97 protein-coding genes and 2 pseudogenes (2 of these 99 only partly in view) are annotated in these 115,343 nt (G+C 71.5%); 59 read left to right on the top strand and 40 right to left on the bottom strand.

Annotated features, from left to right (window positions below; all coding sequences use genetic code 11):
* From AB0I81_RS24420 to AB0I81_RS24400, 5 genes are all read left to right on the top strand, one after another.
* Positions 1–831 carry the 3' portion of a sugar ABC transporter permease gene (locus tag AB0I81_RS24420; protein ID WP_360660351.1) on the top strand. The gene continues 48 nt to the left of window position 1, outside the view, so 831 of the gene's 879 nt are visible here — the last part of the coding sequence; the start codon falls outside the window, past its left edge; its stop codon occupies positions 829–831.
* Positions 818–1,642 carry a carbohydrate ABC transporter permease gene (locus AB0I81_RS24415; protein ID WP_360660348.1) on the top strand — a complete coding sequence of 275 codons (825 nt, stop codon included), beginning with the start codon at positions 818–820 and terminating at the stop codon, positions 1,640–1,642. The genes AB0I81_RS24420 and AB0I81_RS24415 overlap by 14 nt, the downstream gene beginning before the upstream one ends.
* Positions 1,643–1,728: 86 nt before the next feature.
* Positions 1,729–2,973, top strand: coding sequence for an ROK family protein (locus AB0I81_RS24410; protein WP_360660345.1), 1,245 nt, complete (start codon positions 1,729–1,731; stop codon positions 2,971–2,973).
* Positions 2,970–5,882, top strand: a complete 2,913-nt coding sequence (locus AB0I81_RS24405; RefSeq protein WP_360660342.1) for an AAA family ATPase — start codon at positions 2,970–2,972, stop codon at positions 5,880–5,882. Before AB0I81_RS24410 ends, AB0I81_RS24405 begins: the two co-directional genes overlap by 4 nt.
* Before the next feature lie 75 nt (positions 5,883–5,957).
* Positions 5,958–6,701, top strand: a complete 744-nt coding sequence (locus AB0I81_RS24400) for a class I SAM-dependent methyltransferase (RefSeq protein ID WP_360660340.1) — start codon at positions 5,958–5,960, stop codon at positions 6,699–6,701.
* 50 nt (positions 6,702–6,751) lie between these two features.
* Here the strand turns inward: AB0I81_RS24400 and AB0I81_RS24395 are convergent, their stop codons facing one another.
* Both AB0I81_RS24395 and AB0I81_RS24390 read right to left on the bottom strand, forming a co-directional pair.
* Positions 6,752–7,792 (bottom strand): LacI family DNA-binding transcriptional regulator, encoded by a 1,041-nt coding sequence (locus tag AB0I81_RS24395; RefSeq protein ID WP_360660337.1) that lies wholly within the window; start codon positions 7,790–7,792, stop codon positions 6,752–6,754.
* Positions 7,793–7,828: 36 nt separating this feature from the next.
* Positions 7,829–9,190, bottom strand: coding sequence for a DUF1996 domain-containing protein (locus AB0I81_RS24390; protein WP_360660334.1), 1,362 nt, complete (start codon positions 9,188–9,190; stop codon positions 7,829–7,831).
* Between the two features lie 216 nt (positions 9,191–9,406).
* Between AB0I81_RS24390 and AB0I81_RS24385 the strand changes: the two genes are divergently transcribed.
* Together AB0I81_RS24385 and AB0I81_RS24380 are read left to right on the top strand one after the other, a co-directional pair.
* On the top strand, positions 9,407–12,436 hold the full coding sequence (locus tag AB0I81_RS24385; protein WP_360660331.1) for a discoidin domain-containing protein: 3,030 nt from the start codon (positions 9,407–9,409) through the stop codon (positions 12,434–12,436).
* 41 nt (positions 12,437–12,477) lie between these two features.
* Positions 12,478–13,203 (top strand): nucleotidyltransferase domain-containing protein, encoded by a 726-nt coding sequence (locus AB0I81_RS24380; protein ID WP_360660328.1) that lies wholly within the window; start codon positions 12,478–12,480, stop codon positions 13,201–13,203.
* Here the strand turns inward: AB0I81_RS24380 and AB0I81_RS24375 are convergent.
* The gene (locus tag AB0I81_RS24375) at positions 13,200–13,757 is read right to left on the bottom strand and encodes a GNAT family N-acetyltransferase (protein WP_360660325.1); all 558 of its coding nucleotides are present in this window, start codon (positions 13,755–13,757) and stop codon (positions 13,200–13,202) included. The genes AB0I81_RS24380 and AB0I81_RS24375 overlap by 4 nt on opposite strands.
* 15 nt (positions 13,758–13,772) lie before the next feature.
* Positions 13,773–14,603, bottom strand: coding sequence for a maleylpyruvate isomerase family mycothiol-dependent enzyme (locus AB0I81_RS24370; protein ID WP_360660322.1), 831 nt, complete (start codon positions 14,601–14,603; stop codon positions 13,773–13,775).
* A 95-nt stretch (positions 14,604–14,698) separates the two neighbouring features.
* On the opposite strand from AB0I81_RS24370, the gene AB0I81_RS24365 reads away from it, so the two are divergent.
* Positions 14,699–15,538 carry an alpha/beta hydrolase gene (locus AB0I81_RS24365; protein WP_360660319.1) on the top strand — a complete coding sequence of 280 codons (840 nt, stop codon included), beginning with the start codon at positions 14,699–14,701 and terminating at the stop codon, positions 15,536–15,538.
* A 243-nt stretch (positions 15,539–15,781) separates the two neighbouring features.
* On the opposite strand, the gene AB0I81_RS24360 is transcribed toward AB0I81_RS24365, so the two are convergent.
* Complete coding sequence (locus AB0I81_RS24360; RefSeq protein ID WP_360660316.1) at positions 15,782–17,278, bottom strand: alpha/beta fold hydrolase; 1,497 nt, start codon at positions 17,276–17,278, stop codon at positions 15,782–15,784.
* 186 nt (positions 17,279–17,464) lie between these two features.
* Between AB0I81_RS24360 and AB0I81_RS24355 the strand changes: the two genes are divergently transcribed.
* Positions 17,465–17,974, top strand: coding sequence for a hemerythrin domain-containing protein (locus AB0I81_RS24355; protein WP_360660314.1), 510 nt, complete (start codon positions 17,465–17,467; stop codon positions 17,972–17,974).
* Positions 17,975–17,981: 7 nt separating this feature from the next.
* Here the strand turns inward: AB0I81_RS24355 and AB0I81_RS24350 are convergent, their stop codons facing one another.
* Positions 17,982–18,875, bottom strand: a complete 894-nt coding sequence (locus AB0I81_RS24350; RefSeq protein WP_360660311.1) for a LysR family transcriptional regulator — start codon at positions 18,873–18,875, stop codon at positions 17,982–17,984.
* Between the two features lie 97 nt (positions 18,876–18,972).
* Between AB0I81_RS24350 and AB0I81_RS24345 the strand changes: the two genes are divergently transcribed.
* Positions 18,973–20,403, top strand: coding sequence for a GNAT family N-acetyltransferase (locus tag AB0I81_RS24345; protein ID WP_360660308.1), 1,431 nt, complete (start codon positions 18,973–18,975; stop codon positions 20,401–20,403).
* A gap of 326 nt (positions 20,404–20,729) precedes the next feature.
* On the top strand, positions 20,730–21,647 hold the full coding sequence (locus AB0I81_RS24340; RefSeq protein ID WP_360660305.1) for a hypothetical protein: 918 nt from the start codon (positions 20,730–20,732) through the stop codon (positions 21,645–21,647).
* Positions 21,648–21,689: 42 nt separating this feature from the next.
* On the opposite strand, the gene AB0I81_RS24335 is transcribed toward AB0I81_RS24340, so the two are convergent.
* The 5 genes from AB0I81_RS24335 to AB0I81_RS24315 form a co-directional block, all read right to left on the bottom strand.
* The gene (locus AB0I81_RS24335) at positions 21,690–22,034 is read right to left on the bottom strand and encodes an STAS domain-containing protein (RefSeq protein ID WP_360660302.1); all 345 of its coding nucleotides are present in this window, start codon (positions 22,032–22,034) and stop codon (positions 21,690–21,692) included.
* Positions 22,035–22,073: 39 nt separating this feature from the next.
* Entirely contained in the window at positions 22,074–22,619 is a 546-nt protein-coding gene (locus tag AB0I81_RS24330; protein ID WP_360660299.1) for a prolyl oligopeptidase family serine peptidase, read from the bottom strand.
* Positions 22,571–24,160, bottom strand: coding sequence for a S9 family peptidase (locus AB0I81_RS24325; protein ID WP_360660296.1), 1,590 nt, complete (start codon positions 24,158–24,160; stop codon positions 22,571–22,573). Before AB0I81_RS24325 ends, AB0I81_RS24330 begins: the two co-directional genes overlap by 49 nt.
* 174 nt (positions 24,161–24,334) lie before the next feature.
* Entirely contained in the window at positions 24,335–25,102 is a 768-nt protein-coding gene (locus AB0I81_RS24320) for an SGNH/GDSL hydrolase family protein (protein ID WP_360660293.1), read from the bottom strand.
* A 328-nt stretch (positions 25,103–25,430) separates the two neighbouring features.
* Positions 25,431–26,231: a helix-turn-helix transcriptional regulator gene (locus AB0I81_RS24315; RefSeq protein WP_360660290.1), complete on the bottom strand. Its 801-nt coding sequence runs from the start codon at positions 26,229–26,231 to the stop codon at positions 25,431–25,433.
* Positions 26,232–26,408: 177 nt separating this feature from the next.
* Here AB0I81_RS24315 and AB0I81_RS24310 point away from each other — a divergent pair, with 177 nt between their 5' ends.
* From AB0I81_RS24310 to AB0I81_RS24290, 5 genes are all read left to right on the top strand, one after another.
* Positions 26,409–26,747, top strand: coding sequence for a hypothetical protein (locus AB0I81_RS24310; protein ID WP_360660287.1), 339 nt, complete (start codon positions 26,409–26,411; stop codon positions 26,745–26,747).
* A 96-nt stretch (positions 26,748–26,843) separates the two neighbouring features.
* A complete protein-coding gene (locus AB0I81_RS24305; RefSeq protein ID WP_360660284.1) occupies positions 26,844–27,734 on the top strand; it encodes an SDR family NAD(P)-dependent oxidoreductase in 891 nt (296 codons plus the stop codon).
* 382 nt (positions 27,735–28,116) lie between these two features.
* Positions 28,117–28,596 (top strand): YcxB family protein, encoded by a 480-nt coding sequence (locus AB0I81_RS24300; RefSeq protein ID WP_360660281.1) that lies wholly within the window; start codon positions 28,117–28,119, stop codon positions 28,594–28,596.
* A 377-nt stretch (positions 28,597–28,973) separates the two neighbouring features.
* Positions 28,974–29,366 (top strand): hypothetical protein, encoded by a 393-nt coding sequence (locus AB0I81_RS24295; RefSeq protein ID WP_360660278.1) that lies wholly within the window; start codon positions 28,974–28,976, stop codon positions 29,364–29,366.
* A gap of 172 nt (positions 29,367–29,538) precedes the next feature.
* A complete protein-coding gene (locus AB0I81_RS24290; RefSeq protein ID WP_360660275.1) occupies positions 29,539–29,970 on the top strand; it encodes a hypothetical protein in 432 nt (143 codons plus the stop codon).
* 179 nt (positions 29,971–30,149) lie between these two features.
* Here AB0I81_RS24290 and AB0I81_RS24285 read toward each other — a convergent pair whose 3' ends face one another.
* Both AB0I81_RS24285 and AB0I81_RS24280 read right to left on the bottom strand, forming a co-directional pair.
* The gene (locus AB0I81_RS24285; RefSeq protein ID WP_360660272.1) at positions 30,150–31,352 is read right to left on the bottom strand and encodes a cytochrome P450; all 1,203 of its coding nucleotides are present in this window, start codon (positions 31,350–31,352) and stop codon (positions 30,150–30,152) included.
* Positions 31,353–31,407: 55 nt separating this feature from the next.
* Complete coding sequence (locus tag AB0I81_RS24280) at positions 31,408–32,205, bottom strand: TetR/AcrR family transcriptional regulator (RefSeq protein WP_360660269.1); 798 nt, start codon at positions 32,203–32,205, stop codon at positions 31,408–31,410.
* Positions 32,206–32,313: 108 nt separating this feature from the next.
* On the opposite strand from AB0I81_RS24280, the pseudogene AB0I81_RS24275 reads away from it, so the two are divergent.
* The 4 genes and pseudogenes from AB0I81_RS24275 to AB0I81_RS24260 form a co-directional block, all read left to right on the top strand.
* Positions 32,314–32,424, top strand: a pseudogene (locus tag AB0I81_RS24275) (2Fe-2S iron-sulfur cluster-binding protein); the annotation flags it as partial.
* Positions 32,421–33,404 carry a xanthine dehydrogenase family protein subunit M gene (locus AB0I81_RS24270; RefSeq protein ID WP_360660266.1) on the top strand — a complete coding sequence of 328 codons (984 nt, stop codon included), beginning with the start codon at positions 32,421–32,423 and terminating at the stop codon, positions 33,402–33,404. The pseudogene AB0I81_RS24275 and the gene AB0I81_RS24270, both read left to right, overlap by 4 nt.
* Entirely contained in the window at positions 33,401–35,668 is a 2,268-nt protein-coding gene (locus AB0I81_RS24265) for a xanthine dehydrogenase family protein molybdopterin-binding subunit (protein WP_360660263.1), read from the top strand. The genes AB0I81_RS24270 and AB0I81_RS24265 overlap by 4 nt, the downstream gene beginning before the upstream one ends.
* Positions 35,669–35,816: 148 nt before the next feature.
* Positions 35,817–36,851 carry an AI-2E family transporter gene (locus AB0I81_RS24260; protein ID WP_360660260.1) on the top strand — a complete coding sequence of 345 codons (1,035 nt, stop codon included), beginning with the start codon at positions 35,817–35,819 and terminating at the stop codon, positions 36,849–36,851.
* Between the two features lie 65 nt (positions 36,852–36,916).
* Here the strand turns inward: AB0I81_RS24260 and AB0I81_RS24255 are convergent, their stop codons facing one another.
* From AB0I81_RS24255 to AB0I81_RS24245, 3 genes are all read right to left on the bottom strand, one after another.
* Positions 36,917–38,662: a SulP family inorganic anion transporter gene (locus AB0I81_RS24255; RefSeq protein WP_360660257.1), complete on the bottom strand. Its 1,746-nt coding sequence runs from the start codon at positions 38,660–38,662 to the stop codon at positions 36,917–36,919.
* Positions 38,663–38,722: 60 nt separating this feature from the next.
* Entirely contained in the window at positions 38,723–40,519 is a 1,797-nt protein-coding gene (locus AB0I81_RS24250) for an alkyl sulfatase dimerization domain-containing protein (RefSeq protein ID WP_360660254.1), read from the bottom strand.
* 398 nt (positions 40,520–40,917) lie between these two features.
* Complete coding sequence (locus tag AB0I81_RS24245) at positions 40,918–41,739, bottom strand: oxidoreductase (RefSeq protein WP_360660251.1); 822 nt, start codon at positions 41,737–41,739, stop codon at positions 40,918–40,920.
* A gap of 134 nt (positions 41,740–41,873) precedes the next feature.
* Here AB0I81_RS24245 and AB0I81_RS24240 point away from each other — a divergent pair.
* The 7 genes and pseudogenes from AB0I81_RS24240 to AB0I81_RS24210 form a co-directional block, all read left to right on the top strand.
* A pseudogene (locus AB0I81_RS24240) lies at positions 41,874–42,029 on the top strand (helix-turn-helix domain-containing protein); the annotation flags it as partial.
* Positions 42,030–42,146: 117 nt separating this feature from the next.
* Positions 42,147–42,566 (top strand): helix-turn-helix domain-containing protein, encoded by a 420-nt coding sequence (locus AB0I81_RS24235; protein ID WP_360660717.1) that lies wholly within the window; start codon positions 42,147–42,149, stop codon positions 42,564–42,566.
* Entirely contained in the window at positions 42,563–42,724 is a 162-nt protein-coding gene (locus tag AB0I81_RS24230) for a hypothetical protein (RefSeq protein WP_360660248.1), read from the top strand. The genes AB0I81_RS24235 and AB0I81_RS24230 overlap by 4 nt, the downstream gene beginning before the upstream one ends.
* Positions 42,708–43,772: a LacI family DNA-binding transcriptional regulator gene (locus AB0I81_RS24225; RefSeq protein ID WP_360660245.1), complete on the top strand. Its 1,065-nt coding sequence runs from the start codon at positions 42,708–42,710 to the stop codon at positions 43,770–43,772. The genes AB0I81_RS24230 and AB0I81_RS24225 overlap by 17 nt, the downstream gene beginning before the upstream one ends.
* Before the next feature lie 112 nt (positions 43,773–43,884).
* Positions 43,885–45,066 carry an enolase C-terminal domain-like protein gene (locus AB0I81_RS24220; RefSeq protein ID WP_360660242.1) on the top strand — a complete coding sequence of 394 codons (1,182 nt, stop codon included), beginning with the start codon at positions 43,885–43,887 and terminating at the stop codon, positions 45,064–45,066.
* Between the two features lie 75 nt (positions 45,067–45,141).
* A complete protein-coding gene (locus AB0I81_RS24215; protein WP_360660239.1) occupies positions 45,142–46,047 on the top strand; it encodes a dihydrodipicolinate synthase family protein in 906 nt (301 codons plus the stop codon).
* A gap of 140 nt (positions 46,048–46,187) precedes the next feature.
* Positions 46,188–47,504 (top strand): MFS transporter, encoded by a 1,317-nt coding sequence (locus tag AB0I81_RS24210; RefSeq protein ID WP_360660236.1) that lies wholly within the window; start codon positions 46,188–46,190, stop codon positions 47,502–47,504.
* An 18-nt stretch (positions 47,505–47,522) separates the two neighbouring features.
* On the opposite strand, the gene AB0I81_RS24205 is transcribed toward AB0I81_RS24210, so the two are convergent.
* Positions 47,523–47,990 (bottom strand): MarR family transcriptional regulator, encoded by a 468-nt coding sequence (locus AB0I81_RS24205; protein WP_360660233.1) that lies wholly within the window; start codon positions 47,988–47,990, stop codon positions 47,523–47,525.
* A gap of 169 nt (positions 47,991–48,159) precedes the next feature.
* Here AB0I81_RS24205 and AB0I81_RS24200 point away from each other — a divergent pair, with 169 nt between their 5' ends.
* Together AB0I81_RS24200 and AB0I81_RS24195 are read left to right on the top strand one after the other, a co-directional pair.
* Complete coding sequence (locus AB0I81_RS24200) at positions 48,160–49,368, top strand: MFS transporter (protein ID WP_360660230.1); 1,209 nt, start codon at positions 48,160–48,162, stop codon at positions 49,366–49,368.
* 76 nt (positions 49,369–49,444) lie between these two features.
* Positions 49,445–54,586, top strand: coding sequence for a DUF4132 domain-containing protein (locus AB0I81_RS24195; RefSeq protein WP_360660227.1), 5,142 nt, complete (start codon positions 49,445–49,447; stop codon positions 54,584–54,586).
* Between the two features lie 13 nt (positions 54,587–54,599).
* On the opposite strand, the gene AB0I81_RS24190 is transcribed toward AB0I81_RS24195, so the two are convergent.
* Positions 54,600–55,505 (bottom strand): SDR family oxidoreductase, encoded by a 906-nt coding sequence (locus AB0I81_RS24190; protein WP_360660224.1) that lies wholly within the window; start codon positions 55,503–55,505, stop codon positions 54,600–54,602.
* Between the two features lie 120 nt (positions 55,506–55,625).
* On the opposite strand from AB0I81_RS24190, the gene AB0I81_RS24185 reads away from it, so the two are divergent.
* On the top strand, positions 55,626–56,201 hold the full coding sequence (locus AB0I81_RS24185; protein WP_360660219.1) for a helix-turn-helix domain-containing protein: 576 nt from the start codon (positions 55,626–55,628) through the stop codon (positions 56,199–56,201).
* Between the two features lie 198 nt (positions 56,202–56,399).
* Here the strand turns inward: AB0I81_RS24185 and AB0I81_RS24180 are convergent, their stop codons facing one another.
* Positions 56,400–56,957, bottom strand: a complete 558-nt coding sequence (locus tag AB0I81_RS24180) for a hypothetical protein (protein WP_360660217.1) — start codon at positions 56,955–56,957, stop codon at positions 56,400–56,402.
* Positions 56,958–57,563: 606 nt separating this feature from the next.
* Between AB0I81_RS24180 and AB0I81_RS24175 the strand changes: the two genes are divergently transcribed.
* The 7 genes from AB0I81_RS24175 (at position 57,564) to AB0I81_RS24145 (ending at position 64,129) form a co-directional block, all read left to right on the top strand.
* Complete coding sequence (locus tag AB0I81_RS24175) at positions 57,564–58,133, top strand: hypothetical protein (protein ID WP_360660214.1); 570 nt, start codon at positions 57,564–57,566, stop codon at positions 58,131–58,133.
* Positions 58,134–58,314: 181 nt separating this feature from the next.
* Positions 58,315–59,715 carry a histidine kinase gene (locus AB0I81_RS24170; RefSeq protein WP_360660211.1) on the top strand — a complete coding sequence of 467 codons (1,401 nt, stop codon included), beginning with the start codon at positions 58,315–58,317 and terminating at the stop codon, positions 59,713–59,715.
* Positions 59,712–60,314 (top strand): response regulator transcription factor, encoded by a 603-nt coding sequence (locus tag AB0I81_RS24165; protein ID WP_360660209.1) that lies wholly within the window; start codon positions 59,712–59,714, stop codon positions 60,312–60,314. Before AB0I81_RS24170 ends, AB0I81_RS24165 begins: the two co-directional genes overlap by 4 nt.
* Before the next feature lie 207 nt (positions 60,315–60,521).
* A complete protein-coding gene (locus AB0I81_RS24160; RefSeq protein ID WP_360660206.1) occupies positions 60,522–61,331 on the top strand; it encodes a HEAT repeat domain-containing protein in 810 nt (269 codons plus the stop codon).
* A gap of 120 nt (positions 61,332–61,451) precedes the next feature.
* Positions 61,452–62,183, top strand: a complete 732-nt coding sequence (locus tag AB0I81_RS24155; RefSeq protein ID WP_360660203.1) for a class I SAM-dependent methyltransferase — start codon at positions 61,452–61,454, stop codon at positions 62,181–62,183.
* 219 nt (positions 62,184–62,402) lie between these two features.
* A complete protein-coding gene (locus AB0I81_RS24150) occupies positions 62,403–63,224 on the top strand; it encodes an MOSC N-terminal beta barrel domain-containing protein (RefSeq protein ID WP_360660200.1) in 822 nt (273 codons plus the stop codon).
* Positions 63,225–63,844: 620 nt separating this feature from the next.
* Complete coding sequence (locus AB0I81_RS24145; protein WP_360660197.1) at positions 63,845–64,129, top strand: hypothetical protein; 285 nt, start codon at positions 63,845–63,847, stop codon at positions 64,127–64,129.
* A gap of 179 nt (positions 64,130–64,308) precedes the next feature.
* Here the strand turns inward: AB0I81_RS24145 and AB0I81_RS24140 are convergent, their stop codons facing one another.
* Positions 64,309–65,349, bottom strand: a complete 1,041-nt coding sequence (locus tag AB0I81_RS24140) for a LacI family DNA-binding transcriptional regulator (protein ID WP_360660194.1) — start codon at positions 65,347–65,349, stop codon at positions 64,309–64,311.
* 171 nt (positions 65,350–65,520) lie between these two features.
* Here AB0I81_RS24140 and AB0I81_RS24135 point away from each other — a divergent pair, with 171 nt between their 5' ends.
* From AB0I81_RS24135 to AB0I81_RS24125, 3 genes are all read left to right on the top strand, one after another.
* Positions 65,521–67,098, top strand: a complete 1,578-nt coding sequence (locus tag AB0I81_RS24135; RefSeq protein WP_360660191.1) for a glycoside hydrolase family 31 protein — start codon at positions 65,521–65,523, stop codon at positions 67,096–67,098.
* Between the two features lie 124 nt (positions 67,099–67,222).
* A complete protein-coding gene (locus AB0I81_RS24130; protein WP_360660188.1) occupies positions 67,223–71,632 on the top strand; it encodes an AAA family ATPase in 4,410 nt (1,469 codons plus the stop codon).
* Positions 71,633–71,711: 79 nt separating this feature from the next.
* Complete coding sequence (locus tag AB0I81_RS24125) at positions 71,712–72,362, top strand: hypothetical protein (RefSeq protein WP_360660186.1); 651 nt, start codon at positions 71,712–71,714, stop codon at positions 72,360–72,362.
* Here the strand turns inward: AB0I81_RS24125 and AB0I81_RS24120 are convergent.
* Positions 72,353–72,952: an ABATE domain-containing protein gene (locus tag AB0I81_RS24120; protein WP_360660183.1), complete on the bottom strand. Its 600-nt coding sequence runs from the start codon at positions 72,950–72,952 to the stop codon at positions 72,353–72,355. The two genes, AB0I81_RS24125 and AB0I81_RS24120, sit on opposite strands and share 10 nt — an antisense overlap.
* Before the next feature lie 86 nt (positions 72,953–73,038).
* Here AB0I81_RS24120 and AB0I81_RS24115 point away from each other — a divergent pair, with 86 nt between their 5' ends.
* The 6 genes from AB0I81_RS24115 to AB0I81_RS24090 all read left to right on the top strand — a co-directional run bounded on the left by AB0I81_RS24115 (position 73,039) and on the right by AB0I81_RS24090 (position 76,944).
* Complete coding sequence (locus AB0I81_RS24115; RefSeq protein ID WP_360660180.1) at positions 73,039–73,845, top strand: MBL fold metallo-hydrolase; 807 nt, start codon at positions 73,039–73,041, stop codon at positions 73,843–73,845.
* Positions 73,846–73,908: 63 nt separating this feature from the next.
* Positions 73,909–74,640 (top strand): DUF3592 domain-containing protein, encoded by a 732-nt coding sequence (locus AB0I81_RS24110; RefSeq protein ID WP_360660177.1) that lies wholly within the window; start codon positions 73,909–73,911, stop codon positions 74,638–74,640.
* 97 nt (positions 74,641–74,737) lie between these two features.
* Entirely contained in the window at positions 74,738–74,932 is a 195-nt protein-coding gene (locus tag AB0I81_RS24105) for a hypothetical protein (RefSeq protein WP_360660176.1), read from the top strand.
* Between the two features lie 137 nt (positions 74,933–75,069).
* The gene (locus AB0I81_RS24100) at positions 75,070–75,606 is read left to right on the top strand and encodes a hypothetical protein (protein WP_360660173.1); all 537 of its coding nucleotides are present in this window, start codon (positions 75,070–75,072) and stop codon (positions 75,604–75,606) included.
* Between the two features lie 443 nt (positions 75,607–76,049).
* Entirely contained in the window at positions 76,050–76,712 is a 663-nt protein-coding gene (locus tag AB0I81_RS24095; protein WP_360660170.1) for an aminoglycoside phosphotransferase family protein, read from the top strand.
* Positions 76,713–76,764: 52 nt separating this feature from the next.
* Positions 76,765–76,944, top strand: a complete 180-nt coding sequence (locus AB0I81_RS24090; RefSeq protein ID WP_360660168.1) for a hypothetical protein — start codon at positions 76,765–76,767, stop codon at positions 76,942–76,944.
* A gap of 15 nt (positions 76,945–76,959) precedes the next feature.
* Here AB0I81_RS24090 and AB0I81_RS24085 read toward each other — a convergent pair whose 3' ends face one another.
* Positions 76,960–77,751 (bottom strand): class I SAM-dependent methyltransferase, encoded by a 792-nt coding sequence (locus tag AB0I81_RS24085; RefSeq protein WP_360660166.1) that lies wholly within the window; start codon positions 77,749–77,751, stop codon positions 76,960–76,962.
* Positions 77,752–77,982: 231 nt separating this feature from the next.
* Here AB0I81_RS24085 and AB0I81_RS24080 point away from each other — a divergent pair, with 231 nt between their 5' ends.
* Together AB0I81_RS24080 and AB0I81_RS24075 are read left to right on the top strand one after the other, a co-directional pair.
* Positions 77,983–78,390, top strand: coding sequence for a hypothetical protein (locus tag AB0I81_RS24080; RefSeq protein ID WP_360660164.1), 408 nt, complete (start codon positions 77,983–77,985; stop codon positions 78,388–78,390).
* A 96-nt stretch (positions 78,391–78,486) separates the two neighbouring features.
* Entirely contained in the window at positions 78,487–79,005 is a 519-nt protein-coding gene (locus AB0I81_RS24075; RefSeq protein WP_360660161.1) for a hypothetical protein, read from the top strand.
* 192 nt (positions 79,006–79,197) lie between these two features.
* Here the strand turns inward: AB0I81_RS24075 and dnaE are convergent, their stop codons facing one another.
* Entirely contained in the window at positions 79,198–82,740 is a 3,543-nt protein-coding gene (gene dnaE, locus AB0I81_RS24070; RefSeq protein ID WP_360660158.1) for a DNA polymerase III subunit alpha, read from the bottom strand.
* 69 nt (positions 82,741–82,809) lie between these two features.
* Here dnaE and AB0I81_RS24065 point away from each other — a divergent pair, with 69 nt between their 5' ends.
* Positions 82,810–83,793, top strand: a complete 984-nt coding sequence (locus tag AB0I81_RS24065; protein ID WP_360660155.1) for a LysR family transcriptional regulator — start codon at positions 82,810–82,812, stop codon at positions 83,791–83,793.
* Here the strand turns inward: AB0I81_RS24065 and AB0I81_RS24060 are convergent.
* Positions 83,786–85,189 (bottom strand): serine hydrolase domain-containing protein, encoded by a 1,404-nt coding sequence (locus AB0I81_RS24060; protein WP_360660152.1) that lies wholly within the window; start codon positions 85,187–85,189, stop codon positions 83,786–83,788. The two genes, AB0I81_RS24065 and AB0I81_RS24060, sit on opposite strands and share 8 nt — an antisense overlap.
* 130 nt (positions 85,190–85,319) lie before the next feature.
* Between AB0I81_RS24060 and AB0I81_RS24055 the strand changes: the two genes are divergently transcribed.
* Positions 85,320–86,138, top strand: coding sequence for an SAM-dependent methyltransferase (locus tag AB0I81_RS24055; protein WP_360660149.1), 819 nt, complete (start codon positions 85,320–85,322; stop codon positions 86,136–86,138).
* 9 nt (positions 86,139–86,147) lie between these two features.
* On the opposite strand, the gene AB0I81_RS24050 is transcribed toward AB0I81_RS24055, so the two are convergent.
* The 4 genes from AB0I81_RS24050 to AB0I81_RS24035 all read right to left on the bottom strand — a co-directional run bounded on the left by AB0I81_RS24050 (position 86,148) and on the right by AB0I81_RS24035 (position 91,442).
* Positions 86,148–86,936: a hypothetical protein gene (locus AB0I81_RS24050; protein WP_360660146.1), complete on the bottom strand. Its 789-nt coding sequence runs from the start codon at positions 86,934–86,936 to the stop codon at positions 86,148–86,150.
* A gap of 317 nt (positions 86,937–87,253) precedes the next feature.
* The gene (locus AB0I81_RS24045) at positions 87,254–88,342 is read right to left on the bottom strand and encodes a hypothetical protein (RefSeq protein WP_360660143.1); all 1,089 of its coding nucleotides are present in this window, start codon (positions 88,340–88,342) and stop codon (positions 87,254–87,256) included.
* A gap of 329 nt (positions 88,343–88,671) precedes the next feature.
* Positions 88,672–89,874 (bottom strand): amidohydrolase family protein, encoded by a 1,203-nt coding sequence (locus AB0I81_RS24040; protein WP_360660140.1) that lies wholly within the window; start codon positions 89,872–89,874, stop codon positions 88,672–88,674.
* A gap of 32 nt (positions 89,875–89,906) precedes the next feature.
* Complete coding sequence (locus AB0I81_RS24035) at positions 89,907–91,442, bottom strand: AbgT family transporter (protein WP_360660137.1); 1,536 nt, start codon at positions 91,440–91,442, stop codon at positions 89,907–89,909.
* 138 nt (positions 91,443–91,580) lie between these two features.
* On the opposite strand from AB0I81_RS24035, the gene AB0I81_RS24030 reads away from it, so the two are divergent.
* From AB0I81_RS24030 to cydC, 8 genes are all read left to right on the top strand, one after another.
* Positions 91,581–92,588, top strand: a complete 1,008-nt coding sequence (locus AB0I81_RS24030) for an Lrp/AsnC family transcriptional regulator (RefSeq protein ID WP_360660134.1) — start codon at positions 91,581–91,583, stop codon at positions 92,586–92,588.
* Positions 92,589–92,893: 305 nt separating this feature from the next.
* Positions 92,894–94,894 (top strand): YcaO-like family protein, encoded by a 2,001-nt coding sequence (locus AB0I81_RS24025; RefSeq protein ID WP_360660131.1) that lies wholly within the window; start codon positions 92,894–92,896, stop codon positions 94,892–94,894.
* A 13-nt stretch (positions 94,895–94,907) separates the two neighbouring features.
* Positions 94,908–95,915 carry an LLM class F420-dependent oxidoreductase gene (locus AB0I81_RS24020; RefSeq protein WP_360660129.1) on the top strand — a complete coding sequence of 336 codons (1,008 nt, stop codon included), beginning with the start codon at positions 94,908–94,910 and terminating at the stop codon, positions 95,913–95,915.
* 141 nt (positions 95,916–96,056) lie between these two features.
* On the top strand, positions 96,057–97,064 hold the full coding sequence (locus AB0I81_RS24015) for an ABC transporter substrate-binding protein (protein ID WP_360660126.1): 1,008 nt from the start codon (positions 96,057–96,059) through the stop codon (positions 97,062–97,064).
* The gene (locus tag AB0I81_RS24010; RefSeq protein ID WP_360660124.1) at positions 97,061–98,158 is read left to right on the top strand and encodes an iron ABC transporter permease; all 1,098 of its coding nucleotides are present in this window, start codon (positions 97,061–97,063) and stop codon (positions 98,156–98,158) included. Before AB0I81_RS24015 ends, AB0I81_RS24010 begins: the two co-directional genes overlap by 4 nt.
* Positions 98,155–98,898, top strand: coding sequence for an ABC transporter ATP-binding protein (locus AB0I81_RS24005; protein ID WP_360660122.1), 744 nt, complete (start codon positions 98,155–98,157; stop codon positions 98,896–98,898). Before AB0I81_RS24010 ends, AB0I81_RS24005 begins: the two co-directional genes overlap by 4 nt.
* On the top strand, positions 98,895–100,613 hold the full coding sequence (locus AB0I81_RS24000; protein ID WP_360660120.1) for an ABC transporter ATP-binding protein: 1,719 nt from the start codon (positions 98,895–98,897) through the stop codon (positions 100,611–100,613). Before AB0I81_RS24005 ends, AB0I81_RS24000 begins: the two co-directional genes overlap by 4 nt.
* Before the next feature lie 49 nt (positions 100,614–100,662).
* Positions 100,663–102,444: a thiol reductant ABC exporter subunit CydC gene (cydC, locus tag AB0I81_RS23995; protein ID WP_360660118.1), complete on the top strand. Its 1,782-nt coding sequence runs from the start codon at positions 100,663–100,665 to the stop codon at positions 102,442–102,444.
* Here cydC and AB0I81_RS23990 read toward each other — a convergent pair.
* The 5 genes from AB0I81_RS23990 to AB0I81_RS23970 all read right to left on the bottom strand — a co-directional run bounded on the left by AB0I81_RS23990 (position 102,422) and on the right by AB0I81_RS23970 (position 106,554).
* Entirely contained in the window at positions 102,422–102,898 is a 477-nt protein-coding gene (locus tag AB0I81_RS23990; RefSeq protein WP_360660116.1) for a hypothetical protein, read from the bottom strand. The two genes, cydC and AB0I81_RS23990, sit on opposite strands and share 23 nt — an antisense overlap.
* Before the next feature lie 101 nt (positions 102,899–102,999).
* On the bottom strand, positions 103,000–104,247 hold the full coding sequence (locus tag AB0I81_RS23985; protein ID WP_360660114.1) for an MFS transporter: 1,248 nt from the start codon (positions 104,245–104,247) through the stop codon (positions 103,000–103,002).
* Positions 104,244–104,873: a helix-turn-helix domain-containing protein gene (locus tag AB0I81_RS23980; RefSeq protein ID WP_360660111.1), complete on the bottom strand. Its 630-nt coding sequence runs from the start codon at positions 104,871–104,873 to the stop codon at positions 104,244–104,246. The genes AB0I81_RS23985 and AB0I81_RS23980 overlap by 4 nt, the downstream gene beginning before the upstream one ends.
* Before the next feature lie 71 nt (positions 104,874–104,944).
* Positions 104,945–105,820, bottom strand: a complete 876-nt coding sequence (locus tag AB0I81_RS23975; RefSeq protein WP_360660109.1) for a hypothetical protein — start codon at positions 105,818–105,820, stop codon at positions 104,945–104,947.
* Positions 105,821–105,855: 35 nt separating this feature from the next.
* The gene (locus AB0I81_RS23970) at positions 105,856–106,554 is read right to left on the bottom strand and encodes a hypothetical protein (RefSeq protein ID WP_360660107.1); all 699 of its coding nucleotides are present in this window, start codon (positions 106,552–106,554) and stop codon (positions 105,856–105,858) included.
* A gap of 288 nt (positions 106,555–106,842) precedes the next feature.
* Between AB0I81_RS23970 and AB0I81_RS23965 the strand changes: the two genes are divergently transcribed.
* On the top strand, positions 106,843–107,280 hold the full coding sequence (locus AB0I81_RS23965; RefSeq protein WP_360660105.1) for a hypothetical protein: 438 nt from the start codon (positions 106,843–106,845) through the stop codon (positions 107,278–107,280).
* A gap of 204 nt (positions 107,281–107,484) precedes the next feature.
* Here AB0I81_RS23965 and AB0I81_RS23960 read toward each other — a convergent pair whose 3' ends face one another.
* The 7 genes from AB0I81_RS23960 to AB0I81_RS23930 all read right to left on the bottom strand — a co-directional run.
* Positions 107,485–108,549, bottom strand: a complete 1,065-nt coding sequence (locus AB0I81_RS23960) for an Ldh family oxidoreductase (RefSeq protein WP_360660103.1) — start codon at positions 108,547–108,549, stop codon at positions 107,485–107,487.
* Between the two features lie 58 nt (positions 108,550–108,607).
* A complete protein-coding gene (locus AB0I81_RS23955; RefSeq protein ID WP_360660101.1) occupies positions 108,608–110,356 on the bottom strand; it encodes a thiamine pyrophosphate-dependent enzyme in 1,749 nt (582 codons plus the stop codon).
* Between the two features lie 14 nt (positions 110,357–110,370).
* Complete coding sequence (locus AB0I81_RS23950; protein ID WP_360660099.1) at positions 110,371–111,231, bottom strand: amidohydrolase family protein; 861 nt, start codon at positions 111,229–111,231, stop codon at positions 110,371–110,373.
* A gap of 40 nt (positions 111,232–111,271) precedes the next feature.
* Entirely contained in the window at positions 111,272–112,477 is a 1,206-nt protein-coding gene (gene lhgO, locus AB0I81_RS23945) for an L-2-hydroxyglutarate oxidase (protein ID WP_360660097.1), read from the bottom strand.
* Complete coding sequence (locus AB0I81_RS23940) at positions 112,470–113,915, bottom strand: aldehyde dehydrogenase family protein (protein ID WP_360660095.1); 1,446 nt, start codon at positions 113,913–113,915, stop codon at positions 112,470–112,472. The genes lhgO and AB0I81_RS23940 overlap by 8 nt, the downstream gene beginning before the upstream one ends.
* A 201-nt stretch (positions 113,916–114,116) precedes the next feature.
* Positions 114,117–115,133: a hypothetical protein gene (locus AB0I81_RS23935; protein ID WP_360660093.1), complete on the bottom strand. Its 1,017-nt coding sequence runs from the start codon at positions 115,131–115,133 to the stop codon at positions 114,117–114,119.
* 29 nt (positions 115,134–115,162) lie between these two features.
* Positions 115,163–115,343 carry the end of a heme-binding protein gene (locus AB0I81_RS23930; protein ID WP_360660091.1) on the bottom strand. It continues 269 nt past the right edge of the window, so 181 of the gene's 450 nt are visible here — the last part of the coding sequence; its start codon lies off the right edge, out of view; the stop codon is at positions 115,163–115,165.

Genomic DNA, 115,343 nt, shown 5'->3' with positions numbered 1-115,343 from the left:
CTGCTGCTCGCCTTCGGCGTCCTGCCGATCCTGCTCGCGCTGCCGGTCAGCCTCACCGACCTCGACCTCGCGGGCCTGGCCGACTACTCCAGGATCGAGTTCGTCGGCCTCGACAACTACCGCGACCTGTTCGCCGACCACGGCTTCTGGCAGGCCCTGGCCAACACCGGCCTGTTCGCGCTGCTCGGCGTCCCCGCCGTGATCGTCGTGTCGTTCCTGGCGGCGCTGCTGCTGCACCGCAGCGAGAACCGCTTCTTCCGCGCGCTGCGCGCATTTTACTTCGCCCCCGCCATCACCGCGATCGTCGCGGTCTCGCTCGTGTGGGGCTACCTGTACAACACGCAGTTCGGCCTGCTCAACCATCTGCTGTCGCTCGCGGGACTGCCGAGGGCGCAGTGGCTCAGCGACCCCGTGCTGGTGAAGATCTCCGTCGCGTTCGTGGCCGTCTGGCGCGGCACGGGCCTGAACATCATCATCTTCCTCGCCGCGCTGAAGTCCATCCCCAGGGAGTACCTGGAGGCCGCGGAGCTCGACGGCGCCTCGGGGGTGCGCAAGGTCGTCTCGATCGTCATCCCGCTGCTGCGCTTCGCGTTCTTCTTCGTCGCCGTCACCACGGTCATCTCCTGGCTGCAGCTGTTCGACGAGCCGTTCGTGCTCACCAAGGGCGGGCCGCTCGGCGAGTCGACCAGCATGTCCCTGTTCCTGTACCAGGAGGGCTTCACCGCCGGCCGGTTCGGCTACGCCGGAGCCGGCACCCTGGTGCTCTTCCTGATCATCGCCGGGATCACGCTCCTTCAGGTACGCGCGCGGAGGTCCGATGCGGATCGCTGACGCCCGGAAGCCGACCGTGGCCATCGGCGCCGTCCTCGGCGCGGGGGCGCTGCTGACGGCGTTCCCGTTCCTCTGGATGGTGTTCGCCTCGGTGAAGCCGCGCTCGGAGTCGGTAGCCCACCCGCCGCGACTGCTGCCGCAGAACCCCACGTTCGAGAGCTACGCGCGGCTGTTCGCGGAGCTGGACTTCGGCCGCTACCTGCTCAACACGGCGGGCGTCGTGCTGATCGGCATGGCGGGGGTGCCGCTCATGGCAATGGCCGGGTACGGCTTCGCCAAGTTCCGCTTCCGTGGCCGCGGCCCGCTGTTCTTCCTGGTGCTCGCGACGATGATGGTCCCGGTGCAGGTGACGATGGTCCCGGTCTATCTCTTGCTCAACGGCCTCAACCTGACCGGCACCCTGATCGGGATCGCGCTGCCGGGTCTGGTCTCGGGGTTCGGGGTCTTCCTGTTCCGGCAGTTCATGTCCACCGTCCCGGCCGAGATGATCGAGGCCGCCCGCATCGACGGGGCGGGCGAGGCGCGGATCTTCTGGCGGATCGTCCTGCCGCTGTCCAGGCCGGTCATGGCCGTGCAGATCGTGCTGGCCTTCATCGGCTCCTGGAACAGCTTCCTGTGGCCGCTGATCATCGCCGACGACGAGCGGCTCTACACCCTGTCGGTCGGGCTGTCGCTGCTCAACCGGCAGATCGCCACCAACCCCTCGCTCCAGATGGCCGGCTCGACGCTCATGGTCGTGCCCATCCTGATCGTCTTCATCGTCTTCCAGCGGCACATCGTACGGGGATTCACCCTGTCCGGCCTCAAGTGATCAAGCAAGAAAGCAAGGATGTCCATGACAGATCTCATCCACGAACACAACCAGCTGCGGGCCCTGGATGTGACGAGGTGGGACTCATGAGCCCCGAACTCGGATCCGGCCGGCCCCTGCTCTCGCTGCCCGAGGTGTCCACGGTCACCACGCTGCGCCAGCGCAACCGGGCGCTGGTGCTCAAGCAGGTGATCCTCGCCCAGGAGACCACGCGGGCCACCATCGCCCAGGACAGCGGCCTGTCCACCGCCTCGGCCGGCAACCTCGTCGCCGAACTGATCTCCGCGGGCCTGGTCGAGGAGCGCGGCTCGGTCTCCTCGCGCGGCGGCCGGCCCATCACACTGATCGGTCCCCGCGCCGAGAGCGCGATCACCATCGGGGCCGACGTCGGCGAGCGCGGGGTCGCGCTGGAGATGTTCGACCTGTCGATGAACCGCATCGACCGCGAGTTCCGCGGCGGCGCGGAGGAGGAGGACCCCGAGCGCATCGGCGCCGACATCCACGAGGCGCTGGTGGCACTGCGCGACCGCAACGCCGACCGGTGGCCGACCCTGCTCGGCATCGGCCTCGGGCTGCCGGGCGTGGTCGAGACGGCCGCCGACGGATCCCAGATGTTGTACGCCCAGAGCCTCGGCTGGCCGCCCGTGCCCGTCCGGGATCTGTGCGACGTGGGCCGCGTACCCGTCCTGGCGGAGAACGGCGCGAAGATGCAGGCCAGGGCCGAGCTGTGGTTCGGCAACGCGCGCGGCGCCGACCACGTGCTGGTCCCCCTGCTCGGCCGCGGCGTCGGTCTCGGCATCGTCACCGCCGGCCAGGTGACCTTCGGCTCACGCTCCAGCGCCGGCGAGTGGGGCCACATGGTGATCGAACGCGGCGGGCGCGTGTGCCGGTGCGGCAACCGGGGGTGCGTGGAGGCATACCTGGGCTCCGACGCGATGCTCTCGGCGTGGCAGGAGAGCGGCGGCGTCTTCGAGGGCACCGGCTGGCGGGCCATCGGCGCGCTCATCGCCGCGTCGCACGCGGGCGACCCCGCCGCGAGCGCGATCGTGGACGACGTCATCGACTGCCTGGGGGCCGCGCTGGGCGGCATGGTCAACCTGACCGGCCCCGAACGGATCGTCATCGGCGGCTGGGTCGGCCTGCGGCTCATGGAGTCGCTGGGCGACCGCATCACCGCCGCCATCAAGAAGCACAGCCTGTCCAGATCGGGCGACCAGTTCCAGCTCCTGGTCGCCAAGTTCGGGGGCGACGCCGTGGCCACCGGCTCGGCGCTGCTGCCCCTCGAAGCGCTCATCGCCGCCGATCCCATGTCTGAAAGGGGAGCACGATGACCGGCTTACTCGAGGCGAACCACAACCATGGGAGACGGTTTCGCGACCTGCGTCCCGTCCATCACCGCTTACTCAAGCCGCGACGCGCCGAGTGCGACCGGCTCGACCGGCTGGTCGCGGCGCTGCGTGCCGGTCAGAGCCAGCCGCTGGTCCTGCGCGGGGAGCCGGGGGTGGGCAAGTCGGTCCTGCTGGAATACCTCATCGCGCAGTCGTCGGGCTGCCGGGTGGCGCGGGCGGTGGGCGTGCGGGGCGAGATGGAGTTGCCGTACGCGGCGGTGCACCAGCTCTGCGCCCCGCTGCTGGAACGGCTCGACCGGCTGCCCGAGCCGCAGCGTGACGCGCTGGGCACCGCGTTCGGGCTGCGCGCCGGGCCGCCGCCCGACCGGTTCCTGGTGGGCCTGGCCGTGCTGACCCTGCTCGCGGGGGTGGCCGAGGAGCGGCCGCTGGTGTGCGTGATCGAGGACGCCCAGTGGCTGGACGGCGCCTCCGCCCAGGTGCTCGCGTTCGTCGCGCGCCGGCTGAGCGCCAACCCGGTGGCGTGCGTGTTCGCGGCCCGCAGCGGCGACGCCCAGCACCTGTCCGGCCTGCCCGAGCTGGCGATCGGCGGGTTGCGGGACGAGGACGCGCAGGCGCTGCTGCGCTCGGTGCTGCCCGTCCCGCTGGACCGCCCGGTACGCGACAGGATCGTCGCCGAGGCGCACGGCAACCCGCTGGCGCTGCTGGAACTGCTGGACCGGATGACGCCTGCCGCGCTGGCGGGCGGTTTCGGCCTGCCGGACCTCCAGGCGCCGCCCGGCCTGAGCGAGGACGCTCTCCGCCCGCGCCTGGAGCCGCTGCCGCCACAGACGCGGCGGCTGCTGCTGATCGCCGCCGCCGACCCGCTCGGGGATCCGGTCCTGGTCTGGCGGGCGGCGGAGCGGGTCGGGATCGGCACGGCCGCGGCGGCTCCGGCGGTGGAGGCCGACCTGTGCGAGTTCGGCGCCCGCGTACGGTTCAGTCATCCGCTCGTGCGTACGGCGGTGTACCGGGCCGCGGGCGCCGGCGAGCGCAGGCGGGCTCATCACGCGCTGGCCGAGGCGACCGACGCGGAGGCCGACCCGGACCGCCGGGCCTGGCATCGGGCGCACGCCGTGGCCGGGGCCGATGAGCAGGTCGCGGCCGACCTGGTCCGCTCGGCCGGGCGCGCGCAGGTTCGTGGTGGCCTGGCGGCGGCGGCCGCGTTCCTGCAGCGGGCCGCCGAGCTGACCCCCGATCCCGGCCGCCGTGCCGAACGCGCGCTGGCGGCGGCCCGCGCCAAGCAGGAGGCCGGCGCGCCGGACGCCACGTCCGGGTTGCTCGGGATGGCGCTGGCGGGGCCGCTGGACGAGCGGCAGCGTGCCGGGGCGGCGCTGGTGCGGGCGGAGATCGCGTTCACCGCGAGCCGGGGGAACGCCGCTTCCGTGGCGCTGCTCGACGCCGCACGGCAACTCCAGCCGCTGGATCCGGCCCTCGCCCGGGACACCTATTTGAACGCGCTGTCCGCGGCCATGTTCGCCGGCCGCCTGGCGCTCGGCGGCGGTGACCCGCGCACCATCGCGGCGGCCATCCTGGCGGCCCCGGCAACGCCAAAAGGCAACCGCCCGCCTTCAGGGGCACGGGAGAATAGCCAGCCGCATTTCGCGGCACGGGAAGACAGCCACCCGCACCCATCGGCACGGGAGGACGGCGGGCCGCATTCGGTGGAGTCGGAGGGCTGCGGTTCGGTGGATCAGCTGCTCGGAGGGCTGGCACTGCACTTCGTCGCCGATCCGGGTGTGGCGGCGCCGCGGCTGCGGCGTGCGATCGACGGGCTTGTCCGCCACGACGATCCGCGCTACCTCTGGCCGGCCTTCACCGCGGCCGTCGCGCTGTGGGACGGCGACGCCTGCCGCGCGCTGGCGGACCGCCACGTCGCCCTGGCCAGGGACGCCGGCGCGCTGGCGGAGCTGTCGCTGGCCCTCGGCTCGCGGATCACCGTGCACCTCTTCGAGGGTGAGCTGGCCGAGGCGGCGGCGCTCAGCGCGGAGGTGCAGGCGATCGTCGCCTCGACCGGGTTGCGCGTCACCGACCACGGCGGCCTCGCGCTGGCCGCGTGGCGCGGTCGCGAGGCCGAGGCGGAGGAGTTGCTGCGGGTGGGTTCGGGCGAGGCCGCCTCGCGCGGCGAGGGAGCCGGGCTGACCGTCGCCGACTGGGCCGCGGCCGTGCTCTACAACGGCCTGGGCCGGTACGACCTGGCGTGCGCGGCGGCCGAGCGGGCCTGCGCGGACCCGCCCACGCCGGGCGCGGCGCAGTGGGCCGCCCCCGAACTGGTGGAGGCCGCCGCCCGTACCGGCGACCTCGAACTGGCCGGCCGGGCACTCGAACAACTCGCGCACAACGTCCAGGCCGGCCCGGCCGACTGGGCGCTCGGGGCCGAATCGCGGGCGCGGGCGCTGGTCAGCGAGCCGGAGAAGGCCGAGGGTCTCTACCGGGAGGCGATCGAGCGGTTCGGCCGCACCCGGTTGCGGCCCGACCTGGCCCGTGCCCACCTGCTCTACGGTGAATGGCTGCGCAGGGAACGGCGGCGGATCGAGGCACGCCAGGAACTGCGTACCGCCTATCGGCTGTTCGCGACGATGGGGATGACGGCGTTCGCCGAGCGGGCGGCGCGGGAGTTGCGGGCCACCGGCGAGACCGCGCAGCGCGGCGTGCCGGCCGCCGGTGACCTGACGCCCCGTGAGGGACAGATCGCCCGGCTCGCCACCAAGGGGCTGACCAATTCGGAGATCGGCAGCCAGCTGTTCGTGAGCCCGCGCACCGTCGAGTACCACCTGCGCAAGGTCTTCGCCAAGCTGGACATCACCTCGCGCAGCCAGCTCGGTCATGTCCTCACCGGCGGCCGCACGAATTGACCGCCGTCGGGCCCGAATCGGTGAACCGGCTTAATCGGTGGACAAAGCGGACGTTCCGCGGCCATCGTTGGCGCCATGCTTCAGGAAGAGATCTGGAACGCCGATGTCGCCGCGGGTTACGACACGCCGGGCACCGGCATGTTCGCGTCCGAGGTCCTGGATCCGACGGTGGATCGGCTCGCCGAGCTGGCGGGCGGCGGGGCGGCGCTGGAATTCGCCGTCGGGACCGGGCGGGTGGCGGTGCCGCTGGCCGCGCGGGGGGTGCCCGTCACCGGCATCGAGTTGTCCCCGCCGATGATCGACCGGCTCCGTGAGAAGGCGGACGAGGCCACGATCCCCGTGATCACCGGGGACATGACGACCGCCGTCGCCCCGGGCCGGTACACGCTGGTCTACCTCGTCTACAACACGATCTCGAACGTGCTCACCCAGGCCGGGCAGGTGGCCTGCTTCCGCAACGCCGCCCGTCACCTGGCGCCCGGCGGGCGGTTCGTGATCGAGCTCTGGGTGCCGGAGCTGCGCAAGCTTCCGCCGGGCCAGCAGGCCACGGTCTGGCACAACGAGCCCGGCTACATCGGCCTGGACACCTACGACGTGCTGCGCCAGCAGGTGGTCTCGCACCATTTCAGGTTCGACGAGGGCGTGCGGGCCGAGTTGTTCCGCAGCCCGCACCGCTACATCTGGCCGGCCGAGCTGGACCTCATGGCGCAACTGGCCGGGTTCGAGCTGGAGAGCCGGCACGCGGACTGGTCCGGGGCGGAGTTCACCGCGGAGTCGCGCTCGCACGTGAGCGTCTACCGCCTCCCGCCGGAGGACTGACCCGGCACGGCCCTTGGGCGCAGGGGTGGCTGCACCCAACAAGGAGGCGTTCAGGCGGAGTCCCGCAACACCAGCGAGGGCTCGAAGATCAGCGAGGTGGGCGGGCGGCCCGGCTGTTCGATGTGGGCCAGCAGCAGGCGGCCCATCTCGGCGGCCATGTCCTCGACCGGGTGGCGCACGGTGGTCAGCAGCGGGCGGCAGGCGGTGGCGGCGCTGCTGTCGTCGAAGCCGACCACGGCGACGTCGCCGGGCACCGAGCGGCCGTGGTGGCGCAGCGCGTGCAGGGCGCCCTGGGCCATCAGGTCGTTGGCGACGAACACGCCGTCGAGCGCGGGCTCCTGGGCGAGCAGCCGTTCCATGGCCCGTTCGCCGCTGTCGTAGGTGAAGCCGCCCTCCTCGTGGCGGACGAAGGCGTGGCCGTGCCGGGCCATCTCGTCCTGGAAGCCCGCCAGGCGCGCCTGGGCGGCGGGCACGCCGAGCGGGCCGCAGATCGTCGCGACGCGGCGGCGGCCCAGCGCGAGGAGGTGGCCGGCGGCCAGCGCGGCGCCGGCCCGGTGATCGACGTCCACGTAGCTGATCGGGACCGGCGCGGGCGGGCGGGCAAACAACACGGCGGGCACGCCTGACTCCACGAGCAGCGCGGGCAGCGGGTCGGCGGCGTGCGTGGAGACCAGCAGCGCCCCGTCGGCGTCGCCCTGGCGCAGGCAGGACAGCACCTGGTCACGGCTCTGGCCGCTCTCGGCGAACATCAGCGTCGGATGGATGCCGCGCGGACGCAGGAAGCTGACGATCCCGCCGACGACGCGGCCGAAGAACGGGTCGGTGAGTATCGCCCCGAGAAAGGGATCGCCGTCGGCGCCCGCGCCCGACAGGACCAGGGCGACGGCCCCGGTACGCCGGGTGACGAGGGAACGCGCGGCGCGGTTGGGCACGTAACCGGTGGTGGCGACGGCCCGCCGGACCGTGTCCTGGATGGCCGGATCGACGTTGCGGATGCCGTTGATCACCCGGGAGACGGTGGCGCGGGAGACTCCCGCCACCCGCGCCACGTCCTCCAGCGTCGGAGATCCCCCCGAAGACGGTTGAGTCACCAGCTTTTTATAACACAGAGCTGGGAGAGCGCTCTCCTATCCCTGGGGCAACTGGAAGTCCGGGGTGAGCGCCGCGCCCCGATGCGGCTTGTACAGGTCGTAACCGCGCGGGTTGCACTGCAGGCCGCCGTTGATGCAATGGGTCACCAGCGCGTCCAGGATGCGCATGTCGTCCCAGGCGTTGAAGAAGTCGTAGTGCCAGGAGTAGCCGCGCCCGCTCGACAGGCGGGCCTGCGACAGGTCGCCGCTCGCCGGGAAGGCGATCTTGAACTCCAGCATCGGCACCGCGACCGGATGGCCCGCCGGGCAGTAGCCGCCGACCGGGTAGGCCATGTGGCTCTTGTGGTCGGCGCTGTCGAGGTTGACGCCGTCCCAGCAGCTGGGCGCCTGGAAGCGCACGTTGACCTGGCTCCCGGGCACGCAGTACGCGGGGATGTCCCAGCTCTTGGCCAGGTCTCCGCACTCGAAGCCCTCGACCGCGCCCGGATGGTCGCGGAACTGCTCACGGGTGGAACCGGGGCTGCCGACGACGTACCGCAGGCCCTGCGGGAACGGCTGGACGCGCCAGTACTCCAGGATGCCCGACTTGTAGTAGATCACCTGGTTGCCCACCGGCTCGATGAGCTGATCGCCCTTGTAGAAGCTGGGGAACCAGTAGGCGGATCTGTCGTGCGGGTTGGTGCAGGAGGTGCCGCCGCCCAGGAGCGAGGAGGTCGAGCTGTGGGCGTTGGTGGTGACGTTGCCGACGAACGTGTGCATGTGCGACGCACCGGGCAGGCCCGGGTAGACGATCGGGTCGTCGGGCCGGTTGGCGGCCGGCGAGCAGTTGGCCTGGAACTCGTGGTGGGTGACCTCGTCGGTGTAGGTGGGCTTGGGTCTGGGCGTGGTCGTGCCGCCGCCGCTGCCGGAGACCTGGAACTCCCACAGGGAGTAGCCGTAACCGGTGGCGCGGGCGGTGCCGAGCATGCGGACGTAGCGGCCGGTGCCGGACACGGTGTGGGTGTCGGTGCCGCCGTCGCCGCCGGTGACGGTCGCCAGGTCGGTCCAGGAGGAGCCGTTGGGCGAGATCTGCAGTTTGTAGTCGCGGGCGTGGGCCGCCTCCCAGGACAACACGACCTTGCCGACCGTCGCTGTGGCGCCCAGGTCCACCTGGATCCACTGCGGGTCGGCGAAGGAGCTGGACCAGCGGGTGGCCGGGTCGCCGTCGAAGGCGGCGCCGGCGGCGTGCGCGCCGCCCTCCGAGGAGGAGGCGGCGGCCGGCCTGCCCTGGGAGAGCAGGGTGTCGGCGTTCACGGGCAGGGCAGTGGCCAGACCTGTGGCCAGGCCGGTCGCGGCCACCGCGGCAACGACCGCGATCGCGGCCGAGATCGCCGGTCTTGTTCTTCGTGACACGGGCATGGTGCCTCTCCTTGCGATGCGGGTGCAGGAGAGCGCTCTCCGTGAAGGGTGAACGCCGATGCGGCCCGTTGTCAAGAGGCGATTCCCGGTCACGCGGCGATGACCTGTGGATTTCGGCCGGGTGACTAATTGGGTCTTGACACGCGCGTACACAGGAAGCAATCTCCGGGTACGGAGAGCGCTCTCCCACATTCTGCACCGGCACGAGGAGAGAACGTGTTCACCGTCCGACATCCGCGCCGCTTACGGCCGGTGCTCATCATCGCCCTGATGGCATGCCTGGCCGGGCTGTGCCCCGCGATCACCGGCCCGGCCTCCGCCGCGACGGCGACCGCGACCGCGACGGCGGCCCTGGCCGGGAACGCCGCCTGCGGCACCCAGAACGCGGCCCTCGGCAGGCCCGTCACCTCCTCCTCGACGGAGGGCGCCGGCACCCCGGCCGGTGCGGCCGTGGACGGCGACACCGCCACCCGGTGGTCGAGCGCGTTCAGCGACCCGCAGTGGATCCAGGTCGATCTGGGCGCGGCCCGGCAGGTCTGCCAGATCGAGTTGTCCTGGGAGACCGCCCACGCCCGTGACTACCGGCTCCAGATCTCCGCCGACGCGGCCACCTGGACCGACCTGGCGACCGTCACCGGCGGCGACGGCGGCACCGACACCCACACCGTGTCCGGCACCGGCCGCTACGTCCGCATGCTCGGCACCGCCCGCGCCACCGGTTACGGCTACTCCCTGTGGGAGTTGCGCGTGCACACCGGGCAGGACGGCACCGACGAGTGGACCGAGGTGTGGCGCGAGGACTTCAACGGGCCGGCCGGCGCCTCGCCCGCCTCGGACGGCTGGATCCTGCGTACCGGGACCTCCTATCCCGGCGGCCCGGCCAACTGGGGCACCGGCGAGGTCGAGACGATGACCGCCGACCCCGCCAACGTGAGCCTCGACGGCGCGGGACACCTCGGCATCAGGGCCGTCAGGGACGGCGCGGGCAGGTGGACCTCCGGCCGCGTCGAGACCCGCCGCACCGACTTCGCGGCAGGTCCCGGCGAGATGGTCCGCTTCAGCGCCCGGCTCAAGCTGCCCGACGTCGCATCCGGCCTGGGCTATTGGCCCGGCTTCCGCGCCACCGGCGCCGCCTACCGCGGCAACTTCAACAACTGGCCGGGCGTCGGCGAGACCGACATCATGACCAGCGTCAACGGCCGCGACGAGGTCTCCGGCACGCTGCACTGCGGCACCGCGCCCGGCGGCGTCTGCAACGAGTACGACGGCCGCACCGGCGGACTGGCCACCTGCGGCGGCTGCACGACCGGATACCACGAGTTCGCGCAGGTCATCGACCGGACCAAGACGGATGAGGAGATCCGCTTCTACCTCGACGGCAGGCAGACCTGGATCGTACGGCAGAGCCAGGTCGGCGTGGCGGCCTGGCAGGCGGCCGTGCACCACGGCTTCTACCTGCGCCTCGACCTGGCCATCGGCGGCTCGCTGCCGAACGCCGTCGCCGGCCGGACCACCCCCTCCCCCGAGACCACCTCGGGCGGCGTGCTGAGCGCCGACTGGGTGGCGGTCGCCAGGCGGACCGGCCAGGCGCCCGCGCCGATGACCGACCCGCCGGTCCCGGCAGGCCCGAGCGTCGTCAAGGTCACCGGCGGTCAGGGGAACTGGCGGCTGACCGTGAACGGCGCGCCGTACCAGATCAAGGGGATCACCTACGGGCCGCCGCAGGCCGCCGCCGACGGGTACATGCGCGACCTGAAGGCCATGGGGGTCAACACGATCCGGCTGTGGGGCGTGGACGACACCCACACCCCGGCGCTGCTCGACTCCGCGGCCCGCCACGGCATCAAGGTCATCGTCGGTCACTGGCTCAACCAGGGGGCGGACTACGCGGGCGACAGCGCGTACAGGACGAGTGTGAAGAACGAGATCGTCGCCCGCGTGAACGCGCTCAAGCACCACCAGGGTGTGCTGATGTGGGACGTCGGCAACGAGGTCATCCTGACCATGCAGGACCACGGCCTGCCCGCCGACGTGGTGGAGCAGCGGCGGGTGGCCTACGCCAGGTTCGTCAACGAGGTGGCCGAGGCGGTGCACGCGGCCGATCCGAACCATCCGGTCACCTCCACCGACGCCTACACCCACGCCTGGACCTACTACAAGGCCCACTCCCCCGCGCTGGACCTGCTGGCCGTCAACTCCTACGGGGCCATCGACACGGTGCGCCAGGACTGGGTCGCGGGCGGGTACGGCAAGCCGTACATCGTCACCGAGGCGGGTCCCGACGGCGAGTGGGAGGTGCCGGACGACGTCAACGGCGTTCCCGACGAGCCGGGCGACCTGGACAAGGGCCGCATGTACGCCGACTCGTGGCGGGCCATCGCCGGGCACACCGGGGTGGCGCTCGGCGCGACCATGTTCCACTACGGCCTGGAGAACGACTTCGGCGGCGTCTGGCTGAACGTCACCCCCGGCGGCTGGCGCAGGCACGGCTACCACGAACTGCGTCAGGCCTACACCGGCCTGCCCCCGGCGAACACCCCGCCACGGATCACCGCGATGACGGTCGGCTCACCGACCGCGGTCCCGGCGGGCGGCGCCTTCACCATCGACACCAGCGTCTCCGACCCCGACGGCGACCTGATCCGATACCACGTCATGCTCGGCGACAAGCACATCACCGGCAACCGCGGCCTGCGGCACGCCCGCTTCACCCAGCCCGCCCCCGGCCGCCTGTCGGTGACCGCGCCGGAGCGGCTCGGCGTGTGGAAGGTGTACGTGTACGCCCACGACGGCCACGGCAACGTGGGCATCGAGCAGCGTTCGTTCCGCGTGGTGCCGCCCACGGTGAACGGCGTCAACGTCGCCCTCGGCAGGCCGACCACGGCCTCCAGTCACCAGGCCACCGGCGACGGCGGCCCGTTCACGCCCGGCCGGGCCACCGACGGCAGCTTCACCAGCCGGTGGGCCAGCGAGTGGTCCGACGCCCAGTGGATCCAGGTGGACCTGGGGGCCGTCACCGCGATCAGGCACGTCCAGGTGGGGTGGGAGGAGGCGTACGCGCGGGCGTACCGGCTGCAGGGTTCCACCGACGGGACCACCTGGACCGACCTGAAGGTCGTCGGGAACGGCGACGGCGGCTTCGACGGCTTCGACCTGAACGCCTCGGCCCGCCACGTACGGCTCGCCCTCACCCAGCGGGCCACCGCCTACGGCTACTCGTTGTGGGAGTTCGGCGTCTACCGGTAAACGGGTTGCCGCCGCTCCACCCGGGAAGATCGAATGTCCCGATGAGCACGGAAAGCAGCCTGGCGCCGCCGGCCCCCCGCCTCGCCCGCCTACGGTCCCGCTGGCTCGCCGCCGCGACCGCCGGCCTCGGCGACGACCCTGGGGTGGCCGGCGCCGCCCTGCTCGGCTCGCTCGGCACGGGCCGTTTCGACGACTGGAGCGACATCGACCTGCTCGTGGTCGTGGACGACGCGCGCCTGGACGACTACGCGGCGCCCGCCGCCCTGCCCGCCGTCCCCGGCACGTTGACGGCCGTCTTCGACGCCCGCCAGAACGGGCCGCGCGGCACCAGGGCGCTCAGCCTCAACTACGTCGTGGACGGGCTTCCGCTCTGGGTCGACTGGCACGTCCACCCGGTCTCGCGGGCCGGCTGGGCCGCCGACAGCGAGGTCATCCTCGACCGGCACGGCTTCGACCGGTTCCCCGCCACCTTCGCCGAACTGCACGGCGGCGGCGAGCCCGAGCCGCCGATCCCCGCATCGCCCGTCGAACGGCGGCCGGCGCTGCTGGGGATGATCCCGATCGCGGCCAAGCGGATCGCCCGCCGCTCGCCGGACACGCCCCGGATGGTCACCCTGGTCGGGGGTCCCGACGCGCCCGGCGCCTCCTGGGCGGAGCAGGTGGCCACGCTGCGCCGGCTGCTGGGCGAGTACGCGTCGTTCGGCCCGCCCGCGTACGTCGCCGCCGCGCACGCCCACCTCGACCTGGTGGAGCAGACGTTCTCTTAACGAGTGGCGGAACCCGGCCGGCTGATCACGGAGTACTCGTCACGGGTGATCGCCAGGACGCGCACCGGCTGCCCGGTGGCCGGGACCTTGGTCTCGCGCTCCTGGCGCATGCCCAGCTTCGTCATGACGCGGGCGGAGGCGTGATTGTCGACGTGGCAGATGCTGATGACGCGGTCCAGCCCCGCCTTGACGAAGCCGTAGCGCAGCGCCGCCGTGGCCGCCTCGGTGGCGATGCCGCGGCCCCAGTGGGTCCGTGCGAGCCGCCAGCCGATCTCCACGGCCGGCAGCACCTCGGGCAGGAAAAGGGGAACCGTCAGCCCGGTCCAGCCGGCCAGTTCGCCGCTCTCGCGCAACTCCACGGCGAATATCCCGAAGCCGCGCTCCTCCCACCGCTGCTCCATGGCCGTCAGCGTGGCCGCCGTCTGCTCCGCCGTACGGACGGAACCGTCGCCGATGAAGCGCATGACCTCCGGATCCCCGTCGATCGCGGCCAGCGCTTCCAGGTCTTCCTCGCGCCAGCGGCGCAACACCAGCCGCTCGGTCTCCAGCATCATCCGATCCCCCTTGGTCTAGGCGACGACCGCGAGCAACGTCGTGATCGCGGCGGTCAGTTCGTGGTCACCGCTCCGCTTCGAGCGGGCGCGGGCCTCCTCGATCGTGATGCCCCTGCTCGCCAGCCGCCAGAACGTGTCCTGGTCCATCGAGACGCGCGCGGCGGGTTCCCCGCCCGCCATCGTCATCCGCCACCGGCCATCCTGCCGGACCGCGCTCCACTGACCGCCGGCCGGCCCCACCACCTCCAGGCGGGCCACCGTGCCGTCGGGGCGGTGGTGCTTGCCCAGGGTGAACGGCAGGGCCCGGGCGAAGACGTCCAGCACCGGCGCCATGAGCTCGGGCCCGGTGGCCCCCGGCCGGGAGACGGCGTCGCGGATCTGCTGGTGGTGGACCCAGAACTCGGTGTACTCGCGGCCGATGTCGAGCCAGGCGGGGCTGTCGATGTCGGTGGCGGCCCAGGACACGTTCAGGCCGGCGGGCGCGTGCAGGTCGCGGGCCGCCCAGAGGGCGTCCAGGTCGGGTCCCAGGTGTTCCAGCAGGTCGGTGAGCAGGCGCGGGCTGAGCTGACGGCCGGCCCTGACGAACTCGTCGTTGGTACGGGCGAGGTAGGACGGCAGCGTCTCGTCGTCGGCGAAGACGGCCCCCGCGTGCCCGTCGCGGCCACCCGACAGGCGCCGCAGGTAGTCGTTGAGCACGTGGCCGGCGACGTCGTGCACGTCCCACCCCGGGCAGACGGTCGGTTCCGCCCAGTCCGCCGGATCCAGGGCGCGCAGAAGCGCCAGCATGGACTGGCGTTCGACAGGCAACATGGGGCGGACGTCGATGGCGGGACCGAAGATCGTCATGCACCGACCGTACCGAATCAGGAGGCGGCGGCGTTCCATGCCCGGGATGCGGAAAATCTGTTGCGCGGGCCGGACGCCGTTGCCAGGATCCCGCCATGCCTGCCTTCTCCGCGCACGACGGGACCGAACTCGCCTACCACGTGCGTGGCGCGGGCCCCGCGGTGATCTGCCTGCCCGGCGGCCCGGTCCAGGACACGGTCTACCTGGGCGACCTCGGCGGCCTGTCCGCGCATCGCCGGCTGATCCTGCTGGACCCCAGGGGCGCCGGACGGTCCGCGGTGCCGGCGGATCCCGCTTCGTACCGGTGTGACCGGCTCGTCGATGATGTCGAGGCGTTGCGCGAGCATCTGGGCCTTGACCGGTTCGATCTGCTCGCGCACTGCGCGGGCGCGAACCTCGCCGTCCTGTACGCGGCCCGCCATCCGCGACGCGTCGCCAGGCTCGCCCTGATCACCCCGAGCACCAGGGCCGTCGGCCTTCCCGTCACCGGACAGGACCGGCTCGGGATCGCCCGGCTGCGCGCGGACGAGCCCTGGTTCCCCGAGGCGTTCGCCGCCCTGGAGGCGATCCTGGCCGGCGAGGCCACCGCGGACAGGTGGCGGGCCGTCACTCCCTTCGTGTACGGGCGCTGGGACGAGGCGGTGCGGGCCTACGACGCCGGCCAGGAGGAGCATCGCAACGACGGGGCCGCGGCCTTCTGGGGGGCCGATGGCGCCTTCGATCCGGAGGCCACGCGCGCCGCGCTGGCCGCGTTCGGCGCGCCGGTGCTGGTGCTGGCCGGGGAGGTGGACATGAACACGCCTCCGGGCGTCGCCGCCGGGGTCGCCGCGCTGTTCCCGGCCGCCGAGTTCGCCGTCCAGCAGGGGGCGGGGCATTTCCCCTGGATCGACGATCCCGGCCGGTTCGCGGCGGCGACGGCGGCGTTCCTGGGCTGAGCCTGCGCACGTTCCGGTCAGAGCGGCGCGGGCCATGAGTGTGGCGATCGCCTCCACGTCGCCCGGCAGCGCATCCCCGATCTCCATCATGATCACCGCCCTGGGTCAGGTGGCGGCGACCCACTCGTCGACCAGCGCGCAGAGCCGGTCCAGGGCCTCTTCGACGCGCTCGCGGCCGGCGGGCCGCCTGCGCGGCTGATGGCCGGTGCCGGGCCGGCTCACGGCCCGGCCCGGCGTTCACCCCTAGCCCTGCGGCGGCTCCGCCGGGCAGCGGGCGCCCTGCGCGGGCACGGTCCCCGAGATCAGGTAGCCGTCCAGGGCGGCCGTGGTGCACTGGGTCCTGCCGTAGATGCCGTGGCCCCAGCCCTCGTACGTGAACAGCCTGGCCTTGGAGCCAAGCTGCTTGGCCACGTTCGCCGACCACGCGTACGGCGTGGAGGGGTCGTGCAGGGAGGTGGTCACCATCAGCGGAGTGCTGCCCTTGTACCGCAGCCGGTGTTGCGGGTTGGTGACCGGGTGGCCCTGGCAGATCGGCATGTCGCCCATCGGCATCGGGTTGTAGCGCATGTCCGGGGCCACCGCGTTGGCGCCGCTCATCACGCCGGCGTACTCGTTGTAGTTCCGCAGCGCCAGGTTGTGGTCCTGGCAGAGGATCGCGGTGGGGAGTTCGGCGGTCGGACCGTGCACGGGCGGGTTGCCCGGAGGGCCCGGCATGTCATCCGGCACCGGCCCGCCGTCCAGGGCGTGCAGCACCTTGGCCGCCAGCCGCCAGGTGGGCCCCTCGTTCATGGTCACGCCCAGCCATCTGAGGTTGTGCGCGCTGATCTGGGCGTCGGGGACGGTCGGCCAGTACAGCTCGCCGCGATCCGCCTTGTCGAGCAGTTTCTTCCACAACGCGCGGACGTCGCGCCCGTGCAGGACGCACTCGGTGTCCTTCTCGCACCAGGCGACGAACTCGTCGAAGGCGTCCTGGACGGCGGCCGCCTCGCTCACCTGGAACGCCTTGACGCTCAGGCTGTGGTCCATGTTGCCGTCCAGCACCATGGCCCGGATCCGGTCCGGGAACAGCTCGGCGTACATCTGCTGGGCCAGCGTGCCGTAGGAGACGCCGTACGAGGTCAGCTTCTCATCGCCGAGCGCCGCCCGGATGGCGTCCATGTCGCGCGCCACGTTGACCGAGTCGAGGTGGTCGTACAGGGGGCCGGTGCGCTGGCGGCAGTCCGCGTGCAGCTTCTTGTTGAAGGCGATCCACTTGTCGTAGTCGGCCTGGCTCTTCATGATCGGGCTCGGCATCTCGTTGAACACCGGGCCCGAGCAGGTCACCGGGCCACCGCTGCGGGCGACGCCACGGGGGTCGTAGCTGACGATGTCGAAGCGCCGCTGGACTTCCGCACTGAATCGGGAGGAGCGGTAGATGTCCTCCACGCCGGAGTTGCCCGGTCCGCCCGGGTTGGCCAGCACGGATCCGATCCGCGCGGCGGGGTCGGTGGCCTTGCGCCGGGCGAGGGCCAGGTCGATCGTGCGACCGTCCGGCTTGGACCAGTCGATCGGCACCCTCACCGTGCCGCACTCGACGGAGGGCTCCTCCTCACACGGCTTCCAGGCGATACCGGATTTGCCGGCGGCACCCGGGGGGTTCTCACCGGCCACCGTCTCGTCGGCCGCACAGGCCGCCGTGGCGGACAGCACCGTTGCCACGGCGGCGAGAGTGGTGACGAGCAGGGAAGTTCTCTTGGGCACATCGTTCCTATCGTTGATCGGCGGGCCGGGCCGCCCGCACGGCGCACGATCGGCCCCGACTCCCACCGACAATCAGCCCAAAAGGGGAGGCTGGGGCCGATCGTCCACCCAATCAGCACATGGAGGATAAATGGTAACGATGACGAGATTAGTAGCCAAACAGGACTTTCAGGGGATGAACCGCACATGACGGCATCCGGGCAACGCCTCACCGCGTTCGGCAACCAGCTCATCGAGGTGCACCTCTGGTTGCGCGAGGAACTCACCGCCCTGCGCGAGAACGTCGACGCCCACCTCGACGGCGGCCCTCGTCCCCGCGATCTGCGGGCCCACTGCCTGAGCTTCTGCTCGGCGCTGAACCGGCACCACACCGGCGAGGACGACGGGGCGTTCCCTGCCCTGGCCGCGCGGCACCCCGGGCTGGAGCCGGTGCTGGAGGAGCTGCGCCGCGACCACCTGCTGGTGGAGGACTCCCTGCGACGCCTTCAGGCGCTCATCGACGGCCTGGACGAGGAGGATCCCGGCGAGGTCCGCCGGGAGATCGACACCCTGGCCGCGCTGATTGAGACGCACTTCGTCTATGAGGAGAAGCGGATCGTCTCGGCGCTGAACGAGCTGGACGTGCCGGGCTGGAACCGTACCAGGCCGGGTTTCCTGCTCACCGGCGACGCGGCACAGACCCCGGACGGACGCTGATCCCCCTTCAGGGTCGCGGCGGTGCGGCGCCGAGCAGGTCGAGCACGGCGCGCACGGCCGGGGTCACGGTGCGTACGAGTGCGTGGGTGGTCCTGGTGATCTCGGTCGTGCGGATCGGGCGCAACACGACGCCGTCGGGCACGCCGATCACCGTGGCGACCAGTTCGGGCACCAGGCTCGCGCCCAGCCCTTCGCGGACCATGCGCAGGACCAGCGCGTAGTCGTCGGCCGTGTGGATGATGCGCGGGTGGAAGCCCGCCAGGGCGCAGGCGCGGTCGAGCATCTCGTGGTCGCTGGTGCCCCGGGAGCCGGCGATCCACGACTCCTCGCGCAGGACTCGCAGGTCCACCTCGCCCGCCGCGGCGGGGTGGCTCTCGGGCAGGGCGAGCAGGAGGGGTTCGACGCCGAGGAAGTGCCGGGTGATCCCGGCGGGCGGGTCCTCGGGGATCAGGTTGTAGGTGAAGGCGATACCGAGGTCGCAGTCGCCGCCGCGCAGGGCCTCGGTCGTCTCGCGCGGCTCGAGCTCGCGGATGATCACGTACAGGCCGGGGTGGCGGGTCCTGGCCTCGGCCATCGCGGGCAGCAGGCGGTGCAGGGCGGCGGTGGCGAAGCACGCCACCCGTACGGGGCCGCGCGGCGTCGAGGCGGAACGGAGATCCTCTCGCGCGGCGTCCAGCGCGTTCAGCACGATGCGGGCGTGCCCCAGGAGCCGCTGCCCCTCGGCCGTCAGGCGGACCCGGCGGCCGGCCCGTTCGAACAGGGCGACCCCGGCCTCCCGTTCCAGCACGGCGAGCTGCTGCGAGACGGCCGAGGAGGTCATGCCGCAGACCTCGCCCACGGCGGTCATCGTCCCGTGCTCGGCGAACTCGCGCAGCAGCAGCAACCTGGTCGGATCCAGCATCAAGCTCATCTTACAGATCGGCGCAGCATTACTAAGTGGACGTTGCCGATGCCGGGACACGAAACTGCGGGAAACGTTAAGAGAAGGAGTTTTGAGGATGCTGACCGTCGTTGAGGTCCCGCAGTGGCAGGGGTCGCGCTCGCCCACCGCGCCGAGGCTGGCCGAAGGCGCCTCCCGGCTGGCCGCCATGGTGCCGGAGGCCCGGCACGTACGGGTCGCGACCGGCGAGACCCTGGCCGAGACCGCCGACCGCGTACGGGCGGCGCTGCCCCGCGACGGCTTCGTCGTCACGGTCGGCGGGGACTGCGGCGTCGAACTCGAACCGATCACCGCCGCGCTGCGCCGGCACGGCGACCGCCTGGCCGTGGCCTGGTTCGACGCCCACCCCGACATGAACACGCCCACCACGTCGCCCGGCGGCGGCTTCCACGGCATGATCCTGCGCACCCTGCAGGGCGAAGGCCCCGCCGACCTGGTGCGCTCCCCCACGCTGCGCCCGGACCGGATCGCCCTCGCGGGCGTGCGATCGTTCGACGCCGCCGAGACCGAGCACATCGGGCGCGCGGGCATCGGCGGCCTGTCCGGCATCGCCGAGGACGCGCTCCTGTACGTCCACGTGGACGTGGACGTCCTGGACGGCATCACCTCCGTCGGCTACCCGGAGCCGGACGGCCTGTCCGCGGAAGAACTGATCGGGTCCGTCGCCGCGCTGGCGGCCCGGCACGAGATCATCGGCCTCGGCACCACCGAGTACGCGCCCCGCGACCCGCGCGACGAGGAGTTGTTGCGCCGGCTCGTCCCCGAACTCGTCCGGCTGTGCCGCCTCTCCGGCCCGTGGCAGATCGAGCGGCGCGCCGCCAACGGCTGGCCCGCCCGGCACGCCGAGGAACGCGACGGCTGGCTCCTGCGTCACACGCCGGGTGTGCCCCGCAGGCGCTGCAATTCCGCGCGCCCGCTGCCCGGCGCGTCCCCGTCCATCGAGGCGCTGGAGTCCTACTACGCCGAGCGGGGCGTGCCCGCGATCGTCCAGGTGACCCCCTCCGCGTATCACGGGGAACTCGACGCGCTCCTCGCGCGGCGCGGCTACACGCGCGAATGCGACACACTCGTCATGACCGCCACCACCGACGCCGTGCCGGACGTCGCGGGCTCCGCGGGGGTTGAGGAGATCGACGACCGGGAACGCTGGGCCGGGCTGTTCGAGACGGTCAGCGGCGACGCCGGCAACATGGACGTCGCCGGCCATCTCACGGCCAAGGCGGTGCTGCTGGCCAAGGACGCCGCCGGTCTCGGGCTGGCGGTCACCGAGGACGGCTGGACGGGGCTGTTCTGCATGGCCACCTATCCCGGCCACCGCCGCCGGGGCGTGGCGCGGTCCGTCCTGGCCGCCGCCGCCCGCTGGTCGGAACGGCACGGCGCCACCCGCCTGTACCTGCAGGTCGAAGCGGACAATCAGCCGGCCCGCGCGCTCTACGAGAGCGTGGGGTTCACCACGTCGCACGAGTACCACTACCGCCGGCAGGGGTGACGGGTGCCGGTCCATCGCACCGGCCCCGGCGATTGACACGGAGCCGATAACGGGACGACTGCAGTGAAATCGGTGGGAACCCACCGAGTCTTTGTGACGTCCAACCAGAGCTAGCGTGCGCGCCGGACATTCGCACCCCGTACAGCGGTGCCGGCGCGGTGATCAGACCTGTTCGTCTTCGAGAATCGACGCCAGTACAAGCAGCCCTCGCCCTCCACGTCCCGGTGATCGCCGTGGCGCTCGTCGCCGTGCGCCGGTTCGCCGCGCGGAGGGCCCATGTCCCCGATCCGATCCCACCGACCCGATGTGGAGGACAGGTGACGCCCATGACTTCCGGCCAACCGCACGAAAGACGGCAGGCCCGCCGCGAGCGGGTTCCCCGGCAACTGCTCAAGGTGGCGGCCGTCGCGGTCATCGCGACGACCGGCCTGACCGTGACCGTGACGGCCTCGGCGGCCACCGGCACGCCGACGCCCACGGCCACCGAGACGCCGACCGCCACCCCGACCGTCACCCCGACCGAGACTCCCACGGAGGTCCCGACCGAGACCCCGACCGAGACTCCGACCCCGACGCCCACCGAGACCGTCACGCCCACGCCTCCGCCCGGCATCGACGCCCTGTCGCCGATCAACCCGTGGGGGTACATCGGCACCATGCACGGCGAGTTCACGACGGCCACCAAGGACGGCTGCGGCACCGCCACGCTGCTCACCCAGACCGGCCAGGTGACCACCGTCGCGGCGGACTCCCTCACGGTACGCAGCCATGACGGGCACGAGCAGGCGTACACGATCGACGAGGCCACCCAGCAGCCGGTGACCTTCCGCGACCGGAACCGGGGCAGGAACGGGGATCGCGAGCGGGAGGCGGAGGAGTCGCAGATCGAGCAGGACGACTGGGTGGCGGTGACGGCCAGCACCGACGGGCAGACGGCCAGGGCTCTCTACGTCGTCGACCTGTCGCAGCCGCTGCGCCTGCACCCGCGGAGTTACAAGGACTGGAGGCGCGCCAAGCAGTGGTGGGCCGCCGTCGTACCCAAGTGGCAGACCCCGGCCCCGTGCCCCACCCCGACGGACACGCTCACCCCCACGCCGACCCCGACGGACACGGTCACGCCGCCTCCGACCGACGTTCCGACGGACGTCCCGACAGAGGTTCCGACCGAAACCCCGACCCAGACGCCGACGGAGACCCCGACAGAGACACCCACGGTAACCCCGACGGCGACGCCGGCTTCCTGAAACCTTCTCCGGGAGGAGAACGGACCCGCTCCGTCCGCATCGTCAGAGCGCCAGGAGTTCGGCGATGGCCTCCGCGAGCGTGGGTCGCAGGTCGAGCACCTGGTCGAGCCCGCGCTGGCGGAAGGCCGCCCGCATCAGGTCCCCGACCCCGCACACCAGCGCCAGTCCCCCTGACGCCCGTGCGTGGTGGTGCATCGCGAGCAGGACGGTCAGCCCGTAGGAGTCCGCCGAGGCCAGGGCGCCCAGGTCGATCGCGACCCGCGGCCGCGCCCTGGCCAGTGCGGCCTGCAGCAGCGGGCAGGTGTCCATGTCGAGCTCTCCGCCGACGCTGACCACGGTGACGCGGGAGTCGAGCTCGGCCTCGGTGATGCGCAGACGTTCCGTCACGCGCGCGCCCAGGTGATCATCGTCACGACCCTATCCGGATCACGGCGGCGACATGCCGACCGGCCGCGCAGGACCGAGCCACCGATCGAACCAGGCGCGGGTACGCCGGAGCACGTCGAGCTGGTGAGGGCGTTCCCGGATCACGTGGCCTTCGCGGGGGTAGACGACGAACTCGTGCTCGACCCCGTGGCTGCGCAGCGCGCGATGGAAGTACGTGGCCTGGCCGACCGGGACGTTCGTGTCGTCCTCGCCGTGCAGGATCAGGACCGGCGTACGGATCCTGGAGGCGTGGGAGATGGGGCTGACCCGGTCGTGCGGGTGCGGGCCCGCGCCCTCCCAGCCGCAACTGCCGCTGAGCCCCGCCTCCAGGGTTCCGCCCTCGCCGGTCGCCACGAGCATCCCCCAGTCGCTGATGCCCGCGCCCATCACCGCCGCCTTGAAGCGGTCGCTCTGCCCGATCGCCCAGGCGGCCATGAAGCCGCCATGGCTCCATCCGCCGATCCCGAGCCGGTCCGGGTCCGCGACCCCCTCGGCGATCAGCAGGTCGATCCCGGAGACGATGTCCGTCCACTCCGCCCCGCCCACCGCCACCCGCCACCGCCGCCGCGAACTCGTGCCCGTGGCCTTCGCCGCCCCGCGGGTTCGGCAGGAACACCGCGTACCCCCGCGCCCGCCAGCCACTGTGCCGACGGGATCACGCCCAGCGTGAGCTGGTCGGCGTACCGGGCGTAAGGGCCGCCGTGCACCAGCGTGACCAGCGGGTACGGCCCGTCGTCGCGGCTCTTCCCCGGGGGCAGGATCAGCAGCCCGTCGAGGCCGAGCCCGTCGGAGGCCCGGTACGACAGGCGCTCCTGCCGTCCCCAGGTGATCGCGCGCAGCTCCGGCCTGGTGTCGCTGAGCGGGGATAGCGGGCCGGCCGGCGGGCCCGCGTGCACGTTCATCGGCTCGTACGCCGTGCTCGCCAGCACCGCCACCACCGGCTCCCGCCGCCCGCCCGCGCTGAGTGAGCCGGCGAAGCCGGGTCTCATGGACAGCCGCTCGAACCGCCGTGTCCCGGGATCGAGGCGGCAGATCGCGGTGTCGAGCCCGTCGGCGAACAGCGCCAGCGGCGGCCCATCGGGAACCTGCGCCAGACCGGACGGGCAGACCGTCATACCGTCGGTCAGATTACGAGCCGCCACCAACCCGCCAACCTCCGCCGCCCTCGCGGCCCCCACCTCCGCCGCCGACTCCGCCTCCCTCGCGGCCCCCACCTCCCTCGCGGGCTCCGCCTCCCTCGCGGCCCCCACCTCCCTCGCGGGCTCCACCTCCGACACGACCGCCACCTCCGGCACGGCGAGATCGAAGACCGCACGGCCACCGACGGGACCGGGTGGCGTCGTCGCCAGATAGCACAGACGCCAGCCGTCCTCCGTGCGCCACCAGACCGGCGAGCACGCCTCCGGTTCCGTCTCCCCCAGATCCCGTACCCGCCCGGTCTCCACGTCCACCACCTGCAGCTCGCAGACGAAACGGACGGGATCCGGAACGGGACCTGCCCAGCTCAGCACCGCGAGCGCGCCACCGTCCTGGCGCTGCGCCAGCTCGGCCACATGCCTGTCGCCGAGCCCGTCCACCACCCGCATGCGGCCGCTGTCCAGATCGAGCAGCCACAACCGGCCGCACGGCTCCTTCTGCCCCCATACCCACACGTCGTCACCCTCGTCCCGCCCGCGCCCATCCTCCCCGGCAGGTTCGTCGGCGGCGACCACCGCGACCAGCCGCCCGCAGGCGAGCGGAAGGTGGTCGTCGATCCCGCTCCCCCAGGAGGTCAGCTGCTCAGGCTCCCCGCCCTCCAGCGCGACGCGACACAACTGCGTGCTCCCGCCCCGATCCGAGAGGAAGAACAACCCGCACGAGTCAGCCGCCCAGCGCGGCAACCGGTCCCGCACTGTGCTCACCGACACCCGCCGCGGCGGCACGCTCCCGTCGGCCGCGGCCACCCAGATCGCGCCGCTCCCCCGCTCCGCCCGCCTGCCCATCGCGGCGACCACGTACGCGACCCAGCGCCCGTCAGGCGAGACCACCGGATCCAACGGCATGTCGATGTCCACGACCAGCTCGGCCGTCACCACACCAGCGTTCATGAGCTCCCCGTGGATCGGCGGCGCAAAACCGCCATCATCTCACGCACGCGATCACGTACTCGACCGCAGGAACTCCACACACGCGATCACGTATCCGACCGCCGGAACCGCACACACCCGATGTCCGGCCGACCGCCACGACCCCAGCCGCCGGCGTGCGCCCGCGGCGAACGATCAGTCGCCGACCGGCATGAGCAGCGGCCGTTTGGCCATACGCCCGTCCCCGGACGAACGCCCGCGCAACCGCCGTCCGATCCACGGCCCGGCGAACGACGTCAGCCACCGCACCTCACCCGCCACCGTCCGCAACCGGCCAGGCGGCGGCAGCGCAGGCAGCGGGCGCATCCACGTGTCGTCGCTACCCGGCAGCTCCAGCGCGTGCGCCATGGCCGCCGCGATCATGGCGTGCCCGACCGGGCTGGCGTGCAACCGGTCCCGGCACCACATGCGCGCGTCGGTCACCGACACCAGCGGGAAGGTGTCCACCAGAGTCACCTCATGCCGGGCGGCCGCCTCACGTACGTACTGGTTGAACGCCAGCAACCGAGGTATCAGCGGCCGGGCCAGCGGCGCGATCCGCCCGATGTCGGGGAACGTCACGGTCACCACCCGCGCCCCGGCCCCGGTCAGCGCGGCGAACATCTCCTCCAGCACCCCGCTCACCCGGGCCGCGTCGAACCCGGGCCGGATGAGGTCGTTCATCCCCGCCATGACCGTTACCAGGTCCGGCTGCAGCTCCAGCGCGGCGGCGAGCTGCTCGTCACGCACCTGCGCCGCCAGCCTCCCGCGCACCGCGAGGTTGGCGTACAGCAGTCCGGGATTGTCGACGGCCAGCCGCTCGGCGAACCGGTCGGCCCACCCCCGATACCCGATGACGTCGTCCCCGTCGCCAAGCCCCTCGGTCTGACTGTCCCCGAGCGCGACATACCGTACAAACGCCATCAGACCTCCCAAACGATTCCTTATGATGCCGTTGCGCGGTGGTCATGCAGGTCAACAGATAGCCGCCGCATCGAACGCTGTCCAGAATCGCGCGGAAAACCCGGACTGTCCATAACTGCCGATCTCCCGCCCAACTGGGGTTGCGAGAAGGGCTCGGTCTTCGTTCGTTACGGTCAGATAGGCCAGGCGAAGGAGCGCAGCGGATCATCCTGCCGTACAAGCTCCGTCTAATCTCGTACGCCACGCGAAGCCCCCGCAGAGTCACGACCTGGGCGGACGTATTCGGCAGGTGCAAGGTCGTCACCTGCACGGCCGAAGAGCCGCTGGGTCAGTCACCGTCGCGTGGTGTGTAGAGCATGATCCAGTGGTCCCGTTCCGGGTCGTGGAGCATCTCGATGTCGAAGCCCACCCAGCCTCGGGTGGGAGAGCGCATGTGCTTGACCGCGGATCGCAAGGCGCCGACCTCGCCCCGCCCCCAGTGCTCGCAGAAGTTCGCGCTGGTCGCGGTGAGCTCAGCGTGCAGGGCTTGAAGGTATGAGTCATCGGGGTAGCGGCTGAGTGCCGTACGGAGTTCTGCTGCCGCGACCCGCGCGAGTTGTTCCGCGCCTTCCTCGCTGAGCAGGTCCGGGAGCGCCGTGGTGGTGAAGGCTTGGTAGACGATGTTGCGAGCGAATCGGCCGGTGGCAGCCGAGAGCGGAGCGAGCAGTTCGGCGGCGGCCACGTTGCGAGCCAGCAGGTCCAGGCGGCCATCATGCACGGTGACCGGCATCGTGTCGTCCAGACCTCGCAGCAGTCGCAGGAGCCCTGGACGGATCGTGGCGTCGGGCGACTCGGGTTCGGGGGCCGGCTCGCCGATGAGCCGGAACAGGTGGTTTCGCTCCGGGGCCGAGAGTTCGAGGGCTCGTGCCAGGGCAGTGAGAATCTCACGGGAGGGCCGCGGCGCCCTGCCTTGTTCGAGGCGGATGTAGTACTCCACGGAGATCCCGGCGATGTCGGCCAGTTCCTGACGTCGTAGCCCCGGAACTCGCCGCCGTGATGCTCGCACGTTTCCGGACGGTTCTGGTGGCGTCATCGCGGCGCGGCGGCGCCGCAGGTACTCCCCGAAGTCCGTCCGATCGCTGCCAGGCATGTGCACCATTCTGCCCCGGATCATCCCGTGCCGTGCCGAGCTGTGTACCCCCGCCAGTACCAGGCTCAGCGAGGTCTTCCTCCCCCGGACGACGTGGCGCAGATTCGTACCGTCCGTCGAATCGACGACGATGCATCGCCCGGACGGGCGACAGCCGATCCTGACCGAGGAGTCTGCATGACCAGCACGGCGTGGACGTTCACCATCCCCCAGGAGCGGGTCCAAGACTTCCGTGACCTGCTCGCCGACCTGAACAAGGATCTGTCCGGGCTCGCCGAACGAGCACGGGACGTCGGATACCACCGGGAACGGATGTGGCTCCAGCCCAATCAGGACGAGAGCGCCGAGTTCATCGTCTACCTCGAGTTCGACGAGGGCGTGGACCTGGCGACGTTCACCGAACGGCTGCTCGCCTACGACTCGGAGTTCACACGGTGGTGGAGACCCCGCTTCGAGTCATTCGGCCTTCCGAAGTCATTTGGTGAACCACTGCTGACCTGGGACGCCATCGACTGAACAGCGGTTACTCACCCGAGGGCAAGACCGCCCGGCCGACAGCCCATGACACACAGAGAGAACTCACACGTGACCGAAGCCACCCAGACCATCGTCATGACCGGTGCCACCCGGGGCATCGGCCTCGAAGCGGCACGAGACCTCCTTCGGCGCAGCCCCGAAACCCACCTCGTGGTCCTCGGGCGAGAGTCGTCGGCCGCACGAGTCCTGCCGCAACTGCGGGAGATCTCACCGCACGTCTCGACGGTCAACGTGAACCTCGCCAGCAAGGCCGGCATCGATACCGCTGCCGCGCACGTGGAAGACCTCCTGGACGCAGGCGAGCTGCCTGCGATGAAGGGCATCGTCTGCAACGCCGGAGTTCACCTTTCGGACGCCTTGCGGACCAGCGAGGACGGATACGAGCTGACCTTTGCCGTGAACGTCCTGGCTACTCACCTGCTGCTCCGGCGGCTCCACCCGCATCTCGAGGCGCCCGGGCGCGTCGTCGTCACTGTCAGCGACGCCCACTTCGGCGACCTCCGGCACACGGGCGGCACGATGCCCGCGCCTCACTGGAAAGGGCCGGAGATCGTCTCCAGGCCGGGCGCGTTCGACCGCTCCGAACGTGTTCGGTCGGGCGGCCGTCGCGCGTACGTGACGAGCAAGCTCGGCGCCATCCACCTGGTCCATGAATGGGCCCGCCGCCTTCCTGACGGGATCGACATCCTCGCCTACAACCCGAGTCTCGTCACCGGAACCGGACTCGCCCGAGAAATGGGCGGCTCCGCCCAGTTCATCATGAAGTGGTTCATGCCCATCCTCGAGGTCACGCCGCTGGTCGACACCCCGCCGGTCGCCGGGCGCAAGCTGGCCGACGTCATCCTCGGAGTCACGGACGCCCCGACCGGGTCCTACATCCACCGCACCGCGCCCGCGAGGTCCTCCGCCGAGTCCTACGACGCCGACCGGGAGCAGGCCCTCTGGGACTGGATGGAGCAAGCATGACACCCAGGAGGCCCGGTAGCAGACTGGTGGCTTCGTCTGGAAGCGGGCGGGGTGGAAGCCCTGCGCCACAAGCCCTGCGGTCCGCCCGTATAACGCGGAGCCTGCGACGTCGCTACCCAGCCGCTCTTCGGGGTGGGACGAGGAAGTGCCGAGCCTCTCGAAATCGGCCCTCCCCTGCCCGGTGACCTGCGAAAGTTCGTCGCGGAGCGTTGTGTTCTTGCGGGACTCCGCCAGGGCGAATCGGCTGGTTGTCAGACATCGAGCGTGATCTGCCCCGCCCCAGCCAAACGTGGAACGGCCCCTCGCTGACCGGGGCGCGCGCGGGTTGCGACGTGGAGCTCATCCGTGAATGATGATCGCCAGCTCAGGCGAAAGGAGCCCTGTGGACTTCACAATCAGATATGAACCCGCTCCCGACGAGGTGGTGCGGGCGTTACGTCAAAGTCTCAAACGACAACTCGTTATGGTCTATCGGATTTTGCCCTCGGTCTTGGTCGTGTCAGGACTCGCCTGCATTTGGGCCGACGCCGTCTTCTTGGGTGTGGGAATGCTCGTCGCAGCGCTCGTGGCTCCCTCTGTCGCGACCTGGGCGTTACGCCGGATCGCCGCGCGACAGCTCACCTACATGTGCGTGCCGACGACGATTCGGGTAACCAACGACGGGTACGAGTGCCGAACCGACCAGTACAGCACCACCATGCAGTGGTCCATGTTCGGCGAAGTCGCGACAACTCCAGAGTTCTGGTTGTTCTTTGTGAACAGGCAGCCTGCGGCGTTCCTCCCCAAACGCGCCTTCGACAGCGAGCAACAGGCCGAACTCAATGCTTTCCTGGCCGCACGGCATAATGCAGACGCCTCCTGAGCCGGCTCCCACCTCATGGCCACGTCACAAGATCTGCGGCAAAGCCCGCTTGCTCGTACTCACCTCTGCACACCCACCAGTACGCCGACAGCCCTGGCATCTAGACGCCCATCTCCATAACCGAAGACGACCCTTCGCGTCAGTCAACGGACAGGTAAGAGCGCGCCATACGTGGTACCGCGTGCTCTTTGCGTATGGACGCTTCCGATGACGCTCCTCTGAAGCCGATCTGAATGCGGCACGTGCAAGGATCAACCCAGCCAACGGAGGACCCGTCAAGCCGGGCTCCTCCCGCGATTCGCATCACCTTCAGGAAAGGCCGACACAAAGGGGGCTGGAGCATGCGTCAACGCTTGTCACGCAGGCACCTGGTTCGAATGGCCGGCGCGCTGGCGGCGGCGGCCGGAATTGCCGCGGCGTCGGGTGCCCCGGCGAACGCAACGTCATTCGCTGAGGCGGCCCAGGCGGCGAGTTGGAGCCGCTGCAACGACATCTCCGGATCACCGCTTTGTATCTCCGTGACCGGTAACCTCAACGCGAATGCGACTGTCAGGGTCTCGTACACCAAGAACTCCGGCCCTGAACGCTTTGTCGGACTGTACCTCTCCGCGTGCGGCAGTCCCCAGGGGCTCGTCGCGCAGGGAACCGTCGGGCCGGGCGACACGATAGCCGGGAGCAGGGTCAGGTACATCTACTTCAACTCCTGCTGGGTAGGGCACATGCGCATCGGCAATACCCAGTGGACCACCGGCGAGTTGCTCACCCGGTAACTTCCGGCGCCCGATGACCGAGGCCAGTGCGGGCGCGCCGGGGTGTTGGTGTCGCTGGTGAGCAGGCTCGATGTGGCGAAGGCGCGACGGGCGGGTGGCGGGTGGCGGGTGGCGTTTGTCGTCCCGGCCACCCCCGGCCCCTATTTACTTGGAGCGCTTGAAGAAGCCCTGGATGCCTTCCTTCTTCTTCAGCAGGCTCAGCATGTGGTTGGCTCGCTCGTTGCCGAGATACGGGGCGGCGGTGAACCAGCCGCCGTCGACGCTGCGCCTGTTCCCCGGCCACGCCAACCTGCGCCGCCGCGTGGCCGGCGCGATCCTGTTCGCCCTGGTCGCCGGGGCCGCCGTCGCCGCCGTCCTGCAGTACGGGTTCGGCTCCCTGCACGGCACCTACTGGCTCACCGCACTCGGGCTGGCCCTGGGCATGGCCGCCCTGTCCATCCCGTTCCTCGGACTGGAGTCCCTGCTCGGCATGGCGGGATTGGGCGTCGGCGCCCCCGCCCTCACCCTGGGCCTGTGGGCGCTGGCCGGGCTGCTGCTCATCCTCATCGCCGACCGCCGCACGACCCGTACCCACAGCCCCGAACCCGCGCTGGCCGCGGCCTGACCCGCCTGCTCCAGGCCGGTTCTCCGAGGTGCTCGCGGGCGTGCAGCGACCCGTCACGCCCGCGAGCCCGAGACCCCGGCGGCTCGCGTACCTCACACCCCGACACGTTCCCGATCAACGATCTGAAGTGTCGGCTACTTGCCTGCTCCGGAGTGGCAGGCGGCGAAGTCCCCGTCTCGTCACCAGGTGAGGCTCAGTGAGGCCAGTCCGTAGATGGCGTTGAAGGGCCGGAACTCGATCTGTTCGAATGAGTCGGCCAGGGCGAGGGTGGGGAAGCGGCGCAGCAGGGCCGGGAAGGCGATGCGCATCTCCGCCCGTGCCAGCGGCGCCCCGAGACAGTGGTGCACGCCGTGGCCGAAGGCGAGGTGTCCTGCGGCTCCGCGGGTGACGTCGAGGTTGTCGGGATCGTCGATGAAGGCGCGGTCGCGGTTGGCGGTGGGCAGTGAGGCCGTGACGAGTGAGCCTGCGGGAATGGCGTGTCCGGCGATCTCCACGTCGGTCGTGGTTATGCGTGGTGGTAGCGAGTGCAGGATGGACAACCAGCGCAGCAGTTCCTCGACGGCCGGTTCGATCTGTGCGGGATCGTCGCGGACCAGGGCGAGCTGGTCGGGGTGTCGCAGCAGGGCCAGGGTGCCCAGGCCGAGCATGTTCGAGGTCGTCTCGTGCCCCGCGATCAGCAGCAGGGCGGCGATGCCGATGAGTTCGTCGGTGGCCAGGTCGTCGCCGTGTTCGCGGACCAGCATGCCCAGCATGTCCTGGCCCGGGTTCGCCTGTGCCTGGGCGACCAGGCCGGCCATGTAGTCGCGGTTCTCCCGTGCCGCCGCGGTCCGCTGCTCCATCGGCAGCGACACGTTGAGCAGCCGGGCGGAGCGCTCCTGGAACTCGGCCCGGTCGGCGTACGGCACGCCCAGCAGTTCGCAGATCACCAGGGAGGGCACCGGCAGGGCGAAGTGCGCGATCAGGTCGGCCGGTTTGCCGGCCTGTTCGAGATCGTCCAGGGCTGCTTCGACGATCTCCTCGATCCGTGGTTCGAGCCGGCGCATCCTGCGCATCGTGAACTCCGGGGTGAGCATCCGGCGCAGCCGTGTGTGCTCCGGCGGGTCGAACCCGATCAGGTTGCCGGCTCGCATGCGGGCCAGTTCGCCCTCATCGGCTTCATCTCCGGCGGGAATGGCGAACGGTGTGGGGCGGACGCTGCTGAACCGGACCGGGTCCGACAACATCTCGCGTACGTCTTCGAAGCGGCAGACCAGATAAGCGGGTACGCCGAACGGGGTCATGGCCTGGATGACGCCTTCGCCGTCTCGTGCCCGGGTCAGCTCCTGGACCGGGCCGAATCCGTCGCGTCGCATCTGGATCGGCAGTGTGGGAACTTCTGTCATCGTCTGCTCCTGATGTTGTTGGAGTCCTGATCTGAGACATTCGTCCGCTGGGGTGTCAGGGCGTGGCGGTGGCGCGCAGGAACGCCTCGGCGAACACCGCGCAGGTCTCCTCCACGCTGGGCGGCTCGAGGCCGGGGATCTGCTCGATGGCCGGACGCAGTACGAAGTGCATCACCGCCGGGGCGATCATCTGCTGGATCAGCAGGGGTATCGGCAGGGTGCGGATGCGCCCGGCGGCCATCTGCCCAGCCAGCCACTGCCCCAGCCCGGCGAGCTTGCGAGGGGTGAAGTGCTGCAGCAGGCGCTGCAGGTCGGGTCCGCCGGGACGGGCCAGCGCTTCGGCGAGCATGGCGGGAAGCACCCGGGGCTCGCGGGTGAACGCCTCGGCCAGCAGGCGGTAGATCCTGTTCACGGTCTCGCGCAGGTCGGCGTCCGGGTCGGCGATCACCTCGTCCACGTTCATGAGCGGCATGTGGCGTTCGAAGATGGCGCGCAGCAGTTCGTCCCGTCCGCCGATGGCGGCGTACAGGCTGGGCACCGAGCACCGGGCGGCGGCGGCGACCGCCTCCAGGGTGAGCGCGGCCAGGCCGTGCTCGCCGATCAGGTGCGCGCCGGCCTCGATCGCGCGTTCGCGCACCGGGCGCTGTCCGCCGGGGTCCACGCCGGCGGCGCTCACGGCCGCGTCCAGCGCCTGACGGGAGCCGCCGAGGCGGCGGAGCAGAGTGCTGCGGGAGATGCCGGCCTCGTGGGCGATCTCCTGGACGGGTACGTCGGCCACATCCTTGCCCAGCCGTTCGGCGGCGCGCAGGGCGGCCTGCACCACGTCGACGGGGATGCGGCTGGTGTCCGTCACGTCATGAGCTCCCTTGTCCCGTACCCGAACGGCTTGACATGCCATTAACAGTAGCATCAAATGATGTTTCACACTTTGGTGAGTTTTCAACGACTGGGGCGGCCGGTGGAGTTGAGCGAGGCGGAGGTCAGGGAGCGGATGAGCGGCAACCTGTGCCGCTGCGGCGCCTACAACGGCATCGTGGACGCGATCATGGACGTGGCGGGTGAGGCGAGATGAGGCCGTTCGCGTACGTCAAGCCGGTCGACGTCGAAGCCGCCCTGCGCGCCGCCGCCGAGCCGGGCGCCAAGTTCCTGGGTGGCGGCACCAACCTGGTGGATCTGATGCGTGAGGGCATCGAGCGGCCGGACACCGTCGTGGACGTCACCGGGCTGCCGTTCGACACGGTCGAGGAGCTGCCGGACGGCGGGTTGCGGATCGGCGCGCTCGTGCGCAACAGCGCACTGGCCGCCGACCGGCGGGTGCGCACTCGCTACCCGATGTTGTCGCAGGCGCTGCTGTCCGGCGCCTCCCCCCAGTTGCGCAACATGGCCACCGTCGGCGGCAACCTGCTGCAGCGCGCCCGCTGCCCGTACTTCTACGACCACGCCTCGGCCTGCAACAAGCGCCGGCCGGGCAGCGGGTGCGACGCGCTGGAAGGGTTCAACCGCGGCTGCGCCATCCTGGGCGTCAGCCAGAGCTGCATCGCCGCCCACCCCTCCGACCTGTGCGTGGCGCTGGCCGCCCTGGACGCGGTCGCCGAGGTACGCGGCGCGGACGGCACCCGCCGCATCCCGCTGACCGACTTCCACCGCCTGCCCGCCGGGACACCTGACATCGAGACCGAGCTGGGCCCAGGCGAGCTGGTCACCGCGGTCGAGCTGCCGCCGCTCGCGATCCCGTCCCGTTACCGCAAGGTCCGCGACCGCGCCTCCTACGCCTTCGCCCTCGTCTCGGTCGCGGCGGCGCTGGAGGTCAGGGACGGGACGGTGACGCAGGTACGGCTGGCGCTGGGCGGCCTCGCCCCGAAGCCCTGGCGGGCCCGCGAGGCCGAACGCATCCTGCTCGGCGGCCCGGCGGGCGAGGCATCCTTCCGCCGCGCGGCCGAGGCCGAGCTGCCGGCCGCGACCACCCGGCCGGGCAACGCGTTCAAGGCCGGGCTCGCCGTGGCCACGACCACCGCCACGCTGCGCGAACTGAACGAGGGAGGGGCCCGATGAGCACCAAGTACGCCGAGGCCGGGCAGGCGACCCGCACCACCTACGTGGGCCAGGCGATCGACCGCGTGGACGGCCCCGCCAAGACCACCGGCCAGGCCCGTTTCGCCGCCGAGTACCCCTACCCCGACCTGGCCCACGCCGCGCTCGTGCACGCCACGATCGCGCGTGGCCGCATCACCGCCATCGACACCGAGCAGGCGCTGGCCGTACGCGGGGTGATCGACGTCCTCACCCACGTCAACGCCCCGGCCATGAAACCCGCTCCCAAGATGAGCTTCCTCGATCTCAGCTCGATCGCCTCGGGCACCTCGGTCAACTACCTGGCCACCGACGAGGTGCACTGGAACGGCCAGCCGATCGCCGTCGTGGTCGCCGAGACCCCCGAGACCGCCCGGTACGCGGCCTCGCTCGTACGGCCCGCCTACCGGGTACTGCCCGCCACCGTGGACTTCGCGGCCGAGGAGCCGAACGCCGCCCCCGAGAAGGGCAACCCGCTGATGGCGAGCAGGGCCGACAAGGGAGACGCGCACGCCGCGCTGGCCGCCGCGCCCGTCTCGGTGGACCTGACCTTCAGCACGCCCCAGCACAACCACAACGCCATCGAACCGCACGCCACCACCGCCGTGTGGGACGGCGACCGGCTGACCCTGCACGAGGGCGCGCAGAACATCCCCTGGCTGCGCAAACACGTGGCGCAACGATTCGGGGTGCCCGAGACGTCGGTCCGGGTGCTCTCGCCGTTCGTGGGCGGCGGTTTCGGCGGCAAGTCACGGGCCTGGGCGGGTACGCTGCTCGCCGCGCTGGCCGCCCGGGCGACCGGCCGGGCCGTACGGCTGGCGCTCACCCGCGCCGGCGTCTACCACACCGTCGGCGGGCGAACGGCCAGCACGCAGCGGGTCGCGCTCGGCGCCGACGCCACCGGGCGGCTGAGCGCGCTCATCCACACCAGCGTCTCCCGTACCGCCCGGATCGGCGGCATGCCCGAACCGATCACCGCGGCCTCCCACCACCTGTACGCCGCCCCGAACATCCACCTGGCCCAGCACAACGTCCAGCTCGACCTGCTGCCCAACACCTTCATGCGCGCCCCCGGCGAGTCCATCGGCACCTTCGCCCTGGAGTCGGCCGTGGACGAGCTGGCCTGGGAACTCGGCATGGACCCGATCGAGCTGCGCCTGCGCAACGAGCCCGACCGCAACCCGGTGGGCGGCCAGCGCTTCACCCACCGCATGCTCAAGGAGGCGTACGCGCTGGGCGCCGAACGGTTCGGCTGGCGCGAGCGCGACCCCCGGCCCGGCGCCATGCGCGACGGCCGCTGGCTGGTCGGTATGGGCGTGGCCACCGCCTTCCACCCGTCGATGCGCATGCCCGCGCACGTCACCGTCCGGCTGGGCGCCGACGGCACGCTGGTGGTGCGCAGCGGCATGCACGAGATGGGCATGGGCACCGCGACCGTACAGGCGCAGATCGCCGCCGACGAGATGGGCGTGCCGCTTGCGTCCGTACGCGTGGAGTACGGCGACTCCGACCTGCCGCCCGGTCCCGGCGCGATCGGCTCGGTCCAGACCGCCAGCGCCGCGGCGGGCGTGATCGACGCCTGCGCCAAGCTGAAGAAGTCCGTCCTGGCCCTGGCACGCCGCGCCCCCGGCTCGCCCCTGCACGGCCGCAAGCTGGAGGAGCTCGAGGCCCGCGACGGTGGCCTCCACCACCGCGGCGGCGGCCAGGGCTACACCGACATCCTGAACGCGGCCGGCCGCGACCACCTGGAGGCCGAGTCCAAGTCGAACATGCTCGGCTTCGTCGCCCGGACCGTGCTCGACCGCCGGCGGCGGGTGAAGGCGGCCACCGGGGCGCAGTTCTGCGAGGTGCGCGTCGATCCCGACACCATGGAGGTCCGGGTGTCGCGCTGGCTCGGCGTCTTCGACGTCGGCACGGTCATCAACGCGCGTACCGCGGCCAGCCAGTTGCGCGGCGGCATCGTCATGGGCATCGGCATGGCACTGTCGGAGCAGACCCTGATCGACGGCCGCGACGGCCGGATCATGAACCCCAGCCTGTCCGAGTACCACATACCCGTGCACGCCGACATCCCCCGCATCGACGTGCTCTACCTCAACGAGCCCGACCCCACCACACCCCTGGGCCTGCTCGGCATCGGGGAGGTGGGCATCACCGGAGCCGCCGCAGCGGTGGCCAACGCGGTGCGCCACGCCACCGGCAAGCGCGTGCTCGACCTGCCGATCACACTCGACAAACTGCTATGAGTCAGCCGGGGATGCCCGGAGCCGACAGGAACCCGCTGCCGGCTCCATACTCCGACGTGGGGTCGGCGACGGTATGCACTCGGCCAAGAGTGAACGAGATGGCGTGTTGCCCAGGTGAACCTCACATGTGACGACATAGCGTCGCGGCATGCTGGTGAAGGAGGCCGCGCCGCCGTCCGGCGGGCTTCGCGCGCTCATCGCCGGCGCCGCCGCGGTCGTCGTGTTGTGGGGAGTCGAAGGGCTCAGCGCGATCATCGGGCCCGCCTTCCTGGCCCTCGTCCTGACCATCGCCGTGAGCCCGCTGCGTAACAGGCTGACGGGGTGGGCGGCGGCCCTCGTCCCGCTCCTCGTCATCCTGCTGGTGCTGGGCGCCCTCGGCGGCGCGCTGGCGATCGCCGTGGCCAGGTTCGCCGCCCTCATGCCGCAGTACGCCGACCAGTACCAGCGCCTCCTGTCGTCCATCGCTGCCACCCTGCACGGCCTCGGCATCGAACAGGTCCAGGTCAAGCAGGCGCTGAGCGGCATCGATGCGGGCCGGCTCGTGCACGCGGCGCAAAGCCTGCTGTCCGGACTGGCCGGGATGGCCTCGGCGGTCGTGCTGCTCGTCCTGGTGCTGTACGGCATGAGCCTGGACGCCGTCACCTTCCGCCGGACCCTGGCCAGGCTCACGACCGGCCGTCCCCACCTGGTGACCGCATTGCGCGGATTCGCCCGTGACACCTGCCGCTACCTGGTCGTCTGCACCATCTTCGGCCTCATTGTGGCGGTGCTCGACACGCTGGCCCTGACGCTGCTGGCAGTGCCGCTGCCGCTGCTGTGGGGGCTGCTGTCGTTCATCACCAACTACATCCCCAACGTCGGCTTCGTCCTCGGGCTGGCGCCCCCGGCCGTGCTGGCCCTGCTGGACTCCGGCGTGGCCACGATGGCCGGGGTGATCGTGGCCTACTGCGTGCTGAACTTCCTCATCCAGTCGATCATCCAGCCCAAGTTCGCCGGGGAGTCGGCCGGCCTGTCCACCGCCGTCACAATCCTGTCGCTGCTGGTGTGGACCTGGGCCCTGGGCGCGCTCGGCGCGATCCTGGCGGTGCCGCTCAGCTCCTTCGCCCGCGCCGTGCTGATCGACGCCGACCCGGCGACCGCCTGGGCCGCCCCGCTCGTCACCGGCAGGGCGGAAGACCCATGAGCCCGCCGTGCCCCCACCTGAACGCGATGACCCGGCTCACCTGGAAAGTGGTTGGCGCCGGCGAGCTAGTCGCTTGAGCCGCGTCCGGTGAGCAGGGCGCGCAGCCGGTCGCGGAGGCTCCGGCGGTGGGGACGCGCCGTTCGCACCGCCGGCCGGTGTTCCGGGTGGGCGGTGCGGTAGGCGGTGACCGCGTCGGCGACCCGGTGGAAGAACCGGACGCGATCGTCCAGGCCGGTCTCACGCATGAGGGTTCGCACCGGGGTACGGGTGCGCGCGAACACCAGGTCCACGCCGGCGCGGTCGCAGTCGTCGACGATGCGGTGCAGGGCCTCCACACCGGTGGTGTCCATGTCGTAGACGGCTTCGGCGTCAAGAACGATCTCACGCACCGGCGGCCTCGCGTCGGCGATCAGGCGGCGCAGGTCGGTGCGGAGAACGTCGGCGTTGGCGAAGAACAGCGGCGCGTCGAAGCGGTAGACGACCAGGCCGGGCAGCGTCTCGGCGTCGCGATAGTTGACGACGTCGCGGTAGGCGTGCTGCTCGCCGGTGCGGCCGAGCACCGCCGTGTACGGCATCACCGCCCGTCGCAGGACCTCCAGCAGGGAGACCAGCACGCCGACGGCGATGCCTTCCAGCACCCCGAAGATCAGCACGCCGAGCGCGGTGACGGCGGCGAGCACGAAGTCGGTACGGCGAATTCGCCAGAGCCGGTGAAAGGCCGGTACGTCGATCAGCCGGGCGGCGGTGAGGATGATGACGGCGCCCAAGGCGGCTTGGGGCAGGTCACGGATCAGCGGCATCAGGACCAGCAGGGTGATCAGCACGGCCGCCGCCGCGCCGAGTCCCGGCAAGCGGGTACGCGCATCCGACCCGGCCAGCAGGGCGCTGCGCGAGTCGCTGCCGTTGGCGGGGAAGCCGCCCAGCAACGCGGCTCCGGCATTGGCCGCGGCCAGGCCGAGGAACTCCTGCTGCGGGTCGGCGTCCTCGCCTTCCTTGGCCGCCATGGAGCGGGCGGTCAGCACGCTGCCGGCGTACACCAGCAGGGCGATGCTCAGCGCGGGGCCGATCAGGTGCACCATACCGGTCAACGTGCCGGTCCAGGGCGGCTTCGGCACCGGCAGGCCACCCTGGGCAGGGCCGAGAACGTCGAGGCGATCGTCGAGCCCGGCCAGCGCGACGACCGCGGTCGCCACGACCAGGGCGATCAGCGGGCCGGGCAGGCGAGCGGCGTAGCGCCCGATCAGCAGCACCGCCGCGGCGCTCAGCACCGCGCACCCCAGTGCCCACACGTTCAGGTCCGTCAGGTGGCTCAGCACGGCGCCGGCCTTGGCCAGGGGTGTGCCGTCAGCTCGGACGCCGGTCACCTTGCCCAGCTGACTGGCGATGATCACTACGCCGGAGCCCGCCAGGTAGCCGGTCAGCACCGGAGTGGACAGCAGCCGCATCAGCACCGCGGCGCGCACCGCGTACCCGATCAACAGGAAGACGGCCACCAGCAGGGCGAGTTGCGCCGCCACGGCGGTGTGCTCGGGGGCCGGGACGGTGGCGAGCACGCCGGCCACCACGATCGCGACCGACGACTCGGGGCCGACGTTCAGCGAGCGGGTCCCGCCGAACAGCGCGTACCCGATCATCGCGCCGAGCGCCGTGTACAGGCCCGACGCCGCGGGCAGCCCGGCCAGTTGCGCGTACGCGAACGCCTGCGGCACCAGCACCGCCCACAGCGACAGCGCCGCGAGCAGGTCCGGGCGCAGCCAGGCGCGCCGGTAGCCGCGCAGTTCCCTCCATCCGGGTACGACGGACCGGCTCACCCGCGCCCTCCCCCGATGGACTCCTCTGGTTCCCAGCCTGCGCGGCCTGCTCGCCTGAGGTCAGGGCGTCACGATCGCGAACGCGGGATCCGGATCCTCCAGTACGGCCGTCAGGCGGCGCAGGACGTCCATGTCGCCGTCGTGCTCGATCCCGTCGGCTGATCCGCCGGTGAGCAGGCCGATCAGTTGCCGCTGGGTGAGCGTGAGCGTCAGGTCCACCGGCCGTGGCCGCGGGTCGGGCTGGTGGATGAGCGCGCCGTTGGACAGGGTGGTGCGGTGGCGCTGGTTCAGGTCCGTCAGCCGCCAGTCGATGGCCAGGCTCTCGTTCCACGCCTTGGGGCCGTCCACGCGGATGGACATGGAGTCGAAGAGCTGCTCGATGGTCAGGGCCGCGATCATCTCCGGCGAGGTGGTGTCGATGTCGGCGGGTACCACGCCGCCGGTCAGTTCCAGCGCGCCGACCAGGTAGAAGTTGCGCCAGGTGCCGTTCTCGGCGCCCTGGCCGAGCCGGGTGTAGACCTCGGCGAGCATCGAGCGCGCCTGGCCGTCGTGCTCGTCGGCGAAGACGGCGTGGTTGAGCAGCGAGGCGGCGAAACGCAGGTCTCCGTCGTCGAGGTAGCGGCGGGCGAAGGCCAGCACGCCCTCGCGCCCGCCCATGCACTCGACGTAGCGGCGCGCCTGCTCGACCGGCGGGTGTTCCCACAGGTGGGCCGGGTTGCCGTCGAACCAGCCCAGATAGCGCTGGTAGATGGCCTTGACGTTGTGGCTGACCGAGCCGTAGTAGCCGTGGGTGTGCCACGCCTGCTCCAGCGCGGGCGGCATCCGCATGGCCTCGGCGATCTCGGTGCCGGTCATGCCTTTGTTCATCATCCGCAGCGTCTGGTCGTGCAGGTAGGCGTACAGGTCGCGCTGCCGCGCCAGGAAGGTGACGATGTTCTCGTTGCCCCAGGTGGGCCAGTGGTGTGAGGCGAAGACGACCTCGGCCCGGTCGGCGAACAGCTCGATCGCCTCGGTCAGGTGGCGTGACCAGACGCGCGGGTCGCGGACCACGGCGCCGCGCAGGGTGAGGATGTTGTGCTGGTTGTGCGTGGCGTTCTCGGCCATGCACAACGCCCGGCGGCCGGGGATGAGGAAGTTCATCTCCGCCGGCGCCTCGGTGCCCGGGGTGAGCTGGAAGACGATCCGTACGCCGTCCAGCGTCTCCTCCTGCCCGGTGTGCGTGATGTCCTTGCTCGGCGGGATGAGGGAGATCGTGCCGGTCGAGGTGGTCATGCCCAGCCCGGCCCCGATCTGGCCCTCCGGCGAGCGGGGCAGGGCCGGCCCGTACATGTAGGTGGCGCGGCGGTTCATCGCGGTGCCGGCGTAGACGTTCTCCGACACCGCGTGCTCCAGGAACCCGGACGGGGCCAGGATCGGCACGCTGCCGTCGGTGACGCCGCGTACGCCGCCGAAGTGGTCGGCGTGTGAATGGGTGTAGATGACCGCGGTGACCGGACGGTCTCCTCGCTGGTCGCGGTAGAGCTTCAGCCCGGCCGCCGCGCATTCGACGGACAGCAGCGGATCGATCACGATGACGCCCTCATCGCCCTCGATCAGGGTCATGTTCGACAGGTCCAGGCCGCGTACCTGGTAGATGCCGTCGGTCACCTCGTACAGACCCTGCTTGACGCACAGCTGCCCCTGCCGCCACAGGCTGGGGTGCGCGGTGTCCGGGCACTCCCGCGCCAGGAAGCCGTAGGAGTCGCTGTCCCACACGACGCTGCCATTGGCCCTGACCACCGCGGGGCTCAGCGCGGCCACGAACCCGCGGTCGGCGGCGTCGAAGTCCGCCCGGTCGCCAAAGGGAAGATCTGCCATGATGGCGGCCTTCCCACCGCCGACCCCACTCCTCTGCCACCAGCCGGTACCCGCACCCGCCCATGACCATCTCTTTTCACGGCCGCACACCGAGATCCACACGAACGGGTCCCGCGTGTACGACTTCCACTTCCTGGCCCCCGCTACCGTCCCACCAACCAGTCACCGGACGCCTACGTGTCCAACCTCTTCGCCCAGCCACCCCGCCCGCACGCTCCCACCGGACCCGGAACGGCTCTGACCCACCTGCCCGGCCTGCGCCTGGGCGGGTACCCATGAGCGCAACACGTTGATCAATCACCGGTGTTGCGGCGCATAACTGCCGGTCTCCCCCGGCGGCGGCCTTTCCCGTCCCTTGGATCCGCGCCGTGAGGAAGCGCCCTTGATCTGGAGGGGGTCTACTTCGCGGTGTTCATGACGAGCTTGTCGAATTCGCGGTCCGGCAGTGTCCTGTTGAGCTCAAGGAGTTGCTCGGCCGTCCAGCCGACCGCGTACCGGGTCTCGGGCTTGCCGGCCTCGATGGCCTGCCGGATGGTGGTGGCGACGACGCCGGGGTCGCTGGCCCGGCTGTTCTCGCCGAGTTGCGCCTCCGCGTGTCTGGCCAGGGCCTCGGCCATGGGCCCGTACGCGGTCGCGCCGGAGATCTCACGGAGCTCCTGTGCCGTACGGTCCTCGAACTCGGTCTTGATGATGCCGGGCTGGATGATCACCACGTCGATGCCGAACGGCTCCACCTCCATGCGCAGGGAGTCGGAGTAGGCCTCCAGCGCGTGCTTGGTGGCGTAGTACCAGCAGCCGAGCGGGAGCGCGATCTCGCCGCCGATGGAGGAGACGTTGACGATCGTGCCGGACCCCTGCTCGCGCATGTGGGGCAGGACGAGCTGGGCCAGCCGGGCCGGTGCGAAGACGTTGACCTCGAACTGGTCGCGTGCCAGGTCGAGGGGGATGTCCTCGGCCGCGCCGTGCAGGGCGGTGCCGGCGTTGTTGATCAGCACGTCGATGCGTCCCTGCTGCTCGACGACGGTGGCGACCGCGCGTTCCAGGTCCTCCGGCCGGCGCGCGTCCAGGGCCAGAGCGTGTCCACCGGCGTCGCGCAGGTCGTCCATCTTCTGTACGCGTCGCGCGGCGCCGTACACGATGTGGCCGGCGCGGAGGAGTTCGAGGGCGGTGGCCTTGCCGATGCCGGCGGAGGCGCCCGTGAGGAGGATGACCTTTTCCATGGGGAAACGCTAAGTTCGTGTTCCGCGATGGGACAACTCGCAGAACTTATCTGCGCAGGTGAACAGCCGTATATTGGTGCAGCAACCTTGTGGCTGAGTGCAACGGCGGGGAGGATGGCGTGCCAGGAGACCGGTTGACCGCCGAGGATCGTCGACGCATCGCCGAAGGGCTGGCGGCCGGACTGGCGTACGCGGAGATCGCCCGCCGGCTGGGACGGTCCCGGTCCACCGTCACCCGCGAGATCGCCAGGAACGGCGGCCCGCACGACTACCGGGCGGCCCGCGCCCAGCACGCGACGAACTGGCGCGCCCGCCGCCGCAAGCGCGCCCCCCACGCCGACGTCCCGCACACCACCGACAACCGCGACGTCCGTACGGCCCGGGAGTTCGAAGAGCAGTTCACGGCCATGATGATCGAGGCCGGGATGGCGCCCATGACCGCCAGGGTGTTCGCCGCGCTGTTCCTCAGCGAGGGCGGCAGCCTGACCGCCACGGAACTCGTCCGGCACCTGCACGTCAGCCCGGCGACGATCTCCAATGCCGCCAGGTGGCTGGAGCAGCGAGGGATGATCGCCAGCGAGCGGGAGGCGCGCCGGGTGCGGTATCTGGTCGACGTCGATGTCTGGTATCGCGCCTGGTCGGCCAGCGCCGCCTCGATAGCCGCCTGGGCCGACACCGCCCGGCACGGGGTCGGCATCTTCGGGGCCGACACACCCACCGGCGACCGCCTCCGCACCACCGGCCAGTTCTTCGCACTCCTCGGCCGCGACATGGGACAGGCGGCCGAGCACTGGCGCCAGGCTCTGTCCATACGACGCCACCCATGAACCCCGGCACGTTGGCGCCGGGTCAGGCCGTCGGTTCGCTTCGGATCGGTGGTCGGGGCTGGAACGGCACCCTCGCCGGTGACGGCGCGGTGGACGGGCGCGACGGCGTGAGGCCCGCCGTCAAGGGCTATTCTGAGGTTCATGTCGGGCAGTCCTGATGGTGGTCAGCCGGGAGAGGGGAACGTGCGGCGGACCCGCAGAGGGACCGGCCGGACCACGTTGACCGACGTGGCGCGGGTCGCGGGGGTCGCGCCCATCACGGCCTCCCGGGCGCTGAACTCGCCCGATCGGGTCTCGGCGGAGACGCTGGCCCGCGTGCGCCAGGCGGTGGACAACACCGGATACGTGCCCAACCTGCTGGCCGGCGGCCTCGCGTCGAGCCGCAGCCGGCTGGGGGCGCTGGTGGTGCCGAGCATCGCCTCACCGATCTACCTGGATTTCGTGCAGGCGCTGACCACGTCCCTGAACGAGGCCGACTACCAGTTGCTGCTCGGCGAGAGCGGCTACCACAATGCGCGCGAATCCGACCTGCTCGACGCGATCATCGCCAGGCGGCCGGACGGGATCGTCCTCACCGGCACCATGCACTCGGCGCAGGGCCGCAAGCGGCTGCGCTCGTCCGGCATTCCCGTGGTGGAGACCTGGGGCATGACGTCGAGACCGCTCGACATGCTCGCCGGGGTGGCGCAGCAGGAGGTCGGGGCGGCCGCCGCCGCGCACCTGAACACCATCGGCCGCCGGCGCACGGCCGTCATCGCCGCCGACGACCACATGGCGAGCCGCCGCGCCCGGGGTTTCACGACGGAGGTGGCTCGTACGCGCGGAGCGGAACCGGAGGCCGCGACCGTTCCCATCGTGCGGATAACGGCGCCGAGCACCCTCGGCCAGGGGAGACGGGCGTTGTCGCGGCTGCTGGAGCAGCACGAGGTCGACTCCGTCTTCTGCACGTCCGACACGATCGCTCTCGGCGTACTGATCGAGGCCCAGGCGCGCGGCCTGTCCGTGCCGGACGACCTCGCGGTGATCGGCTACGGCGACATGAACTTCGCCGCCGACACCCCTCCCCCGCTGACCACCGTGCGGGTGGACGGCGCCGAGATCGGCAGGCAGGCCGCGAGGTTCCTGCTCGACAAGTCCCAGGGACGGCGAGTGTCGCGCCGCGTGGTGGACATCGGTTTCTCCCTCGTGGTCCGCGAGAGCGCCTGACTCTCTGATTTCCGGGCTCATCGTACGAGCCCGTGACGTGCAACCTCTTGTGATCCGGCGATGGTAGCGCTACCGTTCCAGGCCAATGGTAGCGCTACCCATCGGAGGCGGCATGAGCAGGATCACACGAGTGGAAGTCCACGACTTCGAGTACGAAGTCGAGAACCTGAGCGGGGCTGGCAAGTACACGCACAACCACGTGGCGTACGAGAAGGGCGCCCGCCTGACGCTCGCCAAGTACGCCGTGGTGATCGAGACCGACGACGGGGCACGCGGGGAGTACGTGGCCATGTGGGGCGCGACCCGCCCGGCCCTCGCGCAGACGTTGATGCTCGCCCCAGACCTGCTCGGCCGGGACCCGGACATGCGCGAAGCCATCTACGACGATTTCAAGCGGCGGCTGCACCACTTCGACCACATGGGTCACGGCCCGGTCGACATCGCGCTGTGGGATCTCACCGGCAAGCGGCTCGGGGCGTCGGTGTCCCAGTTGCTCGGCGGCTACCGCACGCGGCTGCCGGCGTACGCCAGCACGTTCCACGGGGACCGGAAGGGCGGCTTGGACAGCCCGCGGGCGTACGCCGACTTCGCCCGTCACTGCTACGACCTGGGCTACCGCGCCTTCAAGCTGCACGGCTGGTTCGACGGGGACCCGGTGGCGGAGGCGGCCGCGATCCGGGAGGTCGGGCACACCGTCGGTGACCGGATGACGCTCATGTACGACGGCGCGTGCGATCTCAAGACGTTCGCCGACGCGCTCCACGTCGGCAGGGCCTGCGACGACGCCGGCTACTTCTGGTACGAGGACCCCTACCGCGACACCGGCCTGTCCGCCCACGCGCACAAGAAGTTGCGCGAGATGCTGCGCACGCCGCTGCTCATCGGCGAGCACATCCGGGGGCTCGAACCGAAGGCCGACTTCCTGCTGGCGGGCGGCACGGACTTCGTCCGCGTCGATCCCGAGTACGACATGGGCATCACCGGCGCGATCAAGACCGCGCGGCTGGCCGAGGCGCTCGGGCTCGACGTCGAGATCCACGCCGTCGGCCCCGCCCATCGCCACGTCATGGGCGCGATCAGGAACAGCAACTTCTACGAGGTGGCACTCGTCGGACCGGACTGCCCGAACATCGTGCCGCCCGTGTACGCCTGCGGCTACACCGACCAGATCGACTGCATCGACGCCGCGGGAACGGTCGGCGTGCCGACGGGACCGGGGCTCGGCGTCACCTACGACTGGGACTTCATCGCGGCGCACACGACGCGCAAGCACGTCTTCGAGGACGTGCGCTGACGTACCGCCCGCGTACGGGCTGCCCCGGCGGCCCTGGACGAACCTTCCACTTGATCAGCGAAAACAGGAGGCCATGTGCTGTCGGCTGCCAAAGGTGTCTTCATCGTCGCCCAGACCCCGTTCGACGAGACGGGCGCGATAGACGGCAACAGCATCGATTCACTCTGCGAGTTCTACTTCCGCCACGGCGCCGACGGGCTCACCGTGCTCGGCGTCAGCGGTGAGGCGGGCAAACTGACCTCCGGCGAGGCCGTGGCCGTCGCGGCGCGGTTCATCGGGAACGCGGGGACGCGTCCGGTGGTCGTGGGGGTGAGCAGCCCGAGCCTGGCTCAGCTGGGCGAGCTCACCACCAAGGTCATGGACCACGGCGCGGCCGGCGTCATGATCGCGCCGCCGGCGGGCCTGAAGACGGACGAGGACCTGCTGGCCTACTTCGACGCCGTCTACACGCGCATCGGTGACGTGCCGACGGTGCTGCAGGACTTTCCGCAGGCCTCGGACGTGTGGATGTCCGTCCCGGCGATGCTCCGCCTGATCGACACGTTCCCGCAGCTCCAGCTCATCAAGGAGGAGGACCTCCCGTCGCTCGGCAAGATCGGCCGCCTGCGCGAGTCCACCGGCCGGCGCGTCCCGATCCTCACCGGGAACAACGCGATGTACCTGCCCCTGGAGCTCGCCCGCGGCGCGGACGGGCCGATGGCCGGCTTCTCCTACCCGGAGATGTTGTCCGGCGTGTACCGGCGGCACACGGCCGGGGACCTGGACGGCGCTGAGCGCCTTTTCGCCCGGTACCTGCCGCTCCTGCGCTACGAGGCCATGGGTTCCTTCGGGATCGCGGCCCGCAAGGAGGTCATGCGCAGGCGCGGCGCGATCCGCCACGCCACCGTGCGCACGCCGGGCCCGCGGCTGACCCCCACCGATCTCGCCGAGATCGACCGGCTGGTCGCGCAGGTCGACAGGTCCGTCGCGGACCTCACCTGACGGCCGCCGGGAAGCCGAACAACCACGCGTACGGCGGACGACCTGCCGCGCCGCCTGCCGATGACGAACCAACCCCCGTGTCCCCCCGGAATGGATCCATCGTCTCCATTCGATCGTGACTACCAGAGAGAAGGGCGTTCATGTCGCGTCCCCACGATTCCGCAATCGACCGCACGCAGGCGTCCATCGCCGCACACAAGGCCTTCCGGCGCATCATCCCGCTGGTCATGGTCATGTTCGTGGCGAACTACATCGATCGCGTGAACATCGGCTTCGCCAAGGAAGCGCTGGAGACGGACTCGGGCATCTCCGCGGGCGCCTTCGGTCTCGGGGCCGGGCTCTTCTTCGTGACGTACGCGATCTTCGAGATACCGAGCAACCTGCTGCTGGAGAAGTACGGGGCGAGGTTCTGGCTGACCAGGATCATGGCCTCATGGGGGGTCGTGTCCGCGGCGATGATGTTCGCGCACAACGAGCTCATCTTCTACGTGCTGCGACTCCTGCTCGGCGTCGCGGAAGCCGGCTTCTTCGCCGGGGTGATCTTCTATTTCGTGCAGTGGTTCCCCAACGCGCTCCGGGGCCGGGCCAACGCCTACCTCTACGCAGCTTCGACCATCGCCGCGATCATCGCCGGCCCGATGTCGGGCGCGCTGCTGGGCATGCACGGCCTGCTCGGGCTGCGCGGCTGGCAGTGGTTGTTCCTGATCGAGGGGCTCGCCTCGGTACTGATCGCCGCGCTCGTCTGGTTCCGGCTCGAGTCCCGCCCGCAGGACGCGTCATGGCTCGGCGAACGCGAGCGCACCGCGCTGATCGCCTTGCTGGACGAGGAGGCGCAGGAGCGCTCGGCGGCCCGCGACCTGGGCGAGGCGCCCTCACGATGGTCGATGTTGCGCGACCCGCAGATGTTGCTGCTGTGCTTCATCTACTTCGCGGCCCAGCTCGCCCAGTACTCGGTGACCTTCTGGCTGCCCAGCTTCGTCCGTGGTATCGGCGGGCTGTCGGAGTTCCAGGTCGGCGTCATCGCGGTGCTGCCGTACGTGTTCGCGTTCGTCGCGGTCCTGACCTCCGGCCGCATCGCGGACCGGACCGGGCTGCGCAGAACCGTGCTGGGTGCCGGCTTCGTCCTGGCCGCGGTGGGTCTCGGCCTGTCCGCCATGGTCTCGCCCGTACTGGCCATCGTGACGCTGAGTGTCGCGGCCATGGGCTTCAAGGTCGCGGCCTCGTCCTTCTACTACATCCCCCAGCAGTACCTGGCCGGCGCGCTCGCGGCGCCGGGCATCGCCCTGATCAACTCCGTCGGCAACCTCGGCGGATTCGTCGCCCCGACGCTGCTCGGGCAGGTGCAGGAGCGAACCGGCACAGCGAGCGGGGGCCTGCTCATCATCGCGATCGTGTGCCTGGTGTCGCTCGCCGGAGTCGCGTTCACCCGGTACTCCAACCGGCCCGACCCTGATTGACGCCCTGGGCCACAAAGGTCACGCGGGGGCCGGACGGCTCTGCAACTGCTCGACCGCCCGGACGAGGGGGGCGAGTTCGGGTACGGCGGCCGCCGCGTCGAGGGCCTCGCGCAGGGCCGTGTTGTTGGTGGGGCGGGCCTCCTCCAGCAGGCGCCTGCCCTTGTCGGTCACGTCGGTGTAGATGCCGCGCCGGTCGGTGGGGCACAGGTAGCGGGAGAGCAGGCCGCGGTTCTCCAGCCGGGTGACCAGGCGGGTGGTCGCGCTCTGGCTGAGCACGACGGCGTCGGCGACCTGACGCATCTGCAGGTGGCCGCCCTCGCCGTCGTGTTGCCGGCTGAGGACATCGAGCAGGGAGTACTCGCGTGCGCTCAGGTCGTGTTCGGCCTGGAGCCTGCGTTCGATGCTGCTCTCGATGCGGCCGTGCAGCAGGGAGAGCGCGCACCAGCTGTGGGCGAGAGCGGTCATCGCAGGGTCTGTGGCGGTCATTGTCGGCTTCCTCGCTCCGGGAGGTCGGCTGGGGCGCACTGCGGAACGGCACCTCTTGGTAACACACGCCAGTATACCGCGTTTGCGATATACGGCGTGTGCAACTATTGTCCTTGCATGTAAAGCGCTCAAGCGCTCTTTCCTCGTCTGCATCGTAAGGACTTCTGTCATGCCGCTCGCACTGCTGGCGCTGGCCATCGGGGCCTTTGGGATCGGTACCACGGAATTCGTGATCATGGGGCTGCTGCCCCAGGTCGCCGGCGGCCTCGGAGTCTCCGTGCCGACGGCCGGCCTGCTGGTCACCGGTTACGCGCTCGGCGTCATGATCGGGGCGCCGATCATGACGATCCTCGGTACCAGGATCTCTCGTAAGAACATGCTGATGCTGCTCATGGGCCTGTTCATCGTGGGGAACATCATTTCCGCCGCGGCTCCGGTCTTCGCCGTCATGCTCATCGGCCGGATCGTGGCCTCGCTGGCCCATGGCGCCTTCTTCGGCATCGGCTCCGTGGTGGCCGCCGGACTGGTGGCACCGGACAGGAGGGCCGGGGCGATCTCCCTGATGTTCACCGGACTGACCGTGGCGAACGTGGTCGGCGTCCCGCTGGGCACGTTCGTCGGCCAGAGCGCGGGCTGGCGCGTCACCTTCCTGATCGTCGCGGGGCTCGGCGTCGCCGGCCTGGCCGGGGTCGCCAAGCTGGTCCCGGACCTGCCCGCGCCCGAGGGCGTACGGCTGCGGCGGGAGGCGGCGGCGTTCATGAACCCCCAGGTGCTGCTGGCCATGGCGATGACCGTGCTCGGCTTCGGCGGCGTCTTCGCCGCGATCACCTACATCGCGCCGATGATGACCGAGGTCAGCGGGTACGCGGACTCCTCCGTCACCTGGCTGATGGTGCTCTTCGGACTGGGCATGGTGGCCGGGAACCTCATCGGAGGACGGTTCGCCGACCGCCGGCTCATGGCGATGCTCTACACGGCCCTGGGCGGTCTCGCGGTCGTCCTGGCGCTGTTCACCGTCGGCGCGCAGAACAAGGCCGCGGCGGCCGTGGCCGTCTTCCTCATCGGCGCGCTGGGCTTCGCCACCGTCCCGCCGCTCCAGAAGCGGGTCCTGGACTTCGCGCACGACGCGCCCACCCTGGCGTCGGCCGCCAACATCGGCGCCTTCAACCTGGGCAACGCCCTGGCCGCCTGGCTCGGCGGCGTCGTGATCACCGCGGGGTACGGCTACACCGCCCCCAACGCCGTGGGCGCGGTGCTCGCCGCCGCGGCTCTCGTCCTCGCGTTCGTCTCGCAGCGCCTGGAACACCGCTCTGCCCGATCACTGCAGCCTGCCACCGAGCCGGTGAGCACACCGGCCGCCGAAGCCGCCCGCCCATAACCGGCACGCGCCAGCCGTTCCGGATTCGCCCCGTTTCCCGAAGAAATGTCCTAGGGATGATCAACAATGGCATGCCATGGGATGGATCAGAATCGCGACGGGCCACGAGCTCACCGTCGAGGGAACGCGGCGGCCGGTGCTCGCCTGCCGGACGGCCGCCGGTCACATGCTGGCCAAGGTGCCCGCCAACGTCAGGAAGGACCCGGCCGCCGTCCGGCTCGCCGCCCTCTGCGACCGGCTCGGCGAGCACGCGCGGGCGGTGCATGACCGGGTCGAGTCCTGGATGGTGCGGTCCCTGCCCGTCCCGGCCGCGGTGTTCGCGGCCGTGTGGGACGATCCGGTGTGGCGCGAGACGCTGACCGGCCTGGTCATCGCCCCGATCGTCGATGGCGCGCCCGACCTGGGCCGCTGCGCGCTGCTGCGCGAGGACGCGTGGACGGGCGCCGACGCCTTCGCGATCCCGCACCCGCTGCTGCTCGGCGACGAACTGCCCGTCTGGCGGGGCCGGTATCTCACGCAGGTCGTCGAGCAGGTACGCCGCGAGGTGTGGACGCGTCCCGCGAGCATGGACCGTACGATCGGCGTGGTCGACACCTTCGGGTACATGGACGCCCGGTACGAGAGCGGCGCCGCGTTCGAGCGCCGCGTGCACGAGCTGGGCGGGCGCATCAGGGGGGACAGGGCGCGGTTCACCGTGCACGCGCCCGAGCCGCTCGGCGTCGAGATCGACCTGGACTGGAGCGGGCCGATGAGCCCGGCCTACCTCGCGGAGCTGAGCTTCAGCGCGGGCGGCCGGGAGATCGGCGACATCGCCTGGTCCGAGGGCGTGCGCATCCTCATGGCTCTGTACGCCGGCCGTACCGTGGAGGAGATGGAGCCGGTGGTGGAGGCGGCCGAGGCGTACTCCCGCTACTGCGACGCCCACCAGGGCGAGCCCGGCACCGTGGCGCCCTCCGGCGGCACCGGCCCCACGCGCGAGGTGCTGCTGCGCGCCGACGCGGTGCTACCGGGCACGCCCGCCAGCTCTGGCTCTGGCTCCGGCTCAGGCTCAGGCTCTGGCTCTGGCTCTGGCTCTGGCTCCGGCTCGGGCTCGGGCTCTGGCTCTGGCTCTGGCTCGGGCTCGGGCTCGGGCTCCGGCTCGGGCTCCGGTGAGGACGCGTGCGTCGCCGTCCGCTACGAGCACTCCGTCCTGGACGAGCCGGTCGTCGAACTCGTCCGGCGCGCTGCCGTCGAGGGCGACAAGGCCGAGAAGTCGCTGTACGACCTGGACCCGGTGGCGGAGACCGGTGTCGGCACCGTACACGCGGGCCCGCTCGGCTTCCTCGCCTCCGCCCTGCGCCGGTATCCGGCGCACCGCGCCCGCATCCTGGCCGCGCACACCGACCTGCGTGCCGCCCGTGGGCTGGCCGCGCGCAAGCCCGGTCTCGCGCGCACCGCGCTCACCCGTACCGGCGACGGCCTGGAGACGCACGCGCCCGAATTGCTGCCGCCGTTCCACGAGGAGTGCGCGCGGATCCTGGCCGCCGCGGGCAGCGCCCGCTTCGCCGCCGCCTTCTTCGACAAGGCCCGCGCCGCCGAGGACGCGCACGCGCTGCCGGTCGACGAGGCCGCGCTCATCGCGGCGCATCTCGCCGCGGGACCGGACGCCGCCGGAACGGCCACGCTCAAGAAGCACGGCAAGCGGCTCGCCGCCCGCCATCCCGCCCCGGCCGCGTACCGCTGGCACCGTAGCCTGCTCACCGCGTGGTGCGAGGAGGTCCCGGACGGCGCGGACGGCGCGCTGGCCCTGGCCGACGGCTGGGCGGCGCTGGCCAAGGCCGCCGGACACGCGCCCGGCGGGCCCGAGGACGAACGCGCCGTACGGGCCTTGCTGGAGAGCGGCTGCATGGAGTCGGCCCCGAAGTCTCTCTGGAAGTTCGTCCTTGCGCTGCTCGGCCCGATGGCACGGACGGATGCCGCCATCGGCCGCGCGCTCCTCGGCACCCTGCCGCTGCCCTCCGACGACACTCCCGAGGCCAGGAGCGCGGCGGTGTCGCTCCTGATCGGCAACCTCGCGGGCGCGGGCCTGACCGACCCGTTCACCACGTGCCCCGGGGCGGCGGCGAAGGTCTGGCTCGGCCGCTTCCTGAAGCGGTACGCGGGGCTCGCGCTCCCCGTAGCCGGTCTCGGCGACCTCCTGCACGACGCCGGCGGGCGGCTGCGCGCGGCGGGCCTCACCTGCGACGAGCACGAGGCGGTGCTGGGAGCGGACGAGGACGAGGTCAACCGCTGGGAGGAGACCGCCGCCGACCTCCCGCTCCTCGATCTCCTCCTGGAGTGCGGCGTCCCGCTCGCGCGGCCCCGGCTGCTGCACACGTTCAAGCTGTACGACCGGCTCGCCGCCGGAGCGGGCACCGGCCTGGCCGCCGTCGCCGCCGACCCGGACTGGGCTCCGCTGCTGCGCGACGCGATCGTGGGCAACGTGACCAACCAGCTCAACGTCACCGAGCCCGCCGTCCCGAAGCAGACCGCCCCCGAGACCGTACGGGCCCTGACCGCGACGCCGGGAACGGCGCGGATCGTCGCCGCCATCCTGGCCGAGCATGCCGGGCGGGTCCCCGATCAAGGGCTTCCCGACGCGCACGCCGCCCTGTGCGACGCCGAGCGGTTCACCGTCGCCGCGACCCCCGATCTCCTTCTGGAGAGCGTACGGACGATCGCGACCGGGACGGACCCGGCCCGCGCCCTCGCCGCCACGCTGAGCGGCGGCGTCCTCGACGAGCTTGAGTTGCCCGCCTTCGTACCCGGCCACGTCAGCACCATCACCGACTACCTGGAGGAGAGCGGCACCGACCTGCTCCTGATCGAGTCCGGCCGGCTCTGGGAACACCAGTTCCGCGCCTCCGTCGTCACGCCGGACGGAGTCGGCCCGTCCCACGGCTTCGGCACCTACGAGCACGTCTCCAGCCGGTCCCACGAACGGACCGAGGCGCGCGCCCTCTACGACCGCTGCCTGATCGCCGTGAACGGCCGGGTGACCATGCTCGACCACGGCGGCCCGCACTGCCCGCACGGCAGCTCGCACCCCGCCGCCCGCCACTTCGTACCGGCCGACGGCGAACGGGTCGCCTTCCCCGGTGGCGCCGAGGCCACCGTGTGGCGCGGCCGGGGCCGGATCATCGAGCTGCGTGACCCGGCCAGGCGGACCATCGGCCGCTACGTACGAGGCTGGGGCAAGGTGCCCGAGCACGACGGCGCCGAGAACATCAGCACGGTCGCGCGCCACCGCTACGCGTCCGGGACCCGCCTGGTCGCGCCGCCCGGCTGGTGGTCGGCGATGCGGCCGCGCGACCCCGAAGGGTCCAGGGCGCTGCGCGCGGTGGACGAGAAGAAGGCGCAGGCCCTGATCGACGTCGCGGACACCGCGCTCGCCGCCGACCTCATGCGGGTGCTGGACCCCGACAGCGACTACCGGGCCAAGAACGCCGCCCGCGACAAGCTGGCCGGACGGCTCCGCCCGCTCCTGCCGGAGATCACCGACGAGTCGCTCATGAAGGGCGTCACGTTCCTGGTGTGGACGGCCGTCGAATGCCGCGAGCGCGCGCTCACCCTGCTGACCCGCCTGGCACTGACCCCACCACCCCACCTGCACCCCTATTTGGAACAACCCTCCACCTTCGCAGCGCCCGCCGCCCACTCCGAACAGCCCTCCACCTCCGCGGCGCCAGCCGTCCAGTCCGAACACTCCCCCGCGCCCAACGATCCGGAGCCCGATTCCGCGTACGCCAGGATCGTCCACTTCGCCCGTGCCGCCGTCGATGTGCCGTACGACAAGAAGATCGCGACCTTCGACGCCTCCGCCGTCAAGGGGGTTGAGAACACGCTGGGCCGCCTCGGCGCCGCCGTCCTTGAGGCCGCATGGGGCAACGGCGCCGGGCGCGCGCGACTTCTGGAACTGGCCGATGTCCCCGGACTCCTCCGCACCGACGGCACCTGGCACGTCGCCCGGCTGCGCCCGGAGTACGAACTCGGGCAGATCCACTCGGGCCGCGGCCCCATCATGGCCGCCGCCGTCGCCGATCACGAACAGGTGGGGCACGGGTACGCGGTCACGGCCCTCCTGCACACCCCCGACAACCCCAACCCGCTCCTGCACACCTCCCACGACCCCGACTCGCTCCTGTTCACCCGCAACCGCGTCGTCGAGCTGCGGACCTGCCGTGGCTGGGGCGACCAGGACCGGCTGCGGCGAGCGCTCCACCTGATCGCCGAGAACGGCCCGCCGCCCGTGGACCGGGAGGCGACCGTACGGGCGTTCGCCGAGGCCACCGGCCTGTCACCGGCTCAGTGCCTGGTCCTGCTGTCCACCTCGGCCCGCACGCTCTCCTGGCCGGACGGCTGGGCGCGGGGCCGCGTCGCCACCTTCCACGAGGGCGACACCGCCCGCGCCCGCGAACTCGACCTGACCGAGATCGAACTGCGCGTCGCCGCACTCACCCTGGAAACGCTCACCACCACCGCCGAGGCCATCGAAGTCGTCGAACTACTCATGCCCGACGACCCCGCCGACCTCTGGCGTACGGGTCCCGACCTGGACCGGGCGCTCGCGTACTGGACGCAACACCACCCCCGGCTCACCCCGCTCACCACCGAGCAGTGGGCCACCCTCACCTCCGGCGCCGAGGACGCCCTGGATGCGCTGATCGCCCTGCTCAGCGAGCGCCCGTCCGCACCACGGCTGGCGTCCGTACCGCCGCTCGGGTCCGTACCACCGCTGGGGTCCGTACCGCCGCTCGGGTCCGTATCACCGCTGGGGTTCGTACCGCCGCTGGGTCGCGTCGCCCGCGCTGCTCGGCTCCTGGCCGACCGCCTGCCCAAGAACCACCCCGCCCGTACGACCGCCGCCGCCCGCCTACGTGACCTGCACGAACATGCCGCCGCCCCGGACACGACCCTGCCCATCGCCACCGGTGTCACCTCGGTCACCGCCCTGGAACGAGCCGCCGGCGCGACCGCGACCCACCTTCCGGAGAGCAGGCTCGCCATCGGCGAAGCCCTCACCCTGGAGCCCGCCGGAGACGGCTACCGCGTCCACCTCCGCCCGTCCCACTGGCCCGACCTGGACACACTGACACCGGCCCTCCGCCTCGGCGGCGCCACGAATGCCGCCCTGGTCATGGAGGACCTGCGTTTCCTCCGTTCCTCCGAGCCACTGGTGGCCGCTGCCCGGCTGGAGTGACGGCGTTGGCGCATCAGCTCTGCCGGGCGGGGCGCCGGTCCGGGCTGGGGTCCTGCGCCAGGAAGGCGGACACTCCCATGTCGGCGCTCACCGTCCGGGCGGCTTCGACAGCGGCCGCGTTGAGTGTCTCGATCGCGTCGCGTTGCGGGGCGGGTGCGACGACCGTGCGCAGCGGGCGCTTCCCGGCAGGTGACTCGATCACGGCGACGATGGCGTCGGCGACCGTCTGGGGGTCCGCCGGCGCCTGGGTCTGCAGGGCGGTGAGCTCGGTGACGAAGCCGCCGAACCCCTCGGCGTAAGCCTCCAACCGTGCCGTGTCGGCCGGTGGGACGGCGTTGGCGCCGATGCTGGTGGGGTACGGGGCCGCGTCGACGATCACCGACTCGACGCCGAAGGGTGCCAGTTCGTGGTGCCATGCCTCGGTCAGGCTGCCGAGCGCGGCCTTGCTCGCCGCGTACAGCCCGCCATAAGGAATGGTGACCCGGCTCGAAGTGGAGCCGACCTGGATCAGCACGCCGACGCCCTGCCTGCGCAGCTGCGGCAGGGCGGCCCGGCTCACCCGCAGCGCGCCGAAGACGTTCACGTCGAACTGGCGCTGCGCCTCCTCGGCGGTGAAGGCCTCGACCGGCCCGGGGAAGATCATGCCGGCGTTGTTCGCCACCGCGTCGATCCGTCCGGCCGCGTCGATCACGGCGGCGACCGCGCGGTCGGCCGAGAACTGGTCGGTCACGTCGAGCTCGACGACCCGCAGGTCGAGCGCCTCGGCGGCGGCGAGCGCGGTCAGCTCCGCGGCGGCCTTCGCGTTGCGCCCGCCGATGTCGCGGAGCCCGGCGAAGACCTGATGGCCTCGCCGCGCCAGCGTCTCCACGGTCAAACGGCCGAAGCCCGTGCTGGCTCCTGTCACCAGGGCAACCGTCATGATGTCTCCTTCATGCGAAGTGGGGTGGTACTCCGTTTCGATGACACGTACGATATGGGGTGACGCCCCAGTTGGCAACTTGAAGTGGGGCGACACCCCACTTTGGCGAAGGGACCTTGCGTGGCACTGGAACGGCCGAGGCGGGCGGACGCGCGGCGCAACTACGACCGGATCGTGGCCGCGGCCGAGAACGAGATTGCCCAGCATGGCGCGGACGCGTCCCTGGAGGAGATCGCGCGGCGGGCGGGCGTCGGCTCGGCGACCCTGCACCGGCATTTCCCCTCACGGCAGTCGCTGCTGGAGGCGGTGTTCCACGACCGGGTCGAGGCGTTGTGCGCGCAGGCTCGGGAGATGCGTCAGAGCCCGGACACGGGGAGCGCGCTCACGCACTGGCTGGAGGCGGTCGCGGTCTACGGGGCGACCACGCGGGGGCTGGCCCGCTCGCTGCTCGGCGGCGGGCGAGAGTCGGAGCCGCCACCGGACAGCACCTGCGAGGCGATGCTGGTCGACGCGGGCGGCGAACTCCTGTCCCTGGCCGTGGGCGCCGGGGCGGTGCGTCCCGACGTGTCGATCATCGAGCTGCTGACCCTGGTCAACGCAATATCCCTGGCCACGGAGAGCGGCTCTGACCCGGCCGGCGAGGCCACCCGACTGCTCCGCCTCGCCATCGAGGGCGTCCGCACGACGACCCATTAATCGCGTACGCGTTCCGGTGTCCCGGGGTCGCGTACGCGGTCCGAGCTGCTGGGATCGCGTACGCGGTCCGGTGCCCTGAGTCGGCATTCGCCGCCACCCTGCAGGTGCCGACCGAAAACCGACGGTGAGCGCGTCCCCAGCACCGTCCAAGCGGGCGCTGGCTGAGCAGGCGCTGGCTCCCCGGGGCCGGTGGTGGGCTCAGCCTGGTGGCTGTGGCGGGCCGAGCAGCCAGTTGCCGGGGGCCTCGGGGTCGCCGCTCAGGAAGAACTCCTCGATGGCGGTGCACCACTCGGCGTGGCTGATGGCGCCGTCGCCGTCCCGATCGAGCCGATGGAAGGCGGGCCCGGACGTGTCCGACGGGACGTTCAGCCCCTCGTACAAGCGCACGTACTCCTCGTACGAGAGCATGCCGCTGCGGTCGGTGTCCAGCGTCTTCAGCAGCCGGTCGGCGAGGGGCAGGACGACGCCTTCGATGAACGGCTTCGGCTCGGCGACGTTCGCGCGCATGCAGGCCAGGAACTCCGCTCTGCCCACCCGCCCTTCGGCGTCAACGGCGCCCGCCTCCTGCAGCATCGGCCACCAGCGCATGAAGTCCTCTCGCACGGCGGCCTGGTTTCGCCGCTCCTCGGGGCGGCCCAGCGCCGCGAGGCGGTCGGACATGTGCTCGTAGTCCTCGCGGGTGAGCCAGCCGCGCCCGGTGTGGTCCATCCATGCGAAGAGCAGGCTGTTCTTCCGCTCGATGAGGTCGTTCGGCATGGTCGGTGCCTCCCTTCTGCACTCCAGCATCCGTCCGCCCATGACCGCGGTCACGGACCTGCCACTGACCACAACCGGACACTTCATTGCCGAGCCGGAGAGTCGGGGCATCAACTCCTGACTCTGCGCCCAGTACGGTCCTCGCGGAGAACGCACACGAACCCGATCTCGTCCGGCCTGCGTTCGACGCGCGCGGACGGATTCGCCGTCGCCGCTCCGGTTCGGGACATTCCAATACAAGGCTGCGGCGTCGTCTCACATACCTATCGACGGTGACGGCAAGCGGGGCACGCGCCGGTGCCAGGTGGCGTTGTCGTCGGCGGGCAGGCGCTGGCGCCACAACGCCGCGCGGGGGTCAGGCGCGGACACACCGGCCGATCGGGCGCGCTCGACCAGCCCGGCATCCATTCCGGCGATGGGCGGGTACCCCGCCGCATGTCAGGTGCCTCTTGACGGCCATAGCGCCGCATCCCCTTATGACAGATGTCACGAAACCGGGTGACATTGCCACGTTCGCTGCTGTTGATCCGGCACTACTTCTGCACGTTGGTCTCTTCCAGGATGGCACTCGTAGATACCCCCTGCAGGTACTGGAGGAGCAGTGTCATGACGAATCCCGAACCCCAGCGACTGAGCCCGGCCAGCTGGTTGTTGCGCCGCTGGCCCACCGCGCTCGCTCTGGCCATGTCGGCGCTGACCTTCGGCGGCAGCGAGACTGTCGAGGGAGTCCACTCCTTCGCCCAGATCCTCCCGATCCTGTCGCTGCTGTACCTCGTGATCGCCAAGCTGCGGCGGCGCGAGGCGACCTGGCCGGGGCTGGTCATCGGGCTCGCCTCCGTCATAGGTCTGCGGATTCTGGACGTGATCTCACCGGCCGCCCTCTTCGCCGCCGTCGCGCTGGCCGTCCTGGTCTGGGCCGGAGTGGACGGGCAACTCTGGAAGGACGGCCAGTTCCAAGTCCAGGCGCTGGGCATGCTGTTCTTCGGCGGGCTCGCGCTGATCGGCCTGGTCATCGATCCGGAGCTGGGCCGCTACGTGGTGGCCGCGGGCTGGTTCCTGCACGGCGTCTGGGATTTCGTGCACCTGAAGCTGGACAAGGTCGTGGCCCGTTCCTTCGCCGAATGGTGCGGCGTCGTGGACATCGTCATCGCCGCCGAACTGGTCCTCATGCTCTGACCGTCCCAACCATCCCAACCGCCCGGCCGCCCGCCTGTCCTCAGCCGGCGGGCAGCGGGCCGCCTTCCCCGGCGAGAGGTGTGGCGAGGGCTGCGAGAATGGCGGCGTGGCTGACGCGCCGATGCCGGTCGACCCAAGGACCGGGCTACGGAATTTCCGCCGCTACACCTGGTGGAGTCTCATGGGCAGCACCGAATCGTTCCTGATCCTCCTCGCGGCACAGTGGGTGCTTGAGGAGCAGGCGCCGGTCGCGGTCAGGGTCGGTGTGGGGATGACGCTGGCAGCGGTGGTGGTGGTCAGCGCGGTTCTGTTCACGCACCGCCTGGCGGAGCCGGCGCAGGACGGCGTGGCGCTAGATCGGCCGGCCCCGGGGCGTTGGATAGCGCAGGGCGGCGAGATGCCGGTGGGGTGGCTGGTGGTCGGGGGCATGGCGGCGGCGCTGGGAGGAGCGATCCTGCTCGGGCAGCGTGAGTACGCGGGCTGGGCGCTGGCGCCGGCGACGATGGTGGCGGTGACCGCGATGTTCCTGCCGCCGAGCCGCCGCTGGCGGGTGGCCGCGGTCGGGGCGGCCGTGGCGGCGCTGCCCGGCGGCCTGGTCAGCGCCTTATCCGGCGACGACGTCTGGTACGGGGCGGGTTTCCCCGCCGGATTGGTGGCGTTCGTGGCCTGGGTGGCGCTCGGCATGATGTGGTCCTGGGACGTGGCCGAGCGGCTCAACTCGGCCCGCCGGATGGCGGCGGAACTGGCCATCAAGGACGAGCGGCTGCGCTTCGCCGCCGACCTGCACGACATTCAGGGCCATCATCTCCAGGTCATCGCGCTCAAGAGCGAGCTGGCGGCCCGTCTGGCGCACGCCGCCCCGGAGCGGGCCGCCGCCGAGATGGAGGAGGTACGGCGCCTGGCCGCCGACGCGCTGCGCGACACGCGGGCGGTGGTGCACGGCTACCGCCGTACGAGCCTGGACACCGAGATCGCCAACGCCACCAAGGTGCTGGCCGCGGCGGGCGTCGAGGCGTCCATGCGGGCCGGGGACACCGACGCCCTACCGGATGGCGCCCGCCACCTGCTGGGCCTGGTGATGCGAGAGGCAACCACGAACGTGCTGCGCCACAGCCGGGCACGCCACGCCGAGGTCGGCTTCCACATCCACGACGGTTTCGCGATCCTGCGAGTGGCCAACGACGGCGCAGCGGCAGACGGCAGTTCGGCGAGCAGCTGCTCGACAGGCGACAGCTCGGCAGGCGGCAGCGACGCGGCGCGGGACAACAACCAGGCGCGGAACAGCGACCCGGCGGGGAGCCGCGACCCGGCGGGGAGCCGCGACCCGGTCTGGGATGGCGACTCCTCCGGGAGCCGCGGCTCGGCCGGGGGTGGCGGCTCGATCGGGGGTGGCGGCTCGGTCGCGGGTGGCGGCTCGGTCGCGGGTGGCGGCTCGATCGGGGGTGGCGGCTCGATCGGGGGTGGCGGGTTGCGGAGTTTGGCCGGGCGGCTGGAGGCTGCCGGGGGCGGCCTGGTCTGGGAACACAAGGACAACGGCTTCGTCGTGGAGGCCCGCCTCCCGGTGAGCATGGAGGAACGATGATCCGCTTGCTGCTCGCCGACGACGAGGACCTCGTACGAGGCGCGCTCGCCGCCCTGCTGGAACTGGAGGACGATCTCACCGTCGCCGTCGAGGCGGCGACCACGACCGACGCGGTACGGCTGGCGCGCGAGCACCGTCCCGACATCGCAGTCCTGGACCTGGAGATGCCGCCGGCCGACGGGCTGCGGGCGGCGGAGGAGATCCGGGCCGAGCTGGCCACGAAGATCGTCCTGGTGACCCGGCACGCGCGGCCGGGCGTACTGCGGCGGGCGTTGTCGGCGGGGGTGAGCGGGTTCGTGCCGAAGACCACGCCCGCGGCCAAGCTGGCCGAGATCATCCGGGACGTCGCGGGCGGGCGCCGCTACGTCGACCCGGACATCGCGGCCTCGGCGCTGACCGAGCAGGACTGTCCCCTGTCAGACCGGGAGCTGGAGGTGCTGCGAGTCTCGCGGACCGGGGCGTCGATCAAGGAGATCGCCGAGCAGGTACACCTGGCACCGGGCACGGTGCGCAACTACCTGTCGGCGGCCATGGCCAAGCTGAACATGACCTCCCGCCATGCGGCCGCACACCGGGCTTGGGAGGAGGGCTGGATATAGGACGCCCTGTCAACCTTCTAGGGTGCACTGACAACCAAAGCTGCTGACAACCAGAGTTGCCGCCAACTGACGTTGCCGCCCGCCGCCCGACCGGGTGCCGACGCTGCTGCAGCCCGACCGGGGATCGACGCTGCCGCCGCCCGACCGGGGCAGGTCGCGCGGATACGAGCACCAGGACATCCAAGGGCATCGGCGCTGAAGGGGCTGATGGCTGAGGTGTTCGTGATCACCCCCGAACACATTCCGGCCGCTCAGGGCGCCCTCCGCCGACCACCGTCCGGCCCGGAAGACCCAGCGGCCGAGCCGGATGAGCGGAATACTTTCCGAGTGAGCTCCATCGATCCCTTCGAGTGCCCGCCCAGCCCGCCCAGCCCGCTCGGCCCGCTCGGTCTGCTCGGTCTGCGCCGGTTGATCGCTGACACCGACTGGGAGCACCTGAAAGTGCTCATCGGCCCCGAGGAGGGCTGCCCAAGCGTCCCGGACTCGCTGACCACGCTCATCCACGGCACGCCAACGGCCAAGGCCCGCGCGCTCCACAGCTTGAGTGAGGCGATCAACCACCAGAACTCCATCGCCGAGGCGACCGCTCCGGCGATGATCGTGATCGCGGCACTCCTGGCGGACCCCAGCACCAACCGTGTGCCTCTACCCGTACCGCCACACCACGCTGACGGACCGGCCTCTCTGCGGGCAGGGCTGCTCCAACTGATGGTCACCGTGCTCAACGACGTCGGTCAGGAAGCCGAAGCCGCCAGCCGCCGCTTCGGGTTCGACCTCCTTCCGGAACACCACCAGGTCCGCACGATCCGCCCTGCCTGCCTTCCGGCCATTCAGCCTTTGCTGGACGATCCCCACCCCGAGGTGCGCGAATCCGCCGCCTTGGCGATCATCTCGCTGTTGGAAGACACATCACTCGCTTCTCACCGACAGGCCATGCGAGAGCGCGCCCACGAGATCCTGTCCATCGGCGCCCAGCCCAACCGATACGAAGGGTGCCGCCATGATCCGCCCTTCTGATCGAGCGCGCTCACGCCTCGACACTCTGAGTGGAGATTTCCGCACAGAGGCGGACCCGTCCTCGTCCATGGGCAGCCAAGTGAAGATCACCTAGGCGCGTTCTCATGCCACGATGGCCTCATGAAGGAGAGTTTCGAGCGTCAGCGCCTGTCCTTCGGAGTGGCTGCGGACGCCTATGACCGGATCCGGCCGTCCTATCCGAAGCGGGCGCTGGAATGGGCGCTGGGCCCCGCGCCCGTCAAGGTCGTGGACCTGGGTGCGGGGACGGGGCTGCTCACGCAGGTGCTGGCCGGGCTGGGTCATGAGGTGACGGCCGTCGAGCCCGATCCGAAGATGCGCGAGAAGCTGGCTGAACGGTTGCCGGGAGCCGTTGTCGTCGCGGGCTCGGCGGAGGAGATTCCCCTGGCCGACGGCGGGGTGGACGCGGTTGTCGCCGGGCAGGCCTACCACTGGTTCGATCCGGAGCCCGCGCATGCCGAGATCGCCCGCGTGCTGCGTCCCGGAGGGATGTTCGCGCCGTTGTGGAATCTGCGGGACGAATCGGTCGGGTGGGTGGCCGAGTTGACCCGGCTGGTCGCGAAGTACCGGAACAGGCCGGACGTGGACGGGCGCCTGCCGGATCGGCCGTTCGGCGAGATGTTCGGGCCTGTCGAGCGGTTGGAGGTCACGCACAGCCGGCCGCACACGGCGGCCTCGTTGCTTGAGCTGATCCGATCCCGGTCCTGGTGCCTCACCGCGACCGAAGAGCGCCGCCGTGAGATCGAGGACGCCGTACGGAAGCTCACGGCCGAACTTCCCGGCACCTTCGATCTGCCGTATGTCACCCGGATCTACCGCGCCCATCGCCTCTGAGAGATGTCAGGTCCAGTAGAAGGCAGGTAAGCGGGGAGGGCGCGCCGTGGTTTCGTGAACCTTTCAGGCCGGGGCTCGGGTGGTGCCTGACCCGAAGCGCCTCCGGTGGCGACGTCACCGCGATTGTCCCGTTCGGAATGGGTGGCGTCTGGAGGAGCGCCGAGCTGGGTTGTGAGCCTGAGTCTCGTGAAAGTGTCCTCTCGGACGTAAGGTGCCGGGATGGAGCTAGCTGAGATCCGGAAATATCCGGTCAAGTCGGTTTCAGGGTGGGTGGTGGAGTCGACGGTCGTGGAGCCCTGGGGGCTGGCGGAAGACCGGCGCTGGGCCGTCGTGGACGAGCACGGAAAAGATCTCTGGCTCGGGGAGAATCCCCGGCTGCTGTCCGTCGTCGCCACGGTCACGGACGTGGACGGGCTGCTCCTCGACGCGCCGGGACTGCCCCTGCTGAAGGTCCCCCCGGCCACCGGAGCGAACGTTCCCGTCGGCTTCCCCGAGCTGGACACCGCGACACTCGCCCACCCCGACGCCCACGCCTGGTTCACCCGCCTGCTCGGCAAACCCGCCCGCCTGGTCTGGCTCGACGACCCCAACCGCCGCGCCGTCCCGGCCTCCCACGGCGGCTTGCCCGGTGAGGTGCTCAGCCTCGCCGGCGACGCCCCCATCCTGCTCACCTCCCGCTCCTCGCTGCACCGCCTGGACGAGTGGATCCTCCAGGGCGCCATGGAACGGCAGGACGACCCGCCGGCTCCCCTGGACATGGCCAGGTTCCGCCCCAACCTCGTCATCGACGGCGCACCGCCGTACGCCGAGGACGACTGGCGCGAGATCCGCATCGGCCCGCTCGCCTTCCGCGTCTCGGAACGCTGCGACCGCTGCGCCGCCACCACCTACGACCCGGTCACCTTCCACAAGGGCAAGGAGCCCCTGCGCACCCTGGCCCGCCACCGCAGCTGGGCCGGCAAAACCTGGTTCGGCATCCGCCTGGTCCCCCGGGGCCGGGGCGAACTGCGGCTCGGCGACCTGGTCACCGTCCTGGCCTGAACCGGCCCATGCTGAGCCGGCGGAGGCTCGGTGCGCTGCTTGATCAACGCCGCTCGATCAACGCCGCTTGACCGCTATGGCGATGGCCGCTTCCGGGAGCACGTCAGCGAGCGTGCCGACTCTGGTGATATGTACGCTTAAAACATTTTCGTTGAAGGGCTCACATGAACCACCCGGCCACCCATGCCGTGAAACACGTCCCCTGGGACCTCCCCGAGACCCGCCCCGCCATGGCCGGCGCCGAGGACCCGCGCCCCGGGTTCGCGCTCACCAGCCGCTCCCTCTGGCGCGACGGCCGCCGCTGGATCCCCGCCACCGGCGAACTGCACTACAGCCGCGTCCCCCGACATCGTGGTACTGGAGGACGAGCAGCCGGCCGCCATCAGCACCGGTCCCGTGACGGCCGACGTCCTCAGCGGGCATGCCTTCGAGCGGCACCACCTCGGCGCGCCCCGCCCGCCCGTCCCCGTGAAGGTGGTGCGAACCGCCGAGGCCAAGCCGCCGCCGGTAGGCCCGATCACCGTCCCCGGCCGCGCCTCGGCGCCGGACCCGGACACGTTCGCCGCCACGCCGCCCGGTACACGATCACCGTACCCACGGACACGCTGGCGGGCGAGCGCGTGCTGCTGCGCCTCGACCTGGTCGGTGACGTGGCGGTCGCGACCGTCGGCGGCCGTACGGAAGACCTGTTCTGGGACGGCGCGCCGTGGGACATCGACATCACCCCGCCCCATGGCGCGGCGACGGCGGAGGTACGGGTCGCGATCTACCCGCTCGACGAGCGGACGCCGGTGTGGCTGCCCGAGGCCGCGCGGGAGAAGCGGGCAGGACGAAGCGCGCAGATCCTCTCCGCCACGGTGATCGACCACCGGACCCACACGTTCGGCGATTCACCCCTTGGCTGAGCCCGCGGTCGGGCCGGCGATCGTGGTCCTGCCTCCACCACCGCGGGCCGTCAGGAGATGAGAGGGGTGCGCGGCATCGCAGACCCTCTGCCCTCCCTACGGAACGATCGATGCGATACGTATCGATCGCAGGTCGAGACTATGGCACAACTGCGAGCCAGCGGCAAGAGGGGCGCCTGTCAGGCGAACAGGGTGGTGGTGGCGCGCCGTACCAGGTCTTCGGGCTCGACGAGCTCCAGGTGGGGCGGCCCGCCGTCGCCCCGGAGGCGTGCGAAGAGCAGCCGCATCGCCAGCCTGGACACCGCGCGCGGCCGGGGCGAGACGTTCGTGATCGGCCGCTCGTACGACAGTGCGGTCTCGTCGGTGCACACGCCGGCCAGCGATACGTCCCGCCCGGCGACCAGGCCCCGCTCACGCAGCAGCCGGGCCAGCCAGTCGGTGACCCCGGGTGTGCGCCCGATCAGGCCCAGCCGGTCCTCGCGGCGGGCCAGGAGCCGGTCCGCGCAGGCCACGACGCCGTCCCAGGTGTTGGACCGGCGCGGTACGACGCTCAGCTCCATGCCGTGAAAGGCCGCGCGTTCCCGCGCCCCCGCGTAGAAGTCCTGCACGAACTGGAACGGCTCCGGCTCCTCCGACGGCTCCCCCAGGATCGCGACGTGCCGGTGTCCCGTGGCGGCGAACTCGTCCACCAGCAGTTCGGCCGAGCGCCGGGTGTCGAAGTCCGCCACGTCCAGGCCGCGCGGGTCCGCCGGGCGGCCGACGAGGACGACGGGCAGGCCCAGCTCGGCCGCCGCCGGGATCCGGTCGTCGTGCGTCTGGACGTCCATGACGACGAAGGCGTCGCAGATCGAGCGGCCGGCCAGGCGGGTGAGACCGGCCGGGCCCTCGCGCCTGGTGCTCAGCACGACGTCGTAGTCGAGCCTGCGGGCCTCCTCGATGATCGTGTCGATGTAGGGCATCGTCTCCGAGGCATCGATCTGCGGGCCGAGGTAAACGATCAGCGCGATCACGTTCGTTCTGGCGGTGCGCAGCGTGCGGGCGCCGGCGTTGGGCTGGTAGCGCAGCGTGCGCATCGCCTCCTCCACGCGCCGGCGGGTCTCGGCGGAAACGGTGCGGTTGCCGCTCATCACCGCGGAGACCGTGCTCTGCGCGACACCTGCGAGTGCGGCAACGTCCCTGCTGGTGGGGGCCGTGCGACCGCCCCGCCGTCCTGGTGCCATGGCCCCATACAGTAGCCGACGCGGCGTCACCGGCGCGGATCGTTTCATCGCGTCCCGTTTGCCATTCACCGGCCGCGTCCTCTAGCGTCGGTACGTAACGAACGATACGTATCACGAGCGGCATCTCGTCGATCACCTGCTGAAGTCGATCACCTGCTGAAGAGGTAACCGATGACGATCTCCCGCCCTGAGCCCGCGCTGCTTCCCGATGAGCTGGAGCTGGCCGTGGAGGCGGACGAGCGCTGGTGGGGAGGCGCCGCCGAGGACGGCCTGTCGATGCCGTACGGCGGGCGGCGGCCGTTCGCCCGCGATCTCGGCACGCCGGAGGGGCACGGCTCCAGGGGCGCCGCGCCGTCCAACCAGAGCAGCCCGGTGCTGCTGTCCACCCACGGACGGGTGGTCTGGTCGGAGCGGCCCTTCGCGTTCGCGTTCGAGGACGGCGTGCTGCGGCTGTCGGGACGCGACCTCCAGGTCAGCCGGGAAGGCGGCTCGCTGCGGGATGCCTTCCTGTCGGCCTCGCGCCGGTTCTTCCCGCCGTCGGGCACGGCGCCCGCCCGGCAGTTGTTCGCCGCTCCGCAGTACAACACGTGGATCGAGCACCCGTACACACCCACTCAGGAGAGCGTCCTGCGGTTCGCCCGCGACCTGCTGGCCGCCGGCATGCCGCCCGGCGTGGTGTTCATCGACGACCTGTGGGCGCGGGACTACGGCACCTGGCGGTTCGACCGCACCCGCTTCCCGGACCCGGCGGGCATGATCCGGCAGCTGCACGAATGGGGCTGCTCGGTCATGTTGTGGGTGGTCCCGTTCGTCAGCCCCGACTCCGCCGCGTTCCGCGAGCTCGAACGCCGGGGCCTGCTCCTTCGCGACCGCTCCGGGGAGACCGCGGTCCGGCGGTGGTGGAACGGCTTCAGCGCCGTTCTGGACCTCACCGATCCCGCCGCCGTCGGGTGGATGACGGACCGGCTCGACGCCCTTGTCGAGGAGACCGGCGTGGACGGCTTCAAGTTCGACGCCGGCGACGTCCGCGACTTCCGGGCCGACGACCTCACCGCCCGGCCGGCCGAGCCGGTGGATCTGTGCGAGGCGTGGGCGCGGGTGGGGCTGCGGTATCCGTTCAACGAGTTCCGCGCCTGCTGGCGGATGGGCGGCCAGCCGCTCGGCCAGCGCCTCCAGGACAAGCCGCCGCTCTGGGGGCCTGCCGGGATCGGGTCGCTCGTACCCGAGATGCTGGCCCAGGGCATGATCGGGCACCCCTTCGTCTGCCCCGACATGATCGGCGGCGGCGAGATCGGCGCGATGACCGGCCAGGAGGCGATCGATCAGGAGTTCTTCGTCCGATACGCGCAGACGGCCGCGCTCAGCCCGATGATGCAGTTCTCGGTCCTGCCCTCCCGCGTCCTCGACGACGTCCACCTCGCCGCGGTACGCGACGCGCTGGCCGTCCGCGCGTCGGAGCTCCCCCGCCTGCTCGCCCTCGTGGACCGGGCCGCGAGCACCGGCGAGCCGATCGTGCGCCCGATGGCCTACCACGCGGACGGCCTGGACGACGTCACCGACCAGTTCTTCCTCGGCCCCGACCTGATCGTGGCACCCGTGACCGTGAAGGGCGCCACGGAACGAACCGTCGCCCTTCCGGCGGGCCGCTGGCGTAGTGACGACGGATCCGTCGTCGAAGGGCCGGTACGCGTCACGGTGACATGCGGCCTGTCGCGCATCCCCCGCTTCGAGCGACTGACAGGCGCGTGACGGTCGAGCCGATGACCTACCGCGAGCCCTTCGGCCCGGACCGGGACAGGTGCTCATCGAAGTGCGCGCCGCGAAACCTGGAGGCGCCATTGCCAGGAAGTTCGGCAATCGGGATATTTGCGATGTGACTGACGACGCGTCCGAGGTGATGCGTGGCGGGGTGGCCCGGTCGGTGCGGGCGGCGGGGGCGCGGGCCAGGCGGTGGACGCCGCCCGTGTTGCTCGCGGTGTTGTCCGCGGGCGCGTTCGCGCCGTTGCTGGCCTCAGCGGTGCCGCCCCTGGTGGCCGCCGGGCTCGGCGCGGTGGCGGCGGTCGGCGGGAACGTGCTGACCGACATGGTGAAGGCCGGGGTCGCCAGGCTTGGCGGCGGTCAGCCGTCGCAGGAGGAGTTGCGGGAGGAGCTGGAGCACCGGTTCGAGGAGGCTCTGGCCGGGGGCGGCGCGGACGCGGCGGCGCTGCGGGCCGGGCTGGCCCGGGTGCTGCACGAGTTCGGGCTGGTCGGCGCGGCGATCGAGGCGGCCGTACGGAGCGGCGACCAGGAGCTGCAGACGGCGCTGACCGCCGGGCTGGCCGAGCTGGGCGCGGAGTTCGCCTTCGTGCTAACCGACGTCGAGGGCCAGCTCCGGCTGATCAGGGAGGGCGTGGACCGGCAGCGCGCCGAGCTCCAGGTGGCGGTCGGCCTGCAGTACCGGCAGGCGACCGACACCCGGTTGCTGCTCGACCAGCTGGCGGTGATCGAACGCCGGACCAGGCGGAGCGCGGAGAGCGGGGAGAGCGGGGCGCGCGATGGCGTGAGGTGGGCCGACGGCAGCCCGTACAAGGGGCTCGCGACCTACACCGAGGCGGACGCCGAGGTGTTCACCGGGCGTGAGCTGATCACCGCCCAGCTGGTCAGCACCCTGTCCGAGCGGCTGACCGGGCACGGGCTGCTGGTGCTGACCGGCGCGTCGGGCGCGGGGAAGTCGTCGCTGCTGCGCGCGGGCCTGTTTCCGGCGATCGGGCGCGGCGACCTGTCGGAACCGGCCGCGCGCTGGCCGAGGCACATCCTGGACCAGCCGACCAGATCGCCTCTCACCGCGCTGGCCACGCTCCTGGCGAGCCTGGCGGGGCTGGCCGTGCCCGCGGTGCTGGACGCGCTCCGTACGACTCCGGCGGACGCGGCGCTGCTGGTCAGGCAGGCGGTGGGCCCGGCGGGGCGGTTGATCCTGGTCGTGGACCAGTTCGAGGAGATCTTCGCGATCGGCGGCCGGGAAGCCGACGCGGAGCGGGCCGCGTTCGTGACCGCGCTGCACGCCGCCGCGACCGTGCCGGGGCCGGGCGAGGTGCCCGCCGCGCTGGTGGTGATCGCGGTACGGGGTGACGTGATCGACCGGTGCGCCGCGTTCCCGCAACTGCTCGAAGCGCTGCGGAACAAGCCTTTCGTGCTCGGGTCGATGACCGAGGGCGAGTTGCGGACCGCGATCACCGCGCCCGCCGCCGCGGCCGGGCTCAAGCTCGAACCCGGCCTGGCCGACACCATCCTCGGCGAGCTGCGCGCCCCGGCGGGCGGATACGACACGGGCGCGCTGCCACTGCTGTCCCAGACCATGCTGACGGTCTGGGAGCACCGCGACGGCGACCGGCTGACCAGCCGCGGGTACGCCCGCACCGGCGGCGTCACCCGGGCAGTGGCGACCAGCGCGGAGCTGGCCTACGACGGCCTCGACCCCGCCGGACGGAGGCTGGCCAGGCAGCTCTTCCAGCGGCTGACGGCCGTCTCCCCCGACGGGCGGCTGACCCGCAGGACGATGTCGATGGCCGACGCGCCGGAGCTCGCGGAGGTCCTGGAGGTGTACGCCGGGCGGCGGCTGATCGTGGCCGACACCGGCTCCGCGCAGATCGCGCACGACGCGCTCCTCACCAACTGGCCCCGGCTGCGCGACTGGCTGGAGGCCGACCTGACCAGCCACGCCCTGCGCAGCCAGCTGATCGACGACGCCGCCGAATGGGACGCCAACGACCGGGGCCCGGCCTACCTGTACCGGGGCACCCGGCTGAACGCCGTCCTGCACGCCAGGTCGCGCTGGCGGGACGACCCGCTGCCCGCCCCGGCCGCGCGGTTCCTGGACGCCGGAATCCACGCCGAGGCCCGGGGCCGGCGGCAGCGCCGCCGGACACTCGCCCTGCTCGGCGGGCTGCTCACCGTCGCGGTGCTGCTGGCCGGGATCACCGTGGTCCAGGTACGGTCGGCGCGGCAGGAGCGGCAGGCGGCGCAGGAGCAGGAGCGGGTCGCCATCGCCCGGCAGCTGATCGCCAAGGCGGAGGCGGCGCTGGACACCGACCCGCAGACCGCGCTGCAACTGCACGTGGCCGCGCACCGGATCCACCAGGACCCGGAGACCTACGCCGCACTACAGCGGGCGATCACCACCACCCCGTACGCCGGGCGGCTGACCGGGGTCCGCGGCAAGGTCACCTCGGTGGCGTACGCGCACAGCGGGCGTTATCTGGCGGCCGGCTACGACTCGGGCGCCCTGATGTTGTGGGACATGCGCGATCCGCTCCGCCCACGCCAGGTCGGCAAGCCGTTCGCGGATCCCGGCAACGCCGACATCCACGCGCCGTACATCGACGTCCTGGGCTTCTCGGCGGGCGACGACCGGCTGATCAGCGGGATCTCCGGCGGGCCCGTGACGATCTGGGACCTGGCCGATCCGGCACGGCCGCGACGGATCGGCCGTGAAGTGATCGGCGAGCCGTACGAGAGGGCGGGCGCGTGGCTGTCGCCGGACGGGTCGGTGCTCGGCACGTCCAGCGAAGAGGCCCCCGGGCTGCAACTGTGGGACCTGTCGCGGCCCGCCCGGATCCGCAGGCTCGGCCCCCGGCTCGACGCCCGCACGCCGATCGCCAGGCTGGTGTTCTCCCCCGACGGCGACAGGGTCGCGATGGCCGGGAAAGCCGGCCACGACCAGGTGACCATATGGGACCTCAAGCGGCGGCAGCGACTCGGCGGCTTGTCCAAGCAGGGCGACTTCGTGGGCAGCCTCGCCTTCTCCGCGGACGGCAGCCGGCTCGCCGTGGGCGGCTGGTTCAAGGGCGTGGCGCTGTGGCAGGTCCGCGACCCGGCCGCTCCGCAGGCCGCGGGCATGATCCCGGTGCTCACGATCGGGACGGCGTTCGCCAGGAGTGGCACCTCCCTGGCCGCGATGGGCGTGGACGACACCGGGGTGGTCCTGTACGACACGGCCGTCCCGAGTTCGCCCCGGCAGACCGACCGGCTGCTCTCCAGCGCGGATCCGAGCAGCCTGGCGTTCTCTCCGGACGGCCGGATGATCGCGAGCGGCGACAGCGACGGCCGGATCACGCTGTGGAACCTGCAGAGGGCCGGTCGGCCGGTCACGTACGGCCCGCCGTTCGTCGGACACCAGAAGGGGGAATCCAAGAACATTTACGCACTCGAGCTGTCGGTGGACGGTTCGATGGTCGCGACCGGTGGGCGCGACACGACCGTCGAGCTGTGGGACACCACCGAACCCGCCAGGCCGCGCAGGCTCAGCACGCTCACCGGCCACCACGGCCCGTACGAGTCCGGCGCGGTCGGCGACGTCGCGTTCGCACCGGACGGCACCATGCTGGCCACCGGCGACGGCACCGGAACCGTCATCCTGTGGGACCTGGCCGACCGGGCGCACCCCCGACGGCTGGCGCCCTCGCTCACCGGACCGACCGGCATCGTCCGGTCCCTCCTGTACGCCCCGGACGGCGCGACCCTCATCGTGGGCGGCGACAGCGGCACGATCTTCTGGGACATCCGCAACCCGACCAGGCCACGCCGCCTGGCGCTGATCCTCGACCAGCTTCAGGTGATCGGCGTCTGGCGGACGCAGGCCGGCCGGACGCTGGCCGCCGTCCGGGACGCCGGCGACCAGCCTGATTCCGGCCTCAGGGATCCGCTGGCCGTACCGGTGGCCGGCGGGCCCGACGGCCCGTCGGGCGTCAGGTTGTGGGACCTCACCGACCCGGCGCACCCGCGGCAGCTCGGCCCCCGGTTGATCGGGCACCACGGAGAGGTGCTCGGCGCGGCGCTGTCGCCGTCCGGGGACCTGCTGATCACCAGTGACAGCAAAGGCGCCGCGATCTTCTGGGACCTCGGCGACCCCGCCCGTGCCCGGCGGCTCGGCGACCCGTTCACCCCGTACGGCAGCAGCGCGTTCAGCCTGGCGATCGCCCCTTCGTCCGACATCGTGGTCACCAACGGCAGCAATGGGAACGTGTTCCTGTGGGATCTCGGCAACCGGATCCTCCCCCGGCAACTGGGCATCCCCCTGGCCGCCGACCTGAGCGGCGGCGGGCACGTGGTGTTCTCCGCCGACGGCGGCACACTGGCGATCTCCGGCGGCGAGGGCGAGGTCGTCCTCTGGGACCTGCGCCCGATGTACGACCTGCGCCGGCGGCTGGCCGCGACCTCGTGCCTGGTGACCGGCGGCGGCCTGAACCGCGAGCAGTGGAGCCGTTACGTGCCCGCCCTGCCGTTCCAGGACACCTGCGCGCGGTGATCGAGGCCGTCCGGGTGGAGGTTCAACGTTGAAAAAGTTCGCCGGCCGGGTGGTGTCTTGATCGGGCTACGATAAGCGCATGGCTGTGATCCACAAGGCGACGCTGCGGCCCACGAAGCTCGAACTCCTGGCCGGCTGGCTGCCCGGCCGTGGCTGGCACACCGGGCCGGCCGGTGAGGTGTCGCGGGTGGCGGCCTTCCGGTTCGACGATCCGGCCGGAGCGGTCGGGATCGAGACGCTGCTGGTCCGGGTGGGCGACGGGCCGGTTCACCAGGTGCCGCTCACCTATCGCGACGCGCCTTTGGCCGGTGGCGACGACTGGCTGCTGGGCAATATGGAGCATTCGGTGCTGGGCAAGCGCTGGGTCTACGACGGCGCCGGCGACCCCGTGTACGCCGCGGCGCTGGCGAGCGCGATCTTCGGGAACACCGGCCAGGCCGAGCAGCTCACCCCGGTCGGCGACCGGCTTGAGCGCCGCGAGCCCGACATGAGCATCGCCGCCGGCGGGACCGAGGGCGCGGAAGTGCCCACCGTGGGCACGATTCAACGCGTTACCGAGGGCGACCCGACCCTGATCGTGACGGACACCGTCGAACTGACCGTCATCCGCCGCCTCGAAGCCGGCGCCGCTCCCACCGGCGCCGTGCTGACCGGATCCTGGCCCGGTCAGGAGACGCCGATGACGCTGGCGTCGGCGACGCTTCGGAGTGGTGCCGGGCTTCATTCCTGATCCGGCCGGGTGCGCCGGGCGTAGGCGCGGGCGGCGCGGGCGCGGTCGCCGCAGCGGGTGGAGCACCAGTGGCGGCGGCCATGACGTAGCAGGTAGCGGTTGCAGGGGGTGGAACCGCAGGCGGTGAGGCGTTCGGCGTCGGCACCGGTGAGCAGGTCGGCCGCGTTGGCGGCGAGGGTCGCGAGGGCGCGGTCGAGGATCTCGTTGGTGGGGCACGGCGCCGCCCGGTAGGGGCCGTTCCTGTCGTCCCACAAGAGCAGGGCGGCCGTGGGGGCCCGGCTCAGCGCGTCATTGACGGCCGACAGGGCCGCGGGCAGGGCGGGCAGCCCGCCGACCCGGGCGGCGAACAGTGCCCTGAGGTGTTCGCGCAGCGAGCGCAGCTGCGTCGTGCACATCTCCTGTATCCCGGCATCGGCCGGAGCGAGGCCACGTTCGGTGAGCCAGCGATTCGTCCCCTCAGGAGTGCCGAGGAAATCGATGAACTGCCCTCCGGACAGCGCGACGGCGCTGTTGACGAAGTCAAGGGCGAGGTAGGTTTCCGCGCCCGGCGCGGGCGGCAGCACAGGCTCGGCGGTCGGGGGCTCGCTCATGGCTCTCATGGTACGGGTTGCATTCATCCGTGAGACACCGCTACCGTCCTTCACGGATGAACCGCTTCCCATCCGTGAGGTGTTAGTTGATCAGTAGCAGCGTGACCCCTGGGCAGATCCGCGTACGCGTCCTCGGCGGCCCTACCGCCCTCTTTGAATACGGTGGACTGCGTTTTCTGACCGACCCGACCTTCGACGCTCCCGGCGACTACCAGGTGCCTGGCGGCGGGCTGACCAAGACGGCGCCGCCCTCCGCCGTACCGGCCGACCTCGGCCCCATCGACGTGGTGTTGCTCTCCCACGATGAGCACCCCGACAACCTCGACCACTCCGGCCGGGCCCTGCTCGCCGAGGTTCCGCTCACCCTCACCACACCCGGGGGCGGGCAGCGCCTGGGCGGCAAGGCCAAGGGGCTGGCCGACTGGGAGCCGGTCGAGCTGGACCGTCCCGGCGGCGGCACGATCACCGTCACGGGTGTGCCCGCCATTCACGGGCCCGGCACACGCGAGGAGGTCGAACCGATCACCGGTCAGGTCGTCGGGTTCGTGCTGACCGGGGAGGGTCTGCCCACGGTCTACGTCAGCGGGGACAACGCCTCGCTCGACGTGGTCAAGCAGATCGCCGAACGTTTCGGCCCGGTGGGGACCGCCATCCTGTTCGCCGGGGCTCCCCGCTTCTCCGTGCTCTTCGGCGGCGCGCTCATCGTCCTCGACAGCGCCCAGACCGCCGAGGCCGCCAGGATCCTCGGCGCGAGTCAGGTGGTTCCCGTCCACTACGACGGTTGGGCCCACTTCACCGAAGGACGCGACGACCTGATGGCCGCCTTCGCCGACGCCGGCCTGATCGACCGCCTTGACCTGGGCGACCGGGGCGACCTCGGCGACGGGGGCTGACGCAGCCGGGCAGTCGCCGCCGGGATTGTCGCCGGCGGGCTCCGGGTTGGCAGACTGAACCCCATGCACAGAGGACGGCTTTTCACCATCGTCGGCGCGATCTTCGGCCTGATCGGGCTGGTGCTGCTCGGCGTCGGCATCGTGCTGGCCGCCTCCACGGCGACCTTCCTCGCCTCGGCGCAACGGGCCGACGGCACTGTGGTCGCGATGACCGAACGGACCACCACGACACGGGGTTCCGGCGGCCAGGCCCGCAGCAGCACGTCGTGGTACCCGACCGTGGAGTTCACCATCGACGGCAGGCGGTACTCATTCCAGAGCTCCACCGGCACCAACCCGCCGTCCTACCGGGAGGGCGACGGCGTGGAGGTCGCCTACGACCCCGGCAATCCTTCCGACGCGCGGATCGCGGCGTTCTGGTCGGCGTTCCTCGCTCCGCTGATCGTCGGCGGGCTGGGCGTGGTGTTCACGCCGATCGGCACGGTCCTGTTCGTCAAGGGCCGGCGGATCGCCCGGCTGCGGGCCTGGCTGCGGGAGCGGGGACAGGAGGTATGGGCGGAGATCGAGCACGTGGGACGGGACTTCAGCGTGCGGGTGAACAACCGGCACCCGTACGTGGTCCACGCGACCTGGCAGGACACGCGGACGGGCCGGACCTATACCGCGGCCAGTGACCACCTCCGCGACGACCCCGGCCCTCGCCTGCGTGGCCAGGGCCGCGTTCGCGTGCTGTACGACCCCGCCGACCCGGCCCGCAACCTGATCGACCTGAACACGCATCCGACCCACCCCTGACACGGCACCGCCCCCGGATCCCGATCCGATGGAGAGGGGCCCGCAGTCGGTACCGACCTGTGCCAGCGACTCAGGCGCATTGCCGTGCCGAGACCGCGTGCCAGGTGAAGGACGCGCCAGCAGCGGCTTCTGCCGCGCCGGCCCCTCCTCTGTCGAGGGCGGCGGGCAGGTCGAGGCGGTCGATCATGACTTCGCCGCGGCCATGGTTGCCGATGCCGGAGGAGACCAGCCCGCCCGCGGGCGGCTCAGCCCGTTCGCCGGCGTACGACCGGCTCGGGACGCCACCGCATGAGCGCGTGGGACGCGAGCCTGATCAGATCATGCCGTGCTTTCGCCATGAACGATCAACGGTAGTTCAAAGCCGGAGCACACGCGGAGGGTCGCGGATACGCTGCGGCGCGTAACGATCGGGTGCGTCGGGAGCGGGACATGCGTAAGAGACTTCAACGGCGGGGCGCACGGGTGCGCACCACGGTTCTGCTGCTGGCGGGTGGAGCCGCCGCCATCGCGGCCGTCGCGACGGCTCTGATCGGGACCGGGCCGACCGGTCAGAAGGATTCCCCGCCTCGGGCCGCGGACGCGTCGCAGGACATCACCGGCGACGACGGTCCCTCGATCTCCATACTCTGGGGGAAGCCGTCGGCCCCGCCCAGTTCCGCCGCCCCGGCTCTGCCGCGCGTGAAGACGGACGAAAAGGACGACAGCGCGGCCGGATCTCGTGCGCGTGCCGTGGAGTCGCATCGCCGCCACGAACTCCTGCCGGCCGAACAGGCAGCCGACCGGCGCACTTCCCGGCCGGGTCACCGAGCCAGGCGCGCGCCCGGCGGCCCGCGTCCCGCCTCGCCGGCCGCTTCCCGGCGCGAGGGGAGCCAGTCGCTGCTCGCCATGAGGTGCGACGAGATGTTCCCGCCCCAGGAGCAAGGGTTCCGGCTGCGCAACCTCGCGTGTCATCGGCTCCTGGGCTGAAACGTTCAGCTGGGGAATCGGCGCGGAAGCCGGCCAATCGGCGCGGAAGCCGGGGGATCGGCGCGGAAGCCGGGGGATCGGCGCGGAAGCCGGGGGATCGGCGCGGAAGCCGGGCGGTGCTCGTTCAATCCGCCGGCGTGGGGCGGACGAATGATTGCCGAGTGATCCTCGGCACGGCGGTGACCGTGCGGAGGCGCTCGCACATCACCGGGCGAAACCTCACCGATCGAAAGGACCGAGCGATGCGCAGGGTGCAAATGGAGCGACCACGTAAGAAGGGCTGCCGGATCTCCCCCGATCTGCGGACGCCGTCGGGCAGGCCGCTTCCTTTCTGATGCCGCGCGGCGCGTGCGCGCCGCGAGAGGCTTTCTACGACCGGGGGTCACTGCAGGGGGCAGCTGACCTCCGGCGATCCGTGCGGCAGGTTCCCGCGTTCGTCGTCGGTGAAGCCGGCGGAGGCGGAGATCCCGTACCTGGTGACACGGCTGGTCCCAGGGCGGCCGGGGGTCGCCACGACCGAGGTGGCCGCCGGGATGGGGCGGCTGCTGCGTGCCGTGCACGCCCTGCCCGTCGAGGGGGCGGGCTTCTTCAAGGAGTCGCCGCGCCTGCCGCCCCTGGCGGCGGAAGGGACCTGGGGCGATCAGGTCGCGGGGATGGCCGACCGGCTCGGTCCCGTCGCCGCCGCCGGCATCCTGAGCCCGGCGCTCGCCTCCCGGTGCAGGGAGTTCCTCCTGGACGGCGCCCGCTGGGATGAGCCATGCGTGTTCGCGCACGGCGACTTCCACCTGCGGCACGTCCTGTCGGCCGGGTCCGGGATCGAGGCCGTCATCGACTGGGCCGACTGCGCGGCGGCCCCCCTGTGGCTGGACCTGGCCAGGGCGGATTTCGGCGACGCCCGCCTGCGGGACGCGATGCTCGCCGGGTACTTCCCCGAGGGCGTACCGGCGGACGCGCCGTCGCGTCTGGCCGACCACCGGCTGCTCTACGCGCTGCTGGCGCTGGTGTGGGAGTACGAGGTCGGCGGGGACTGGCTCCACGAGCGTCTCCCCGGCATCGAATCGGCCCTCGCCACCGCCCCTCACAGTGCCGGCTCACCCGGCCGGTAATCTACTGATCAATCCGCGCGAATCGGGCGGGCCGACCGATGGAGGACCGTCCGTGTTTCACCGCAAGCCGATCGAGGAGCGCATCGCCGAGCGCCAGGCCAAGCTGCCGCCGCTGAAGGAGGGCAAACATTTCGAGCACGGCCCGGCCAAATTCCTGTTCATCGCGATGCTCAGCGCCGTGGCGCTCATGCATTTCGTCGGGCTGGCCGTCGTCATGCACTTCTACTCCTGACCCCCACGCGGCCCGTCAGCGCCGGCGGCAGATCATCATCTCGGTCGTGGGGCTCTCCCTGAGCAGCCGGACCAGCCGCCGTTCCAGCGGATAGAGCAGGGACCCCGCCAGGCCGCCGGTCTTCTCGTTCAGGGTGACCGCCCGCAGGAAGCCGCCCCAGAGCTTGCGCCAGATCGGGTTGGCGTCCACCTGGGCGTTCATGAGCACCAGCATCGGCATCCTGCGCATCACGTCGAACCCGGCGTCGTCCAGGGCCTTGTTGATCCACGGCAGGGTGTGGTTGACCTGGTGGTCGCCGCGCTGTTCGGGCCGCTGCACGAAGTTCTCCGACAGGACGAAGATGCCGCCGGGGCGCAGGGCCTGCCCGACCGAGTGCAGGGCCGCCCGGTAGCGGGTGTCGTCGGTGATGTGGAAGAGCATGTCCATGGCCGAGACCACGTCGAACGAGCCCGGTTCGAGGGTGTCGCCCGGTTCGGCGATGTCCAGCTCGTGGAACTCCACCTCGGGGAAGCGCCCGCGCAGCCGCTCGACCGCCGCGGCGGTGAGGTCGCAGCCGACGAGCGACTTGACGCCCAGCCGCTGCCAGCCGCGGACGTAGAAGCCGGTCCCCGAGCCGATGTCGAGGACGCGCGCCTCCGGCAGGTTGACGGGCACGGTGGCGGCCTCTCGGGCGAACACCTCCGCGCGTACGCGATACATCCAGATGTTGAAGGCCCGGCCGAGCGCCTTGTAGCCGACGCCGCTCTCGGTCCAGTCCGCTTGCAGGCGGTCTTCCCAGAAGCCTTTCAGCTCACCATGCGTCTTCATTCGAGCAAGGCTAACGGCTGTCGGCGGAGCCCGTGATGATCTTCCCTTGGAGGCGTGTCCGGAAGTGGCCCGGAAGTGTCCGAAACCGGTGGCGGGGTGGATGGGTCCGGACGAGTTCGTACGACTCCGTCCGCGACCCTGTTGGACAGCTCGCCGGGACGGATTTGCTGATCCACGAACGGCGGCCGGACCCCCGGACCGCGCCATTCACCACGAGGGAGCAGCACACCCATGAACAAGAAGATCAAGAACGCCGCCGGTCTGACCCTGCTGCGCTGGGCTTTCGCCGGCGTCACCGCCGTGAGCACCGTGGCCGTGCTCGGCGGCGCGGCCGTGGCCGCGCCGCAGGGCCTGGCCGCCGCGCAACAAGCGCAACAGGCCAGGGCGGGTTGCCCGTCCGGACGCGTGTGCATCTACCCGGACAGGACCGACAACGGAAACCCGGACACCTACTACAGATACGGCTCCTACAACCTGAGCAACGTGTTCGGCGAGCGCCTGGTCGTCAACAACCAGACCGGCGGCGCGGGCGTGCGGATGTGCAGGTCGTACGGCGGGCAGAACTGCGAGGGCCGGCTCGGCCCCGGCCGTTACATCATCAACCTTTCACCGATCAACTCCATCCTCCTGGAGCCGTAACGACCCGGCCGAGTGAGCGGTTCGGGCCGGACCTTCCCTCAGGTCCGGCCCGAACCCTTTCCCGGGGAACCGGGCAGGCTGGTTAGCATCGGGTGGATGGAAGATCGGCAGGATTTCGCCCACGGTCCGTTGCGGTTGCTGGCGGGTGCGCCGGGCGCGGGCAAGACGACCCTGCTGCCCCACCTCCTCCGGGCGGCGGACGGGCTGGTCGTGATGGACATGGACGAGCTGCTCGAAGGCGGCGCGCTGATCGGGGTGCCGATCGCGCGGCCGGAGGCCAGGCCCGTGTGGCCCGCCTACGACCGCATGTGGGGGCGCATCGTGACCATGGTGCGCCGGGCGGGCCATCCGGTGCTGCTGCTCTGCCCGGTGCCCGACGCCGACGAGCTCGCCCCGGGGGCGCGCTGGGACGGGCCGGTGCGCTGGGGCCTGCTGGACTGCCCCGACGACGACCGGGTCCGCCGCCTGCGGGAGCGCGGCTCACCGCAGGAGTGGATCGACGGGGCACTGGCGGACGCCGCACAAGGGCGGAGCCTGGTCCCGACCGTGTTCGACGCGGTCGGCGGACGGCACACCGAACTGGCGGCGCAGGTCCTGGCGTGGGCCCGGAGCTGATCTAGCTCCCAGGTTTGGCGTGGTCCGGAAGCTGATGTGGCTCCCAGGTCGAGCCCGGAGCTAACCTGGCCCCAGGTCCTGGCGTGGGCCCGAAACTGATTTAGCCCTCAGTCCCTGACGTGGGCCCGAAGCCGACCTGGCCCCCTGATCCTGGACGGGCGGCGGGGTTGCCCCGTGAGCAGCCAGCCGCGATCACGATGCGCCGAGCGCGGCGGGGCCCAGGAGGGCCTTGATGTCGCCGTAGAGCGCCGGTCCCGGGGTGACCTGGAAGGGTTCGAGGTCGAGCAGCAGGGTCTTGGCGTGCAGGCGGTGCAGGTGCACATGCACGGGGGCGCGGCCGGGATGTGCGGTGAGGATCTGTTTCAGCTCCCTGACCAGCCGCACGTTCAGGTGGTTCTCCTGCAGTGAGAGGATCACGGGCTGCTCGGTGCCGGCCGTGGCCAGGTCGAGCGGCATGACCTCCTCGCCGTACACGCTCACCGTCTCGTCCCGCACGTTGACCCGGCCCCGCAGCGAGATCACGCGGTCCTCGGCCAGCGCCTCACCATAGAGCGTGTACGTCTTGGGGAAGATCAGGCACTCCACGGCGGCGTCGTGATCCTCAAGGGTGACGATCGCCCACGGGCTGCCCTGCTTGGTGACCTTGCGTTGCAGGCCGGAGATGATGCCGCTGACCTTGACCGCCGCATCCTGCCGCGCCGAGGCCAGCAAGTCGGCGATCGTGGTGTCGCGGTTGGCGTCCAGCACGCGTTCCGCGCCGTCGAGGGGGTGGCTGGAGACGTACAGGCCGAGCATCTCGCGTTCGAAGGCCAGCAGGGTGGCCTTGTCCCACTCCCCCTCCGGGATCGCGATCGCGAAGGCGTCGCGCTGGCCGGGCTCGCCGAACAGCGTGTCCTGGCCGTGCGCCTCGTTGCGCTTGACGTCGATGACCGTGTCGATGGCCTGCTCGTGGACCGCGACCAGGGCCTTGCGATGGTGCCCGAGGCTGTCGTACGCGCCCGCCTTGGCCAGGGACTCGATGACCCGCTTGTTGCAGACGAGCGCCGGCACCTTGGACAGGAAGTCGTCAAAGCCGGTGTAGGGGCCCTTGGCCTCGCGGGCGGCGACGATGGCGTCCACGACGTTCGCGCCGACGTTGCGCACGGCGCCGAGGCCGAAGCGGATGTCGGAGCCGACGGCGGCGAAGTCCAGCCTGCTGGCGTTGACGTCGGGTGGCAGCACCTTGATGCCCAGGCGGCGGCAGTCCGACAGGTAGACGGCCATCTTGTCCTTGTCGTCGCCGACGGAGGTGAGCAGCGCGGCCAAGTACTCGCAGGGGTGGTTGGCCTTGAGGTAGGCGGTCCAGTAGGAGACGAGCCCGTATCCGGCGGTGTGCGACTTGTTGAAGCCGTACCCGCTGAAGGGGACCAGCACGTCCCAGACCGCCTTGGTCGCCTCGCCGGAGAAGCCGCGCCCGCGCATGCCCGCCGAGAACCTGTCCCACTCGGCGTCCAGGACCTCCTTCTTCTTCTTGCCCATGGCGCGGCGCAGCAGGTCGGCGGCGCCGAGGGAGTAACCGGCCAGTTGCTGGGCGATGGCCATGACCTGCTCCTGGAAGACGACCAGGTGATAGGTGTCGCCCAGGATGGGTTCGAGCGCCTCCTCCAGGTCGGGGTGGATCGGCTCCACCTGCTGCTTGCCGGTTTTGCGCAGCGCGTAGTTGGTGTGCGCGTTCATCTCCATCGGGCCTGGCCGGTAAAGCGCGTTCACCGCCGCGATGTCGGTGAACGTGGTCGGCTGCATGAGCCTCAGCAACACCCGCATGCCGCCGCTGTCCAGCTGGAAGACGCCGAGCGTGTCGCCCCGGGCCAGCAGCTCGTACGTGGTCGCGTCGTCCAGCGGGACCTCGAAGATGTCGATGTCGATGCCCTTGTTGGCGCGCACGTTGGCGATCGTGTCGCCGATCACGGTCAGGTTGCGCAGGCCGAGGAAGTCCATCTTCAGCAGGCCCATGTCCTCGGCCTGGGTGAAGGGGAAGCCGGTGATGACCGGGCCGTCGGCCTTGGGCCTGGCCAGCGGCACCACGTCGAGCAGCGGCTCGCTGGACAGGATCACCCCGGCGGCGTGGATGCCGGTGCCCCGGGTGAGGCCCTCGATACCGGTGGCAGTGTCGATGACCAGTTTGACCTCGGGGTCCTGCTCGTACATCGCGCGCAGCTCGGCCGCTTCGCCGTGGCGCGGATGGCCCTTGTCGTGGATGGCGGACAGCGGGATCTCCTTGCCGCCGGCCGCCGCGGGGAAGGCCTTGGTGATGCGGTCACCCAGGTTGTACGGCAGGCCCAGCACCCGGCAGGAGTCCTTGACCGCGGCCTTGGCCTTGATCGTGTTGAAGGTGACGATCTGGCAGACGCGGTCCTCGCCGTACTTGCGGGTGACGTAGTCGATCATCTCGTCGCGCCGCCGGTCGTCGAAGTCGAGGTCCACGTCGGGCATGGTGATGCGCTCGGGGTTGAGGAAGCGCTCGAAGATGAGCTTGTGCTCGATCGGGTCGAGCTGGGTGATGCCCGTGCAGTACGCGACCATCGACCCGGTGGCCGAGCCGCGCCCCGGGCCCAGGCCGATGCCGTGCTCGCGGGCGTACGCGCAGATGTCGGCGACGACCAGGAAGTAGCCGGGAAAGCCCATCGCGTCGATGACCGACAGCTCGTAGTCGATGCGGTCGAGCACCTCCTGGGACGGGTCGCCGCCGTAGCGGTGGCGGGCGCCCGCCAGGGTCTCCTTGCGCAACCAGGTCGACTCGCTCTCCCCTTCCGGGACGGGGAAGCGCGGGGTCAGGTCGCGGTGGGCGAACACCTCGCCGTAGTCGCCGACCCGTTCGGCGATCAGCAACGTGTTGTCGCACGCGCCGGGCACCTCGTCCTCCCACAACGCCCGCATCTCGGCGGCGGTCTTGAGGTAGTAGCCGCTGCCGCTGAAGCGGAAACGCTCGGCGTCGGCCAGCCGCTTGCCGGTGCCCACGCACAGCAGCGCGTCGTGGGCCTGCGACTGGTCCTCGGTGACGTAGTGGGAGTCGTTGGTGGCCAGCGGCGGCAGGCCGAGCTCCTTGCCGAGCTTGAGCAGCTCGTCGCGGACGCGGCGCTCGATGGCCAGGCCGTGGTCCATCAGCTCCAGGTAGTAGTTCTCCCTGCCGAAGATGTCGCGGTAGCGGGCGGCGGCCTCGATCGCGCGGTCGTACTGGCCGAGCCTGAGCCGGGTCTGCACCTCGCCGGACGGGCAGCCGGTGGTCGCGATGATGCCCCGGCCGTGCTCGGCCAGCAGCTCATCGTCCATGCGCGGATATTTCTGTACGTGTCCTTCGAGCCAGGCCCGCGACTGGAGCCGGAACAGGTTCCGCAGGCCGTCGGCGTCGGCCGCCCACATCGTCATGTGCGTGTACAGGCCGCGCCCGGACACGTCGCCGCCCTCACCGGTGACATCGTCGGAGCGGCGCAGCGCCAGGTTGTCGCTGTAGTACACCGGCCGGCGGTCGCGGCGGGAGGCGGGGGCCACGTACGCCTCGATGCCGATGATCGGCTTGACGCCCGTCCTGCGCGCGGACTGGTGGAACTCGTACGCGCCGTGCACGTTCCCGTGGTCGCTCATCGCCACGGCGGGCATGCCCTGCCGGGCGACCTCCGCGAACAGCGGCCCGACCTTGGCCGCGCCGTCGAGCATGCTGTACTCGGTATGCACGTGCAGATGGACGAATGACCCCACCGGCTGATCACTCCTATCGGTTGTAGGCTGGCGAACGGCCCGCGCAATTCGACCCGAGAGCAGGTGGGGTTGTCCAACAACCGACACGCCGATTCGGCACAACCGCCGGTTGTCGTCGAAGGTGAGGCGGATCTGGATCTCGGTGCGGTCCGCGCTTTCGTCGCCGTCACCGAGGAGCGTTACTTCAGCGACGCCGCGGCCCGGCTGGGGGTGAGCCAGCAGGCCGTCTCCAAGCGGATCGCCAGGCTGGAGTCGGACCTCGGGCTGAGGCTGTTCTCCCGTACCCGCAACGGGGCCGACCTGACCGGGGACGGCCGGGCGTTCCTGCCGCACGCCCGCGCCCTGATCGGGATCGCCGACCAGGCGCGCGAGGTGCTGCGCGGGCGGCGCCGCGCGCTGCGGGTGGACGTGCTGGACACCCGGCTGCCGCCCATCGACCTGGTCAGGGCGTTCCACCGGCGCAGCCAGGACGTGGACGTCGAGATCGTCACCTCCAACGGGCTCAGGACCGCCCGCGTCGCGCTCACCCGAGGTTCCGTGGACGCCGCCTTCTGCCGGGCGAGCGGCGAACTGGAGGGGCTGCGGAGCGTGCCCGCCTATTTGGAGCCGGCGCACCTGCTCGTCAGCCGCGGCCATCCGCTGGCCGGACGGCGGACGGTCCGGATGGCGGACCTGGCCGGGGCCACCATCTGGATGCCGGGCAACGTCGAGGGCAGCGAGTGGGCCGAGTTCTACCACCTGCTCGGCGTCGAGTTCGGCCTCCGGATCGACACCTCGGGGCCCGACTTCGGCTGGGAGCACTTCGTGGCCGACGTCGGAGCGGGCCGGGGGATGAGCATCGTCGGGGAGACGATGCGGCTGCCCTGGCATCCGGACACGGTGCAGATCCCGCTGGTCGATCCCGCGCCCGTCTATCCGTGCTCGCTGCTGTTCCACCAGCACAACCCGCATCCGGTGCTGGAGGCGTTCGTCCGTTTCGTGAAGGGTCACCACCGGCCTTTCGATCCGGGGCGGCAGTGGTTGCCCGGCCCTGATCGGGCCGAGTTCAGCTGATCTTCGGGGTGGCGCGCATGCCGACGTAGACGCAGGGTGTGCCGCCGGGCGGGGTGGTGAAGACGACCGGCATGTCCTCGCCGTAGAAGCCGGTGGCGGCGAACACCGTACGGGAGGCCGAGCCGGAGCCCGAGCCCGCGGTTGAGGTGGAGACCGGTACCAGGGCCGAGTCGAGCGGCGGCGCGAGGTCCTCCAGGTCGCCGGTGAACGCGTAGCGCAGGCGCGGGCCGCCGTCGTCGCCGCGATAGACGGTGATGGCGACGCCCGCCCGCCGGTAGGAGCCCAGCAGGGGCTCCGGGTCGATCGCGGGCGGGACGGCCGGCGGGGCGAAGGGGGCCGGCAGCCGGGCGCCGGCCAGTTCGGCGAGCAGGTCGCGGAACAGGTTCTGGTACAGCCCGGTGAAGCCGCCGCCGTTGGCCAGCAGCACGGCCGCGAACCCGGCCTCCGGGACGGCGCGCACGTAGGAGTGCTGGGTGACGGCGCTGCCGTCGTGGCCGAAGCCGGAGACGCCGCCCAGGTCGTACAGGGCCCAGCCCAGGCCCCAGGCGTCGGCGGAGAAGGTCCAGTTGTCGGGACTCTCCACCTCCGGGCGCCGCATCGCGGCGGCCGACTCCGCGGACAGGACGCGGGTCCCACCGGGCGCCAGGCCGTCCTCCAGGTGCATTCGCGCGAAGCGGGCCACGTCGCCGGCCGAGACGATGACCCGCCCGCCCGGCCCGAACGCGCGCGGCATCACGTCCCAGACGGCGGCCGGATCGGGGTCGCGGCCGGGCGCGCCCTGGTGGCCCATCGCGACGCGGAAGCGCAGCGCCTCCTCGGGCAGCGTCATGGAGTGCTCCAGGCCGAGCGGCTCGAACACCCGCTCCTTCAGCGCCTGGTCCCAGGTCCGGCCGGTCAGCACCTCCACCAGGCGGCCCAGCACGACGTAGCCGAGGGTGCCGTAGGACAGGGCGGTGCCCGGCTGCAGGTCGAGCGGCACGTCCCTGGCGGCGCGGACGTACCTGGCCAGGCAGTCGTCGCCGCGCCCGCCGTCGTGCAGGAAGTCGTTGGTCACGCCGCCGGTGTGCGACAGCAGCCGCCTGACGGTGATGGCCTCGGTGGCCGCCCGGTCCGGGGTGGCGAACTCCGGCAGCATGCCTGCCACCGGGGCGTCCAGCTCCAGGTCGCCGGAGTCGACGAGCTGCATCACCAGCGTGGCGGTGTACGGCTTGGCCACCGAACCGGCCAGGAAGAGCGAGTCGGTGGTGACCTCCACCCCGGTCCCCCTGTGCAGCACGCCGCCGGCGAGCTCGTGGATGACGCCGCCGGTCAGGACGGCCAGCGCCGCGCCCGGCACGTGGTTGGCCGCACGCAACTCGTCGAACCTGGCCTGCCAATGATCGATGTCGAAGGACACGACTCTCCTTCCGTACAGTGTTCGGACTCCGCACACTGTACGGTCGCCGAACGGCGTGCGCAAAGCGCGGAAGATCACAAAACGCGGTGATTGGCCGTATGATCCCGTCAGAGCGAGGGAGGGCAGTGCTGTGGCGGACGAGCATGTTCCCCAGGGGATCGACCCGACGGTTCCGAGCGTCGCGCGGATGTACGACTACTACCTGGGTGGCAAGGACAACTTCCACGCCGACAGGGAGGCGGCCGAGCACATCGTGCGGCTCGCCCGCGACAACGGCTCCGACGTGCGCGAGGTGGCCAGGGCCAACCGGGGCTTCCTCATCCGCGCCGTACGGCACATGGCCGAGGCGGGCGTACGGCAGTTCCTCGATATCGGCACCGGCCTGCCCACGCAGGACAACGTGCACCAGGTGGTGCAGCGCATCGCGCCCGAGTCGAAGGTCGTCTACGTCGACAACGACCCGATCGTGCTGGTGCACGCGCAGGCCCTGCTCGTCGACAACCCCGGCACCTTCGTGGCCGACGGCGACCTGCGCCGGCCCGCCGACATCCTGCGGGCCGCGGCGGCCCACCTCGATTTCGACAAGCCCGTCGCCATCGTGCTGGCCGCCATCCTGCACTTCATCCACGACGACGACGAGGTGAGCGGGATCGTCTCGACGCTGCGTGAGGCGCTGGTGCCCGGCGGGTACCTGGCGCTGTCGCACGCCTACGTCGAGCCGGAGGCCGGGGAGCCGGACAAGCTCGACGAGGCGCGCGGCGTCTACCGGCGCTCGGCCTCGGGCTCGATCGCCTGGCGCGACCGGGAGACCGTGCGGGGGTACTTCGACGGCCTGGAGCTGCTGGAGCCTGGGGTCGTGCCGGGTCAGGACTGGCGCAACGACGATCCGTACCTGCCGCCCGGGCTGGCCAAGGGCGGGGTTCTGGCCGGGGTCGGCCGCCTGCGCTGACCGCGCCCCCTAAACGCAGGAGAGCCGCACCGGTCCCGCCGCCATCGACTGGTCGCCCGTCGTGTTCCCCTCGCCGGTGTCCTTGATCTGCACCATCACCAGGCCGCCGGTGACCGTTGCCGGGGACGGCGCCGCGACCCACTTGCCCTTGCGCATGCGCTGGTCGAGGGTGAACTCCGCGACCGTGCGGGCGTCCTTGTCGAAGCCGTCGGTGACGGTGTACCAGACGCGCTGTCCCGCCAGGCCGGACTTGGGCACGTACACGGCCACCAGGCACTGGTGCCGGCCGAGCAACCCCGTGGTGAACCGCCACTGGAAGGTGTTGCTCGGCCGTGCCGCCGCAGTGGCCGCCGCCGTGGTCGCCGTTTTGGGGGCGGGGTCCAGCTCGGAGAACAGGAACCCGTTCCCGCACCCCTCGCCCTTCCAGCCCGGCGCCTCGGCGTCCTTCCAGCCGTCGCGCCCCGGCACGCCGGTGATGCGGACGCTGCGGCTGGTGTCACGCGGGCAGCCCGGTCCGGCGACCGCCGTGAAAGCGAGGCCGGTCCTTCCGGTACGCGCTTCCGGGCCGGGCTGCTGCCCGGTGCCGCGCTCGTTCTGGCGGACGCCGTCCGGGGTGGGCCGGGCGGAGGCGGGCGGTGTTGAGGAGGTGGGCGTGGGCTGCTGCCGGTCCTGGTGGAGCTGGGTCGCGGCGAACAACGCGACCTGGGCGAGCACCCCCGCGATCACCCAGACCTTGATGGAGTTGCGCGAGCGGCGAGGCTGGGCCGGAAGGGGCCGCGCGACCCGCGGAAACTGCACGGTGTCAGCCCCCTCCCGACCAGCCGGCACTTCCCGGCCTACCGACGCCTCCGGACCAGCCGACGCCTCCCGACCGACCGGTGCCGACCGAGCGGACGGCGCCTGCCGAGCGGTCGGCGGCTCCTGTTGGGCGTGTGCCTCCGTCGGGTCCGGTTGTGCTCGGCGGTGGCGTCCGGCCGTCGCGTTGTTGTTCGTCATCGTGCCCCCTGGGTCTCGGCTGCCGCCCACCCTCGCGGCGGCTCTCCGGCTTGAATACGGCCGGAGACGATGACCAGTCGCGCGGGCATGATGACCACCGTTCACAAGGGCCGGCTGGATCAGACGCAGGAGAGGCGGATCGGCGCGGCCGCCATCGGCCGGCCGCCCGACGTGTTGCCCAGGCCGGTGTCCTTGATCTCCACCATGACCATGCCGCTGGCGACCGGGACGGGGAACGGCGCGGAAACCCAGGTGCCCTGCCGCGCCCGCTGGTCGAGGGTGAACGCGGCGACCGCGCGCGCGTCATACTCGAAGCCGTCGCTGACCGTGTACCAGACCCGCTGGCCCGCCAGGGGCGACCTGGGGACGTACATCTCCAGGAAACACTGGCGATGGCCGCGCAGCCCGGTGGTGAACCGCCATTGGAAGGTGTTCTGCGGGTGTTCGGCGGACTGCGGGTCATAGGTGAGCTTTGAGGTCAGGAATCCGTCCCCGCAACCGTCGCCCTTCCAGCCGGAGGCGTCGGCGTCCTGCCAGCCGTCCTCGCCGGGCACCCCGCTGACGCGCACCGTACGGCCGGTGTCGCGCGGGCAGTCCGGCCCGGCGACGGCCGTGAAGGCGGGTTTCTTCTGCGGAGTCGCGGTGCCCTGGGTGTCCGTGGGCGAGGGCTGTCCGCCGGTCCGGGGTTCCTGCGTGCCGGTCGGACCCGGCTGCGTCGCCGAGGTGGACCTGAACGGCAGGTCCTTGCCGAAAGCGCCGGCCGTGACCAGCCCGATCAGCCCGATCGAGACCAGGCCCAGCCAGAGCGTCACCCTGCGGCGGCGCGGCGGCTCCGGCGCCCGATGAACGGGCCCGGCGGAGCCCGGCGGAACGGCTCCCCCGGCCACGTCACCGCTGATCCCGGCCCCAGAGCCGCCAACCGCGCCATCGCCGAGGCCGGCCCCGCACGTGGTCTCGCCGTCGATACCGCCAATGACGCCACCGTTGATGCCGCCGTCGATGCCGCTGTTGAGGTCGCCGCCGATTTCGCCGTCGCCCGCGCAGGCGTTCTCCAGCTCCACTCGGGCCGCATCCCACGTAAGGGCCCATTCGTCCTGATCGCCGCCACACGCGCCCACGTACGCCTGCGTGACCGCCAGGCTGGGCAGCCGGTCCCCCGACGCGGCCGCGGACAGCGCGGAGGCGGAGTATCCCGCTCTCCGCTCCATCGCCCGATAACTGGGATTTCCCGCATCCGCCCGAAGGTCTCGCAGCCCCTGCGCGAATTCCTGGAGCGGGCCGGGCGGCACCGGCCGCTCCCTTCGCCCCCTCGTCATATGATCGTTGCGCATGATCGTGCCCCCTGGATGTGAATCTTCACCTCCTATTCGTGGGTACTCGACCGGCGGACTGCTTTGGCGCGATGTCCTGTGTCCTTCGATGACCGGTGATGTCACTGTCCGGTGACGGCGATCGTGGCGCAGACGCTCGAGGGCGGCCGGCTGGTGGAGATCGAGGTGGTGGCGGCCGCCTGAACGGCCGCCACCGCGCGTGGACGCTAGTGCTCGCCGACGACCTCGCCGCCCTGCACGACCAGGCGGGGCGGGGTGGCCAGGACGGTGACGTCCGCCAGCGGGTCGGCGTCCACGACGATCAGGTCGGCGTGCGCGCCGGGCGCGAGCGTGCCGATCCGGCCGGGCAGGCGCAGCAGTTCGGCGGCGACCGTGGTGGCGGAGCGGATGATGTCGATCGCGGGCAGCACCTCGGCGCGGATGCGGAACTCCTCCAGCTGGTGCGGATGCATGCCGCCGATCAGGTCGGTGCCGAACACGACGTTCGCCCCGCCGCGCGCCGCGCGGTCGAGCGCGCCGAGCGCGCCGTCCAGCACCCGGGACACCTTCTCCCAGGCGACCCTGGGCAGCCCGTGGTCCAGCCCTTCCCTGTGCAGGGCCCAGTAGGTCACGAGCGTGGGCACCAGGTAGGCGTCCCGTTCGACGAGCAGTTCGACGCTGCGGTCATCCAGGAGGTTGCCGTGTTCGACGCAGCGGGCGCCCGCCTCCAGCGCGCGGTTGATCGCGGCCGGCGGGTAGGCGTGCACGGTGACGTACTTGCCGGCCGCGCCGGCCTCGTCGACGATGGCGCGCAGCTCGTCCATGGAGTACTGCACGGCGTCGATGTGGTCGGTGGGCGAGGCGACCCCGCCGGAGGCCATGACCTTGATGTGGTGGGCGCCGCGGCGCAGCTCGTCCCTGGCCGCCAGGCGTACGCCGTCCACGCCGTCGGCGACCCGGCTGGAGCCGCCGCAGAACGGGTGGTCGTCGTAGACGCGCACGCCGGCCGGTCGTTTGTCGCCGTGCCCGCCGGTCTGGCTGAGCGCCTTGCCGCCGAAGATCAGCCGGGGCCCGCGGATCGAGCCTTCCGCCTGCGCCATCGCGAACCCGTAGTCGGCGCCGCCCACGTCCCGGACCGTGGTGAAGCCGCGGTCGAGCATCGCGCCCATGTTGCGGATCGCGCCGGCCGCGATGTAGCTGGGCGGCAGTTCGCGCAGCACGGTGGTGTTCGCCGCGATGCCGGCGACGTGGACGTGCGCGTCGATCAGGCCGGGCAGGACGTAGCCGCCGCGCAGGTCGATCTCGCGTTCGGCGGTGGCCGTGCCGTCCTCGACGATCTCGCCGTCCGCGCAGGTCAGGTCGCCTTCCCGGTAGGTGCCCGCCTCGACATCGAGCAGGCGGGCGTTACGCAGGACGAGCGAGGCGGGCATGAGGTTTCTTCCCTTCGGAGCGGTGAACGGGGTCAGCGGATCGGGGCGCCGGGGCCGAGCGGCAGCCCGAGTCCCCACCAGGCCAGGAACAGCAGGGTCCAGACGATGAGCATGCTGAAGGCGAGCGGGATCGTCATCGAGGCGAGCGTGCCGATGCCGGCGGACTTGCGGTAGCGCTGCAGGAAGCCCAGGGCCATGACGAAGTACGGGCTCATCGGCGTGATCACGTTGGTGCACGAGTCGGCGATCCGGTAGAGCGCCTGGGTGGTCTCCGGCGGGATGTCGAGCAGCATCAGCATGGGCACGAACACGGGGGCGACCAGGGCCCACTGGGCCGATCCGCTGGTCACCAGCAGGTTGATCAGGCTGACCAGGACGAGGATGCCGACGAAGATGAGCAGGCTGTGCGCGCCCAGCGACTTCAGCAGCGCCGCGCCGTGGATCGCGGTCACCTCGCCGATCTTGGACCACTTGAAGTAGGCCAGGAACTGGGACACGGCGAAGAACAGCACCAGGATGGGCGCGATGTCGCGCAGTCCCTGGGTGATCAGGTCGGGCACGTCCCTGCCCCTGCGTACGGTGCCGACGGCGGTGCCGTAGGCCGTACCCGCCACGAGGAACAACACCGACAGCTCGATCGCGATGCCGGACAACAACGGCGAGTCCAGCAGCGAGCCGTTCTCGCCGCGCAGCGGTGAGCCGGGCGGCGCGACCGCGGCGGCCAGCGCGAGGAGGTAGACGAGGGCGGCGATGCCCGCGCGGCGCAGGCCGCGACGCTGCCCGGCGGTCAGGACGAGGCTGTCGCGGTCCTCCTCGATCTCGGCGTCCTCGCCGGTCTCCACCCGCTTGGCCAGGAAGCCCTCGACCACGACGGTGATCACTATGGAAAGGATCACGGAGGAGGCGGCGGAGAAGTAGTAGTTCGCGACGGGGCTGACCACGTAGGAGGGGTCGATCGTGCCGGCCGCGGCCGTGGTCAGCCCGGACAGGATGACGTCGGTCGGGGTGATCAGCGGGCTGGCGTCGGTGCCGGCCGAGATGGCGACCAGCGCGACCACGATGCCGAGCACAGGGCTGCGGCCGGCCGCGCGGAACACGATGGCGCCCAGCGGGATGAGCACGATGTAGGCGGCGTCGGAGGCGACGTGCGCGATCATCGCGGTGAACGCGAGCGCGAACGTCAGCCAGCGGCCCCTGACCCGGACCACCGTCGCCCGCAACATCGTGGTGAGCAGCCCGGCCTTCTCCGCCATGCCCACGCCGATCATCGTCACCAGCGCGGTGCCCAGCGGCGGGAACGTGGCGAAGTTCTCCACCACTCCGGAGACCGCCTCGCCGATCCCCTCGACGGAGATCAGGCTGCGCACGGCCACCGTCTCGCCGTCGGCCGGGGAGATCGCGGTGACGCCCAGCGCGGCGAGGATCCAGCTCAGCACGGCGAGCAGCACGCTCAGGATGCCGAACAGCCAGAACGGGTGCGGCAGCAGGTTGCCCGCGCGCTCGATGCCGGCCAGGACACGGACCAGCACCCCGGTGGACCGGTGCCGCGACTCCGCGGTCTCACTCACGCGGCCACTCCCTCGCACAATCAACCGAATAACGTGTACAGACAGCGATAATTAGCCGAAAAGTTAGTTGATAGGGAACAAACCGTCAAGACTTCACCTATGAGTGGATATTTCATTCAAGGTCGTACCATGGACGCCATGCCCGACTCCCTGGACGCCACGCCTCCCGGCCTGGACGCCGCCGACCTCGACCTGGTCGCGGCGCTGCAGCGCGCCCCCAGGGCGGGCGTGCGCCTGCTCGCCGAGGTGCTCGACGTGGCGCCGAGCACGGTCAGCCGCAGGCTCACCAGGCTCGTCGAGGCCCGGCTGCTCAAGGTGATCAGCCAGCTCAACTGGTCCGTGCTCACTGAGATCCACCCGCAGCACCTGTGGATCGCCGCCCGTCCCGGCGCGGCCGGTCGGGTGGCCAAGGACGTCGCCGCGCTCCCCGAGACGCAGTACGCCGCGCTCACGGCGGGCCGCTCCGACGTCTACTGCATCCTGCAGCCGTCCGCCAGGGCGCAGAACGCCGACCTGCTCACCGAGCGCATCGGCGGCATCGACGGCGTGTTGTCCAGCCACACCGAGATCGTGCTGCGCTCCTACGCCTCGGCCACGACCTGGCTGCTCGACCGGCTCACCCCCGGGCAGGAGGCCCGGCTCCGCGCCGAGAACCCGGCGGCGCCCCGGCCGGCCGACACCTCCGAGCCGAACGCCGACGAGCGCCGCGTGGTCCGCGCGCTACAGGAGGACGGCCGGGCCAGCGCCGCCGACATCGCCCGCCGCCTGGGCCTCAGCCAGTCCACCGCCTACCGGCTGGCCCAGTCGGTCCTGGACCGCCGCCTCGTGATCCCGCGCGTGGAGATCGAGCCCGCGTTGCTCGGCTTCCCCCTGGAGGCGGTCATCTCCCTCACCGCCGAGCCTCGGGCGATCAGGGACCTCGCGGCCACCCTGGGCCGCCACCCCTCGGCCAGGTTCGTCTCCACCGTGGCCGGCATCTCCTCGATGATCTACCACGGCGCCTTCCGCGACGAGAACGACCTCGACCAGCTCCTCACCGGTGACCTGGCCGCCCTCGACGGCATCAGGACCGTCGAGGTGGCCATCGTCCTGCGCGTGCTGACCCGCTACTGGCTTCCCCGCGAAGGGCTGCGGCTGGGCGCCTAGCGATTGGTCCACTCGGACCCGACCCCGCATTGGCCGTTGACCCGCGTCATGGTGCCGCTTACTTTTGCAACTGCGAAAGCCTCGCAATTGCGAGTGACCTGCAAGCTATCCACGAGGAGGATGGCCATGGCACATGTCACGTTCGAAGAAGTCGAGGACCTCACCGTCTGCGTGAGGGCTCACACGCCGGCCGTCGACACCGCGTTCGCCTGGAACGAGGACGACGACAAGTGATCGACCGCGGGAGGCCGCACCCCCGGCCTCCCGCGCCCTTACCCGTCCCTCGGACTCCGGAGGCCAGCCGGATGACCCGCCCGCTCCGCATCGCCCCCGGGCACCAGCTCTGCCCGGGCGCCGACGGCGTATGGCGCTGCCACGAGCCCGACGGCCGCGTGACCCGCATCCTCACCTCCGACGCGCTGATGCGGCGCCTCCCACGGGCTCTCGCGGGAACCATCCCGATCGACGACGACCTGGCCGACCTGCTGCGGGCCCTGGAACGGCGCGGGATCCTCCTCCCGGCCGCCACCGCCGAGCCCCTGACCGGCCGCGTCGTCCACGTGACCGGCGGCTCGCCCATCGCCGACCTGACGGCCGCGCTACTGGAGCCGCAGGTCAAGGTGGTACGCGGCCCGCTGGAGTCCATCGACGGCGTGGACATGGTGGTGGCCTGCGCGGACTGGTTGCCCGACGCCGAATGGCGGCGCATCGACCGGTTGTGCGCCGGGCTCCCGTGGCATCGTTGCCACGCCGACGGGCTGACCTACCGGGTCGGGCCGTGCACGATCCCCGGCCGTACCGCCACCTACGCCGACACCCGCGCCCGCCGCCTGGCCGCCGCCCGCCTGCCGGAGGAGCTGCTGAGCCTGTGGGAACGGGACGACGTCATCACGGGCGAGCCCGCCGGCGCCTCGAAGGGGGTCGTGGCCGGGCTGCTGGCGGACGACGTGCTCGAAGTCCTGGCCGGGCGGCCCGCGCCGAGCGAGGGCCACCAGCTCGTCGTCGGCGCCACGGTGACCCGGCGTCCCGTCCTGCCGCTGCCGAGACCCGGCTGGGCACGCGCCGCCACACCCGAGCAGCTCGTCGACTCGGAGTACGGCCTGATCACCCGTGTGGCGCGAGGCGACAGCGCGCTCGACTCCTGCGTGGTCTACCGGGCCTACGTCTCGGCCACCGGCCGGTTCGCGCCCTGGAAGGCCGACCGGGTGGCCGGCGGCGCCGCCTTCGACAAGAACCAGGCCAGGAAGGCGGCCATCGGCGAGGCGGTGGAACGCTACTGCGGCAACGCCGTGCCCGCCGATCTGCCCCGCGCCCGCCACGCCGACCTGACCGCGCAGGCGCTCGACCCGGACTCCTTCGCCCTGTACGCGCCGCACCAGTACGCGGCCCCCGGCTTCCCGTTCACGCCGCTCACCCGGGACCTGGAGGTCGAGTGGGTGGGCGGGCGCGACCTGGTGAGCGGCGAGGACGTGCTGGTGCCCGCTCCGCTGGTCTACCTCAACCACGCCCGCCCGCCGCACACCAACCTGCACGCCAACGCCGGCATCGCGGCCGGCTCCGACCGGGCACGGGCCGAGCGTTCGGCCCTGGAGGAGTTGTTCGAGCGCGACGCGGTCACACTGTGGTGGTTGCGCGGTGAACAGGCCGTCCGTTTCGAGCCGCACGGCCTGGACGGGCCGGTCGAGGAGGCCCGGCAGCGCGGCCTGTCGGTGACCTTTCTGGCGATCGGCTCGGAGTTCGGCGTCCCGGTCGCCGGCGCCTTCCTGGAGGACCGGGATCGGCAGATCGTCGCGTTCGGCACCGCCTGCCGCGCGGACCCTGAGGCGGCCGCGGCCAAGGCGTTCACCGAGGCGGTGGTGTCGTACACGATGAGTCTCGGGCTGCTGGACGGCGACGCCCCCGTGTGGCGCACCTCCGACCACCCCTACCGGCCCTTCCGTGCCGACCGGAGCTACCGCGACGCCTTCCGCCCCGACTGGCACGACCTGACGGACCTGGAGCTGAACCTGCAGCTCTTCCTGGACCCGCGCATGCAGGGCCCGCCGCTGGACCGGCTGCGGCACCCGCTTCCCGGCCCGCGCCCCGTCGCCGTGGCCCCGGACGGTTACCTCGCGCGGCTGTCGGGTGCGGGGGTGCGCGCGGTCAGCGTGGATCTGACCACGCCCGACGTGCGCGCCACCGGGCTGCGGGTGGTGCGCGTCGTCGCACCCGGCCTGTACGGCAACGCGCCGGCGGCCTTCCCCTTCCTCGGCGGATCCCGGCTCGCCACCAAGGAGCCGAACCCCTACCCCCTTCCCTTCGCCTGAAGGAGCACCCAAGATGCGGATCGGACTGGCCCTCGGTTACCACGGGGAGCCGATGACGGAGATCCTGCCGCTGGTCGAGCACGCGGAACGGGTCGGCGTGGACTCGGTGTGGAGCGTGGAGGAGTACGGCGCCGACGGCGTCAGCGTGCTGGCCTACCTGGCCGCGCGGACCGAGCGGATCAGGCTCGGCACCGGCATCCTGCAACTGGCCGGCCGCACCCCGGCGAACACGGCGATGACCGCGCTGACGCTGGACATCCTGTCGGAGGGCAGGCTGCTGCTCGGGCTGGGCGTGTCGGTGCCGTGGATCGTGGAGGGCTGGCACGGCGTCCCGTACGGCAGGCCGCTGGCCCGTACCCGCGAGTACGTGGAGATCCTGCGCAAGGCGATCCGCTGCGACGAGCGGGTCACGCACGACGGCGAGTACTACCAGCTCCCCTACCGGGGCCCGTCCAAAGCACGGCCGGTCAAGGCGCTGCTCGATCCGGTACGCAGCACGATCCCGACCTACCTGGCCGGCATCGGCCCCGGCATGGTCCGGCTGGCCGGCGAGATCGCCGACGGCTGGCTGCCCGGCTTCTACTCCCCCGAACGGGAGAAGATCATCACAGCGCCGCTGGACGAAGGGCTCAAGCGGGCCGGCCGTGAGCCCGGCGAGGTGGACATCGCCGTGATCACGCACGCCGTACGCACCCGCGACCTCGACAGGGCGCGCGACGAACTGCGCCCGTTGTACGCCGCCTACCTCGGCCCGAACCTGCCCGGCGTCCGCAACACCTACTTCGACCTGGCCTGCGAGATCGGCTTCGAGGCCGAGGCCGAGACCATCCGCGCCCACCACCGCGAGGGCCGCCGCGCCGAGGCCATCGCCGCCGTCCCGGACGCGCTCCTGGACGAGGTCGCCCTGCTCGGCCCGCTCCCCCGGATCATCGACCGGCTGGCGGCGTGGAAGGAGTCCCGGGCCGGCACCCTCGCACTCATCACTCGCGACCGGACGCTGCTGGAGGCAGTGGCCGCCTAATGCGACTTGCTGGCAAATGCGAGGTATGTGCAGAATGATGACGTTTCTTCTATATGTAACTCTCTCACCTCCGGAGACGCACCTCATGACCCGACCCACCCCAACCCTGCCGACCGCGCTCCGCAGGGCGGTAACCGGATCATGAGGAAGCTGCTCGTCCTGGCGGCCGCCCTGACGCTGACCGCCTGCTCCCAGGCCCCCGCCGCCCAGCAGACCGAGCCCGCGGCGGCTCCGCAGGCGGGCTTCCCCGTCACGGTGGAGAACTGCGGGCGCAAGCTCACCTTCGACAAGCCGCCCGCCAAGGTGGTGACCGGCTACCACCCCTCCTTGGAAACCCTGTTCGCGCTCGGCCTGGGCGACCGGATCGCCGGGCGGACGAACTTCTCCGAGAGCCCGTTCCTGCCGGGGCAGAAGGAGCAGTACGACAAGATCCCGGAGATCTCCGACACGATCATGCTGCCGCAGAAGGAGATCATGCTCTCCCAGGGCGCGGACTTCGTCCTGGACAACGCGATGGCCAGCTTCGACTCCGCCGGCGGCTACGCCACCATGGAGGAGCTGGACGGCGCGGGCTCGCCGGTGTACATCCTGGGCGGCTGGTGCAGCCCCGAGGAGGTGCTGCAGTTCACCATCGACGACACCTTCACCGACCTGCGCAACCTCGGCAAGATCTTCGGCGTCTCCGACCGCGCCGAGAAGCTGGTCGGCGAGCTCCAGGGGCAGCTCGCCGACGTGAAGAAGCGGGTCGAGGGCAAGCCCAAGGTCAAGGTGCTGGCCACCGACGGCGGCAAGGGCCCGGTCAACGCCTACGGCGGCTCCGGGATCACCGACCAGATGATCACCCTGGCCGGCGGCGAGAACGTGCTCAAGGACGTCAAGGGCGACTACACCGAGGTCAGCGCCGAGAAGGTGAGCGCCGCCCAGCCCGACGCCGTGCTGATCAGCGACTACGCCACCCTGCGCGGCGAGGACATGCCGAGCTCGCCGGCCAAGGCCGAAGAGGCGTTCGCCATCGCCAAGAACAGCCCGGCCGCCAAGGACAAGCGCTACCTCGCGCTCCCCGTGGCCGCCCAGCATCCCGGTTACCGCAACATCCTGGCCATCACCGACATCGCGCGCTTCCTGCACCCGGACGCCTTCAGCCAGTGACCAGCACAACTCAGCGGAGCCCGGCGCGGACCCGGGTCGCGCCCAAGAGCCGCCGCGCGGGCCGGTTCTCCCTGCTCATCGCCGTGCTCGTGGTCGCCGTCGTCGTCTCGACCTGGCTGGCGGTGAGCATCGGCGCGGTGCACGTCGCGCTGCCCCAGGCGTGGGGCATCGTCGCCGACCGCCTGATCCCCGGAGTGGTGCCGCGCACCTGGACGCCGGTGCAGGAGCAGATCGTGTGGGAGTTCCGGCTGCCCCGCGGGCTGCTGGCGCTCCTGGTCGGGGCCGGGCTGGCGGTGGTCGGGGCGGTGCTGCAGGCGCTCGTGCGCAACCCGCTCGCCGACCCGTTCCTGCTCGGCGTCTCCTCAGGCGCCTCGTTCGGCGCGGTGCTCGTGCTCATCCTGGGCGCCTCCGCGCTGGGCGGGCTGTCGCTGTCGGCCGCCGCCTTCGCCGGATCGCTGCTGGCCCTGGGGCTGGTGTATCTGCTGGCCCAGCGGTCGGGGCGGATCACGCCGTCGCGGCTGGTGCTGGCCGGGGTGGCGCTGGCCTACCTGTTCCAGGCCGCCTACAGCTTCGTGCTGCAACTGGCCCAGAGCGGGCGGGCCGCCCAGCAGGTGCTGTTCTGGCTGATGGGCAGCCTCGGCGGGGCGCGCTGGCACATGTTGCCGCTGCCCGCCGTCGTCCTGGCGGCCGGGGTGACGTACCTGCTGCTGCAGTCCCGCCCGCTGAACGCGATCGCCGCCGGGGAGGAGACGGCCGTCTCGCTCGGCGTGAACGTCAACCGCTTCCGGCTGACCCTGTTCGTGCTGACCTCGCTGCTGGTCGGCGTGCTGGTGGCCACCAGCGGCGCGATCGCGTTCGTCGGCCTGATCGTGCCGCACGCCGCCCGGCTGCTCGTCGGCGCCGACCACCGCCGGGTGCTGCCGGTGACGGCCCTGCTCGGGGCGGTGTTCCTGCAGCTCGTGGACATCGCCGCGCGTACCGTCAACGCGCCGCAGGAGCTGGCGCTCAGCATCGTCACCGCGCTGTTCGGGGTGCCGTTCTTCCTGTGGCTGCTGCGCCGCCGCTCGGTGGACCGGGCGGTGAGCGTCGGATGAGGCTCGACCTGGCCGGAGTGGCCGTCGCCATCGACGGGCACACGATCGTGCACGAGGCCGACCTGCTGGTGGACGACGGCGAGTTCGTCGGGCTGGTCGGGCCGAACGGCTGCGGCAAGTCCACCCTGCTGCGCACCGTCTACCGGGCGTTGCGGCCCGCCGCCGGGCTCATCGCCGTGGACGGCGACGACGTGCACCGGCTGCCCGCCCGGGAGGCGGCCAGGCGCACGGCCGTCGTCGCCCAGGAGACGCCCGCCGACCTGGACTTCACGGTGGCCGAGATCGTGCTCATGGGGCGGACGCCGTACAAGCCGGACGCCGTCGCGGACGAGAAGTTGTGCGGGCTGGCGCTGGACCGTGTCGGCCTGGCCGGCGCCGCCGACCGGATCTTCGCCACCCTGTCGGGCGGGGAGAAGCAGCGCGTGCTGCTCGCCCGCGCCCTGGCCCAGCAGACCCGCCTGCTGCTGCTCGACGAGCCCACCTCCCACCTCGACATCCGCCACCAGCTCGAACTGCTGCATCTGGTGCGCGAACAGGGCATCGCCACGCTGGCCGTCCTGCACGACCTCAACCAGGCCGCCGCCTTCTGCGACCGCCTGTACGTCATGAACGCCGGCCGCATCGTGGCCGGCGGGCCGCCGGAACAGGTCCTCACCCCCGACCTGATCTCCGAGGTGTACGGCGTCCGCGCCGTGCACCGCCCCCAGCTCGTCTTCGAACGACTCCAGGAGGAGCGGTGATCCCCCGGTTACTCGCCCTGTCGCCGTCCATCGGATGGCGCCTGGCAGGGCTCGTCCTGCTGCTGCTGTCCATCACGGCCACCTACGTCGGCCAGGGCGTGCTCATCGCCCAGGCCCTGGCCCGCATCTTCGCCGGGCGGGGCGCGGGCTCGATCGTGTGGCTCGTCGTCGCGGTCGTCGCCCTGCAACTGGCGCGCAGTGCCGCGCTGACCGTCCGCGAGTCCGTCGCGCTGCGGACGTCGGGCGCGGTCAAGGCCGAGCTGCGCCGCCGGGTGACCGCCAAGCTGCTGCGGCTGGGGCCCGGTCACGCCCAGCGGGCACGGACCGGGGCGGTGCAGACCACGCTGGTGGACAGCATCGAGACCATCGACGCCTACGTCGGCAGGTTCCTGCCGCAGATGGTCGCCGCCGTGCTGGGCGCGGTCGCGGTGACCGCGTACCTGTTCACGCTGGATCCGCTGGTCGGCGGCGTCGTGCTGGCCTGCGCGCTGCTCATGCCGGTGCTGCCGCTGGTGTCGGACCGCGTGTTGCGCGACCGCAACGCCGCCTGGTTCCGCGGCTACAAGGGCCTGTACGCCGAGAACCTGGACGCGTTGCAGGGCATGGCCACGCTCAAGGCGTTCAACGCCAGCGGCCGGCGCGGCGCCGAGCTGGGCCGGCTGGCCGAGCGGTTCTGCCGCGACTCGATCCGGCTCATGGCCGTCGTCGTCGGGTATGTCGGCGGGGTCGCGTTCGTCATCGGCCTGGGGACCGCGGTGGCACTCGGCGCCGGCGCGCTGCGGCTGGCCGCCGGCGAGCTGACCGTCACCGAGCTGCTGATCATCCTGCTGCTCACCGCCGAGAGCTTCCGGCCGCTGAGGGAGCTGGAGGCGGCCTACCACTCCAGCTACAACGCCGTCCCCTCGCTCAGAGCCGTCTTCGAGATCCTCGACACCCCCGAACCCGCGCAGGGCGCCGCCGCTCTGGGCCTGACCGGGCCGCCCTCGCTGGCCTTCGAGGACGTCCTGTTCCGCTACCCCGGCCGGGAGCAGCCCGCTCTCGATCGTTTCAGTCTCGACATCGCGCCGGGTGAACGCATCGCCCTCGTCGGCCGCTCGGGGGCCGGCAAGACGACCGTCGCCTCCCTGTTGCTGCGCTTCTTCGACCCGGACGGCGGGCGGGTCACCGTCAACGGCGTGGACGTGCGCGACCTGCCCCTCGACCGGCTGCGCGGCCTGGTCGCCGTCGTGTCGCAGGACACCTACCTCTTCCACGGCACCGTACGGCGCAACCTCGCCCTGGGCCGGCCCGACGCGACCGGCGAGCAGATCGAGGCCGCCGCGCGGGCCGCGCAGGCGCACGACTTCATCGCCGCGCTGCCCGACGGCTACGACACCGTGCTCGGTGAGCGCGGCCTCAAGTTGTCCGGCGGGGAACGCCAGCGCATCGCCATCGCCCGCGCGCTGCTCAAGGACGCCCCCATCCTCGTCCTGGACGAGGCCACCTCCAGCGTGGACGCCGCCAACGAGGCCGCCATCCAGCACGCCCTGGACACCCTCTCCGGCGGCAGGACCACGCTGATGATCGCCCATCGGCTGTCCACCGTGCAGAGCGCCGACCGCGTCATCGTCATGGCCGACGGCGGCATCGCCGAGGCCGGGTCCCCTGGCGAGCTCCTGAACGGCCAGGGCGCCTACGCCCGCCTCGTCGCCGCCCAGAACGGAGCCGCCCAATGACCGCCCGGAGCCTCAGCCCCATAACCCTCCGGAGCCTTGGAGCCGTCCGATGACCGCCGCCACCAGCAGCTCTGTCGCGCTCCCCCGGACCGGCGGTTCGCGGTTCCGGCCGATTCTGGCGCTGCTCGGCCCGCACCGCCCCCTGCTGGTGATCGCGGTCGCCAGCGGCATCGCCCACCACCTGGTCGTCCTGGCCTCCGCCGGGGTCGGCGCCTGGGTCGTCAGCCGGGCCATCACCGGAGCTGCCCCGGGCGACCTGCGCGGCGGCCTGATCGTGCTCGGCCTGCTGCTGCCCTTCCTGGCCATCACCCCGTGGCTGGAGTCCTACCTCGCCCACGTGGCTGCCTTCCGCGTGCTGGCCGACGTGCGCGGGCGCGTCTACGCCGCCTTCGAACGCCTCGCCCCCGGGTATCTCCTCCAGCGCCGCTCCGGCGACCTGGGCTCGGCCGCCATCTCCGACGTCGAGCAACTGGAGTTGTGGTTCGCCCACACGCTCAGCCCCCTGATCAGCGCCGTCACCGTACCCGTCGCCGCGCTGAGCGCCCTGGCCGTCTTCCATCCGGCCCTCGCCCTCGCGCTCGCCCCCGCGCTGATCCTGCTCGCCCTCCTGCCCGCCTGGCTACGCGGACGCGCCGCCGCGCAGGGCGCCGCGCTCCGCGCCGAACTCGGCGAGCTCAACGCCGAAGCCGTCGACACCCTCCAGGGAATGCGCGAACTGCTCACCTCCGGCGCCGGGACCCGCCAGCTCGACCGCCTCGGCGAGCAGGACCGGCGGCTCCTGGACGCCAAACTCGCCCACGGCCGCCGCGCCGGACTCGAACACGCCGTCACCAACGCCGCCACGACCCTCGGCCTGCTCGCGGTTCTCGTCACGGCCGCCCTGCTGACCTCGGCGGGAGACCTGGCGCCCACCCTGTTCCCGGTCGCGGTCGTCCTGGCCGCCACCACGTTCGCCCCGGTGATCGCCGTCACCGACGTGGCCCGCGACCTCAACATCGTCGTCGCCGCCGGCGACCGCATCATGACCATCCTGGGCACCCCCGCCCCGGTCACCGACCGGGTGACGGCCCCGCCGCCCGGCCCTGTCGAACCGCGGGTGCGTTTCGACGCCGTCCGCTTCCGCTACGGCCCCGAACTGCCCGAGGCGCTCGCGGGCGTCACGTTCGACATCGCGCCGGGCGAGACCGTGGCCCTCGTCGGTCATTCCGGCGCGGGCAAGTCGACCTGCGCCAGCCTGCTCATGCGCATGTGGGACGTCACCGCGGGCACGATCACGATCGGCGGCCACGACGTGCGCGACTTCCCTCAGGAGGACCTGCGCCGCCTGGTCACGCTCGTCCCGCAGGACGTCTACCTGTTCAACATCCCGCTGCGCGACAACATCCGCCTGGGCCGTCCCGAAGCGACGGACGAGGAGGTGGAGGCCGCCGCGCGGGCGGCGCACGCGCACGAGTTCATCACCGGTCTGCCCGACGGGTACGCCACCCTGCCCGGCGAACTCGGCGCCCGGTTGTCAGGCGGGCAGCGCCAGCGCATCGCCATCGCCCGCGCGCTGCTCAAGGACGCGCCCATCCTCGTGATGGACGAGGCCGTCTCCAATCTCGACGCCGAGAGTGAGCAGGAGGTGGCCGCCGCCATGACCGCGGCCCGCCATGACCGCACCACCCTGGTCATCGCCCATCGGCTGTCGACCATCCGTACCGCCGACCGGGTGGTGGTGCTCGACGGCGGCGGTGTCGCCGAGAGCGGCGCCCACGCGGAACTGCTCGCCCGCGAGGGCGCCTACTCACGGTTGCTGGCCACCCAGCTCAGCGGCAGCCGACCTTGGTGACGGTGCGGCGGCCGTTGTAGTCGGTGCCGGGACCGGTGTGGTCGCCGTGCATGGCACGCATGCTCACGCACAGGTTCTTGCCGTAGACCTTGACCGGGCCGGCGTAGTACTTGAACCTGCCCTGGTCCTGGTCGTAATTGTTCTTCACGTTGTCCTCGGCGTAGCGCGCGTTGTACATCTCGAGGTACAGCGGGGTCTTCTCCCCGTAGCGGGCCTGGCCCGGGCGCTTGACGAGGGCGGCGCAGTTCCAGCCGCTGGAGGCGTTGTAGTAGAGCTTGATGTCGCTGCGGTAGTACGTCTTGCCGTTGAGCTGGTCCTTGAGCGGCACCGCCCAGCTTCCGACGAGGGAGCCGCTGCAGCCGTACGCGGCCGCGTTCGCCGCCGACGGGGCCGAGACCGCCACCGCCGAGACCGCCGCCGCCGCTGTGATCACCGTGAGGATTCGCTTAATCATGTCTTTCCGGGCGTAGGGGACTAAACCCGACATATCCTGCCCTTGATCTCCCGGAGACACGGGCGCGAGCGCCGGATCGCAACCTTCCCGTTACCTTCTTTTCACGGACCGGAAAGCGGCGGCGCCTTGCGCACGGCCGGGCCGGCGGTGGCGGCGAGCGCGGTCAGCAGCATCACCCCGGTCAGCACGAACACCGAGCCGACCGGCCCCACGGCGATGAGCAGGAAGCCGGTGCCGAGGGAGGCCAGGGGCAGGACGCCGGAGGACAGGGTCATGGCCGCGCTGGTGACGCGTCCCAGCAGTTCGTTCGGGACCAGGACGGTCGCGTAGGTGATGATCACCACGTTCCACAGCGGTCCGACGAACGCGCAGGCGGCGCCGATGAGGCCGATCAGCAGCGGGTCGGACACGAACGCGAAGAGGGGCAGCAACGCGGCCCAGATCCAGTTGACCCCGATGATGACGGTCTTGGGGGTGAAGTGACGATGGAGCCCGCTCGCCGCGAGCGCCCCGAGCAGGCCGCCGGCGCTGTAGACGCCGAACATCACGCCGATGGTGGTGGAGGTGGCGCCATGGTGCTGGGCCAGGACGACCAGGATCAGCATCAGGGCCTGGAAGACCATGTTGCTGATGGCGATCAGCACCATGGCGGCGCGGATGAGCGGGTGACGCCAGACCCAGCGCAGGCCCGCCGTCATCTCGCGCCACAGCGGTTGCCGTCGCGGCCGGTCCCGGTTCTGCAGGTCACCGCGGACGAACAGCAGCCCGGCGGCGGCCATGGCATGACCGAGCACGTCGGCCAGGAACGGCAGGGCGCGATCGATGCCGAAGAGCACGCCGCCCAGCGGAGGTCCGGCCAGGGCCGCGCCGCGGCCCCTGGCCTCGTTGTGCGCCACCGCCGTCGGGAGCAGCCCGGCCGGGACGATCCTGGGGAGTGCGGCGCGCTCGGCCAGCCCGGAGAAGACCGAGCAGAGCGCCTGTACGAAGGCGACCACCGCGAGGTGGGCGACCGAAAGCAGGTCCAGCCACAGGGCGACCGGGACGGTGCAGAGCGCCAGGGCGGCGGTGACTTCGCTGGTGAGCAGGACCCTGCGGCGGTTCCATCGGTCTACCAGCGATCCGGCGGGCAGGCAGGCGATGAGGAAGGGCAGTGTCGCCGCGCCCGCGACGATCCCGGCGTCGGAGGGGGAACCGGTGGTCGCCAGCACGAGCAGCGGCATCGCCGTCCCGCTGATCCTGGCTCCCAGGGTGGACAGGACCTGGCCGCACCACAGGGCGGTGAAGTCGCGGTTGCGCCATAAGGAGGGGCGGTCGGCGGCGTCGGCGTCCTGCGTGGACGGGGCCGTCACGATGCGTCCTCGCGTCCGGCGGTGGGGGACGCATCCTCGCGCCCAGGGGTGGGGGACGCGTCTTCGAGGCCGGGGGTGGGGAAAGCGTGGAAGACCACGGAGATGTGCCGGCTGCCTGAGGACTCCTGGCCGGGGTCGCGGTGCCAGCGGTTGAGGAAGGCGATGTACTCCTCCCCGAACCGGGCCAGTTCCTCGGGGTTGAGCGTGGTGCCGCCGAAGGAGTGCATGGCCGCGGCGGCGAACTCGCCGAACGTCTGCCGGCCGGACAGGTAGGCGGCCAGGTCGCGGTCCGCGCGTTCCATCCACTGCCGGCCGATCTCCTCGGCGGCGAGGGCGACCTCGGGATCGGCCGGGCGGCGCGGCAACCGTACGTCCTGCGGGACAGCCCGCCAGTACTTGCGCCGTCCTGACGAGCGGCCCGTGTCCTCCTCGATGAATCCGTAGCGGGCCAGTTGCCGCAGGTGGTAGCTGATCCCGCCGCGGTCCTCGTCGTACTCGACGGCCAGGTCGGCGGAGGTGGCCGGGCCGTGGCGCTGTAGCCGGGCCAGCAACCGCTGACGCAGCGGGTGGGCGAGGGCCTTGAGGGCGTCGATGTCGGAGAGCGTGCGGGGGCGCAGGTCGGGCATGAATGAGAAGATATCAATGCAAAGAAGTCTTCTCAATGGAGGTGGCCCCCGGTCAAAGGGGCCACCCGGTGTCACTTCGTGCTGCGTGCGGGGACGATGCAGAGCCTCTTCACGTCGTCCTCCCACTGAGGCACGTCCGCCTCGCTGGCCGACAGGGAGCCGGTCAGGTGGCCGAGTTCGTGCAGGAGCGTCAGGACCCGCGACTCCTCGTCGGTGACGGTCGAGGTGGTGGACGGGAGCAAGAAGCCCGCGTAGAAGGTGATGGTGCCGTTGGAGCCATCCCCCTGGCGGACCGCCTCGGCGGCGACAACCTTGCCGAACTTGGTCTTGCTCCTGTTCGTGGCGTCCTTGAGGCGGTTGTTGGTGTCCAGGGTGCTGAGGATGACGGACGCCTTGAACCTGGACTTTCCGGTGACCTTGTTCTCGCAGTCGGTGCTGCTCGTGAGCATCCGCTTCGCCTCGTCGATGGCTTCACGGATCAGAGGCCCGGCGTCCTGGGCGGCCTCCCCTTCGGTGACCGGCGCTTCGGTGGCCGGCTCCTCGGCGGCCTCCTCTTCGGTGGCTTCCTCCTGACTGGTCTCCTCTTCGGTGACGGCCGCCTCGGTGCCGGCCGCTTCCGTTCCGGCCGCTTCCGGGCCGGTCACGGTCTCTTCGGGGTCCTCCACCAGGCGTACCCCATCCACGAAGCCGGCGGCCTCCTCTTCGGATTGTGCGCTCTCCGCCTGAGGCTCCGCCGGCACAGCCGCGAAGGTGCTCGGCTCGGTGGTGGGCTCGTCCGCGCAGAGCTCCGTCTCAGCGTCGCAGGGCTCCGGGGCCGCGATGGCGTTGCCGGCCAGCAGGCTTCCGCCGCCGGTCAGCACGGCGAGAATGCCGGCGACCGCCACCACACGGGTGCGCCGCTGCCGCAACGCCTGACCCCAGCGATTCGATCGGGATGTCGTGTTCACAGGTCATCTCCAGTTGGTTCGGGTAATGGGTTGCATCAGCCGAAGCTGACCCGGCGGACCTTGCCCAGGCTGTCGACGATCGGCCGGCCGCACTTGTTGAGGTAGCGGGCGACCACCTTGTAGGTGACGTCCCTGTCCAGGAAGTCCGCGCGCTTCCTGTTGCGGCCCGCCAGGCTGCCGTCGCGGGCGACCCTGGCCCGTACGGTGACGATCTCGCCCCTCGCCTCGGGCAGGAAGGTGAAGCTGACGAGGTTGCCGGGCCGGAGCCGCTTTCCGACCGGCACCAGCACCGTCCGGTCGCTCAGCTCAAGCGTCTTGCGGAGCTGGCCGGCGCCGATGAAGTTCATCGAACCGAACCTGATCCGGCCGGACCTCGTCCCGTACAGGCGGACGAAGGCGCGCTCGTTGCAGCGCTGGCGCTCCAGTCCGGGCCGCACCTGGCGCTGCCAGCTGTCGTAGGACCAGCGGCCCTTGTCGCGGCCCCTCGGCCACCTCTTCTCGACCTCGATGCCGGCGCCCTTCAGCGCCCTGTACCAGTTCGGGAGGTCACGCTGCCCTCTCGACCGCCTGTCATCGTCGTCCCGCAGGAAGCTCGAGCCTCTCGCGAACGAGCCGGACGGGCGGTCGTCCTGGACGGTGGCGCCGGCCGTACCGGTGCCGAGCCCGCCCGCGACCATCGCACCGGCGACGGCCAGCCCGACCGCCGTCCTGCGCAGCTTTGAAGGTGCACTCACGGTTGTTCTCCTTTCGCTTTGACGCGTGCTTCCTGGGTACGGGGCGCCGCGATGACCATCCAGGGGCTGACGTTGTCCGCCGGCTCAACCCGTTGACCAGCGGGTGTCGGCGTGCGGGATGCACAACGCCGGTCATCGTCGGCGGGCGATGACGTTGCGTGACCGGTCCACTAGATGAAGGCGGCTTATCTGGTGGCAGAGGTGCAGGCCGATCACACTTCAAGCCGTGTCCTCGCCTAGCTGCGAGGCACGCATATTCCTCGGCATCGAACTAAGGAGCGAGAAGCCGTGAACCGGCTCGCGATATTTCTGGCCGCGCTCGCTGCGCTGGCCATCGTCGTGATGATCCCCTTCGCCGGGGCGGCGTCCGTGTCGTCGTCGCCACCACCGTCGAAGCCCGTCGCGCAGCAGCAACAGCACCGCGTCGGCGACGCACACCAGGACGAGTGCCTGACGGCCGCCGTGGGCGGGGTGGCGTACAGCGGCCCAGGCGAGGCCGTGCGCGAAGGCATTTCGGGAGTGCGCGAAGGCGTTCCCGGCGGGGTCGTGCGCGAAGGTGTTCCGGGCGGGGTGCATCCGTGCGACGCCTCCCCCGGGGCGTGGAACCAGTGGGCGCTGGAGTCGAGCGGCGCGCTCTACGGCTGCGTCATCTACGACGAGCAGAGCGCCGGTCCAAGGCCCGGCGGGTGGGGGCCGCCCACCGCTCAAGGAGGATCCACCGGGTGAAACGCGCCCTCCCACGCTGCCGGCGGGCTGCAGGCCACGGCGCTGCAGCCCGCCGGGGGGCTCTGGGCACGTCCGCGCCGGCCTCGCTGATCAGCACCCGGACCGGTCGGCCCGGACCGATCAGGCCGGACGGGTCAGGCCGAACCGATCAGGGCGGGCCGATCAGGGCGGGCCGATCAGGGCGGGCCGATCAGGGCGGGCCGGTCAGGACGGTTCTGCCGGGGTGGGCAGGGGGACGCCGAGGCGGTCGGCTGCCTCGGTGAGCTCTTTCCACAACTTTCCCGGGATCGGGATGCCGTTCGCGGTCCGTACGACGGCGGTCCGCGCGCTGTGCTGGCCGGGGTAGCGGACGGCCGTGTCCTGGTCGGCGCGGGGCAGGTCCTTGAGCGTGTCCAGGGTGCGGGCGACCGCGCCGGGGAAGGCGTCACCGTCGCCGAACGCGGCCGGGTCGAGGGCGATGACCAGGGCGTTCTGCCGATGTACGCGGCCTTCGGGGTCGCCGCCGTGGAAGGCGGACAGGATGGGCGCCTGCACCAGGACGCCGGTGAGCAGCTCGAACAGCAGCGACATCCCGGCCCCCTTCGCCCCGCCGAGCGGCAGCGGCATCCTGGCCAGGGCCGGGTCGGTGGTGGGCACGCCGTCGGCGGTGGCGGCGGCACCCTCGGGCAGCGGCTGCCCGCTGTTGCGGTACTGCGCGATCCTGCCGAGGGCGATCGTGGCGGTCGCCATGTCGAGCAGCACCGGCGCACGCCCGGGGGCGGGGACGGCGATGGACAGCGGGCTCGTGGCCACGGCGGCGCCCTTGACGCCCGGGTAGCCCATGTTCGGCATCCCCGCCACGATGGCGACGCCGACCAGTCCCGCTTCGGCGATCTTCGAGGTGTAGTGGCCGATGGCGCCGGTGTGCACGGTTCCGCGTACGGAAACCGCCCCGATGCCGTTCGTACGGGCCCGCGTCACCGCCTCGGCGGCGGCCATCGTCAGGGCCACGGGTCCGGGCGCCCGGTCGGCGTCGAGCACGGCGACCCCGGGCAGCGTGGAGGATAGGCGCAGGTCGGGCTTGGCGTTGGCCTCGCCCTTTTCGAGCAGTTCGAGGTAGCGGGGCACGCGGGACATCCCGTGGGAGTCCACGCCGCGCAGGCTCGCCCAGATGAGCACGTCCGCGATGGTGGCGGCGTGGTCGGGGCCGACGCCCGAGCGGGTGAGCAGGCCGGTGACGAGGGTCGTCAGGCCCACGGCGGGGATCACGACTTTCGTCGCAGGTGGCATGGGCGGTGCTCCAGACAGAGTCAGCGAGAGACAAAGTGGTCAACAGGAGACAAGCTGGTCAGCGGGAGACGGTGACGTCGACTACCGCGGTGGTGCCGTCGCGTACGGACTTCAGGGCCCGTGACAGGGCCGCGGGCAGGTCGCCTGCATGCTCGACGGTCTCGGCGTGCATGCCGAACGGCTCGGCGAAGCGGGCCGCCTCGGGCTGGCCGCTGAGGTCCGTACCGAGGAACTCGCCGGTCTGCACGGCGGCGCCGTCGGGATAGAAGCGCAGGTGGTTGAGCTTCATCGAGCGGTACTGGCGGTTGTTGAAGATGACGATCAGCAGCGGCAGGCCGTATCTGCGCGCCGCCTCCAGCGAGGGGATGACCGGGTTGTAGAGGAACGCGCCGTCCCCGATCGTCAGCACGACGGGCCGTCGCGGGGCGGCCAGCTTCACCCCCAGCGCCACGGCGATGCCCTGTCCGAGACCGCCCTGCACGTAGAAGTAGGAGTCGGGGGACGTGCGCGGCATGTGGCGGGCGACGATCCTGCTGTGGGTGATGGTCTCGTCGACCACGATGGCGTCGTCGTCGAGCAGGTCACGAAGGGTGGCGGCGACCAGGATCGGGTCGATGCCGGCCGCGTTCTCCTTCGTATGGACGGCGCGTTGCTCCGCGGCGGCGATCGCGGCCGTCTCGGCCGCGTGCCGGGCGAGTTGTGCCTCGCGCCGGCGCGACAGCACCGGTTCGGGCGGGGGTGTCATGCGGGCCAGCCGGGTCAGTTCCAGCAGTGTCGCGGTGAGGCCGCCCTCCAGGTAGAGGTCGGCGTGCAGCACCTGGTACGCCAGGTGCGGCCGCTGCGGCACCTCGTCGATCACCACCACCTTGGCCCGGCCCGGCCTCCTGCTCGGCGGATAGAACGGCGCCCGGCAGTTGACCAGGACGATCAGGTCGGCCGTGTCCATGAACGGCTCGATGTCACCTCCGGCATGCAACTCGTGCGTACGGGGAAAGTTCGCGCACACGGCCGAGTTCGGCTCGACGACCGGGATGCGCAGCGCCTCGGCCAGCCCGGTGAGCGCCCGCATGCCCCCGGCCTCGCGCCCGGCCGTCTCGGTGACGATCACCGGGTTCTCGGCCCCGGCGAGCAGCGCAAAGGCCGCCGCGACGCTCTCCGGCGAGCTGACCGTGGTCCCCCTGGCGGCGATCGGGGCCGGATCGTGTTCCTGCCACGGCTCCAGCAGGACTTCGAGCGGAACGTTGAGGTAGACGGGCCCGGCGGGGGCCCGCTCGGCCAGTTCGGCGGAGCGGGTCACCATGGTGAGCAGGGTCGAGACGTCGGCGGCCTGGCCGGCCCACTTGACGAACGGCCTGGCCAGGGTGTGCGGGCCGCCGACGACCGACAGGTTGCGGTACCACTGGCTGCCCGGGTCGGGGCCGGGGCCGTCGCCGTACGTGGTGGACTCGGAGGAGGCGATCACCATCGGCACGCCGGCCAGCAGCGCGCCGTGGATGGCGCACGCGCCCTGGAGCAGCCCGGGTCCGGCGTGCAGCAGTACGCCCTGCGGACGGCGGGTGACCAGGCCGTAGCCGGTGGCCATGCCAACCGCCACGGTTTCATGCGTCAAATCCAGATATTTCGGGCAGGGCAGGCCGTCGCGGTGGCGCCTGGCCAGCGACTCCCACACCGGCGCCCATTCGGAGCCGGGCGAGGAGAAGAGGTAGTCGGAGCCGATCGCGTTGAAGGCCGAGATGACGGCATCGCCGCCATCCGTGCGGGGCTCGGGGGTGACGTCGTCACGGCCGCCGGCGGAGGAGGAGTTCATGGGCAGCGCTCGCCTCAGCTCTCCATCGGCCAGCCGAGGCACTCGCTGATGCCCCTCCCCATGATCCACTCCAGCTCGTCGGCGGTGAAGTCGAAGTGCTTGGTGAACTGCTCGATCGTCTCGACGTAGGACAGCCCGTGCCCGAGCAGCCGGGTGATGTCGGTGCCCCAGAAGCAGCGCTCCGGGCCCATCTTGTCGACCATCTCGCGCACGTACTTCTCGATGTTGAGGTTGGGGAAGGGCTGCGTGGAGTAGCCCGGCAGGGCGGAGACCTTGACGTAGATGTTCGGGTGCCGGGACAACTCGGCCGTCTCGGAGACCCAGTAGCCGATCGAGTCGTCCACGCAGCGCGCCATGATGCCCATGTGGTCGATGATGATCTTCAGCCCCGGGTGCCGCTCGGCGATCGCGCCCAGCTCGGCCTTCCAGATCGGCGCGTGCACCATGGTCGGGATGCCGAGCTCCTCGGCGACGGGCCAGTACCAGTCGTTGGTGCCGTCGATCATCCAGTTGCGGTCCTGGGGCCGGTGGAAGGTCAGCCGGGTGCCCTTGACGTACGGGTTCCGGGCGAAGTCGCGCAACATCGCGGTGCCCTCGACCGGGTCGTTCTGCGGGATGCGGGCCATCACGCCGAACCGCTCGGGGTGCGCCTCGCACGCCTCCAGCGAGTAGTCGATGCGGTCGCCCTCCCACGACGGCGGCACGATCAGCGCCCGGTTCACGCCGGCCTCGTCCATCAGCGACAGGAGCTCCTGGTGACTGAACGGGTCCTCGCGGTGCCCGTTGAGCCTGATCCGCTCCCGCGCGCCCGGAACCCAGGGACGGTCGGGGGTCTCTGCCTTCCAGATGTGCACCTGGGAGTCGACGACGAACATGGTGTGTTTCCTTCTGCTCGAAGTGGCCATCGGTCGTGGATCAGGGGGTGGTCGCGCCGTCGATGACGTCCACCACGTGCTCGGCGATGGCCAGGCACGACGTGGCCGCCGGGGACGGCGCGTTGCGGACGGCGGTGACGGGTCCGAGCCGGTGGATGCGGAAGTCGTCCACCAGCGCGCCGTCGCGGTCGAGGGCCTGGGCGCGGACGCCGGCCCCGGCCCGTACGACGTCGCGCGGGCCGATCTCGGGCACGTACCGCCGCGCGGCCCTCATGTAGGCGCGCTTGGACACCGAGCCGCGCAGCTCCGCGATCCCCGTGCGCCAGTGCCGCCGCGCCATCCGCCAGGAGCCGGGCCAGGCGGCGATGCCGCGCAGGTCCGCCAGCCGTACGTCCGAGCGCCGGTACCCCTCGCGGGCGAAGGCGAGCACGGCGTTGGGGCCGACCTCCACCGCGCCGCAGACGCGGCGGGTGAAGTGCACGCCGAGGAACGGGTAGCGGGGGTCGGGCACGGGATAGATCAGCCCGCGCACCAGGGACGCCTTCTCCGCCGAGACCCGCAGGTACTCTCCTCTGAACGGCACGATCCTGGGCGCGGCGGCATCCCCCGCCAGGCCGGAGACGACGTCGCCGTGCAACCCGGCGCAGACGATGAGCCGGTCGACCGTCACGTCACGCTCCCCGGAGACGACCCGCAGCCGTCCGCCGTCCCGGATGACGCCGGTGACCGGGTACGACAGCCGCAGCTCCCCGCCGGCCGCCTCGATGTCGGCGGCGAAGGACTCGGCGATGTGCGGGTAGTCGGTGATGGCCGTGCGCGGCGAGTGCAGGGCGGCCAGCCCGGCGGCGTGCGGCTCGATCTCGCGCAGCTCGGCCGCGCCGACGCGGCGCAGCCCCGGCACGGCGTTCTTGCCGGCCCTGGCGTGCAGGGCGTCGAGCCTGGTGACGTCCTCGCCGGTGACGGCGACGACGAGCTTGCCGCACTCGTCGTACGGCAGCGCCCGCTCCGCGCAGTACTCACGCAGCAGACCCGCGCCGCGCCCGCACAACCGGGCCTTCAGGCTGCCCGGCGGATAGTAGATGCCCGCGTGCACGACGCCGGAGTTGTGCCCGGTCTGGTGCGCGGCCACGCGGTCCTCCTTCTCCAGCACCACGACGCGGGACCCGGGCCGCCTGCGGGTGATCTCGCGGCCGATCGCGAGCCCGAGGATGCCGGCCCCGACGATGCCGGTGACCGCCTCACGCATAGTGGATCGCGACGGTCTTGACGCGGGTGTAGAAGCGCAGCGCCTGCGCCCCCTGCTCCTTGAAGGCCGAGCCGGAGTCGCGGAAACCCCCGAAGGGATGGTGTACGTCCCAGCCGGAGGTGGTGGTGTTGACCGCGATCTGGCCGCACTCGGCGGCGTCGATGAAGTGGTGCGCGGCGGCCAGGCTCGTGGTGAAGACGGCCGCCGCCAGTCCGAAGCCGGAGTCGTTCACCGCGGCGACGGCCTCCGCCGGCCCGTCCACGGGCCGCAGGACGATCACGGGGCCGAACACCTCCCGCCGCCAGATGTCCATGTCCGGCGTGACGTCCGCCAGGATCGTGGGATTGACGTAGCACCCGTGCGCGAGACCCTCCGGCACGTCGCCACCGGCCAGGACCGTGGCGCCCTGCTCGACGGCGCGGGCGACATCGGCCAGCACGCTGTCGCGCCGGGCCGGGCTGACCAGCGGCCCGACCGTGGTGCCCGGGTCCTTGCCCGGCCCGACGCGCAGCCCGGCCGTCCTCTCGCACAACATCCCGGCGAACCGGTGGTGGACCTCGCGATCGACGATGACCCGGCTGGTGGCGGTGCAGCGCTGCCCGGCCTGGCCGAACCCGGCGGCGATGACCGCGTCCGCCGCCTTGTCCAGGTCGGCGTCCGCGAGCACGACGGTGGCGTTCTTGCCGCCCATCTCCGTCTGGTAGCGGACGTTCCGGGCGGCGAGGGTGCGGCGCAGCCGCTCGCCGACCTCGTTCCCGCCGGTGAAGGTGACGGCCGCGACGCGCGGGTCGGTGAGCAGGGCCTCGGAGATCTCGGACGTACGTCCCGTGACCACGTTGAGCACCCCGGCGGGCAGGCCCGCGTCGTCCAGGGCCCTGGCCAGGTGCAGCGCGGACATGGGGGTCTCGCCGGCCGGCTTGAGCACGGCCGCGTTCCCGGCGGCGAGGGCGGGGGCGAGCTTGCGGGCCGGGGTCAGCAGCGGGTCGTTCCACGGGGTGATGGCCAGCACGACGCCGATCGGCTCGTGGCGGAAGCTGGTCTCGGTGCCGGGCCGTGCGTCGTGCAGCAGCGTCCCGTACCCCTCCCGGGCGACGGCGGCGTAGTAGTCGAAGAAGTCGGCGGCCTTGCCGACCTCGCCGCGCGCCTCCGCCCCGGTCTTGCCCATCTCCGTGACCAGCGCGTCGGCGATCTGCGCGGCACGCGAGCGCAGCAGGGCGGCCGCCCCGGTCAGCACCTTGGCGCGCTCGAACGGCGAGGTCGCGCGCCAGGTGGTGAAGCCGGCCTCCGCGTCGTCGTAGGCGCTCCTGACCTCCTCGGCGGTCAGGGCGGGGACCCGGGCGACGGGCGCGCGGGTGTCGGTGGGGTCGAACACGTCCACCCATGCGCCGGAACTCACCCACCGCCCGCCCGCCAGGATCTCCATGGACTGCACGGACATGACTTCTCCTCGTCACTGCTGAAGGGGGTTGCGCGGGAGGCCGCTCTTGATGGCCAACGATAAGAACGCGGCGGGAGCGCGACCACGCGCTCGGCGGTATGCATTGCTTGCACGCTCCGCACTTCCGCCCTGGCCCTCCCGGGCATGCCGAACGGCCCGGCGCCGCCGACAGTGCGGTGCGCCGGGCCGTGCGTGTGGCGGTCAGAGCTCGTTGCCCCAGCACATGCGGGCGATGGTCTCCACGTGGGTCAGCTTGCGCCGCTGCTCCTCGAAGCCGAGGGCGGCGCGCCCGGCCACCTCGGAGAAGCCGGCGCGCGGGCTGACGGCCACGTCCTCGATGTCCCTCAGCCCGGCCACGGCGTCCATCCGGTCCATGATGACGTCGATGTCCTCCAGCTCCGGCCGGTCGGGATCGACGACGCCCAGGCAGACGTCGCGGTCGGCCGGGACCGCGCGCAGCAGCCGCGTCTCGGCCTGCGTGCCCGCGCAGTACGGCAGGATCCACCGGTCCACCGGCACCCGCTCGAACAGCCGCGCCGCGACGCCCTCGTCCACCTGCCCGTCCGCCGCCCGCACGGGACACAGCCCGACGCGCACGTTGTCCGGCTTGTCCGGCAGCCCGACGGCGCGCGTGTCGACCGCGATGGCGTCGTCCAGGCTCAGGGCGGCGTCCGCGCCGCCCAGCAGGTGCGCCGCGTAGTCGGGGTTGTCGAGCTGGATGTAGCGGATCCCGCGGAAGATCAGCAGCTCGATCTCCGCGCGGATGATCTCCGCGAGCGCGTCACCCAGCTCCCTGGCGCTCTTGTACGACGTGCCCTCCGCGAAACACCGCCCCGCCAGGTACGCCGGGGAGGGCAGCGTGGCCTTGGCCGCGATCCAGGTCTGCGCGGCCACGGCGGCGACCTCCTCGGCGATCAGCGGCCCATCGGCCTTCAGCTCCCCGTCGGCCGCCCACCCCGAACCGGCCCTGCGGAACCCGGCGACCCGGTCGAAGACGGCGCTGCGCACGTCCTCGCGCCGGAACTCGCCGTCGGTGACGACGGACAGGTTCAGCCGCCGCTGCGCCTTGACCACGTCGGCGATGGCCCGGTCCTCGACGGCGCGCAGCCCGTCGGCGCCGAGCGTGCCCTCCTCGTGCTGCCGTCGCGCGGCCAGCAACTCGGGCGGCCGCACCAGGCTGCCGTGATGGTCGATGCGGAACTTGAAGGTGTCAGCCATCTCGCCCGGCCCTTCCTCCTGCGAAGGTGTCAGTCATTCCGCTTCGCCCCTCCCCACGCCTGGAATTCGAGCTGGTACCCGAGCCGCCCGAGCACCTCGTCGCACACCTGCTGGTCCTCCTCCCCCGTCCCGCCGGAGATGCCGAGCCCGCCGAGGATCTCGCCGTCGCGTTTGATCGTGACGCCGCCCTCGGTCGCCACGATGGGCTGG

Source organism: Nonomuraea sp. NPDC050404, from assembly GCF_040655495.1.
Taxonomy (GTDB): domain Bacteria; phylum Actinomycetota; class Actinomycetes; order Streptosporangiales; family Streptosporangiaceae; genus Nonomuraea.
The sequence above is the reverse complement of the archived record's forward strand: the minus strand, read 5'-3'. Positions and strand labels throughout refer to the sequence as shown.

Coding starts and splice junctions, on each gene's coding strand:
- AB0I81_RS24235 (WP_360660717.1), top strand. CDS start 42,147: ATGATGATCGAGGCCGGGATGGCGCCCATGACCGCCAGGGTGTTCGCC.
- AB0I81_RS24045 (WP_360660143.1), bottom strand. CDS start 88,342: ATGGAGCGGAGAGCGGGATACTCCGCCTCCGCGCTGTCCGCGGCCGCG.
- AB0I81_RS23940 (WP_360660095.1), bottom strand. CDS start 113,915: ATGTCCGTGCAGTCCATGGAGATCCTGGCGGGCGGGCGGTGGGTGAGT.
- AB0I81_RS24085 (WP_360660166.1), bottom strand. CDS start 77,751: ATGAAGACGCATGGTGAGCTGAAAGGCTTCTGGGAAGACCGCCTGCAA.
- AB0I81_RS23990 (WP_360660116.1), bottom strand. CDS start 102,898: ATGATTAAGCGAATCCTCACGGTGATCACAGCGGCGGCGGCGGTCTCG.
- AB0I81_RS24030 (WP_360660134.1), top strand. CDS start 91,581: ATGCCCGACTCCCTGGACGCCACGCCTCCCGGCCTGGACGCCGCCGAC.
- AB0I81_RS24225 (WP_360660245.1), top strand. CDS start 42,708: ATGTCGGGCAGTCCTGATGGTGGTCAGCCGGGAGAGGGGAACGTGCGG.
- AB0I81_RS24170 (WP_360660211.1), top strand. CDS start 58,315: ATGGGCAGCACCGAATCGTTCCTGATCCTCCTCGCGGCACAGTGGGTG.
- AB0I81_RS24250 (WP_360660254.1), bottom strand. CDS start 40,519: ATGGCAGATCTTCCCTTTGGCGACCGGGCGGACTTCGACGCCGCCGAC.
- AB0I81_RS24390 (WP_360660334.1), bottom strand. CDS start 9,190: ATGCCCGTGTCACGAAGAACAAGACCGGCGATCTCGGCCGCGATCGCG.
- AB0I81_RS24410 (WP_360660345.1), top strand. CDS start 1,729: ATGAGCCCCGAACTCGGATCCGGCCGGCCCCTGCTCTCGCTGCCCGAG.
- AB0I81_RS23935 (WP_360660093.1), bottom strand. CDS start 115,133: ATGGCTGACACCTTCAAGTTCCGCATCGACCATCACGGCAGCCTGGTG.
- AB0I81_RS24120 (WP_360660183.1), bottom strand. CDS start 72,952: ATGAGCGAGCCCCCGACCGCCGAGCCTGTGCTGCCGCCCGCGCCGGGC.
- AB0I81_RS23980 (WP_360660111.1), bottom strand. CDS start 104,873: ATGCCCGACCTGCGCCCCCGCACGCTCTCCGACATCGACGCCCTCAAG.
- AB0I81_RS24110 (WP_360660177.1), top strand. CDS start 73,909: ATGCACAGAGGACGGCTTTTCACCATCGTCGGCGCGATCTTCGGCCTG.
- AB0I81_RS24305 (WP_360660284.1), top strand. CDS start 26,844: ATGACCGGTGCCACCCGGGGCATCGGCCTCGAAGCGGCACGAGACCTC.
- AB0I81_RS24075 (WP_360660161.1), top strand. CDS start 78,487: ATGGAAGATCGGCAGGATTTCGCCCACGGTCCGTTGCGGTTGCTGGCG.
- AB0I81_RS23950 (WP_360660099.1), bottom strand. CDS start 111,231: ATGTTCGTCGTCGACTCCCAGGTGCACATCTGGAAGGCAGAGACCCCC.
- AB0I81_RS24020 (WP_360660129.1), top strand. CDS start 94,908: ATGCGGATCGGACTGGCCCTCGGTTACCACGGGGAGCCGATGACGGAG.
- AB0I81_RS24080 (WP_360660164.1), top strand. CDS start 77,983: ATGAACAAGAAGATCAAGAACGCCGCCGGTCTGACCCTGCTGCGCTGG.
- AB0I81_RS24200 (WP_360660230.1), top strand. CDS start 48,160: ATGCCGCTCGCACTGCTGGCGCTGGCCATCGGGGCCTTTGGGATCGGT.
- AB0I81_RS24370 (WP_360660322.1), bottom strand. CDS start 14,603: ATGACGATCTTCGGTCCCGCCATCGACGTCCGCCCCATGTTGCCTGTC.
- AB0I81_RS24415 (WP_360660348.1), top strand. CDS start 818: ATGCGGATCGCTGACGCCCGGAAGCCGACCGTGGCCATCGGCGCCGTC.
- AB0I81_RS24100 (WP_360660173.1), top strand. CDS start 75,070: ATGCGTAAGAGACTTCAACGGCGGGGCGCACGGGTGCGCACCACGGTT.
- AB0I81_RS24190 (WP_360660224.1), bottom strand. CDS start 55,505: ATGACGGTTGCCCTGGTGACAGGAGCCAGCACGGGCTTCGGCCGTTTG.
- AB0I81_RS24325 (WP_360660296.1), bottom strand. CDS start 24,160: ATGAACGCTGGTGTGGTGACGGCCGAGCTGGTCGTGGACATCGACATG.
- AB0I81_RS24150 (WP_360660200.1), top strand. CDS start 62,403: ATGGAGCTAGCTGAGATCCGGAAATATCCGGTCAAGTCGGTTTCAGGG.
- AB0I81_RS23955 (WP_360660101.1), bottom strand. CDS start 110,356: ATGAACTCCTCCTCCGCCGGCGGCCGTGACGACGTCACCCCCGAGCCC.
- AB0I81_RS24155 (WP_360660203.1), top strand. CDS start 61,452: ATGAAGGAGAGTTTCGAGCGTCAGCGCCTGTCCTTCGGAGTGGCTGCG.
- AB0I81_RS24380 (WP_360660328.1), top strand. CDS start 12,478: ATGAGCACGGAAAGCAGCCTGGCGCCGCCGGCCCCCCGCCTCGCCCGC.
- AB0I81_RS24270 (WP_360660266.1), top strand. CDS start 32,421: ATGAGGCCGTTCGCGTACGTCAAGCCGGTCGACGTCGAAGCCGCCCTG.
- AB0I81_RS24400 (WP_360660340.1), top strand. CDS start 5,958: ATGCTTCAGGAAGAGATCTGGAACGCCGATGTCGCCGCGGGTTACGAC.
- AB0I81_RS24230 (WP_360660248.1), top strand. CDS start 42,563: ATGAACCCCGGCACGTTGGCGCCGGGTCAGGCCGTCGGTTCGCTTCGG.
- AB0I81_RS24205 (WP_360660233.1), bottom strand. CDS start 47,990: ATGACCGCCACAGACCCTGCGATGACCGCTCTCGCCCACAGCTGGTGC.
- AB0I81_RS24135 (WP_360660191.1), top strand. CDS start 65,521: ATGACGATCTCCCGCCCTGAGCCCGCGCTGCTTCCCGATGAGCTGGAG.
- AB0I81_RS24040 (WP_360660140.1), bottom strand. CDS start 89,874: ATGCCCGCCTCGCTCGTCCTGCGTAACGCCCGCCTGCTCGATGTCGAG.
- AB0I81_RS24260 (WP_360660260.1), top strand. CDS start 35,817: ATGCTGGTGAAGGAGGCCGCGCCGCCGTCCGGCGGGCTTCGCGCGCTC.
- lhgO (WP_360660097.1), bottom strand. CDS start 112,477: ATGCGTGAGGCGGTCACCGGCATCGTCGGGGCCGGCATCCTCGGGCTC.
- AB0I81_RS24365 (WP_360660319.1), top strand. CDS start 14,699: ATGCCTGCCTTCTCCGCGCACGACGGGACCGAACTCGCCTACCACGTG.
- AB0I81_RS23960 (WP_360660103.1), bottom strand. CDS start 108,549: ATGCCACCTGCGACGAAAGTCGTGATCCCCGCCGTGGGCCTGACGACC.
- AB0I81_RS24180 (WP_360660217.1), bottom strand. CDS start 56,957: ATGCCGAACGACCTCATCGAGCGGAAGAACAGCCTGCTCTTCGCATGG.
- AB0I81_RS24350 (WP_360660311.1), bottom strand. CDS start 18,875: ATGCTGGATCCGACCAGGTTGCTGCTGCTGCGCGAGTTCGCCGAGCAC.
- AB0I81_RS24355 (WP_360660314.1), top strand. CDS start 17,465: ATGACGGCATCCGGGCAACGCCTCACCGCGTTCGGCAACCAGCTCATC.
- AB0I81_RS24220 (WP_360660242.1), top strand. CDS start 43,885: ATGAGCAGGATCACACGAGTGGAAGTCCACGACTTCGAGTACGAAGTC.
- AB0I81_RS24295 (WP_360660278.1), top strand. CDS start 28,974: ATGGCCGGCGCGCTGGCGGCGGCGGCCGGAATTGCCGCGGCGTCGGGT.
- AB0I81_RS24015 (WP_360660126.1), top strand. CDS start 96,057: ATGAGGAAGCTGCTCGTCCTGGCGGCCGCCCTGACGCTGACCGCCTGC.
- AB0I81_RS24160 (WP_360660206.1), top strand. CDS start 60,522: ATGGCTGAGGTGTTCGTGATCACCCCCGAACACATTCCGGCCGCTCAG.
- AB0I81_RS24375 (WP_360660325.1), bottom strand. CDS start 13,757: ATGATGCTGGAGACCGAGCGGCTGGTGTTGCGCCGCTGGCGCGAGGAA.
- AB0I81_RS24195 (WP_360660227.1), top strand. CDS start 49,445: ATGGGATGGATCAGAATCGCGACGGGCCACGAGCTCACCGTCGAGGGA.
- AB0I81_RS24315 (WP_360660290.1), bottom strand. CDS start 26,231: ATGCCTGGCAGCGATCGGACGGACTTCGGGGAGTACCTGCGGCGCCGC.
- AB0I81_RS24125 (WP_360660186.1), top strand. CDS start 71,712: ATGGCTGTGATCCACAAGGCGACGCTGCGGCCCACGAAGCTCGAACTC.
- AB0I81_RS24340 (WP_360660305.1), top strand. CDS start 20,730: ATGACTTCCGGCCAACCGCACGAAAGACGGCAGGCCCGCCGCGAGCGG.
- cydC (WP_360660118.1), top strand. CDS start 100,663: ATGACCGCCGCCACCAGCAGCTCTGTCGCGCTCCCCCGGACCGGCGGT.
- AB0I81_RS24025 (WP_360660131.1), top strand. CDS start 92,894: ATGACCCGCCCGCTCCGCATCGCCCCCGGGCACCAGCTCTGCCCGGGC.
- AB0I81_RS24405 (WP_360660342.1), top strand. CDS start 2,970: ATGACCGGCTTACTCGAGGCGAACCACAACCATGGGAGACGGTTTCGC.
- AB0I81_RS24285 (WP_360660272.1), bottom strand. CDS start 31,352: ATGACAGAAGTTCCCACACTGCCGATCCAGATGCGACGCGACGGATTC.
- AB0I81_RS24345 (WP_360660308.1), top strand. CDS start 18,973: ATGCTGACCGTCGTTGAGGTCCCGCAGTGGCAGGGGTCGCGCTCGCCC.
- AB0I81_RS24310 (WP_360660287.1), top strand. CDS start 26,409: ATGACCAGCACGGCGTGGACGTTCACCATCCCCCAGGAGCGGGTCCAA.
- AB0I81_RS24290 (WP_360660275.1), top strand. CDS start 29,539: ATGCCTTCCTTCTTCTTCAGCAGGCTCAGCATGTGGTTGGCTCGCTCG.
- AB0I81_RS24175 (WP_360660214.1), top strand. CDS start 57,564: ATGACGAATCCCGAACCCCAGCGACTGAGCCCGGCCAGCTGGTTGTTG.
- AB0I81_RS24245 (WP_360660251.1), bottom strand. CDS start 41,739: ATGGAAAAGGTCATCCTCCTCACGGGCGCCTCCGCCGGCATCGGCAAG.
- AB0I81_RS24005 (WP_360660122.1), top strand. CDS start 98,155: ATGAGGCTCGACCTGGCCGGAGTGGCCGTCGCCATCGACGGGCACACG.
- AB0I81_RS24265 (WP_360660263.1), top strand. CDS start 33,401: ATGAGCACCAAGTACGCCGAGGCCGGGCAGGCGACCCGCACCACCTAC.
- AB0I81_RS24140 (WP_360660194.1), bottom strand. CDS start 65,349: ATGGCACCAGGACGGCGGGGCGGTCGCACGGCCCCCACCAGCAGGGAC.
- AB0I81_RS24320 (WP_360660293.1), bottom strand. CDS start 25,102: ATGGCGTTTGTACGGTATGTCGCGCTCGGGGACAGTCAGACCGAGGGG.
- AB0I81_RS24165 (WP_360660209.1), top strand. CDS start 59,712: ATGATCCGCTTGCTGCTCGCCGACGACGAGGACCTCGTACGAGGCGCG.
- AB0I81_RS24210 (WP_360660236.1), top strand. CDS start 46,188: ATGTCGCGTCCCCACGATTCCGCAATCGACCGCACGCAGGCGTCCATC.